Origin of the sequence: Cellulomonas sp. Root137 (assembly GCF_001426725.1) — a bacterium.
Lineage (GTDB): Bacteria > Actinomycetota > Actinomycetes > Actinomycetales > Cellulomonadaceae > Cellulomonas.
Genome location: NZ_LMFG01000001.1, coordinates 229,336 through 342,564, shown reverse-complemented (window position 1 = coordinate 342,564; position 113,229 = coordinate 229,336). Strand labels below are relative to the sequence as shown.

Below are 113,229 nucleotides of genomic sequence, written 5' to 3'. Positions count from 1 at the left end.
GTTCGGGTTCATCAGCCCGTCGGGCGTGACGATGCCGTGCCGGTCGGAGTCGGCGTCGTTGCCGGTCGCGATGTCGAACGGCGCCGGGTCCCCTGCCATGCGGCTGACCAGCGAGGCCATCGCGTACGGCGACGAGCAGTCCATCCGGATCTTGCCGTCCCAGTCGAGTGTCATGAACCCCCACTGCGGGTCGACCGTCGGGTTCACCACGGTGAGGTTGAGCCCGTAGTACTCGCCGATCTCGCCCCAGTACTCGACGGACGCGCCGCCCAGCGGGTCCGCGCCGATGCGCACGCCGGCCGAGCGGATGGCGTCGACGTCGATGACGTTGGCGAGGTCCGCCACGTAGGCGGACAGGTAGTCGTGCTTGAGCGTCGTGTCCGCCGCCAGGGCCGCCTCGGCGCTCACGCGCGGGACCGACTTCCAGCCGGACGCGAGGATCGCGTTGGCGCGGTCGGCGATCCAGCCGGTGGCCTCCGAGCCTGCGGGGCCCCCGTCCGGCGGGTTGTACTTGAAGCCCCCGTCGCGCGGCGGGTTGTGCGACGGCGTCACGACGATGCCGTCCGCCAGGCCGGGTCCCTGCGTGCGGACGCCCTCGGAGCTGCCGGCGCCGTTGTGCCGCAGGATCGCGTGCGAGACGCCCGGCGTGGGGGTCCACGAGTCGCGCGCGTCCACGTGCACCTCGACGTCCGCCGCCGCCAGGACCTCGAGCGCCGAGCGCCAGGCGGGGTCGGACAGCGCGTGCGTGTCGCGGCCGATGAACAGGGGACCGTCGGTGCCCTGCGACCGGCGGTACTCCACGATCGCTGCGGTGATCGCGACGATGTGGGCCTCGTTGAACGCCGAGTCCAGGGCCGATCCCCGGTGGCCGCTGGTGCCGAACACCACGCGCTGCGCGGGGTCGTCCAGGTCGGGTTCACGGTCGTAGTAGGCGCCGGTCAGGGCGTCCAGGTCGACGAGGTCGGACGGCTGGGCAGGTGTTCCGGCGCGCGGGTCCATGTCCCTGATCCTCCCCTACGCCCCGAGGTCCCGCACACCCCTGCCCGCACCGACCGGTAGCCTTTCCGCCATGGCCAAGAACTCGTCCGACTTCGTGCTGCGCCCGTTCGAGGGGCTCCCCGCTGAGCCCGACTGGGTGGCGCTCAAGGAGCTCGTCCCGGCGGCGACCGCGACCGCCCGCACCACCAAGGAGCACGGCTCCCGCGACGTGCTGGTCACCACGGTGCTCCCGACGAGCTGGCCCGCCCTGCACCGCGCCGACGGCGTGATCCTGCTGGCGCTGCAGACCACCAGCAGCTCCAACGACGTCAGCCGCGACCTGGCGCACGCGCTGCTCGAGGCCATCGAGGTCGAGGCCGGCACCGCGGTCGAGACCATCGGGCTGCCTGAGCCGGGCCCGCGCCTGCAGGACGTGCTCGACCTGAGCGTGCCGTTCGAGGTCACCGTCCAGGACTCGTTCGCGTACTGGCTGGCCCCGGACACCGAGCGCACCCCGGACCTGCAGGCCGCGATCGAGGAGGCCGACGGCGGCATCATCGACACGGTCAAGCTCGAGGCGGCCGACGCCGCCTACTGGTGCCGCATGGGCGCGCGCGAGTTCCTGCGCTGGGCGCAGCCGCACGAGGAGCAGGTGGTGCTCGACGGGCTGGCGCGCCTGCACGCCAAGCGCGCGTCCGGGTTCGAGGGCGCCAAGTTCGTCGGCTACTTCCGCTCGGCCGGCCTGGTCGTCCCGGTGTGGGAGCTGGCCAAGGGGTCGGAGGCCGAGGACATCGAGAAGCCGCTGGCCGACTTCGTGCCGGCGTTCGAGGCCGCGCTCGCCGACACCACGGCGCTCGACGCCAACGAGCGCCGTGCCCGCGCCGGGCTGGTGGCCCGTCAGGTCACCCTGCGCTGACCGGCAGGCTCCGCTCAGATAGATAGGGTGGCGGACGTGACGCGCACGGGCGGCAAGGCCGCCGACGACCAGGCGACGACGGCCCCTGCGGACCCCACCGCCGACGGGGTGGCCGCGCCGGTGCCGGACTCGCCCGCGGCGGCCCGCAAGGCAGCCGTCGACGAGCGGAAGGCGGCCGTCCACAAGGCCCGCCAGCGCGTCGCCGTGATCATCCCCGCGAAGGACGAGTCCCGGCGGATCGCGGCCACGGTCCGCTCGGCGCGCGCGATCCCGCACGTGGACCTGGTGCTGGTGGTCGACGACGGCTCGGAGGACGACACCCAGCACGTGGCCCGCGAGGCCGGTGCGGTGGTGGTCCGGCACTCGCACAACCGCGGCAAGGCTGCGGCCATGGAGACCGGTGCCGCCGTCGTCGCCATGCGCGACGCCCCCGACCGCCAGCCCCGCATCCTGCTGTTCATCGACGGCGACCTGGGGGAGACCGCGGTCAACACCGCCCCGCTGGTGCCGCCGGTGTTCGAGGGCCACGCCGACCTCTCCATCGCCCTGATCCCGCCGCAGCCCGGTGCCGGAGGCCGCGGCATCGTCGTCGGCGCCGCCCGCCGCGCCATCGCCTCGATGACCGGCTGGACCCCGACGCAGCCGCTCTCGGGCATGCGCTGCCTGACGCGCGCGGCGTTCGAGGCCGCCACCCCGCTGGCCCACGGCTGGGGCGTCGAGACCGGCATGACCATCGACCTGCTGCGTCGCGGGTTCCGCGTGGTCGAGGTGCCCTGCGACCTGAGGCACCGGCCGTCCGGGTCCGACCTGAAGGGTCAGCTGCACCGTGCGGCGCAGTACCGGGACGTGCAGCTGGCGGTCAACGCGCGCCGGGTGCGCCGCGCCGCCGGGGCCGTGAAGCGCAGCGTCGCGCCCGCCCAGAAGCCGCCGCAGACGCACCGCTAGTCGGCGCGCGCGGGTTCCTTCGCGGGCTCCGCGGGGGCCAGCTCCCCGTCCGGTGCCCCGAGCCGCCACTGCGCGGCCGCCGCGACCAGGCACGGGACCGCGACCGCGATGCCCGTCGCCGGCACGACGATGCCCGAGTCGTTCATGAGGAAGCCGACCGTCAGCGCAGCGGCGATCGCCGCGAACGCCGGCCGGAGCAGGGGAACCGCGCGGGTCAGCCCGGCCAGGGGGCTGCCGGTGCCCATCAGCTCGCCGCGCCGCGGCCGGCCGCCCACGACGACGAGCCACGTGAGCGCGATGCCTCCGATCGCGGTGACGAGGTACCGCCAGGACGTCAGCACGCGCAGGTTCACGGCGATCTTCCGCCCGACGACGTCCCACAGCCCGCCGTCGAGCACGGTGGCGAAGAACCGGCCGAGGTGCGTGCGGTCGGCTGCCGGACGCATCCAGTCGAGGACCGCGAACCCGCCGACCACCACGACGCCGACCAGCGCGATCAGCCCGATCCACCTCCAGCTGACCTTCCGGCCGCTCACCACGATGGTCAGCATCGCGAACGCGAGGATCAGGGCGGGCGGGCCGCCGAAGTCGCTGCCCAGACCCGGGGCGCCGTCGACGACCACGAGCAGCAGGCCGAGCCCGGCGACGACGGCGGTCGCGAGCCCCCTCCGGCCGCGCCGCAGGAGCGGGTCGGCGATGGCGACGGCGAGCAGCAGGCCGGCCGCCGTCAGGAGCGCGAACGCCTGGTTGCTCATCCCGTAGAACCGGGCCGCGAGGATCCGGTGGGCGCCCATCGGGGAGTCGATCACCAGCGTGGAGCCGGTGCAGGCGTCGACCACCAGCACGGCCACGGTCACACCCGCGACGAGCCCCGCGGGGCCTAGCAGGTTGCGCCGCCACGGTCCCACCAGGGCGAGGACCGTGATGACGGCGATCCAGCCGAGCAGCACCCACCAGAACGCGGTGACCGGCATGCTCGAGCGCCACCACGGGACGGTGTTGGTGAGGAAGGAGGCCACCGGCGCGGCGGCCAGGGCGAGCGCGGAGACCTGCAGCACGCGCAGCGCGGGACGCAGGGGCGGGCGGTCGGAACGGCCGGTGCGCGTGAGGATGATCGCGGCGGCGATGAACAGGACCGCCTGGATGAGCACCAGCCGGGTCGAGAAGGCACCGCTCACCCGCGTGACCATGGTGGCGTGGCGCTGGACGTCCAGCAGGTGCGCGACGCGGGCGGTCGCCGCGGACGTCGGCGGGCCGGGCAGGATCTCCGCTCCGCTGAGGGCCGCGGCGCTGTTGTCCAGCCCGATCCCCGCCAGCAGGGTCGGCGTCACGTCGACGGTCTGCAGCACGCCCGCCTGCCGCGTGGAGCCCGAGGTCAGCAGGCTGTCGGCGTACTCCTCACCGTTCGGCGCGAGCCCGGTGGCGGCGGCGAGCTGGAGCGCGGTGCGCCCGGAGTCGGCGAGCGAGACCACGAGCACGGTCGCACCGGAGCGCTGGGCGCCGGCGATGGCGGCGCCGATCCGGGCGTCGATGACCTGCGCCTGGAGCGCCCGGGACGGCTCGGTGATCGCGTCGGGCGTGGACACCTCGGGCGGGGTCGGCTCCTCGAGGACGTCCCCCGGCGCGGTCTCGGTGGGCTGCGGGGTGCTGGGCCGGGCCGTCGTGGCGTACCCGGGGTCGCGCAGCGAGCCGGCGTCGACGACCACGAGCTGCGACGCGTCGAGGGCGTCGCGCACCGCGCGGGTGAGGCCGAGGGAGTTCGTCGGGAGGGTCTCGTGGGTGCCCACCGGGATGCCGTCGGTGTCCGCGAGCGCGATGGCCGCCCCGGGACCGATCCCGGTGACGGCGGAACCGGCCTCCGCGAGCATGTCCCCGAACAGCCCGGGGGTGGCGCCGTACGACTCGGCGTCGGCCGCCGCGACGTAGTCGTCCCAGCCCGGCACCTCGCCGCTCTCGCCGGGGTCGCGCAGGGTGCGGCACGTGCCGTCGTCGGCCCGCAGGTCGGCCGCGCGGGTCCCGGTGGAGACCGCCAGCCAGCCGTCCGCGGGGCAGGACCGGGACGCGACGCTCCGGGCGGCGACCAGACCGATCGAGCCCTCCCGGGACATGCTCCACAGGGCTGGGGTGGTCAGGGTGGTGACGTCGTCCCAGCGCACCCCGGTCATGCCGACGAGGAGGACCGGAGGCTCGTCTGCCGCCTGGGCGGGGGTCGCCAGGAGGATGCCCGCCAGGCTCAGCACCAGGGAGAGCACCGCGCCGCGAAGCAGGGACGCGCGCGGGCGGGCAGGGGTCAGCACCGTTCCAGCCTACGGGCGCACTACCCTCGACCCCGGCGGCGCTGCGGGGTATCCGTGCAGCGTGCACATCATCTGCACGGGAGGGACGCCATGTCCGAGGGCCTACCGCGGTACGCCTACCTGGGTCCGGCCGGCACGTTCACCGAGGCCGCGCTGCGCCAGGTCGCGCCCGCGGGCGAGTGCGTCGACCTCCCGGTGTCCGACGTGGCGTCGGCCATCGACGCCGTCCGCACGGGCGAGGCCGACTTCGCCGTGGTGGCCATCGAGAGCACCGTCGAGGGCGGGGTCACGGCCACGCTCGACAGCCTGGCCGCGGGCGATCCCCTGGTGATCCTGCGCGAGATGCTCGTGCCGGTGCAGTTCACGCTGGCCGCGGCGCCCGGGGTCCGGCTCGCGGACGTGCGGCGGATCTCCGCGCACCCGCACGCGTGGGTGCAGTGCCGACGCTGGCTGGCGCACCACCTGCCGTCCGTGGTGCACGTGCCGGCGACGTCCAACACGGCTCCCGCGGCGCTCATCGCGGCGGGTGGGGCCGAGCTGGGCTTCGACGCCGCGCTGGTGCCGCCTGCTGCGGTCGACTCGTACGGCCTGGTCCCGCTGGCCGAGCACATCGCCGACAACGTCTCGGCGCAGACCCGGTTCGTCGTGGTCGGGCACCCCGGCCACGTGCCGCCGCCCACCGGCGCGGACAAGACGACCCTGGTCGTGCACCTGCCCGACAACGAGGCGGGCGCGCTGCTCGCCATGCTCGAGCAGTTCGCGGTCCGGGGCGTGAACCTGTCCCGGATCGAGTCCCGCCCCATCGGGGACGCCCTCGGCCGCTACTCGTTCTCCCTCGACGCCGAGGGCCACATCACCGACGAGCGCGTCGGTGAGGCCGTCATGGGCCTGCGCCGTCGCTGCCCGTTCGTGCGGTTCCTCGGCTCCTACCCGCGGGCCGACGCGGTCGAGCCGACCGTGCACGTGGGCACCGCGGACACCGACTTCGTCGGCGCTCGCGCGTGGCTGCAGGCGCTCCGGGGCGGCTCGTCCACCTGAGGGTCAGGGCTGCGCGCCCTCGGGCTCGTACGCGAGCAGGCGCTCGAGGAGCCGCAGCGAGCTCTCCTTGTCGAGCGTCTCGCCCGTCCACGTCTCCTTGAGGGACACCGTCCGGCCGTCGTGCAGGGTGAGCTCGGCCTGCAGGGGGGTCCGCTTCACGATGCGCGCGGTGGCGATCTGCTCGTAGGCGAGGAACCGGTGGTAGGACGCGAGCTGCACGACCGACCCCGACTGCAGCAGCGAGATCATCCGCGCCTTGCCGTACTCGTCCTTCTTCGGCGTCGGCACGAGGATGATGCCGATGTCGAGCACGATCACGTCGTGCTTCGCGCCGTCGACCTTCACGCTCGCCAGCCCGCCGAGCACCTCGCCGCCGTGGGCTGTGGCGGAGTCGGCGACCTGGCCGGTGGACGTGACGTCGACACCGATCTCGGCCAGCCGCGCGCGGGCGGCGTCGGCGGTCTCCGGCTGCAGTGCGGCGCGCGCGACCGGCGCCAGGTCGAGCACCTGGCCGTCGCGGTCCACCAGCTGGGCGGGGCCGCTCCACGAGTGCTGCCACCGCGCGACCCCGGCCTGGACGGCGGCCTGCGAGACGAGCAGCTCCACGAGGTCGGCGAGCTGGTCGCCCTCGGTGCCGAGGTCCTTCTCCAGCTCGGCGCGCCGGCCACCGGCGACCACGTCCAGCACGGTGCCCAGGTTCGCGCGCTGCTGGCCGGCCACCCGGGCCGCCGCGCGGTACACGATGTCGGCGGTCCGCTGACGGGAGAGCACGAGGGAGGTGGCGGTCAGCTCCTCCCAGTCGAGCTGCGTGCGGCCCTCGACGTTGACGACGCGGGCGGCCAGCTCCGTGGCGTGCCGCTCGAAGCCGGGGATCAGGGCCCACGCCGGACGCGAGTCCCGGCCCACCGCCACGTCGGGCATGCGGTCCATCGCCGCCACGCGGACGGCGATGGACGGGTGGCTGTCCCACCGCGACTGCTCGGCCGGGGGCGCGTCGTCGCGCATCTCCGCCAGCTCGGCGGTCCGCGCCGTGACCAGCTGCCCGAAGCCCCCGAAGAAGCCGTGCGCGGTCGGTGCGTACCCCGACTCCCACGCGTCGTCGAGGTAGTTGTGCAGGTAGAACGACCAGGCGGCGTCCGCGACGGGCAGCTCGCGCAGCGCGCTCTGCGCGGTCGCGCGCCCGGCGATCCGCACGGAGAGCTCGTCCGCCTCGAGCTCCTGACGACGGTTCACGGCGGCGGACACGACGAAGAAGAGTCGCGCGTACAGGCGCAGGAACCAGCCGACCACGTTGCCGGACAGCTGCTCGAGCGTGGCGACGATCGCCTGCCCGCCGCGGTACGTCAGCGGACCGAGGCGGGTGTGGCTGTGGGAGTAGTGGCCGAGCTCGTGCGCGAGTACCGACCGGAGCTGGCCCACGTCGAGCGTCTGCAGCAGCGGGACCCCGAGGTAGAGGTGGCGGGTGCCGCCGACCAGACCGAGCAGGCGGGTGTCCTCGGAGACGGCCGCGTTGACGTCCGGGAGGAGGCGGATGTCGTCGGGTGCGCGGGTGCCGGCCTCGGCGGCGAGCTCGCGGACGGTCTCCCAGAGCGCGGGCGCGTCGGCGGGCGTCAGCGTCGGGCCCGCGTCGGGCTCCGGGCGCGCCCGCGCGACCTTCCACAGCGCCACGACGACGCCGACGGCGATGGCCGCGGTGAAGAAGCCGAGCTTGGCGGCGGCCGCCTCCGCGTCGGACTGGAACGCCCACCAGCTGAGGGCCCCCATGCCGACGATGATCGCGAGCGCGACGACGTAGAAGCCGGCCAGCAGGACCGCCGACAGGGCGGCGCGCAGGGTGGTGGTCACGGGGGTCCTTCCGGTGCGAGCCGCGCCGTCGCGGCCTCGTTCGCCGGGGATCGTAGCGGTCGGGACCAGCACCGCGGGGGTGGATGACCGGGTTGCCCGTCGACGTCCGGATCAGGTCGCGGCGACCCGCACCACGAGCGCCGCGTGGTCCACCCGAGCGGACAGCTCGGTCACCCGGCCCACGATGTCGCCGTCCACCTGCACGTGCTCGCCGCCCTGCACCACCACGCGGACCTCCTGCGCGCGGGTGTGGTCGATGCGGCCGATCTTGGCCGGCAGGTCGTTGCGCACACCGGCGCCCTGCAGCACCACCTCGCCGAACAGCTGCGCCCACCCGGCGATCCCGCCGCGCGTGTCGATCGCCGCGACGTCCAGCCACCCGTCGTCGACCAGCGCGTCGGGCAGGAGCGTGATGCCGCCGGGCAGCTTGCCGCAGTTGCCGATGAGCAGGCTGCGCAGCCGGGTGGACGTCATCGGCTGGTCGTCGAGCCGGACGTGCACGCGGGTGCGGCGGCCGTGCAGGTGCCGCATGCCGGAGACGAAGTAGGCGATCCAGCCGACCCGGGCCTTGAGGTGCTCGTCGGTGTCCGCCACCATCGCGGCGTCGAACCCGAGGCCGGCGATCACGAGGAAGATGTGGTCGCGCGGCAGGTCGACCTCGTCCGCCGGGTCGTCGTCGTCCTCGGACTCGGACTCCCACCGGTGCACCCGCAGCCAGCCGACGTCGATGGTGCGGTCCCGTCCCTCGAGCGCGATCCGCATGGCGGCCAGCGGGTCGCTGAGCGGCAGGTCGAGGTTGCGGGCCAGCAGGTTCCCCGTGCCCAGCGGCATCAGCCCCATGGGCACCCCGGTGCCGACGAGCCCCTCGGCCACCGCCCGGACCGTGCCGTCCCCGCCCATCGCGACGACGACGTCGGCGCCCTCCGCGATCGCCTTGCGCGCCTGGCCGACGCCGGGGTCGGCGATCGTCGTCTCGAACCACAGCGGCGCCGGCAGCCCCTGCTCCTCGCACGCGCGCTGCACCGCCGCCCGGAGCGCAGGGACGTCCTGCTTGGAGGGGTTGGCGACGAACGCGACCTGCTGCCCTGTCTCGTCCACGTCCCGTGCCAGCCGCAGCGCGCGCTCGTTCGCCCCGGACCGCGGCGACTCGATCCGGCGACGCAGCTCGCGCTGCCGCAACCACAGGACGAGCACCAGCAGGAGCGCGGACAGCGCGGCGACGGCCGCGCACACGGCCACCCACGCCTCCCACGTCATGGGCAGAATCTACGGCCCACCAGGCCACGTCCTCCCGGTTCGGGTGGTCACCCGCGGGTCTGTAGGGTTCTTGGGTGATCGATCTGCGGCTCCTGCGGGAGGATCCCGACCTTGTCCGGGCCAGCCAGGTGGCGCGCGGCGACGACCCTCACCTCGTCGACGAGGTGCTGGGCGCCGACGCGCTCCGGCGGTCCGCGCTGACCGAGTTCGAGACGCTGCGGGCCGAGCAGAAGTCCCTGGGCAAGCTGGTGGCGCAGGCGCAGGGCGAGGAGAAGAAGGCGCTGCTGACCCGTGCCAAGCACCTGGCCGAGCAGGTCAAGGGGCTGCAGTCCGACGCGGACGCCGCCGAGACGCGCGCCACCGAGCTGAGCCGCCGGATCTCGAACGTCGTCGAGGAGGGCGTGCCCGCCGGTGGCGAGGACGACTACGTGGTCCTCAAGTACGTCGGCGAGACGCGCGACTTCGACTTCCCCGTCAAGGACCACCTCGAGCTGGGCGAGGGCCTCGCGGCCATCGACACCGAGCGCGGGGCCAAGGTGTCCGGCGCGCGGTTCTACTACCTGACCGGCATCGGCGCGCGCCTCGAGCTCGCGCTCCTGAACGCCGCGGTCGACAAGGCCCTGAGCGCCGGGTTCACGCCGGTCATCACGCCGACGCTGGTCAAGCCGGAGATCATGGCCGGCACGGGCTTCCTCGGTGCCCACGCGGACGAGATCTACCACCTGCCGGCCGACGACCTGTACCTCGTCGGCACCAGCGAGGTGGCGCTCGCGGGCTACCACTCGGGCGAGATCCTCGACCTGTCGAAGGGCCCCAAGCGGTACGCCGGCTGGTCGGCCTGCTACCGGCGCGAGGCCGGCTCGTACGGCAAGGACACCCGGGGGATCATCCGCGTCCACCAGTTCCACAAGGTCGAGGCCTTCACCTACACGACGATCGAGGACGCCTTCGACGAGCACCGCCGCATCCTCGCCTGGGAGGAGGAGATGCTCGCGCTCGCGGAGCTGCCGTACCGCGTGATCGACACCGCCGCCGGGGACCTGGGCTCGAGCGCCGCCCGCAAGTTCGACTGCGAGGCGTGGCTGCCCAGCCAGGAGCGGTACCTCGAGCTCACGTCCACCTCGAACTGCACCACGTTCCAGGCCCGTCGCCTCGGCATCCGCGAGCGCACGGCCGACGGGTCGATGCGCCCGGTGGCCACGCTCAACGGCACGCTGGCCACCACCCGCTGGATCGTCGCGCTCCTGGAGAACCACCAGCAGGCCGACGGATCGGTGCGCGTCCCGGAAGGGCTGCGCCCGTACCTGGGCGGCCTCGAGGTGCTGGAGCCGGTGCGATGACCCGCTGCCGCCTCGTGGCGCTCGACGTCGACGGGACCCTCATGTCCTACGACGGCACGATCTCCGACGAGGTGCGCGAGGCGGTCCTGCAGGTCCGCGACTCGGGCCTGCACGTGGTCCTGGCGACCGGCCGCGGGGTGCACTCCGCCGCGCCGGTGGCCCAGGAGCTCGGGCTCACCGAGGGGTGGGTCGTCTGCTCGAACGGCGCGGTCACCGCCCGCCTCGACCCCGCCGCGGAGAACGGCTACGAGATCGTCCGGGTGGTCACGTTCGACCCGGGCCCCGCGCTGCGGGCCATCGCGATGGAGCTGCCCGACGCGCTGTTCGCCGTCGAGGACCTCGGCCTGGGCTTCCGGGTCTCCGCCGACTTCCCGGACGGCGAGCTGTCCGGCGACCTCGAGGTGGTGTCCTGGGAGGAGCTGACCGCGACGCCCGCCACCCGCGTGGTCATCCGCAACCCGCAGGGCACGCCCGAGGAGTTCCACGAGCTCGTCGAGCGCGTCGGCCTGCACGAGGTCGAGTACGCCGTCGGGTGGTCCGCGTGGCTGGACCTCACCCCGGGCGGGGTGTCCAAGGCGAGCGCGCTCGAGGAGGTGCGCCAGCACCTCGGCGTGCAGCCGCACGCGACCGTCGCGATCGGCGACGGCGGCAACGACGTGCAGATGCTGCGCTGGGCGGCCCGCGGGGTCGCCATGGGCCACGCGCCCGAGGCGGTCCGCGCGGCCGCCGACGAGGTCACCGGCACCATCGACGACGACGGCGCCCTCGCGGTCCTGCGCAGCCTGCTCGTCTGACGTCCCCGTGGACCGTCCACGCGGCTGACGATCTCGTGCGTTCCGAGGGTGTTTCCGCACGATTTCCGTCGTCCACCTGCATCGAGGTCGACCTGTGACTCAATCGTGACCGTATTGCCCGGTCCCAACGGTTGCGTCTGCTTTGCGTAAAGGCTTGCATCGCTTGCAAGGGCGCCGGGGAACCGCCGGCGCCATACCGGAGCATGACGACGTGGAGGTCTCATGAACGGCACACGCAGGCGCCGCAGCTACCTGGCAGCGGCAGCGGCGGGGGCGAGTCTCGCGCTGGTTCTCACAGCGTGCTCGAGCGATGACGACGGTGGCGGTGGGGGCGACGACGCCTCCGGCTCGACCGACTGTGCGGCGTTCGAGCAGTACGGCGACCTCGAGGGCAAGACGATCAGCGTGTACACGTCGATCGTCGACCCGGAGTCGGTCCAGCAGACCGACTCGTACATCCCCTTCGAGGAGTGCACGGGCGCGACCATCGAGTACGAGGGGTCGCGTGAGTTCGAGGCGCAGCTGCCCGTCCGTCTGCAGGCCGGCAACCCGCCGGACATCGCGTACATCCCGCAGCCCGGCTTCCTGGCGTCGATCGTCGCCGACTACCCGGACACGGTCGTCGCCGCACCGCAGGCGGTCATCGACAACGCGAACGAGTACTACACCGAGGGCTGGGTCAACTACGGCACGGTCGACGGCACTCTCTACGCGACGCCGCTGGGCGCCAACGTGAAGTCGTTCGTCTGGTACTCCCCGGCCGCGTTCGAGGAGAACGGCTACGAGATCCCCACCACGTGGGACGACCTCCTTGCCCTCACCGACACGATCGCGGCGGACTTCCCCGACGCCAAGCCGTGGTGCGCAGGCATCGAGTCCGGTGACGCCACCGGCTGGCCGGCCACCGACTGGCTGGAGGACGTGCTGCTCCGCACGGCCGGCCCCGAGGTCTACGACCAGTGGGTCACCCACGAGATCCCGTTCAACGACCCGCAGGTCCTGACCGCCCTCGAGGCCGTCGGCGGCATCCTGAAGAACCCGGACTACGTGAACGGCGGCCTGGGCGACGTCCAGTCCATCGCCACGGCCCCGTGGAACGAGTCGGCGAACGGCATCCCGGACCAGACGTGCTTCCTGCACCGCGCGGCCAACTTCTACCAGGCCAACTGGGACGAGGGCCTGACGGTCGCCGAGGACGGCGACGTCTACGCCTTCTACCTGCCCGGTGAGTCGGCCGACGACAAGCCGCTGCTCGGCGGTGGCGAGTTCGTGACGGCCTTCGCGGACCGTCCCGAGGTCCAGGCGTTCCAGGCGTACCTGTCCAGCCCGGAGTGGGCCAACGCCAAGGCCGCAGCCACCGGCCAGGGCTGGCTGAGCGCCAACAGCGGCCTCGACCCGGAGCTGCTGCAGTCGCCGATCGACAAGCTGTCGTTCGACCTGCTGACCGACGACAGCTACACCTTCCGGTTCGACGGGTCCGACCAGATGCCCGGTGCCGTCGGCGCCGACGCGTTCTGGAAGCAGATGACCGCGTGGATCGCGGAGAACCAGTCCGACGCCGAGACCCTCGACAACATCGAGGCGGCCTGGCCGGCGTCCTGACCGGCTGACGCAGGCGGGGTGGGGGTCGTCGGCTCGGCGGCCCCCATCCGGGCGTTCCGGGCGTATCGTCCGGAACGCGCCACCTCGACGACGAGGGAAAGGGTGAGGAATGGACTGGTTCATCGAAGCCGACTCCGTGGGACACAAGTTCGCGTTGATGATCATCGCGATCCTGTTGTTCGTCGGCATCATGGGGGCGATCCTCTTCGGGATCGACAAGCTGAAGAAGGTCCCGACCTGGGTGGTCGTCACCGGGTTCCTCGGGCCCACGCTGATCTTCGTGGTCTTCGGCCTGGTGTACCCCGGGCTGAACACGATCAAGCTGTCGCTGTACGACGCGAAGAGCAAGAACTTCGTCGGCCTCGACAACTACGTCACCGCGTTCACGCAGGACCAGTTCCAGACCGTGCTCCGCAACACGATGCTCTGGGTGATCCTGGTGCCGATCCTCGCGACGGCGATCGGGCTGATCTACGCGGTGCTCGTCGACCGGACGCGCTACGAGTCGCTGGCCAAGACCCTGATCTTCCTGCCCATGTCGATCTCGCTCGTGGGCGCCAGCATCATCTGGAAGTTCGTCTACGAGTACAAGCCGAACCAGGGCAACATCCAGCAGATCGGCCTGGCCAACCAGATCCTGGTGTGGCTGGGGCTGGAGCCGTACCAGTTCCTGCTCAACCAGCCGTGGAACACGTTCTTCCTCATCGCGGTGATGATCTGGATCCAGGCCGGCTTCGCGATGACGGTGCTGTCCGCGGCCATCAAGGCGATCCCCGACGACATCACCGAGGCGGCCCGGCTCGACGGGCTGCACGGGATCGGGATGTTCCGGTTCATCACCGTGCCGAGCATCCGTCCCGCGCTCGTCGTCGTGATCACGACGATCGCCATGGGCACGCTCAAGGTCTTCGACATCGTCCGGACCATGACCGGCGGCAACTTCAACACGTCCGTCGTGGCCTACGAGTTCTACACGCAGAGCTTCCGCGCGCAGCAGGCCGGACTGGGTGCCGCGCTCGCGGTCATCCTCTTCGTCCTGGTGATCCCGATCATCGTCTACAACGTCCGGCAGCTCCGCCTCTCGGAGGAGATCCGATGACCGCCGCGTCCGCCCCGCTGCCCCCCGCCACGCTCGTCGACCCGGAGGAGGTCGACACCACCCGCAAGCCCACGCGGATGTCCCGCGCGGATTCCCGCGCGGCCGCCGTCAAGGGCAAGCTGAGCTCGCCGTGGACGTCACTCGTCGCGATCCTCATCGCGATCGTGTGGACCGTGCCCACGTTCGGCCTGCTGATCACGTCCTTCCGGCCGCGGTCGGAGATCCGGACGTCCGGCTGGTGGACCCTGCCGTGGAACTTCGAGCTCACCCTGGAGAACTACCAGGAAGCCCTGTTCGGGTCGTCGACCAGCCTGGCCACCTACTTCGTGAACTCGATCGTCATCACCCTGCCGGCCGTGATCATCCCCATCGCGCTCGCGCTGCTGGCGGCCTACGCGTTCGCGTGGATCGACTTCAAGGGCCGCAACATCCTGTTCGTCGCGGTGTTCGCGCTCCAGGTGGTGCCCATCCAGGTCACGCTCATCCCGCTGCTCTCGCAGTACGTGGACTGGGGGATCGCCGGGTCGTTCTGGGTGATCTGGCTGTCGCACTCGATCTTCGCGCTGCCGCTGGCCATCTACATCCTGCACAACTTCATGAAGGACATCCCGCCGTCGCTGGTCGAGGCCGCGCGGATGGACGGCGCCGGGCACGTGAAGATCTTCTTCCAGGTGCTCATGCCGCTGCTCACGCCCGCGATCGCGTCGTTCGCGATCTTCCAGTTCCTGTGGGTGTGGAACGACCTGCTGGTCGCGCTGACGTTCGCCGGCGGGACCACCGACGTGGCGCCCCTGACCGTGCGTCTCGCGGAGCTGAGCGGTACGCGCGGGTCGCAGTGGCAGCTGCTGTCGGCGGGCGCGTTCATCGCCCTCGTCGTGCCGCTGGTCGTGTTCCTGTCGCTGCAGCGGTACTTCGTGCGCGGGTTGCTCGCGGGGTCGGTCAAGGGCTGAGGGCGTCGGGCACCGCCTAGATTGAGGCGGTGCCCGCGCCCCTGCTCTTCATCCTCTCGGGGCTGACGCAGTACCTCGGCGCCGCGCTCGCCGTCGGCATCTTCGGCACCGTCGCCGCGGCCACGGTGGCGTGGCTGCGCATCGCGGTCGCCGCCGTCGTGCTGGTCCTCTGGCGACGCCCGTGGCGGTCCCGGTTCACCCGGCAGGACCTGCGCACCGCGGTGGTGTTCGGCGTCGTCCTGGGCGTCATGAACGTGGCGTTCTACATCGCCATCGACCACCTGCCCCTGGGCACCGCGGTGTCGATCGAGTTCCTCGGGCCGGTGGCGGTCGCCGCCTTCACGGGCCGCGGCTGGCGGGACCGGGTGGGCATCGCGATCGCCGCGATCGGCGTCGTCCTGCTCGCCGGGGTCAGCCTGGACACCGGGCCGGATGCGGTGATCGGGCTCGTCGCGATCTCCGTCGCAGCCGCCTGCTGGGCGGCGTACATCCTGCTCGGTCGGCGGGTGGCCCGGGCGGCGACCGGCGGGATCACCGGGCTGTCGGTGGCGATGGCGGCGGGTGCGGTGGTGCTCGCACCCTTCCTGGCCTGGGGCGCCGGTCCCGTGCTGCGCGACCCGCAGCTGGCGGCGCTCGTCGTCGGGATCGCGGTGTGCTCGTCGGTGATCCCCTACGCGCTCGAGCAGCTGGTCCTGCGGCGCGTCCGGGCCGCGACGTTCGCCGTGCTGCTGGCGATGCTCCCGGCGACGGCCGCGGTGATCGGGGCCGTGATGCTCCAGCAGGTGCCGCACGGGCTCGAGGTGGTCGGCCTGCTGCTGGTCTCGGGCGCGATCGTGCTCACCGGGCTCGACCGCGAGGAGCCGCCGACGGACGAGGCACCGCCGCCGGCCTAGAGGTACTGCCCGGTGGAGGGGTTCCGGCCGGTGGCCTCGGTCGCTGGAGCATCCAGGCCGGGCACCGGACCGGAGGGCAGCTGGCGCCGCATGCCGGTCAGCTGGTTCTGCGCGGCCACCTGCTGCGCCACGAGCGCGGTCTGGATCCCGTGGAAGAGGCCCTCGAGCCACCCCACCAGCTGCGCCTGGGCGATCCGGAGCTCGGCGTCGGACGGCGCCTGGTCCTCGACGAACGGCAGCGTGATCCGGTGCAGCTCCGCGACGAGCTCGGGGGAGAGGCCCTCCTCCAGCTCGTGCAGGGACCGCTCGTGGATCTCGGCGAGGCGGGCGCGGGCGGCGTCGTCGAGCGGTGCACTGCGCACCTCGTCGAGCAGCTGCTTGATCATCGTGCCGATGCGCATGACCTTCGCGGGCTGGCCGACCAGCGACACGATGTCCTCGGGTTCGTCGTCGGCGGTGTCGCTCTCGGGGTCGATCACCACCACGCGCGGCTTCTCGTCGGTCGGGGCGGCGTCCTGCGGGTCGTTGTCGGTCACCAGGGCATTCTCACCGACTCCGGTCCCGAGCGCAGCGATCGGGCGGCGCTTCCTGCTCGCTAGGGTGTGCGCCATGGCCTGGCTCACCACACCTGCCCATGCCCGGTGGCTCGAGGACGAGACCGACCGGCTCCTCGACTTCGGACGGGCCTCGGTGGTCCCCGGCGGGTTCGCCCGCCAGGACGAGGCCGGTGCCGCGGTCGACGGCCCGCTCGAGCTCTGGATCGCGTGCCGCATGACCCACGTGTACGCGATCGGGCACCTGCTGGGCCGCCCGGGGTCGGCGGCGATCGTCGACCACGGCCTCGCCGCGCTGACCGGCGCCTTCCACGACGACGAGCACGGCGGCTGGTTCGCCGAGGTCGAGCGCGACGGCACCCCGCGGGACACCGACAAGGCCGCGTACCCGCACGCGTTCGTCGTCCTGGCGGCCTCCAGCGCCACCGCCGCGGGCCGTCCGGGCGCCCGCGCGCTGCTCGACGAGGCGCTCGCCGTCTCCGAGCAGCGGTTCTGGGACGACGAGGCCGGCATGGTCGTCGAGCAGTGGGACCGGGCGTTCGGCACCCTCGACGGCTACCGCGGCGTCAACGCCAACATGCACACCGTCGAGGCCTACCTCGCGGCCGCCGACGTCACCGGGCAGCGCGTCTGGCTGGACCGGGCGCTGCGGATCGTCGAGCGCGTCGTGCACGGGTTGGCCGCCGGCAACCAGTGGCGGATCCCGGAGCACTTCGACGCCGACTGGGTGCCCGACCTCGAGTACAACGTGGACACGCCGGCGCACCCGTTCCGCCCCTACGGCGCGACGATCGGCCACTGGCTGGAGTGGGCGCGACTGACCCTGCACGCGCGCGCCGCGATCACCGCCCGCGGCGACGTCGCCCCCGCCTGGATGCTCGAGGACGCGATCGCGCTCTTCGACGCGGCCGTGCGCGAGGGCTGGGACGTCGACGGCGCCCCCGGGTTCGTCTACACGGTCGACTGGTCCGGCGCGCCCGTCGTGCGCGAGCGGATGCACTGGGTGGCCGCCGAGGGGGTGGCCGCCGCCGCGGCGCTGCACGCCGCCACCGGCGAGCAGCGGTTCGACGACGCGTACACGCAGTGGTGGGAGTACATCGGCGCGCACCACCTGGACCGGGTCGGCGGGTCGTGGTGGCACGAGCTCGGCACCGACAACGAGGTGTCGCGGACCGTCTGGGCCGGCAAGGCCGACCTCTACCACGCGGTCCAGGCGACGCTGGTCCCGCGGCTCCCGCTCACCCCGGTGATCGTGCCTGCCCTCGCGGCGGGCCTGCTCGACTAGGGGACCAGCAGCACCTTGCCGAACGCCTCGCCGGACTCCAGCATCCGGTGGGCGTCGGCCGCCCGGCCGAACGGCAGCCGCACGTGCACGACCGGGTGCACGGACCCGTCGGCGACGAACGGCCATGCGTGCCGGCGGACGCCGTCCATGATCGCGACCTTCTGGTCGAGCGGGCGCGAGCGCAGCATCGTGCCGAGGATGCTGGCCCGCTTGGCCAGCAGCGCCGACAGGTCCAGCTCCCCGCGCCGCCCCTGCTGCATCCCGATCACGACCAGGCGTCCGTCGTCGGCGAGCATCGCGAGGTTGTCCGCGAGGCCACCGGCGCCCAGCACGTCGAGCACCACGTCCACGCCGTGCCCGTCCGTCGCGTCCAGGACCCGGGCGACGAGGTCCGGCTCGCGGTGGTCGAGGGCCACGTCCGCCCCGAGGTCGCGGACGCGGGCCGTGCGCTGCGGGCCCCCGGCCGTCGCGAGCACGCGGGTGCCCAGGACGTGCGCCAGCTGGACCGCGATCGACCCGACCCCGCCCGAACCGCCGCGGACCAGCAGGTTCTCCCCCGGGGAGAGCCGGGCCGCCCGCAGGTTCGACCACACGGTCGCGAGCGCCTCGGGCAGTGCCGCGGCGTCGACGAGGGGCAGTCCCTCAGGGACGCGGAGCGCCAGCTCGGCCGGCACGGCGGCCAGCTCGGCGTACCCGCCGCCGGGGAGCAGCGCCGCGACGCGGTCGCCCACCTGCGGGTCGTCCGCCCCCAGGTCCGCGCCGCGGGCGGCCACGGTTCCCGCGACCTCGAGCCCCGGCCACGCGGGCGCCCCGTCCGGCGGGGGATAGTGGCCCGCGCGCTGGAGCAGGTCCGCCCTGTTGACACCGGCCGCGGCGACCTCCACGAGAAGGTCCCGGGCGCCCGGGACGGGGTCCGGCACGTCCTCGACAGCGAGGACGTCCGGTTCGCCCGGCTTCGTGATCACGACCGCACGCACGTCCGTACGGTATCCCCGCAGGCCACTCTGCAGGCCGGCGGAACCGGAGTGCTAGCACACGACACCCGAAAGGGGTGGCCGGTCGCCGTATCCCCGCGGGTGAGGTCCATGGCAAACTCTGCCGCGGGCTAATGGTCTGGCGTCCAACAGCCGATGAAGGCCATCGGGACACTCCTGGGTCATACGGCCCAGACGGAACGACCGGCACGACCTGGTGGCAACACCGGGTTGTCGGAAGACGGAAGGGAACGACATGCTGCGACGGCTCGGCATCCGCGCCAAAGTGATGGCTGTCCTTGCCGTCCCCATGATCGTGCTGCTCGCAGCCGGTGGGTACATCTCGTGGAACGCACTCTCCGAGCTGCGCTACGCCCAGGCCGCCGACAGCGTCATCACGGTGCTGCAGGCGTACACGCCGGTCTCGTCCAACATGCAGGCCGAGCGGATCCTCTCGCTCAACGGCGGCACCGCCGAGCAGATCGCGGCGGCACGTGCCGCCACCGACGAGGCGCTCGCGTCGGTCCGGCCGATCACGGCGGACCTGGACCTGAGCCAGTTCCCGAAGCCGGTCGTCGACCAGTTCGTCGAGGTCCAGCTGGCGCACAACACGATGCTTCCCGCCGTCCGTACCGGTGTCGACATCAAGTCCCAGCGTGCGCAGATCGAGCGCAACTACTCGCAGATCATCGAGGGCCAGCTGTCGCTGATGGAGCAGGTCTCCAACAGCCTCGAGAACCGCGACCTGGCCGCGCACGTCACGGCCTACCGCGAGATCGGCACCACCGCCGACAACCTGGTCGTCGAGATGATCGACGGCATCGCCCTGCTCACCACCCGCGCGGCGGCCCCCGCCTCCGTCCGGCAGTACGCGACCCAGGTCTCCGCCACCGAGCTGGCCCGTGGGCGCGCCCAGTACGCCGTCACCGCCCTCGGCGTCGACGAGCTGGCGCTGCCGACCAAGGACCCGACCTCCAACTTCACGCGCATGCGTGCCCTCCTCGAGCAGGGCAACCCGCAGGGCTTCGCCCAGATCGACGTGGCGGGCTACCTCAAGGAGATCCAGGACCAGCTGGGCACCCTGTCGCAGCTCAACGACGACGTCCTGACCACGGCCAGCGACGTCGCCGGCCAGGCGGTCGACGACGCACGGAGCCGGACGTTCATCACCATCGGCATCGTCATCCTGGCCCTCCTGGCCTCCCTGTCGTTCGCCCTCCTCGTCTCCCGCGGGATCGTCGTCCCGCTGCGCCGCCTGACCAAGGCGGCGGCCGACGTCCGCGAGCAGCTGCCGCGACTGGTCGAGCAGGTGGCCATCCCCGGTGAGGGCCCGCAGATCACCCTGGCGCCCATCCCCGTGACCTCCCGCGACGAGGTCGGCCAGCTGGCCGCCGCGTTCAACTCGGTGAACTCGACCACGGTCCAGGTCGCCCAGGAGCAGGCCGCTCTGCGTGGCTCGATCGCGGAGATGTTCGTCAACGTGGCCCGCCGTGACCAGGTGCTCCTCAACCGCCAGCTGTCGTTCATCGACTCGCTGGAGCGTGCCGAGGAAGACCCGAGCACCCTGGCGAACCTGTTCCGCCTCGACCACCTCGCCACCCGCATGCGTCGTAACGCGGAGTCCCTCCTCGTGCTCGCCGGCATCGACTCCGGTCGTCGTCTGCGCGACGCGATGCCGCTGTCGGACGTCGTCCGCACCGCCTCGTCGGAGATCGAGCAGTACGACCGCGTCGAGCTCGACCTCCAGGTCGACCCGCACATGCACGGCTTCAACGCCCTCGGCGCCGCCCACCTGCTCGCCGAGCTCCTCGAGAACGCGACGATCTTCTCCGAGCCGGAGACGCCCGTCACGGTCACCACCGGTGTCTCGGGCCAGTTCGTGGTCGTCCGCATCCTCGACCAGGGCCTCGGCATGAGCGACGCCGAGCTCGAGGCCGCGAACGCGAAGATCATCTCGACCTCCGCCAGCGACTCCCTGGGCAACCAGCGCCTCGGCCTCTTCGTGGTCGGCCGCATCGCCCAGCGCCTCGGCGCCGACGTCAAGCTGCTCAAGGCCGCGCACGGCACCGGCACCGAGACGATCGTCCGCTTCCCGGCCACGCTGTTCGTGATGACCGAGACCAACCTCTACGGCAACGGTGCACCGGCTCAGCTGGCCGCCCCGCGCAACGACCCGGGCCTGCCCCAGATCGAGGCCCCCGTCGTCGAGGCCGTCGACCTCGCCGCCCTGACGGACGGCCAGACCTCGCTCGGCCTGCCGCACCGCCGTCGTCGCGACGACGGTTCCGACGAGCCGGTCGGCCCGATCCCCGTCACCGAGCTGGCGCAGTCCTCCGGGCTGCCGACGCGGTCGAAGAAGACGTTCGACGAGGACAACCTCGTCCTGCCCGAGGCCCCGGACGGCCACATCGCGCCCGAGATCTCCGCTGCCGGCTCCGACTGGAAGCCGGAGACGCTGGCCCCGCTCAAGGGTGGTCTGCCGAGCCGTAGCCGTGCCGCCACGTCCGCGTGGGCGAAGCCGGAGGAGCCGACCACCACGGCGAGCGCCCCCGCCCCTGCTCCCGCCGCACGCGCCGGTCTGTTCTCGGGCTTCCGCGGACGCACCGAGACCCCCGCGTCCACGGACACCGGCGAGAACCTCGTCGTCCCGGGCCTGATGTCCGAGGACGAGGAGCGCGCGCTGCCGCCCGCCCAGTCCAACGCCGTCCGCGCCCCGTGGATGTCGAGCGGTGCGCACGCTGCACCGGCCGAGCCGATCGTGGTGCCGCAGCTCGCCGACGAGGACGACTCGTGGGAGGTGCAGGAGGCCGGCAACCGTGAGGCGCGGGCCGCCGAGACCGCCGCAGCCGACGCCGCCGCGCAGGCCGAGCTGACCGCGTCCGCTCCTGCGGCCGAGGAGGCGCCCGTCTGGGAGCCGACTCCCGCCTGGGCGCCGACCGAGGCGCCCGTCGCGTCGACCCCGGCGTGGGCGGCCCCGGCTGTCGCAGAGACCCCGACCTGGGACGAGCCCGCCGCGACCGAGACCCCCGCGTGGGAGGCCCCGGCTGTCGCGGAGACCTCGGCGTGGGACGCTCCGGCTGCTGCGGAGACCCCGACCTGGGACGAGACCGCCGTCGCGGAGACCCCCGCGTGGGAGGCCCCGGCTGTCGCTGAGACCCCCGCGTGGGACGCTCCGGCTGTCGCGGAGACCCCCGCGTGGGACGCCCCCGCTGTCGCCGAGACCCCGGCGTGGGACGCTCCGGCTGTCGCGGAGACCCCGACCTGGGACGAGACCGCCGCCGCGGAGACCCCGGCGTGGGAGGCCCCCGCGGTCGCCGAGACCCCCAGCGTCGACGCCCCGGCTGCCGAGACCCGGACCTGGGACGAGACCACCGGTGCCGAGACCTCGGCCTGGGTCGCGCCCTCGGCCTCCGACGCGCAGGCCTGGGACCAGGCGATCGTCGACGACGAGCCCGCCTGGCAGGCTCCCGTCGTCGGTGCGGCGGCTCCGGTCGCCCTCGCCGGACGCGTCCCCGCCCCGGCGGCCGCGCCGGCGGAGGACGTGGCCGCGCCGGACGCGCCCGTGGCGCCTGTCCAGAGCTTCACCTCGTACAGCGGCTACGCCGGCTGGGGCGCCCCTGCTGCGCCGTACCAGCCGTTCGAGCGGACGCTCGACGAGGCCCGTGCCTGGCACACCGGCGCCATGCCGATCGTGCCGGAGCCCGTTGCAGCAGCGGCCCAGCCCGTCGCCGAGACGGCCGAGGCCGTCGAGGAGCCGGTGGCGCCCGCGGACGAGCAGACGCCCGCCGCCGACGACGCCGCCTGGCCGGCACCCGTCTGGGAGCCGCCGACCTGGCAGGCGCCCGAGTGGGCGGAGCAGCCGACCGAGGCTGCCCCGGTCGCCGAGGTGACGCCGGAGCCCGAGCCCGAGCTCGCCGTGGTCGACGGTGTCGCGTTCCGACGCGTCTACCTCGAGCCCGACCCCGAGCCCGCGTACGGCACGGACACCGCGGCCGAGGCCGAGCCGGAGCCCGAGGTGGCGCCCGAGCCGGAGCCCGTCGCCGTGCAGGAGGCGCCCCTGTGGGCAGCTCCCGTGCAGGAGGCGCCGGCGTGGCCGACCACGCAGGCCCCGCAGCCGCACGTCGACCAGCCGACGCAGATGTTCACGCCGATCGAGGCGGCAGCCGCCGTCACGCCCGAGCCCTCCGCGTACGCCCCGCAGGCACCCGCCTACGAGGCCCCGGTGACCTTCGCGGCACCCGAGCCCGTCGCCGCACCGACGTGGGCGCCGACGGCGTCGGCTCCGGCCGCGCCGGCACCCGAGGCGCCGTTCTCCGACCTCGTGCAGTCGCCGTCCGACGACGCCAAGGGGCGCCGCCGCTGGGGCCTGTTCGGTCGGAAGAAAGGTGACGAGGTCGCCCCTGAGCTCGCCGCCCCGGTCGCGCAGGCACCGGTCGCCCCCGAGCCCGCCAGCCAGGTCGCCCCCGTGCGGACCTCGGCGTGGACGTCGGAAGCAGCGGCTCCGCAGTCGCCCTCCGGCGCAGACTCGTCGCAGTCGTGGATGGCGTCGACCACCTGGTCGGCTCCGGCACCTGCCGCGCCGCTGCCCAAGGCTCCGGCTCCCCTGGAGCCCGCCGCGGCCGGCCAGTGGTCGCCGCCGGAGTGGGCTGCACGCCCGGGTGGCAACCGTGCCCCGTCGTCGACGGTCCCGCAGCCCGCGCTCCCGCCGTCGGTCGCCCCGCGCGTCGGCACGCTCGACGACGAGGTGGCCGCCATGCTGGCCCTTCGTTCGGACATCCAGGAGCAGGCACTCTCCGAGCTCTCGCAGCTGTCGGCCTACCGGCCGGCCGCGACGGGTGGCAACGCGGAGCGCCTGACCAAGCGAGTCCCCACAGCTGTCCCGGCGACGACTGTCTCCGAGGACGAAGGGAAGCCCGTGCAGCGTGATGCGGACCAGCTCCGGTCGCGTCTGTCGAGCTTCCAGTCCGGGACCTCTCGTGGCCGTCGCGCCATGGAGGACCCGTCCGGCCAGAACGGCGTGAGCTGATGACTGCCCCCGACCCCACTACCGTCGTCACCGCCATGGTGGCGTCTGACCCCGCAGTCATCGACTGCACCAGCAAGGAGGAAGTGTGACCGCGCTCAGCACCGAGGCAGCCAACTTCGGCTGGCTCCTGGACAACTTCGTCCGGACCGTGCCCGGCACTCGCCACACACTCGTGGTGTCTGCGGACGGTCTTCTCATGGCGATGTCCGAGCAGCTCGACCGCACCAGCGGCGACCAGCTCGCGGCGATCGTCTCCGGGATGTCAAGCCTGACCCGTGGCGCCGCGCGCCAGCTCCGTGCGGGGGAGGTGCGTCAGGCGATCATCGAGATGGACTCACTGTTCCTCTTCCTCATGAGCGTCTCGAACGGCTCCGTCCTCGCCGTGGTCGCGGAGTCCAGCTGCGACGTGGGCCTCATCGGCTACGAGATGGCGATGCTCGTCTCTCGTACCGAGGCCACCCTCACGCCGCAGCTCATCTCCGAGATGCGGGGTCAGCTCCCTGTCGACGGCGTCACTCGCACGCCGGTCGCCTGAGGCTACGGAGAGAGACAGACTCATGACCGAGCACATCGAGTACGAGGCCAGAACGGTCCGGCCCTACGCCGTGACCGGTGGCCGCGTGCGCTCGGCGCGCTCCGACCTGCCTCTCGAGGCGCTGGTCGAGGCAATGCCCGGCGCCGTCACGAGCCAGGGCCTCCCGCCCGAGAAGCGGGCGATCCTTCAACATGCCGCGTCCAACTACATCTCGGTAGCCGAGCTCTCTGCTCTGCTCCACCTGCCGCTCGGCGTGATCCGGATCCTCGTGTCCGACCTCGCCGACCAGCAGTTCGTGCGTGTGCACACCTCACAGCCGGTCGAGGTCAACACCGGTGAGTCCCCTGCCCTGTCCCTCAGCGTGCTGGAGAGTGTTCTCAATGGCATTTCCGCCCTCTGACGCCGCTGTGGCCGCTCCGGCGGGCACGGCAGGAAGCGTCGCACCCACCGTCGTCAAGATCGTCGTCGCAGGCGGCTTCGCCGTCGGCAAGACGACCTTCATCGGCTCCATCTCGGACATCGAGCCCCTCAACACCGAGGCCGCGATGACCGAGCACTCTGTCGGCGTCGACGACGCCGGCGGTGTGTCGGACCGCAAGACCACCACCACGGTGGCGATGGACTTCGGTCGCATCGCCCTGCCGGGGTCGCTCTGGCTCTACCTGTTCGGTACCCCTGGCCAGGACCGGTTCCTGTTCATGTGGGACGACCTGGTCCGCGGTGCCATCGGCGCCGTCGTCCTGGTCGACACCGACCGGCTCGACCAGTGCTTCCCGGCCGTGGACTACTTCGAGAGCCGTGGCATCCCGTTCGTCGTGGGTGTCAACTGCTTCGACGGCGTCGCCAAGCACCAGCTGGACGACGTCCGCGAGGCGCTCGCGATCCCGGCGCACGTGCCGGTGCTCTACACGGACGCCCGGTCGCGTGCGGCCACCAAGCAGGCGCTGATCTCCCTCGTGCAGCTCGCGATGGAGCGTCTGCGCAGCCGGTGACCCGAGAGGTCTCACCCGACCGCGGCCGGTTCCCTGTGGGGGACCGGCCGCGGTCGTCCGCCGACGAGGTGAGGGATCATGGGGGCGTGACCGCCTCGCCCTTCGGCCCGTCGCCGCGACCGCGCGACGACGGTCACGCGGTCCTGCCGCAGCCGCGGCCGGCACCGGACGACGAACCCCGCGCTGTCGAGGAGCCGACGCCGGAGGACGTGGCGCCCGCGCCGACACCGACGCTGCGCGTGTACGCGGACGGGTCGGCCCTGTCCCGGTACCTCGTCGGCGCGCCGTGCCGCACGCAGTGGCTCGAGTGGACCGCCGACCACGAGGACGAGCTCCTCACCACGCCCCTCGGCCTGACCGAGCTCCGCCGGGCCGCGCGACCGCGCGGCGTCGAGGCGACCGGCGTGGCCCACGACGTGGAGGAGCGCCTCGAGGTCATCCGGTTCTCCGACCAGACGCTCCGGGCGGCCACCAAGGTCTCGGGCGTGCTGCCGCCGTTCATCGCGCTCCACCTGGGGGCCGCGCTGGCGCACCCGGGGGTCGGGGGCGTCGCCACCTACGACCTCCAGCTGGCGCAGGCGTCGGCGCTGCACGGGCTGACGATCGTCTCGCCGGGGTGGCCGGCCGGCTGGTGGGAGCGGGCCGGAGGGTAGGCACCCTTCCGCCCGGGCGCCCGCGGGCCTAGTTTCGGATCGTGACTCACGACGGCGGAGCGCTCCGAGACCCAGCACTCGATCCCCGCGCGGTCAGGGCCGCGCCGCCCTTGGTCCCCGCTCGCCGGCGGGCAGCCGATCCGGTGACGCACCTGACGCGCGAGGAGCGGGAGGCCCGAGGGGCCGCCGCCCGGGTGCTGATGCCGCGGGAGGCGCTCGCACACATGGGCGCGGGGGACTCCCGGCCCGAGCCGATCGAGCTGTTGGTGTCCCAGGGCACCACCCGGCTGCCTGAGCTGGTCCCGCTCCGGTACGGGCGCATGGCGACCTCCGCGTTCGCGTTCTACCGCGGGGCCGCGCTGCTCATGGCGTCCGACCTCGCGGCGGTCCCCGACTCCGGGCTCGACGTCCAGCTCTGCGGTGACGCGCACATGTCGAACTTCGGCGTGTACGGCACCCCCGAGCGGCGGATGCTGTTCGACCTCAACGACTTCGACGAGACCCTGCCGGGACCGTTCGAGTGGGACGTGAAGCGCCTGGTGGCGAGCGTCGAGGTCGCGGCACGGAGCATCGGGGTCGACGACCGGGCGCGGCGGAAGATCCTCACGGAGGTCGCCAAGACGTACCGGACGGCGATCCGCGACCTCGCCGACAAGGGGAACCTCGAGGTCTGGTACGCACGCATCGACATCGACGACTTCCTGCGCGAGCACCGCGACGACCTCGGCAAGGCGCAGGTGAGGCGGACGGAGTCGACGGTCAAGAAGGCACGGACCCACGACCACCTGCGTGCTGTGGGCAAGCTGACGGAGATCGTCGACGGGCGGCGACGGTTCCGGTCCGACCCGCCGCTGGTCACCTCGCTCGAGGAGATGCTCGGCGATGCGGCCGCGCGCATCTTCACCGAGGCGATGGGCGAGCTGATGCGGGCGTACCAGAGCAGCCTGGAGCCGGCGCGCCGTCACCTGCTCAGCGAGTACCGGGTGATCGACATGGCCCGCAAGGTCGTCGGCGTCGGCAGCGTCGGCACCCGGGCGTGGATCCTGCTCCTGCAGGGTGTCGACGAGGACGATCTGCTCGTCCTGCAGGCCAAGGAGGCGCAGGCGTCGGTGCTCGAGCAGTTCCTGGGTGCCAGCGAGTACACCCACTCCGGCCAGCGCGTGGTCGAGGGGCAGCGGCTCATGCAGGCCGCGAGCGACGCGTTGCTCGGGTGGCAGCGGAGCACGGGCATCGACGGTGTCGAGCGCGACTTCTACATCCGCCAGCTGCGCGACTGGAAGGGCTCGGCGGTCATCGAGGAGATGCAGCCGGACGGCTTCCGCCGGTACGGCGGCCTGTGCGCCTGGACGCTGGCCCGCGCACACGCCCGGTCCGGTGACCGGGTCGCGATCGCGCGGTACCTCGGTGGCTCCAAGGTGGCCGACGAGGCGTTCGCCGACTTCGCCGCCGACTACGCCGACCGTACGGAGCAGGACCACTCCGCGCTGACGTCGGCGATCGGCTCAGGACGGCTGGAGGCGATCCACGGGGTGTAGCACGCCGCGCCGTCCGAGCGCCGCCGCGGCGGCCGCGACGACCGCCGGGTCGGTCGTGGTGTACCCGGCGGACCCGCCACCCGGTCCGCCGGACTCGTCGACGTGCCGGCTGGCGGACAGGTGCACGGCGTCGATGCCGGTGCCCAGCAGCGCGGCGATGTCGTCGGGCCGCACCCCGCCCCCGGCCATGACCTGCAGTCGGCCGGCGGCGTGCGTGACCGTGTCGGTGAGCCGGGCGAGGCCGTCGACGCTGCGCGCGGCACCGCCGGAGGTCAGGACGCGCACGACGCCGAGCGACACGAGCTGGTCGACGGCCGGAGCCGGCTCGGTGAGCGTGTCGAACGCCCGGTGGAACGTGACCTCGCGCCCGTCGGCGGCCTGCACCAGCCGTGCGACCGCGTCCCGGTCCACCGAGCCGGCGGGACGCAGCGCGCCGACCACGACGCCGGCGGCACCGGCGCGCACGGCGGCCCGGACGTCCCCGACCTGCACGGCGAGCTCCTCGGGCGAGTAGACGAACGACCCGGCGCGCGGACGGACCAGGACGTGCACGCCGACGCTCGACGGGACGGCCGCAAGGATCGCGTCGAGCAGGCCGATCGACGGGGTGATCCCGCCGGTGGCGGCCAGCGCGGCGCACAGCTCCAGCCGGTCGGCGCCCAGCGCGGCGGACGCGACCGCGCCGGCCACGTCCTGCACGGCGATCTCGAGCGCGGTCATGCCCAGGACAGCAGGGGCTCGCCGGCGGACACGGTGTCGCCCGGGAGCGCGAGGCGGGTGAGGGCGTCGGCACCGGCCTCCAGGCCCACCACCGGGCACACAGGCGAGCGGCCGCCGGCCGCGACCGCCGACGGGTCCCAGCTCACGACGACCTGTCCCGCGGTGACGACCGACCCCTCGGCGGCGTGCAGGGTGAACCCGGTGCCGCCGAGCTCGACGGTGTCGATGCCGAGGTGCACGAGCACCGCGCGGCCGTCGTCGTGCTGGACGACGAACGCGTGCGGGTGCAGCTTGACGATGGTGCCGTCGATGGGGGAGATCACCTGGGCGGCCGCGGAGCGCTCGGGGTCGAGCGCGAGGCCGGGTCCCACCAGCTCGGCTGAGAACACGGGGTCGGTGACGTCACCGAGCCCCAGCACCTGCCCGCTGACGGGGGACAGCACGGTGAGCAGGGCCGTCACCGGAGGTCCTCGATGTCCGACGCGAGCGTGTCCGCCTCGGGCCCGACGATGACCTGCACCGCCACCCCGGACCGCACGACGGCGATCGCGCCGGCTGCCTTGAGCCCGCGCTCGTCGACGAGCGCGGGGTTCTCCACCTCGACCCGCAGGCGGGTGATGCAGGGCTCGAGGTCGAGGACGTTCGCGTCCCCGCCCAGCGCTGCCAGGATCTTCTCGGCCTTCGTCATGTCGGGCACCCTCACATCAGCTCGTCGAGGTCGGTGGCGATGAGGTCGACGTGCGGGCCGACCACGACCTGCACCACCCGGCCGGAGATCATCACGCCGAACGCGCCGGCGGCACGCAGCCCGGCCGCGTCGACCCGGCTCGCGTCACGCACGAGGGACCGCAGCCGCGTGGTGCACGGCTCGATCTCGTCGATGTTGTCGACGCCTCCGAGGGCGGCCAGGATCGCCGCCGCCTGGTCTTTGCTCTGCGGCCTCATTGCCGTCCTCCTGAGGTGGGGGTGTGTGCGGGCTCGAGGTCGGCCTCGGCCCGTCGTCGGGGGACCAGCGCGGGCCGCGGCGCGCGCAGCGGGACCCACACGCTGTAGCGGTCGGCGCGGTAGCAGGCGCGGGAGAACATCGTCGCGGAGTCGACGGAGTACGTGCGGCGCTCGGCGCGCAGGACGGCTCGGGCGTCGCCGAGCCCGAGCAGGGACGCCTCCGTGTCGGTGGCCTCGTCGGCGGACAGCGTGTCCTCGCCCCACTCGGGTGCCAGCCCACGGTCCCGCAGCGCCTCGTACATGCTCGCCGGGGGTCCGTCATCGAAGAGCGTGGGTGCCAGGGCGACGGGTACCCACGCCTGCTCGATGCAGATGGGGAGGCCGTCGGCGCTGCGCACCCGGTAGAGGAAGTGCACCTTCTGGCGCGGCTCGAGCTCGAGCGCGGTGGCGACGTCGGGGGTGGCTGCGACGACCTGCGCGGTGAGCACCGTCGTGGCGGGTTCCATGCCGCGGCGGCGCATCTCCTCGCCGAACGTGGTCAGCCGCATCTCGAAGTCCATGCGCTGGGGCGCGACGAACGTGCCGCGCCCCTGCTCGCGGACCAGGACGCCCTCGGTGACGAGCGTGTCGACGGCCTGCCGCACGGTCATCCGGGAGAGCCCGAACTGCTGGCTGAGGTGTCGTTCGGAGGGGATCGCGTCACCGACCCGCAGGTCCTGGGCGACGAGGGTGGCCAGGTGGTCGCGCACCGTCAGGTACTTGTGCGCGCTGCCCTGCTCCGGCTCGTCCACGCGCGGCGACTCCTTCGTGTCCTGTGCGACGACGGTCTGCGTCGGCGCGACGTGACCCTTGACACATCATGAGGTCTAGACCAGTCTGCTCGCAACTGGTCCAGACCAGACACCCCCCCGAGAGCTTCAGGACCACCCATAGAGGAGTGCTCCATGACCACCGTCACCGCCGACGTCTCCGAGAAGCGGGGCATTCCCGGCCTCGCCCAGCTGCAACGCATCGGCCGCTCGCTGATGCTCCCGATCGCCTCCCTGCCCGCCGCCGCGCTGCTGTTGCGGCTCGGCCAGGACGACATGCTCGGCAAGGACGGGCTGGGCGCGAGCGCCGACTGGCTGCTGCCGGTCGCGTCCGTTCTCGCCGCCGCGGGCGACGCCCTGTTCGCCAACCTCGCCATGCTCTTCGCGGTCGGCGTCGCCGTCGGCTACGCCCGCAAGTCCGACGGCTCGACCGCTCTGGCCGCACTCATCGGCTATCTCGTGTTCAAGGGCGTCACCACGGCCCTGTCGCCGTACGTCCTCGGCGCGGCGGCCGAGGGCGAGAAGCAGGAGCTCATCAACTACGGCGTGCTCGGCGGCATCGTGATGGGCCTCGTCGCCGCGCTGCTCTACCAGAAGTACTACCGCATCAAGCTCCCGCCCTACCTGGCGTTCTTCGGCGGCCGGCGCTTCGTGCCGATCGTGACCGCCGGTGCCGCCATCCTCATCGCGGTCGCGGCCTCGCTCGTCTACCCGGCCTTCGACGCCGGCTTCACCGCGGTCGGCGAGTGGGTCACCGGCTCGGTGATCCTCGGCGGGTTCGTCTACGGCACCACCAACCGTCTGCTCGTGCCGATCGGCCTGCACCACCTGCTCAACTCGATGCCCTGGTTCCAGTTCGGTGAGTACACCGACGCCAACGGCGAGGTCTGGAACGGCGACATCGCCCGCTTCCTGCACGGCGACCCGACCGCGGGCGCGTTCATGACGGGCTTCTTCCCGATCATGATGTTCGCCCTGCCCGCCGCGGCCCTGGCGATCGTCCACACGTCCAAGGCCAAGAACCGCAAGGTGATCGCGGGCATCATGGGCTCCGCCGCACTCGTCTCGTTCGTCACGGGCGTCACGGAGCCGCTCGAGTTCGCGTTCGTGTACGTCGCGTACCCGCTGTACGCCATCCACGCGGTGCTCACCGGCACGTCGCTCGCGCTCGTCAACGCGCTCGGCATCCGCGACGGGTTCGGGTTCTCCGCCGGGGCCATCGACTACGTGCTCAACTTCCGCATCGCGGAGAAGCCCCTGTGGCTCATCGTGATCGGTCTGGGGTACGCGGTCATCTACTACGTCCTGTTCCGATGGGTCATCACGCGCTGGCAGCTGCGGACGCCGGGACGTGAGGACGACGACGACGACTCCACGGCGACGACGACGGAGGACCGGCCGGCCGACGTGACGGTCCCTGCGGCGGTCGACGAGACGGCTCCCGCACGATGACCTCCGCGGTCGCCGCCGCGCTGACCCTGAGGGGGTTCGGGGTCAGCCCGGGCCGCACGGTGGGGGTCGTGGCGCGCATGCCCGACGCCCCACCGGCACCGTCGCCCGAGCCGTCGGCTCCGGGTACGGACCTGGTCACGGCGGCGGCCGCGGTGGACGACGCGGCTGCCCGGGTCCAGGACGCCCTGGCCCGGGCGGCCGACGCGGCGACCGGGGAGTCCGCCGACATCCTCGTGGTGACCGCGGCGATGGCGGCCGACCCGTCGCTCGCCGACGAGGCCCGGAGGCGTGTGCTGGAGAACCGGGCCACGCCCGCGCGGGCCGTGTGGGACGCGGCCGAGCTGGTCGCGGAGCAGCTCCGGGCGCTGGGCGGGATGTTCGCGGACCGGGCGGCGGACGTTCGGGACGTGCGCGACCGCATCATCGCCGAGCTGCTGGGTCTGCGGCCCCCGGGCGTCCCGGACCCGGGCACCCCGTTCGTGCTGGTGGCCAGGGACCTGGCGCCGGCGGACACCGCGCGGCTGGACCCGGCGCACGTGCTCGCCGTCGTCACGTCGGGCGGCGGGCCCACCGCCCACACCGCGATCCTGGCGCGCGCGCTCGGCATCCCGTGCGTCGTCGCGGTGGCGGGAGCCGACGCGATCTCCGACGGCGAGACGGTCCTCGTGGACGGCTCGCTGGGCGAGGTCGTGCGGGGTCCCGACGCCGGCACCGTCGAACGTGTCGGTCGCGCCCGCCCTCGTCCGACCCGCCTCGAACGGCCAGGCCGGACGGCGGACGGTCACGCCGTGCCGCTGCTGGCCAACGTCGCGGACCCGGCGGGTGCCGCGGCCGCCGCGGAGGCCGGGGCCGAGGGCATCGGTCTCTTCCGCACGGAGTTCGAGTTCCTGGGCCGGACGACCGCGCCCGGGATCCCCGAGCAGGTGGCGGCCTACGCGCAGGTCTTCGCCGCGTTCCCCGGCCGCCGCGTGGTCATCCGCACGCTCGACGCCGGCGCCGACAAGCCGCTGCCGTTCGTCACCGCCGCGGGGGAGCCCAACCCGGCCCTCGGCGTGCGCGGGCTGCGCACGTCGTGGGCGCACCCCGGGGTCCTCGACGACCAGCTCGCCGCCATCGCGCAGGCCGCGGCGTCGTCGTCGGCGGACGTCTGGGTGATGGCCCCGATGGTGGCGACCGCGGACGAGGCCGACGCCTTCGTGGCGCGCTGCGCCGCTCACGGCCTGGCGCACGCGGGGGTCATGGTCGAGGTCCCCGCAGCCGCGCTCCGTGCCGGTGACCTGCTCCTGCACGCCCGGTTCGCGAGCCTGGGCACCAACGACCTCACGCAGTACGCGATGGCGGCGGACCGGGAGCTCGCGGGCCTGGCGCGGCTGTCGACCCCGTGGCAGCCGGCCGTGCTGTCCCTGGTCCAGCTCGCGTGCGCGGGCGGCGAGCCGCGCGGCCGGCCCGTCGGGGTCTGCGGCGAGGCGGCGGCCGACCCGGTGCTCGCCCCCGTGCTTGTCGGGCTCGGCGTCGCGTCGCTGTCGATGACGCCCCGGGCGCTGCCCGACGTGGGCGCGGTGCTGGCCACCGTGACGCTCGAGCGGTGCCGCGAGCTGGCCGGCCTCGCCCTCGCGCAGCGCACGGCCGACGAGGCGCGGTCGGCGGTGCGCGCGTCGTTGGACGTGCTCGAGGAGCTGGGTCTCTAGGCGGTCTGCAGCAGGAACTGCTCGAGCGCGTCGATCGAGGCGACCGCGTCGGCGCCGTCGTCCTCCGTCGCCAGCACGACCTCGTCGCCCACCCCGACACCCAGCGTCATGATCGCGAGGATCGAGGCGGTGGCCACCGGGGTGCCGCCGGCCCGCGCGATCGTGACCCGTGCGGGCTGGCGGCCGGCAGCGGCGACGAACTGCGCGGCGGGGCGGGCGTGCAGCCCTCCGGGAAGAGCGACGACGACGGAACGCTGCATGGCCTGCCTCCAGGGACGGGTCGACGGTGACCTGCGCGACTCTACTGGTCTAGACCATGTGCGCGCGACTCGCTGTGGGAGACTCGTGCCGCTGCGGGCCTGCGCCCGTGCGGGAGGGCTGTCTGAGCGGCCGAAAGAGACGGTCTTGAAAACCGTTGGAGCGGGACAACCCCGTTCTCGTGGGTTCGAATCCCACGCCCTCCGCCGCGGGCCGTCGTGGCTCTGAGACCCACCGTTCCGGACCGCTCGAAGCCGGTACGGTCGACCCCCTGACCCGGGCGTTCCGGGCGGAGGGAGAGCTCGTGCGCGCGTCGGTCGCAGTGACGGTGGTGCTGGTCGGTGTCCTCGGGCTCGCCGGATGCACGGGCGGTGACGATCCCGAGCCCTCCGGGACGGGTTCGGCGGTCGCGACCACCGGCCCCGGCGGGACCGCGCAGCAGGCTGGGACGGTGTTCGAGGCCACGTTCCCCGTGCCGGGTGGGTCGGACTCCCAGGTGCGGGTCGAGGTGGAGCCGCTCGTCGTGCAGGGCAGGACGATGGAGCTGCGGGTCTGGTTCACGCCCGACGACGACTCGCTCGCCGACGGAGACACCGCGAACGTCTACGAGATGACCGGTGACGGCGACCTGCTCCCGGCGCTGAACGACCTCGAGCACCTGACGCAGTACTTCGTGCTGAGCGAGACAGGTCAGCAGTGGGCGACGGACACCGTGCGCGCGGAGGCTGCCAACGGCGAGCCGGTGCTCTACCAGGCGTGGTTCGCCGCACCGACCGAGCGGGTCGAGGCGCTCGACCTCTCGCTCGTCGCCTCGTGGGCGCCGTTCGAGAACGTCCCCGTGACGTACGGGGACTGAGCCGTGCGACCGATCGCCCGTCGACGGCCCACCGCGGCCGCGCTCACGCTCGTCGTCGTCGCCCTGCTCGTGTCCGCCGCCTCCCCGGCGACCGGCGACGAGGCCCCGCTGACGCTGGACGACTTCCCCGCCCTCACCGACGACGTCCTCACGAACGGCCTCTTCGCCGTGCGCGACTACAGCGACTCACCGCCGTTCTTCACGGTGCGCCCCTACGACCCGGACGCGGCCGTCCGGACGGTGGAGCAGGTCGAGCAGGTGCAGGACCAGACGTCGGTCACCCTCGCGTCGGACATCCTGTTCGTGGTCGACGGCAGCGACCTGTCGGAGCCCGCTCGCGCGGCGATCGGTGCGCTCGTCGCCCAGGTACCCGCCGGCGCCACCGTCACGGTCGACGGTCACACGGACTCCGTGCTCGACGACGCCCACAACCAGGGCCTGTCCGAGCGGCGCGCACAGTCGGTGGCCGCCGCCGTCGGTGCGGCCCGCCCGGACGTCGTGCTCGACGTGCACGGGTACGGCGAGTCGCGCCTGAAGGTCCCCGAGGCCGGAGAGGACCTCGCCGACGACCGGGCGCAGAACCGGCGCGTCGAGCTCCACTACGTCGGGGCGCCTCCCGCGACGACCGCGCCCGCGACCCCCGAGCCGACGGTCGGGCCTGCGGCGGCCGGGCCGTACGGTGAGGCCGGCCTCGTCGACCCCGTGCCGGAGTCCGGTGCGAAGCTCCTGGCGGAGCAGACCGTCGACGCCCCGGGTCGGCCCGGTGAGCAGCTGCGCGTCGGGGTCGAGGGCCTGGACGTGCGCGGCGCGTCGATGCGGCTGCGGATCGTCGTCGAGCGGCTGGGCGGGTCGAGCGAGCCATCGACGCTCTACGAGCTGATGGACGACCACTCGCTGACGCCGAGCGTCGCGGACCGCGTGCGTCTGGTCGACTACCGGACGCTGTCCAACACCGGCCAGCGCTGGTCGACCGACAACCTCGGGCTCTCCCTCGTCCCGGGCGTGCCCGTGCGGTTCGAGGCGACCCTCCCGGCGCCGCTGTACACGACCGAGGCGCTGGCCGTCAGCGTCGACGCCGGCTGGCCGGCGTTCGAGGACGTGCCGGTGACCTGGTCCTGACCCAGGTCGGCGACGATGCCCGCCGGCGAGCGGGTGACCGCGGTGCGCGTCTAGGCTCGCCGCGTGCCCCGACGCCACGTCCAGCTGCATGCCCGCCCGCCGAAGGAGGCGCAGGGAGAGGCCGTCGACGTCCTCGTCCGGCGCGGGCTCGACGACCTGCGTCGCGAGCTCGGCATCCCGGCGGAGTTCCCCCCGGAGGTCCTCGCCGAGGCGGCCGCCGTCATCGCGCGGGGTCCCGAGGGCGAGCGGTCCGACGCCACGGACATCGCGTTCGTCACCATCGACCCCGAGGGCTCGAAGGACCTGGACCAGGCGCTGCACATCGAGCGCCGCGCACCGGGCTTCCGGGTCCGGTACGCGATCGCCGACGTGGCGGCGTGGGTCCGTCCCGGCGGCCGGATCGATGGCGAGGTGCGTGAGCGGGTCGAGACGCTGTACGCGCCGGACGGCCGGACCCCACTGCACCCGCCGGAGCTGTCCGAGGGTGTCGCGAGCCTGCTGCCCGACCAGGTGACGCCGGCCCTCGTGTGGACGATCGACCTCGACGCCGAGGGTGCCCCGGTCGGGGTCACCGTCGTGCGGGCCTCGGTCCGCAGCCGAGCCCAGCTGACCTACGTGGGCGCGCAGGCGGCGCTCGACGACGGGACCGCCGACGAGACGCTGCAGCTGCTGCGGGAGGTCGGGACGCTGCGGGAGGCGGCCGAGCGTGCCCGCGGGGGCATCACGCTGCCGACGCCGGAACAGGTGGTCGAGCAGGACGCCCACGGCACCTGGACCCTCGGCAGCCGCGCCACCCTGCCCGTCGAGGAGTGGAACGCGCAGATCTCCCTGCTCACGGGCATGTGCGCCGCGCAGCTGATGCTGGACGGCCGGATCGGGATCGTCCGCACGCTCCCGGCGGCGGACCCGCGGGACGTCGAGCGGCTGCGGCTGTCCGCGCACGCGCTGGGCGTGCCGTGGCCCGCCGGGGCGACACCCGGCGACGTCATCCGCGAGCTCGACGCGTCGAACCCGACCCATGCCGCGCTGCTCACCGACGCGACCTCCCTGCTGCGCGGCGCGGCCTACGTGGCGTTCGACGGCGAGGTCCCCGCCGCGCCCCTGCACGCCGCGATCGCCGCGCCCTACGCCCACACGACCGCGCCGCTGCGCCGGCTCGTGGACCGGTTCGTCGGCGAGACGTGCCTGGCGCTCTGCGCGGGCGAGCCCGTCCCGTCGTGGGTCCGGGACGCGCTGCCGGAGCTCCCCGGGCTCATGGCCGGCGGGGACAAGCACGCGGCCGAGTTCGAGCGCGGCTGCCTGGACCTGGTCGAGGCGGCCCTGCTCGCCGGGCGGGTGGGCGAGGTGTTCGAGGGGGCGATCGTCGACGTGCGGGAGGACCGCGACCAGGGCGTGGTCCAGCTCCGCGATCCCGCGGTCCGGGGCCGGATCGAGGGCGTCGGCCTGCCCCTGGGCGAGGATGTGCGCGTCCGGGTCACGCAGGTCTCCGTGCCGGATCGCACGGTCGTCTTCGAGCTGGTGGAGGCTCAGGCCGACTCGGCCTCGTCCTCCGCCGAGCCGAACCTCGAGCGCAGGTAGCCCGCGTAGCCGCCCGGCGTCCGACCGACCAGGCGTCCCGAGGTGAGCACGTCGCAGTCGTCCGTCGCGACGACGCGCGCGCCCAGCGCGGTGAGCGCCTCCACCAGGTCGACGTCCTCGTGCTCGGGCAGGTCGGGGAAGCCGCCCGCCCGCAGGTAGGCGTCGGCGCGCACGCCGAGGTTCGCACCGTGCACGTGCCCGTTGGGTCGGCCGGGCACGCGGGTGGTCCGCCACGCGGCCAGCTGCGCGGGGGACAGGTCGGTGGGGTCGGGGCGGACCGTGCCGACGACCACGTCCGCGCCGGCGTCCGCGAGCCGCAGGTGCTCGAGGATCCAGCCCTCGGGCACCACGGAGTCGGCGTCGGTGCCGGCCACCCAGGTCCGCGCGGGGTCCGCGGTCGAGCGGGCGAGGGCGTCGCGCACCCCCGCCGCGCGGGCGGCTCCGGCACGGCCCTCGTCGAGGTCCACGAGCCGGACGTCCAGGTGCCCGAGCGCGACGGACCGGGTGCCGTCGGTGCACCGGTCGAGCACGAGCACCAGGTCGACCGTGAGGTCCGGCCGCACGGCCCGGGCCGCCTGCCGCGCCGACTGCAGCGAGCCGAGGCACCGGCCCACCAGCTGCTCCTCGTCGCGGGCGGGGACCACGACGACCACGTGCTCGATGCGCGGTCTCATGCCAGCCCCGTCCGCTCGGCCACCGACCGCGGGTCGTCGGCGTAGACGTCGAGGAGCAGGTCGGCCTCCCGGTGCTCGGCCAGGAGCGTGAGGTCCGTGGTGCGGCGCAGCACGCGGTGCACGTCGTCGCCGCTGAGCGGGTACGCCTCGACCGGGTGCCGCCAGTGGCAGGCGAGCAGGGTCCCGCCGGGGGCGAGCTGCGCGCGGAGCTCGCCCAGCACGCGCACCAGGGTGGGCCGGTCGAGGTAGTAGCCGACCTCCGACAGGACCACGAGGTCGAACGGACCCTCCGGCACACGGGACGCGATGTCCGCGACCTCCACCCGCGCGCCCGGCACGCGCTCGCGGGCCCGCTCGACCGCGGCGGCCGACACGTCGACGGCCAGCAGGTCGTCGGCGCGCTCGGCCAGCTGCGCGGTGAGGACGCCGATCCCGCACCCCACCTCCAGCACCCGTCCGAACCGCGCGTCCGGCAGTGCTGCGAGCGTCAGCGCGCGCTTGCGCTCCTCGTACCAGCGGTCGGTGTACCCCCACGGGTCCGCGTGCCGGCCGTAGGTGGCGTCGAAGAACTCCCCGGTCAGCGAGGGCCGGGCGGGCTCCTGCGCGACGACGACCTCGACGTCGCGGTCGAACGTCCGCAGGAACGCGGGGTCCAGCGTCGGGGCGTCGCGCGGGTCCGACGACAGCGCGGTGACCTGTGTCGCGTGCGCCGCGACGGCCCGGTGCTTGCGCACCACCGACCGGTCAGCCAGGTCCACCACCCGGAGCCGGTCCCACGGGACGCGCGGGTCGGCGGGCGTCGCCCAGTGCCAGAGCCAGAGCGGGTACTCGAGCAGCGCGCAGCCGAGCTCGTCGGCCAGGGTCGCGCAGACCTCGCCGACGATCCGGTGGTCACGGTGTCCGTCGCCACGCCACGGGGCGACGAGCTGGTCGACGGGAGGACCGTCCGCCAGCAGCGTCCGGAGGTCCGCCTCGACCGCGTCGCGCGCCTCGCGCAGACCCCCGTCGCGGTGGCCCAGCAGGGTGACCGGGGAGTCGGGGGACAGGAGGCGCACCGCCTCACGCACCTCCGCGGAGCGGACCCCCACCAGCGCTTCCGGCGTGAGCGTCGGGGAGCCGGGGTGCGACGCGCTGCCGTCGGAGACGACGACCACCTCGGCCGGGTGACCGGCGTCCGCCAGCTCGGCCAGGATGCCACCGGCCCCGAGCGTCTCGTCGTCCGGGTGGGCGGCGACCACCACGGTGCGTCCGGTCCGCCGGAGCGCGAGCGCGGGCAGGTCGCGGAACCGGGCGTCGGCGAACCAGGTGTCAGCGGGCGTGCCCGGTGCCCGTCCGTCGAACGTCACCACGGCGGAGCCTCGACGGCGGCGAGCGCCTGTCCCAGGGAGGCGTCGTCGCGCTCGGCGTGCTGCTGGCGGACGTAGACCTGCAGGTCGGCGACGCGCTTGGCGTGCTCCGCCTCGAGCGCCAGCGGCGCCGGACCGAGGGCGTGCCCGGCCGTCCGCAGCACGTCCTCGCACACACCCGCCACGGTCGCCCGCACCCGCTTGGCCAGCAGCCGGCCCTGCGCGGCGTCGAGCGCGTCCGCGTCCACCAGGGCGGCTGCCTCGGCGAGCGCCCGGCGGGCGGACTCCAGCCGCTGGTCGATCGCGCCGAGGTGCATGGCCAGCAGCGGGTCGTCGCGTCCGTGCGCTTGCGCGTGCACCCGCCGGCCGATCCCGACCGCGCCGCCGAACCAGCACGCCGCCACCCCGATGCCGCCCCACCAGAACCCCGGCCGTCCCAGGTACCACCCCGGCGCGCCCACCGGCGTCGCGCGCACGTGGTCGAACGCCACCGCGGTGCTCGGGATCTCCGCCAGCCCCCGGGACACCCACTCCTGGTCGACCAGCCGGACCCCCGGCTCGCGCAGACCCACCGCGAACAGGCCTCGCGATCCGTCCGCCAGGTGCGCGGTGACCAGCGCGGCGTCGAGCAGGCCGGCCAGCGAGCACCACGGCTTCGTCCCGTGCAGCCGCCAGCCGCCGTCCTCCTGCGTCGCGTCGAGCCGCACGCCCGGGCCCTCGGCGGCGAACACGCCCCAGGTCCGACCGGCGTCGTCGGGGATGCCGGCCTGCGCCAGGATCGCGCGCGCGTCCAGGTGCGGCTCGACCGCCCGCGCCACGCCGAGGTCGGCGGCGCCGAGCGTGGCGAGCAGCTCCCACAGCTCGGTGGTGCGGCCCTCGCCCGGCACCAGGTCGGCGGGCCAGGTGACGACGTCGCGCAGGGCGTCGCCGACCGTGCCGGGGATCGTCGGTGCGCCGCTGCTCGGGCCGAGCGCCCGCAGTCGCACGCTGCCAGGCAGGGCCATCGTCGTCACTCCCCGGGAGACCGGCTCGGCGGGACCGCTGCTCGATCCGTCGTCCCAGATCATCACCGCGGGTGGTCGGTCGCGCGACCCGAGCGGAGATCCGTGCGCAGGTGGACGGGCACGTGGCAGGGTCGGAGCGTGCACACCAGCGCCGGGGCGGACCGATGAGCGAGCTCGACGACGTCGCCGACGAGCTGTACGCGGGGCCGCCCGCGGAGTTCGTCGCCCGCCGCGCCGCGGCCGTGAAGGCCGCCAGGGCCGACAAGGACCGCGAGCTCGCCGACGCCATCGGAGAGCTGCGCAAGCCGACCGTCTCCGCGTGGCTAGTCAACCTGCTGGTGCGCGACGACCCCGCCATGGCCGGTCAGATCGTCGCGCTCGGCGAGGGGCTCCGGGACGCCGAGCGGTCGCTGGACGGACCGGCCCTGCGCGAGCTGTCGTCGCAGCGCCGCCAGCTCGTCCGCTCCCTGGTGGCCCGGGCCCGCCGGCTCGCGCAGCCGACCGGCCAGAAGATCGGCGACGCGGTGGTCCAGGAGCTCGACGCCACGCTCACCGCCGCGCTCGCGGACCCGGCCGTGGCGCGCGAGGTCGTCTCCGGTCGTCTCACTGCGGCGCGCGAGTACGCGGGGTTCGGCAGCGCGGACACGGCCCCGCCTGCGACCCCGCCTGCGCCTCCGACGCCGCCGAAGGCACCGAAGGCACCGAGCCCGCCCGCCGCGCGAGGACAGCTCCGGCTCGTCGGAGAGTCCGAGCGCGCTGAACCGAAGGAGACCGCCGCCGACCGGGAACGCCGGCGCCGAGAGGAGCGCGAACAGCGCGCCCGCGACGAGGCACAGGCGGCGTGGGAGCAGTCCGAGCGGGCCGCCACGGAGGCCCGGCGTCGACACCAGGCCGCGGTCGAGGCACGCGACGAGAGCGCCGCCGAGGTCGCTCGGGCGGAGGAGCGTGCCGCGCGCGCCCATGACGAGGAGGACGACCTCGTGCGTGAGCTCGCGGAGGTCCGGCGCCGGCTCGCCGCCGCCGGCAAGGCCGCCACGGTCGCGGACAAGGACGTGGCCTCGGCGCAGCAGACCCTGCGCGCCGACGACAAGGACGTCGCGGTCACGGAGCGCGAGCTCCACCGCGCCGAGCGTGCACGAGACGCGGCCGAGGCCGCTCGCGACGGGAAGTAGGAGGAGTCGATGGCCGACCGCAGGGACGACGCCCCACGGGTGCACCCCGAGACCCTCGAGGAGTGGCGCGACTGGCTGCGCGCGCACCACGACACCGTGCCCGGGGCGTGGCTCGTCTCGTGGAAGACCGCGACCGGCAGGCCGACCGTGCAGTACGAGCGGGCGGTCGAGGAGGCGCTGTGCGTCGGGTGGATCGACTCGACGAGCAAGACGCTCGACGACGAGCGCCGGATGCTCTGGTTCACGCGGCGCAAACCCGGCAGCGGCTGGGCGCGGACCAACAAGGAGCGGATCGTCCGGCTGGAGGCGGAGGGCCGGATGACCCCGGCCGGCCGCACGGTCATCGACGCGGCCAAGGCCGACGGGTCGTGGACGCTGCTCGACGACGTCGAGAACCTGGTGGTTCCGGACGACCTGGCGGCGGCGCTCGACCGCTACCCCGGATCGCGCGCGCAGTTCGACGCGTTCCCGCCGTCGACCCGGCGCGCGATCCTCGGCTGGATCGTGCAGGCCAAGCGCGAGCCCACGCGCACGGCTCGGATCGAGGAGTCCGCGCGGCTCGCGGCGGAGGGCAAGCGGGCCAACGAGTGGGTGCCGAAGAGCTAGGCCGCGACGACGCCGCAGGTCAGGGGCCGCTTTGGTGGTGGGCCACCGGCGCGGGTACCCTGTGCTGGTCCTGGAGACGTCGCATAGCCCGGTCTAGTGCGCGACCCTGCTAAGGTCGTGAAGGCGTAAGCCTTCCGTGGGTTCAAATCCCACCGTCTCCGCTCGTCAGAACAGCCCGAGCCCTCAGGGTTCGGGCTGTTGCTGCGTCCGGCCCCGGCGCGCCAGCACCACGTCGCCGACGATCACCGCCAGCAGCACCGCGTTCGACACCCAGTTCAGGGCCAGCGGCGAGGCCGTGTCCTTCAGCGCGAACACCCCGAGAACCGCCGCGACGCCGACCAGGTGCGGCGTCGACCACCGGCCACCTGTCGCCCGTCGGAAGAACGCGTTCCCCAGCAGGTACACCGCCGCGGCTCCGCAGATCAGCCCCGCGGTCCAGGTGTCGGTGTGCCCGAGGGGGTGCAGGAGCACGAGCTCGTCGGCCACCGCCGTCAGCACGATCCCCGCGATCAGCAGGAACGGGACGTAGGTGTAGGCAGTCTGCGCGACCATCCCCGGCTCCGCGCGCGACGAGAAGTACTCGGTGGCGGACCGCTCGGACCGGTCGAAGAACAGCAGCCACATGAGCACGGTGCTGGCGAACGCCGCGAGGAACGCCAGCAGCGTGGTGGCGTCGAGCTCCAGCTCCGCGAACGCCGTGCCGGTGACGATGATCGACTCGCCCAGGCTGATGATGAGGAACAGGGCCACCCGCTCGGCCATGTGCGAGCCCCGGACGGACCACGTGGTCGGGTCCGTCGGACCCATGAACGGCACCCAGAACAGCGCCCGGGGGCCGACGACGTCGATGAGTGCCGCCGTGATCCACAGCGCCGGCCGCAGGTGCTCGTCGACCAGCGCACCCGCGATCCAGAACGCCCCGGACACGCTCAGCCACACGGTGATCCGCACGAAGTTGGTGGCGTTCTCCGGCCAGTGCCGCCCCATCGCCCACACCGTGAACACGGTCCGGCCCACCTGGATCGCCACGTACGGCACCGCGAACAGCAGCGCCTTGCCCTCGAACGCCTCCGGGATGGCGCTCGACATGAGCAGGCCCAGGAGCATGAGGACCAGCAGCATCGTCCGCACCGGGGTCTTGTCCGGGTCGAGCCAGTTGGTCACCCACGTGGTGTCGATCCACAGCCACCAGACCGCCCAGGCGAGCACGAGGGTCTGCAGCAGGGTGGTGAGGTCCGGGTGCGCGATGAGGCTGTGCGACAGCTGCGTGACCGCGAAGACGAACACGAGGTCGAAGAACAGCTCGATGTACCCGACCCGGCTGCCGTCGTGGCCGCCCCCGTGCCGGAGCACGTCCGCGCGCATGCCCCACCGGCCGCCGCCGGTGCCCAGTCGCTGCGTGGTCGTCACCTGCGCGATCCTGCCACGGGCGTGTGACGTGTCACGTGCCCACGGTTTGGGCGACCGGGCACCTGACCTGTATCGTCGTCTGCGGCCCTTCGGGGGCCATGCGCCCGTAGCTCAATGGATAGAGCATCTGACTACGGATCAGAAGGTTGGGGGTTCGAGTCCCTTCGGGCGCACATCGAGGAAGGCGCGGTGCCATGGGCACCGCGCCTTCCTGCTTCCCACGGGCGGGCCGGCGGAGGAGGATCGCCGGTGGAGGCGTACGATGCGACGACGACGCGTGGTCTTCCGCTCGGTGGTGCTGGCCGTCGCGCTCGGCGGGGCTCTGGCGCTGCTGCTCCCCACCTCCTGGTTCTGGCTCGGCGGAGCGTTCCTGGGCATCGTGCTCGCGCTCGTGGCCGTGTTCGCCCTGATCAACCTGGTCGCAGTGCTGCGTGACCGGACGCCCGACCACGAGCCGCCCGGTGCCTGGTGGTGGTGCGAGCTCCCGATCGACCACACGTACGTCCGGGTCGCCGCCGTGGACTCGACGTGGCGGTGCACGCGGTGCGGGGACGTGCGGCACGTGCCGCCGCCCCGGGCGACGACCGACGTCTGGGCCGAGGGCGACAGCGGCTTCCCGATGGGGTACCACGACTGACCTGGGGGATGACGGCGGTCCGCCCGGGGGACCAACGGCCGAGGACCGAGATCCGCCCTGAGGGCCATTCGCCGGGGCGTCCGACCGTCGCAGAGTGAGGACCGTGACCCTCTATGTCGGACGACTACCGGAACGAGTGCGCCGTCGCCGTGCGCGATGGGCGGTCGCGAGCGCGGTCGTCGTGGTCTGCGTCGCCGTCGTCGGCCTCGTGCACACGCTCGGCAGTGCGGCGACGCCGGGTCCGACCCCGACGGCCGCTCAGGGGCTGAGCCCGGAGCTCGAGCAGCGGTTCGCCGCCGCGCAGGCGGCTGCCGAGCTCGCCGGCGTGCCCCTCACCCTGACCTCGGGCTGGCGCTCCGCGGCTGAGCAGCAGGCGATCGTCGACGACGCGGTCGAGCGCTACGGGTCGATCGAGGAGGCGCGGCGGTGGGTGCTCCCGCCCGAGTCCTCGGCGCACGTGCAGGGGACGGCGATCGACGTCGGCCCGACGGAGGGCGCCCTCTGGCTCGGTGAGCACGGGTTCGAGCTGGGCCTGTGCCGCACGTACGCGAACGAGATCTGGCACTTCGAGCTGCTGGCGGAGGGCGCGGACGCGTGCCCTGAGCTGCACGCGGACTCGTCCAGCGGCTGGTGAGCCCCTCAGACCGCGGCGTTGTTCTTCTGCACGCGGTTGCGCAGGAAGATCAGCGGGAGGATCAGCGCTCCGAGCATGGTGACGATCCAGACGGTGAGCGAGCCGAACACCCACGCGGAGGTGCCGCTGATGGTGAGGCCGTCACCGATGAGCGTCGCCACCCACAGCGCCGCGACCGTCGAGACCAGACCGACGCCACCCGTGAGCGCGTTGGCGTACTTGCGGGACATCACGAGGAACCACGGCGTGAGGATGCTCTGCAGGACGGCGAACACGATCACGGCGACGAGGAACCCCGAGGCCGTCACGGTGAACCCGTCGACGATCAGCGACGCGATCCACAGGCCGAGGGCCGCTGAGGCCAGGAAGATGAACGCCCGGATGAGGAAGACGACCATCGGAGGTGCTCCTTCGCGTCGGGGGCGGGGAGCGAGTCCCGGGCCCTGAGCCTCACCCTAGGGAAGCGCGCCGCTGCGCCGCCAGGGTGTGACCAGTCCGTTTGTTACGAGTGATCGCACGGCTCGGTCGTTGGCCGGGACGCCCGCTACCGTGGCTCGGGTGACGGAGAACTCGACACCCACGCCCATCGCCACCCCCGAGCACACGGTCGACGGTTTCGTCCGTGAGTTCCTGCGCGAGCTGAACTTCGGTCAGGGCACCGACCTCACGCGCGCCTCGGTCAACGACAAGTACCTCGCCATGGCCCGCACCGTGCGCCACTACCTCATGGTCCGCTGGATGGAGACGCTGCGGCGGCAGTACCAGATCCAGGCCAAGTCGGTCGCGTACCTGTCGGCGGAGTTCCTGCTCGGCCGGCAGCTGGACAACGCGCTGCTCGCCGCAGACCTCGACGAGGTCGTCGAGGAGGGGCTCGCCTCCCTGGGCATCGACCTGGCGGAGCTGCGCGAGGCGGAGGTCGAGCCCGGTCTCGGCAACGGTGGCCTCGGCCGGCTCGCGGCGTGCTTCATCGACTCGCTCGCGACCATGAACGTGCCGTGCATCGGCTACGGCATCCGGTACGAGTACGGGATCTTCCGCCAGACGTTCGTCGACGGCTGGCAGGTGGAGAAGCCCGACAACTGGCTGGCCCTGGGGTCGCCGTGGGAGTTCCCGCACCCGGAGGCCGCGGTCACCGTCGATTTCGGCGGTCACACCGAGCAGTACGTGGCCGACGACGGGGAGACGCGGAGCCGCTGGGTGCCGGGCTGGAGCGTGCTGGGCGTCCCGTACAACTACATGGTCCCGGGCTACGAGAACGGCCGCGTCAACACGCTGCGCCTCTGGAGCGCTCGTGCCACCCGCGCGTTCGACCTGGAGATCTTCAACGCGGGCGACTACGCGCAGGCGGTCCGCGCGCAGACGTTCGCGGAGAACATCTCCAAGGTGCTCTACCCGGAGGACTCCACGCCGCAGGGCAAGGAGCTGCGTCTGCAGCAGCAGTACTTCTTCGTCGCCTGCTCGATCCGCGACTTCCTCGACCAGGTGCTGCCCGGCGACTTCGACCTGCACAAGCTGCCCGAGCGCATCATCTTCCAGCTCAACGACACCCACCCCGTCATCGCGATCCCGGAGCTCATGCGGATCCTGGTCGACGAGAAGGGCTGGGACTGGGCCGACGCCTGGGCGGTCACCCAGAAGTGCTTCGCGTACACCTGCCACACCCTGCTGCCGGAGGCCCTCGAGGTCTGGTCGGTGGACCTGCTGGGCAAGCTGCTGCCGCGCCACCTCGAGATCATCTACCGGATCAACGAGGACTTCATGGCCGAGCTCCGGGAGGCCTACCCGGACGACGAGCTGCGCGTGCGCCGCATGTCGATCATCGCCGAGTACCCCGAGCGGGCCGTCCGGATGGCGTACCTGGCCACCGTGGCGGGCTCGAAGGTGAACGGCGTCGCCGCCCTGCACTCGCAGCTGCTCAAGGACAAGGTGCTGCACGACTTCTCCGACTACTTCCCGGACAAGTTCACCAACGTCACCAACGGCGTCACGCCCCGGCGGTTCGTGCGGCTGGCCAACCCGGGCCTGTCCGAGCTGGTCACCGCGGCGATCGGTGACGGCTGGGTCACCGACCTGGAGCGGTTGAAGGACCTCGAGCCGCTGGCCGACGACGCCGAGTTCCGGCAGGCGTTCCGCGAGGTCAAGCGCGCGAACAAGCTCCGGCTGGTGGACGTGCTGGCGGAGCGGGACGGCATCGCGATCGACCCGGACACGATGCTGGACGTGATGGTCAAGCGCCTGCACGAGTACAAGCGCCAGACGCTCAAGCTCCTGCACGTGGTCACCCTGTACGACCAGGTGACGTCCGGCGCCGTGAAGATCGAGGACGTCACGCCGCGCACCTTCGCGTTCGGTGCCAAGGCCGCCCCGGGCTACAAGATGGCGAAGCAGACCATCGGCCTGATCAACGCCGTCGGCCGCACCATCAACAACGACCCCGCGCTGCAGGGCCGGCTCACGGTCGCGTTCCCCGCCAACTACAACGTGACGCTCGCGGAGAAGCTGATCCCCGCGGCGGACCTGTCGGAGCAGATCTCGCTGGCCGGCAAGGAGGCGTCGGGCACGGGCAACATGAAGTTCGCGCTCAACGGTGCCCTGACGATCGGCACCGACGACGGCGCGAACGTCGAGATCCGCGAGCTCGTGGGCGACGACAACTTTTTCCTGTTCGGGCTGCTCGAGCCGGAGGTCGCGGACATCGTCGACCGTGGCTACCACCCCACGTCGTACTACGAGGAGAACCGCTCGCTGCGGCACGCGCTCGACCTGATCGCGTCGGGCACGTTCTCCGGCGGCGACCGGACGACGTTCGAGCCCATCGTGTCCAACCTGCTGTCGGAGGACCGGTTCCTGGTGCTCGCCGACTACCAGGCGTACATCGACGCGCAGGCCCGGGTCGACGAGGCGTACGCGGACACCGAGGCGTGGACGCGGTCGGCCGTGCTCAACGTGGCGCGGTCCGGCTTCTTCTCCTCCGACCGCTCGATGCGCGACTACATCGACCGCATCTGGCACACCCACCCGGTCCCGCCCGAGCGCTGACACGCGCAGCGTCCGAGGAAGTGGCTGCCAGAGCGCTCACTTCCTCGGACGCTGTGACGTGGTGCCGGGGCCTACCCTTGTCGCGTGACACCCGCGAAGAAGTCCCAGGAGATGAAGGCGTCGACCGCCGCCGCCAAGCTCGACGTGTACCTGCCGGCCACGCCGGAGGACTTCCAGAACCGGATGATCACGCGCGACGAGCTGACCGAGCTGCAGCGCACGCCCCCGCAGTGGCTGGTGGACCTGCGTCGCGACGGGCCGCACCCGCGCAGCGTGATCGCCGGCCGCCTGCGCATCTCGATCAGCGGCCTCGCCCGTGGCGGGATCACGGACCCGCTGACCACCGAGGAGATCGAGGCGCTGCAGGCCGAGCCGCCCAACTGGCTGGTCCGCGAGCGCGAGATCGCCGCGCAGGTCCGGCTCGAGGAGCGCCTGCAGGAGTCGCGCGAGGCGGACCGCAAGGCCGAGGCCGACCGCAAGGCCGCCACCGGCAAGGCCTGATCAGAGGCCTCCGCGCGGCGGCTCGAAGTCGGGCACCAGCACCGGGGTGTCGCGGTTGAGGGACTCCCCGCGGAAGTACGGACGCAGGGACAGCTTCGCTGCGCACGCGACCATCAGCGGCACCCCGAGGACCAGCATCCCGACGCCGATGACGAACACGCCGCCGACCCCGCCGAAGCTCGTGTACCCGTAGTCCGGGTCCAGCATGTCGCGCGCGGAGATGCCGAACGCCCACACCATCCCGGCGCCGCCGAGCAGCGGGAACAGGCCGCGCAGGAAGAAGTTGCGGGCGCTGCGGAAGATGGACCGCCAGAAGTACGTGACGCACGCGAACGCAGTCACGGCGTAGTAGAACGCCACGGCGAGGCCCAGCGACGCGATCGAGTCGAACAGGGCGTCCTCGCTGAGCAGCTTGAGCACGATGTAGAAGACGCCGGCGGTGATCCCCATGACCAGCGTGGAGAACGACGGCGTCTTGAACACGGGGTGCACGCGCGCGAACTGCTCCGGCACGGCCTTGTAGACGGCCATCGCCAGGGTGCCGCGGGCGGTCGGCAGGATCGTGGTCTGGGTCGACGCCGTCGCGGACACCGCGATGACCAGCAGCAGGATGAACGCCATCACCGGCCCGAGCAGCGGACCGCCCAGCACGGTGACCACGTCGTCGATGTTGGCCTCGTTGTTCAGGCCGATCCCCGTGGTGCCGAACCCGGCGTACGCCTGCACGGCGACGGCGACGAGGCAGTAGGTGACCAGCAGGATGACCGTGGCCAGCACCGCGGCGCGTCCGGGGGTGCGCGCGAGGTCCTTGGTCTCCTCGTTGACGGCCAGGCACGCGTCCCAGCCCCAGTAGATGAAGATGCACAGGATCACGGCGGCGGCGATGGCCGACGACGACAGGCCGGCCGGGCTGAACCAGGACCACTCCGGGAGCACGGCCTGCGGTCCGGCGGTGCCGCCGTAGACCTTCCAGAGCGCCAGGATGCTCAGCCCCCCGAGCACGATGAACTGGAAGACGACGAGCACGTTCTGCAGACGCTCGCTGACCAGGATGCCGCGGTAGCTCACCCACGTCATGGCCGCGATGAAGCCGACTCCGATGAGCAGGACCGCGATGCGGTTCTCGGCCACCTCGTCGAGGCCGAACGCGCGCAGGAAGTAGACGGCGGCCACCTCGGCCACGTTGGCCAGCACGATGATCCCGGACACCGCCAGCCCCCAGCCGCCCAGCCAGCCGACCCACGGACCGAGCGCCTTGGCGCCCCACGTGAACGTGGTCCCGCAGTCCGGCATGACGGAGTTGAGCTCGCGGTACGCGATCGCGACGAGCAGCATCGGCACGAACGCGATGAGGAACATGGCGGGGGACTTCTCGCCGACCGCCAGCACCACGTAGCCGAGCGTCGCCGCGAGCGAGTACGCGGGGGCGGTGCTGGCGAGGCCGATGACGGTGTTGCCCCACAGCCCGAGGCTGCCGGAGCTCAGCCCCTTCGCCGGTGCGGGGGACTCGTCGGTCAGGGCGCTGCTCATCGGACCTCCCGGCTCGCGTCGTCGCGGTACCCCCGGATCCGGACATTACTCCCGCGGGCCCCGGGGCCGGCCGTTCTCGCTGGGTGAGGCGGGTCAGCGGGGGCGGGGTTTGCGTGCGCGGGGCGTGGCGGAGCCCTTGGCCGGCGACGTGCGGCCTGACGCGTTCTTGCCGGACCCGCCCTTGCCCGACGTGCTCTTGCCGGACCCGCCCCTGCCCGACGCGCCGCCGCGGGGCTTCGGCGGAGCCGCCTCCGGCGCCGGGGCGCCCCGGCCGCGCGACGAGGTCGCGGTGCGACCCCGGACGATGCCGATGAACTCCTCGGTCAGGTCGTCGTACCGGTCGGTCACCCACGCCAGCCCGACCGCGGAGCCGGGCGCGTCCCGCACCGTCCGCGCGACGAGCCCGCGGCGCTGGTGCAGGCGCCCGAGCGACTGCGGCAGGACGAGCACCCCGACGCCGGCGGCGACGAGCTCGACCGCGTCGGCCGTGGTCGGCACGGGGTCGCCGGCGAAGGCGGTCCCAGGGTGGTCGGCCCAGCGCAGCTGGTCGTCGAGGGGCACGACGAGCAGCTCGTCGTCGAGGTCCGCGGCGTCGATCTCCTCGACCACGCTGAACACGTGGTCCTTGGGGACGACGACCACCGTGGACTCGGTGTAGAGCGGGATGGTCGACAGGTCGTCGCCGACGGCCGGCAGCCGGACCAGGGCGACGTCGGCGCCGCCCGACCGCAGAACCGTCACGGCCTCGTCGGGCTGCGCGTGCACCAGCTCGACCGGGACGTCCGTCAGCCGCTGCTGCCAGACGCGCAGCCAGCGGTCGGGGTTGACGCCGGGGACCAGCAGGATGCGGAACGTCATCGGATCCTCCGGAACACCAGGTCGCGGACCTCGTGGCCCAGGTCGAGGCCGCGTCGCTCGAACTTGGTGACCGGCCGGTGCGGCGGGCGGGGGACGAACGCGTCGACGGTGTTCTCGAGGGACGGGTCGGCGGCGAGCACGGCGAGCATCGCGTCGGCGTACGCCGCCCAGTCGGTGGCGCAGTGCAGGGTGCCGCCGAGCCGCAGGCGCGACCGCAGGAGCGCGACGTGCGACGGCTGCACCAGGCGGCGCTTGTGGTGGCGGGCCTTGGGCCACGGGTCGGGGAAGAACACGTGCACGGCGTCGAGCGACTCCTCGGCCACGGCGGTCCGCACGAGGTCGAGGGCGTCGCCGTGGGCCACCCGGACGTTGGTGAGCCCCGCGCGGTCGACCAGGCCGAGGAGGTTCGCGACGCCGGGCAGGTGCGCCTCGACCGCCAGGTAGTCCCGCGCGGGGTCGGCGGCGGCCATCGCGGTCGTCGTCTCGCCCATGCCCGACCCGATCTCCAGCACCACCGGCGCCGACCGCCCGAAGAGGGCGACCGTGTCCAGGGTGCCGTCCGGGGAGGGCGGCATCGGCGAGCCCGCGTCGTGCACCGAGAACCCGAGCCGCGGCCACAGGTGCCGCAGGGCGTCCTCGCGCTCGGGGCCCAGGGGAGCGCGACGCGGGTGGAACGTGCGCAGCGGCTCGTGCGGCCGCGACGCCACGAGCCGGAACGCGTCGGACGGGAGGGTCACGAGGGTCCAGCCTAGGCGTCGGCCGTCGGCCCCATCAGCGCGAAGACCTCGCCGAACGGCCCGGCCACGATCGCCATGCGCCCGAACGCGGAGTCCGTCGGCGGGCTGACCACCGTGCCGCCCAGCTCGGTGACGCGCGCGGCCGACGCGTCGGTGTCGGGCACGCCGAAGTACAGGGTCCACGCGGCGGGCGCGTCGGCCCCGGCCTGCGCGCCGTAGCCACCGACGCCGGCCACGGGTGCGCCGCCGACGGACACCGACGCGTACGCGAAGCCAGGGGCGCTGAGGTCCTCGACGTCGTAGGCGAACACCCGCTCGTAGAACGCGACGGCTCCGGGCTGGTCGTGCACCATGACCTCGGACCAGACCACCGAGCCGGGCTCCTCGACGACGTCCCAGCCGGTGTGCGCGCCGGGCTGCCAGACCCCGAACACGGCCCCGGCGGCGTCGACGAAGATGCCCATGCGGCCGAGGTCCAGGACCGGCATCGGCGCGACGACCTGCTTCCCGCCGGCCTCGGCGATCGCGTCGGCGGTCGCGGCGAGGTCCTGGGTGGCGAGGTACACGCACCAGGCGGGCGGCGGGGCGGGATCCTCGCTCATGGGCTCCCCGAGCCCGACGACGCGGCGCCCGTCGGCGAACGCCTGCGTGTACGAGCCGACCTCGGGACCGCCGACCTCGAACTCCCAGCCGAACAGCGGACCGTAGAAGGCGCGCGCGGCGGCGAGGTCCGGCACCGTGAGATCGGCCCACGCCGGGGTGCCGGTGGGCCAGGCCTCGCGGTGGGTCGTCATGCGCTCACCCAACACCCCTGCCGCGGTGGCCGCACGCGGGCGACCAGCCAGAACGCGTCCTGTGGGGGAGACATCACCCGCTGCCTGTGCTAGTCACGTCTCATGGCACCCTCCGCCGCGGGCGACCCCACGGAAGCGCCCGTCGCCGTGGTGTCCGCTGCGGGGTCGACCGAGGGCTCCCACGGCGAGAGCACGCTCACCGTCGTCGTCGCGTTCGGCGCCAACCTGCTCATCGCCGTCGCCAAGACGGTGGCCGCCGTGATGACGGGGGCGGCGTCGATGCTCGCGGAGGCGGCGCACTCGTGGGCCGACGCCGGCAACGAGGTCTTCCTGCTCATCGCGCAGCGCCGTGCCGCACGGGCGCCGGACCCGAGCCACCCGCTCGGCTACGGCCGCGAGGTGTACGTCTGGTCGCTGTTCGCGGCGATCGGACTGTTCGCCGTAGGCGCCGGGGTGTCGATCACGCACGGCATCCAGGAGCTCATCCACCCGGAGCCGGCCAGCAACTTCGGCATCGCCTACGTCGTCCTCGGGGTCTCCGCGGTGCTCGAGGGGATCTCGTTCGTGCAGGCGTCGCGCCAGGTGAAGCGCGCCGCGGCGCGGCAGGACCGGGACGTGCTCGAGCACGTGCTGGAGACGTCCGACCCGACCGTGCGCGCGGTGTTCTTCGAGGACGCGGCGGCGCTCGTCGGCATCCTCATCGCCTTCGTCGGCATCGCGCTGCACCAGGTGACGGGCTCGCCGGTCCCCGACGCGGTGGGCTCGATCCTCGTCGGGGTGCTGCTGGCCGTGGTCGCGGTGGTGCTCATCGACCGCAACCGGCGGTTCCTCGTCGGCCAGGCCGTGGACCCGAGGCTGCAGGCCGCGGCCGTGCGTGCCCTGCTGGAGCTGCCGGAGATCGACCGGGTCACCGAGCTGCGGCTCGAGTTCGTCGGTGCGCGGCAGATCTACCTGGTGGGTGCGGTGGACCTCGCGGGCAACATGGCCGAGGACGACGCGTCGCACGTGCTCGCGTCGCTGGAGCGGCGGATCTCGGCGACGCCCGCGGTGGTCGGCGCGACGCTCTCCCTGTCCGAGCCGCAGGACCCGGGCCTCTGACATGGCGACCGAGCAGGAGTTCCGGGTGCCGGTCCTGAGCCTGCTGCGGCTCGCGGTGCCCGCGGCGATCGTCGGGATCGGCTGTGCGCTGACCCTCTACGCGCTCAGCCGGCTGGCCGGGCTGCTCGAGGGCTGGATCTGGGACGACCTCAGCGCGGCGGTCGGCGTGGACCGGAACTCCGCGCTCTGGATCATCGGGGTGCTCACCGCGATCGGTCTGCTCATCGGGCTCGTCATCCGCTACGTGCCGGGGCACGCGGGCCCGGACCCGGCGACGCAGGAGCTGGTCGCCGCGCCCCTGGGCCTGCGGGTGCTGCCGGGGCTGGCCCTCGCCCTGGTCCTCATGCTCGCGGGCGGCGTGAGCCTCGGGCCGGAGAACCCGATCATCGGGATCAACGTGGGCCTCGCGGTGGCGCTCGGGCTGCGCTTCCTGCCGAAGGTCAAGGCGAACGTGTGGCTGGCCATCGCGGTGTCCGGCACGATCGGCGCGATGTTCGGCACGCCCGTCGCCGCCGCACTCCTGCTCTCGGAGCTGGACGCGGGCGACCGACGCATCCCCCTGTGGGACCGGCTGTTCGCGCCGCTGGTCGCGGCCACCGCCGGGGCGCTCACGATGCTCCAGCTGGAGGACCTGGACCTCTCCGTGCAGGTCCCCGCGTACACCTACGGCGGGCTGGAGGACCTGGGCTACGCGATCGTCATCGCCGTCGGCGCCGCCGCGGTCGGGCTCGTCGCCGTGTACCTGTTCGTGCCGATGCACCGGCTGTTCCTGCGGATCGGCCACCCGGTCCTCATGCTCACGGCCGGGGGCCTGCTGCTGGGCCTGCTCGGCGCGCTCGGCGGCGAGGTGACCCTGTTCAAGGGGCTGTCGCAGATGCAGGAGCTGCCGGGGCTGGCCGCCACGACGACCGCCCTCGGGTTCCTGGCCATGGCCGGCATCAAGCTGGCCGCGCTGCTGGTGGCCGCCACCTCCGGGTTCCGTGGCGGGCGCATCTTCCCGGCGCTGTTCGTCGGCGTCGCGCTCGGGTTCGCGGTGCACACCGCCTGGGACACCGTGCCGCTGGCGCTCGCGGTCGGGGCGGCGGTGGTCGGGATCGTCGTCGCCGCCACCCGCAACGGCTGGCTGAGCCTGTTCATGGCGGTCGCCGTGGTGCCCCAGGTGTCGCTGCTGGTCGGGTTGGTGCTCGCCACGCTCGCGGCCTGGCTGGTGGTCACCAACCGGCCGCCGCTGCTGGACCCGGTCAGCCCAGACGCGCGTCCAGGAACCTGAGCACCTCGGCGACGTACGTGTCGCGGGCCAGCGCGGGGGACAGGGCCAGGTCGTGCGTGCCGCCGGGGATCTCGACGAACGTGACGTCCGGCCCGAGGTTCGGGGCCAGCCGCTTGATGTCCGCGACGTCCAGCACCGAGTCCGTGGTCAGCAGGGCGTCGTGCCAGACGTCGTCGGGGCCGGAGGCGTCGGAGGCCAGGACCAGGACCGGGACGTCGATGTCCAGGCCGCGGGCGACGCGAGCGTGGCCGCGACGGATGGTCCGGGCGAACCCGGCGCGGGCCGGGAAGCCGTCGTGCGGCTTCCACGCGAGGTCGTACGACCACTCGCCGCCGGTGCCCTCGTGCAGGGCGCGCCCGTAGAACGGGCCGATCTTGCCCACAGGGAGGTCCGGGGCGACCTTGCCGACGCCGTCCAGCACGGCGGTGAACACCGTGCGCTCGAACCACGAGCCGCGCAGGTCCAGCCACGGGCTGTTGAGCACCAGCGCGTCGATGAGGTGCTCGCCCCGGCGGGCGTCCGCCCACAGGGACGTGACGAGCCCGCCCATCGAGTGACCCAGCAGGACGACCTCGTCGTGGTCGGTGCGGATGATCCGGAGGGCGGCGTCGATCTCCTCGGCGTACGCGCCCAGGTCGGTGACGTGGTTGGGCGGCCGGCCGTCGCGGATCGAGCGCCCGTAGTCGCGCAGGTCGAGCGCGTAGACGTCGTAGCCGTGGGCGGCGAGCGCGTCGCCGAACTGCGTGTGGAAGAAGTAGTCGACGAACCCGTGCACGTAGAGCAGAGCGCGTCGGCTCGGAGAACCGGTGCGGTGCACGAGCGTGGCCACGGGGTCGGGGCTCCGCCCGTCCGGCCGCAGCGGAAGCGTCTGTGCGGTCCAGCCGGGCCCGAGCACGTCGTCGGTCATGGCGTGATCGTCGCACGGGGGTAGCGTCCGGGGTGGCTCGCAGACTTGAGCGGAATAGACTCAACTCTGGCGGTGGTTGCCACAAGCAGACACGAACACAGGAGGTCACGTGGACGACAAGTTCACCACCCGGTCCCAGGAGGCCCTGGGCGACGCCATCCAGCAGGCGTCGGCCGCCGGAAACCCGCAGCTCGAGCCCGCGCACGTGCTGAACGCGCTCCTCCAGCAGGAGGGCGGCGTCGCCAACGGGCTGCTCGACGCCGTCGGCGCGGACCGCGGCGCGCTCGGACGGGCCGTCCGGGCCATGCTGGTGAACCTGCCCTCCAGCAGCGGCTCCACCGTCGCGCAGCCGTCGGCGTCCCGCCCGACGTCGACCGCGCTGGAGGCCGCGTCCGCCGAGGCGCGCTCGCTCGGCGACGACTACATCTCCACCGAGCACCTGCTGCTCGGGCTCGCCACCGGCCAGTCCGGTGTCGCCGACGCGCTGCGCGCGCAGGGTGCGTCCCGTGACGCGCTCGCCGCCGCGCTCCCCGCCGTGCGGGGCTCCGCGCGGGTCACGACGCCCAACCCCGAGGGCACGTACAAGGCGCTCGAGCAGTACGGCATGGACCTGACCCAGCGCGCCCGCGACGGCAAGCTCGACCCGGTGATCGGCCGCGACGCCGAGATCCGTCGCGTCGTGCAGGTGCTCTCCCGTCGCACCAAGAACAACCCGGTGCTCATCGGGGAGCCCGGCGTCGGCAAGACCGCCGTGGTCGAGGGGCTCGCCCAGCGGATCGTGGCCGGTGACGTGCCCGAGTCGCTGCGCGGCAAGAAGCTGGTGGCGCTCGACCTGGCCGCGATGGTGGCCGGCGCCAAGTACCGCGGTGAGTTCGAGGAGCGGCTCAAGGCGGTGCTCGCGGAGATCACCGGCTCGAACGGCGAGGTGATCACGTTCATCGACGAGCTGCACACGGTCGTCGGTGCGGGTGCCGGCTCCGAGGGCGCCATGGACGCGGGCAACATGCTCAAGCCCATGCTGGCGCGCGGCGAGCTGCGCCTGGTCGGTGCGACGACGCTGGACGAGTACCGCGAGCGCATCGAGAAGGACCCCGCGCTCGAGCGGCGGTTCCAGCAGGTGTTCGTCGGCGAACCGTCCGTGGAGGACACCGTGGCCATCCTGCGCGGGCTCAAGGAGCGGTACGAGGCGCACCACAAGGTCACCATCGCCGACTCCGCCCTGGTCGCCGCCGCGGCCCTGTCCGACCGGTACATCACCGGCCGGCAGCTGCCCGACAAGGCCATCGACCTGGTCGACGAGGCCGCGTCCCGGCTGCGCATGGAGCTGGACTCGTCGCCGATCGAGATCGACGAGCTCCAGCGTGCCGTGACCCGGCTCGAGATGGAGGAGGTCGTGCTCTCCGAGTCCGACGACCCCGCCTCGGCCGACCGGCTGGCGCGCCTGCGCAAGGACCTGGCCGACCGGCGCGAGGACCTCGCGTCGCTGACCGCGCGGTGGGAGAAGGAGAAGGCCGGGCACAACCTGGTCGGTGACCTGAAGGCGCGCCTGGACGCCCTGCGCTCGGACGCCGAGCGGCTGCTGCGCGAGGGCGACCTGGCCGGTGCAGCCCGCATCCAGTACGGCGAGCTGCCCGCGCTCCAGGAGCAGATCGCGGCCGCCGAGGCCGACGAGGCCTCGGTCGACGCGGCCCCCGACGGTCCGCCGATGATCGCCGAGAAGGTGGGTCCCGACGAGGTCGCCGAGGTGGTCGCGCAGTGGACCGGCATCCCCGCCGGCCGGCTGCTCGAAGGTGAGACGGCCAAGCTGTTGCGGATGGAGGACGTGCTCGGCGAGCGGCTGATCGGGCAGCGTCCCGCGGTCGCCGCGGTGTCCGACGCGGTCCGGCGCGCGCGTGCGGGGGTGTCCGACCCTGACCGGCCCACGGGCTCGTTCCTGTTCCTCGGGCCCACCGGCGTCGGCAAGACCGAGCTGGCCAAGGCGCTCGCGGACTTCCTGTTCGACGACGAGCGCGCCATGGTCCGCATCGACATGTCCGAGTACGCCGAGAAGCACTCGGTCGCCCGGCTCGTCGGCGCGCCCCCCGGGTACGTCGGGTACGAGGAGGGCGGTCAGCTGACCGAGGCCGTCCGGCGCCGGCCGTACTCGGTGGTCCTGCTCGACGAGGTGGAGAAGGCGCACCCCGAGGTGTTCGACGTGCTGCTGCAGGTGCTCGACGACGGTCGCCTCACCGACGGCCAGGGGCGCACGGTCGACTTCCGCAACGTGATCCTGGTGCTCACGTCGAACCTCGGCTCGCAGTTCCTGGTGGACCCCCTCCTGTCCGACGAGCAGAAGCGCGAGGCGGTCATGTCAGCGGTGCGGACCGCGTTCAAGCCGGAGTTCCTCAACCGGCTCGACGACGTGGTGCTCTTCGACCCGCTGTCGCTGGACGAGCTCGGGCACATCGTGGAGCTGCAGGTGGCGGCGCTGGGTCGTCGCCTGAAGGACCGCAGGCTCACGCTCGAGGTCTCGCCGGCCGCGCGCGAGTGGCTGGCGATCGAGGGCTACGACCCGGCCTACGGTGCTCGTCCGCTGCGCCGGCTGGTGCAGCGCGAGATCGGCGACCGGCTGGCCCGGCAGATCCTCGCGGGCGAGATCAAGGACGGGGACGTCGTCGCGGTCGACCGGGGCGCCGAGGGCCTGACGGTCACCAGCGGGCGGTGACTCCTCAGCCGAGCCCGGCGATCTCCTGCGATCCGGCGTCGACGAGCCGGCGCCCGGCGGAGAAGACGTCCCGGACGCCGGCCGGGAGGGCGAGGCGGTGGACGAAGGTGCCGTCCCGACGGTCGACGATGGTCACGTAGCCGGTCCCGACGCCGTCGCTGGGCGCGTCGACGAGCAGGATGTGCGCGCCGTCGGTGAGCAGCTCCCCGCGGTAGCTGCCGACCTGGCGCGGGAACGTCCACCGCACGTCGCCGGTCCGCGCGTCGAGCGCGACGATGTCGTCGAACCCCGCCACGTACACGACCCCCTCGATCACCAGGACGGACGGTCGGAAGACCGGTGCGACGTCCACGTCGGCCTCCCAGCGCCGGGCGCCCGTCCTCGTGTCCCAGCCGTACAACGCCTGCCCCGTCGACACCTCGAGGCCCGGCACGCTGCCGTCGTCGACGCTGCGGTCCAGCAACGTCCCGTCCACCTCCACCGGTGGCTCGCCGGGCCGGTACACGGTGGTGACGGGGTCGTTGCGGCCCGCCTCGAGCCGCTGCAGCGTCAGCCAGCCCTGCTCCGTCCCCGCCCAGCCGTTGGTCGCGGCGTCGACCGGGATGCGCTCGCCCGTGGCCGAGAGCAGCATCGGGCTGTCGGCGGTGCTGGTGGCCACGAAGACGAGGCCACCCAGCCCGGCCACGTCCGGCGGCGGTGGGGTGGCTCCGAGCAGGGGTCCGGCGCCGCGGTACCGCCAGAGCTCCGCACCGGTGAGCGGGTCGGTCGCCACGACGAGCAGGTGATTCGCCGCGTCCACGGTGCCGGTCGCGACGAGGCCCGGGAGCACCGCCATCGAGCCGACAGGGGCGATCGCGCGGTTGGCCAGCGCCTGCCCGTCGGCCAGGTCGAGCACGCGCAGCCGCGACTGCGAGGCGACGCGGCCCGCCTCGCCCGTGCCGGCTTGACCCAGGTAGACGTCGGTGACCAGGCACACGACCTGCGTCGGGTCGGCGAGGTCCGCGCCCCAGGGCTGGCAACGGGTGCGGGTGGTGTTGAGCGGGTCGACGAGTGCCGGGTCCGGGCCGCGGAGGTCGGCGGACCACCGTTCGGCCCCCGTCACGAGGTCGACGGACCGGTACGTCAGCGACCCGTCGGGTCCGACGACGACGCCGTGCAGCGCCTCCTGCGCCACGAGCCCGTACGCGAGCGGGAGGTCGATCGGGTCGGAGCGCCACACGACGTCGATGCCGTCGCCGAGCGGGTCGATCGCGCCCGGCAGTGCGGCTACGCGCGCGTCGGCCGCCCGCGCCATGGCCTCGCTCACCTGCTGCGCGCCGGCCAGCACGGCGACCGCCACGACCGGGACCAGCAACCAGAGCAGGGGGCGGCGCGAGCGGCGGACGGGCATCGTGGGCGTCGTCGGTTCGGGCTGGCTGTCCTCGACGAGCTCGACCGGGACGAGGGCGGCGCGGCGCGGCATGGTCGGATGCTATCGACCTGTGAGGGCGCTCGGGCCTGCTCCCGATCTCCGCGGCGGGGCTCCCTCGTGGGCTCAAGCAGCCCTGGTGACCATCTGGTCGGCATTGGCGGGCGTGGCATCCTGGGCGGCATGACGACCGAGGTCACGACCGCACGGACGACGCCCGCCACGCCGAGCGCTGCGTCCTCCGCGCGCGCCGGAGGCTACGCCAAGGGCCGCGCGACCCGCGAGGAGATCCTCGACGCGGCGATGCTGCTGTTCGGCGAGGTCGGCTACCACACGGCCTCCCTGCGCGAGGTGGCCTCCCGCGTCGGCATCTCCCACCCCGGCCTGCTGCACCACTTCTCGAGCAAGGCCGTACTGCTCGCCGCGGTCCTCGAGCGGCGTGACGAGGTGGACGAGGCGGCGTTCCAGGCCGACCTCGACGCGGGGCACGACTACTTCGACGCCCTCGCGAGGATCGTCGAGCGCAACGCGGCCCGCCCCGGGATCGTCGAGCTGTTCGCGACCCTCTCCGCGGAGGCGACGTCGCCGGACCACCCGGCGCACGCGTTCTTCCAGGCCCGCTACCGCACGGTCGTCGGGTCCACGACGGCCGAGTTCGAGCGTCGGCGCGACGAAGGCCGGCTGCGGCCCGGCATCGACCCGGACATGGCCGCGCGCCTCACGGTCGCGGTGATGGACGGCATGCAGATCCAGTGGCTGCTCGCCGCCGACACCCCGGATGACCGTCCCGACATGGCGGCCGCCCTGCGCGCCCAGGTCGCGGCGCTGCTGTCCGACTGACCTACAGGTCGGCGGGGTCGACGCCGTCCACCAGGTCGGACCAGAACGGGACCCTGAGCGAGGCGTCCGGCGCGGGCACCGGCGATGACCGGCCGAGGAGCTCCCGCTCGAGATAGTCCGCCAGGTCGGAGCCGTAGTGGATGACGTCCGTCTGGTAGATCGAGAAGACGGGCGTCCCCTGCGCCGCGGGACCGCTCGGCAGGTAGCGGTGCGAGTACACGGGGACCATCGTCGGGACCTCTGCGAGGTGCAGGCGGGCCGCCGCCTCGCGCTCGTCGGCCGGTCGTGGACCCCAGGACGCCGGCCAGAAGTCGTTCTCGACGACGTCGACGACGACCCCGTCGACCGGCCACGCCAGCTGCGCTCGGAGGGACGACTCGTCCTCGTCGAGCCAGTCCGGCCAGCGGTCACCGACCGGCACGGCGAGCGTCAGGAGCTCGCGGTGGTCGGCGCAGAACGTGAACCCGAACCGCCGCTCGACGTCGGCGAGCTCGTCGGCGCTCAGCCCGGGGTCCAACCAGACCCCGGCGGCGTCCAACCGGGCGAGCACCGCGTCCAGGTCCATCGCACGAGTGTCCCAGCCGCGAGAACGGCAGCGTGACGTGCCGTTCTCGCGGCGCTGGGCGTCAGCCCGCGGCGACCTTGGCCACCAGGGTGTCCAGCGTCTCGCGGTCGAAGCCGGAGAGGCCGAAGTCGGCGATCACCTTGGCGGGCATCTGCTGGATCATCGCCTGCATCGTCTCGTCGAGCGGGCCCATGTCCTCCGGCGGCACCAATGCGGCCCGCAGCAGCGGACCGCCGACCGGGTGCGCGAGCCACTCCTCGATCGTGGACATCGGCGTGAGCTCGCCCCAGAGCGGCTCGCCCTCGATCTGCAGCGACACCGATCCGCGCAGGTCACGCGACGACGCGGCGACCTCGATGACGAACTCGCCGCCTTCGACCACCCAGCGGTGCAGGCCGGGGTGCCAGTAGGACAGGTCGCGGGCGCCCAGCGTGAACGACACCGCGCGGGACTCCCCGGGCTCGAGCGCCACCTTGGCGAACGCCTTGAGCTCGCGCGTCGGGCGCAGCACGGAGGCCTGCGGGTCGCGGACGTAGACCTGGACCACCTCGGCGCCGGCGACGGAGCCGGTGTTGGTGATCGTGGCGGTCACGGAGACGTCGGTGCCGTCGGCGGTCGCCGCGACGTCGGAGTAGCCGAACGTCGTGTACGACAGGCCGTGACCGAACGGGTACGCGACGTCCATCGCGCGGGTGTCGTACCAGCGGTAGCCCACCAGCACACCCTCGCCGTAGCGGACGACGCCGGCCTCGCCGGGGAAGTTCCCGAACGCGGGGGTGTCCTCGATGCGGTGCGGGATCGTCTCGGTGAGCCGGCCGGACGGGGTACGGACGCCGAGCAGCAGGTCCGCGACGGCCGACCCGCCGGCCTGGCCGCCGAGCCAGGTCTCCAGGATGGCCGGCGCGAGGTCGCGCCAGTCGGTCACGCTCACCGCGGAGCCGTTGGCGAGCACGACGACGACCCGCGGGTTGACCTCGGCCACCGCCCGGAGCAGGGCCACCTGGTTGTCGGGGAGCCCGAGCCGGGGGCGGTCGTAGCCCTCGGACTCGTCGGGACCCGGCAGGCCGAGGAACGCGACGACGGTGTCCGCCGCGCGTGCCACGTCGACCGCCTCCGCCAGCAGAGCCGCGTCGTCGCCGGACGGCCCGCCCGCGATGGTGAAGCCCGGTGCGAACGCGAGCTCGCCGGCCGCCCGCAGCGCGTCCAGCGGCGCGTCGAGCCGTGTCGGGTTCACCTGCGACGAGCCGGCGCCCTGGTAGCGGGGGGTGCGGGCGAACTCGCCGATGACGGCGACGCCCTCGGTCGAGGCGAGCGGCAGCAGCCCGCCGTCGTTCTTCAGCAGCACCGACCCGGCGGCCGCGGCCTCGCCGGCCAGCTCGTGGTGGGCGTCGACGTCGAACGAGTCGTCCGACTCGAGGCCGGGCAGCGACCGGGCGATCAGGCCGAGCACCCGGCGCGCGGCGACGTCCAGCACGGCCTCGTCCAGGGAGCCGTCGCGGACGGCGGCCACGACCTCCTCGTCGGGACGCGGGCCGGCGGCGGGCATCTGCAGGTCCAGGCCCGCGGCGAGCGCCGGGACGCGGTCGTGCACGGCGCCCCAGTCGGAGACGACGAGCCCCTCGAACGCCCACTCGTCGCGCAGCAGCTCGGTGAGCAGCCAGTGGTTCTCGGAGGCGTACGTGCCGTTGACCTTGTTGTACGCGCACATCACGGTCCACGGCTGCGCGTTCGTCACCACGCGCTCGAAGGCCGGCAGGTAGATCTCGCGCAGCGTGCGCTCGTCGACCTCGGCGGACACGCGCATGCGGTCCGACTCCTGGTTGTTGGCCGCGAAGTGCTTGAGCGACGTGCCGACGCCCTGGCTCTGGATGCCCCGGACGATCGCGGTACCCAGCTCGCCGGCGACCACCGGGTCCTCCGAGACGTACTCGAAGTTGCGCCCGCACAACGGGGTCCGCTTGATGTTCACGCCGGGGCCGAGCAGCACGGCCACGTCGTTGGCGCGCGTCTCGCGACCGAGCGCCTCGCCGACGCGGGTGACCAGCTCGACGTCCCACGACGAGCCGAGGGCGGCCGCCGTCGGGAAGCAGGTGGCCGGGACGGAGTTGCCGAGCCCGAGGTGGTCGGCCTCCTCGGGCTGCTTGCGCAGGCCGTGCGGGCCGTCGGTGACCATGACCGCGGGGACGCCTGCGCGCTCGACGCCCTGCGTGTGCCAGAAGTCGGAGCCGGACGTCAGGGACGCCTTCTCCTCCAGGGTCAGCTGGGCCAGGACACGTTCGACGTCGAAGACCTGCGTCATCGCTGGGTACCTCCTCGTTGGGGTTCGTTGCCCGCCACCCTAACCCAATTCCTACCACGTGGTAAGCGTCTGTCAGGGCACCTCGGCCGAGCCGTCGAGGAACGAGCCCGTGACGCCGCCGCCGTCGACCATCGCGAGGCACAGCCCCACCCGGTCGCCGTCGGCCCACGAGCGCTCGGTCGGCGACCAGGTCACCGTCCGCACGCCCTCGGCGATCTCGTCGTCGTCGAGCACGCAGGCGCGGGCCACCCGGGCGTCCGCCGCCTGCTGCCCGGGCCAGACGGCGTTTGCGGCGAACGAGAACTCGGTGACCACCTGCGCCTCGTGCGGCTCGGCGCAGGGGACCACCCGGACCGACCCGACCGGGCCGTCCGCCGGGAGCGACGCGAGGCAGTTGCCCGTGACCAGCTGCTGCGCCCGGGCGTCGCGGGCTGCGGGCACGTCGGCCGGCAACGAGCGCGTGCCCAGCGCGGTGAGCACGACGGCGGTCACCCCGACGGCCAGGGCCACCGTGCCGAGGACGCCGAGGACGGCCCCCGCGATCGCGAGGCCGCGCCCACGGGTGTGCCGCGACGCGATCCGGCGGAGCGCGACGATCGCGAGCACGAGTGCCGCAGGCCCGAGCCCGACCACACCCGTCACCAGCGACCAGACGGCCGTCGGTTCGAGCCGCGGACGCGGCGGGGCCCACCCGGGGGCGTAGTGCGGTTCCGGGTACGCGTACTGGTCGGTGGGACTGCTCAGGAGGACGTCCCCGAGGCGGCGAGCTCGAGGGTGCCCGCGGTGGCCGATCCCGTCATGCCGGTCTCGTCGCCGTAGTACACGCAGTAGGCGGACGTGTTGCCGGCGGCGAAGTCGTCCGGGTGCGGGTAGTACAGCTCGATGCTGCCGTTCGAGAAGTAGTCGGGCAGGAGCCCCTCGGTCAGCTGGTCGCACTCGTCCCAGGCGTCGTTGTACGCCGAGTCGAACGCGTCGTCGGCGTCCAGGCTGACCGGCCCCGTCATCGTGATCAGCCCGACCACCTCGGCCTCGTGCGGGACGGCGCAGTCCACGGGCTCGGTGTCGGCCATGTCGTACTCCCACGAGTACGTGGTCAGGCACGTGCCGGCCACCAGGTCGGTGCGCAGGGCGAACTCCGGGAGCTGGTCGGACCCCGAGCCGTCGGTGCCCTGCTCGTACCCCTCCTCGAAGCCCTGCTCGACCTCGTCCCAGAACCCGCTGCCCGAGCTTCCGATCAGGGCGACGACGAAGATGATGTAGGCGACGATCGCGAGCAGCCACAGGATGCCGACCGCGCCGACGACGATGCCCGCGATGGCCCATCCCCGCCCGGCCTTGCCGTTGACCGCGATGCGCCGGAGCGCGGCGATGCCGAGCCCGAGGCCGACGGGGCCGGGCAGGCCGCCGAAGAACAGGAGACCGGCGGTGCTGGTGACGAACGACGCGATCGCCATGCCCTCGGTGGGGGGCGCGGCATACGGCTGCCCGTACCCGTAGGGCTGCGCGCCGTACGGGGGAGGGGTCTGGGCGTAGCCGGGTGCGCCGTACTGCGGAGCCCCGTACTGCGGCGCGCCGTACTGGGGTGCTCCGTACTGCGGTGCGCCGTACTGCGGTGCCCCGTAGGCCGGCGGTGCGTCGCCGGCGCCGGGCTGCTGGGCGTACGGGTTCGCCGCCGGAGGGGCCGCGCCGTACGGGTAGGTCGGTGGCGTCTCGCCGACGGGCGTCCGCACCGCCTCGTACCCGCTCGGAGGGACGGACTCGTAGCCGCTGGGCGGCACCGGGGCCGCGGGTGCCGGGTCGGGGGCGGCGTAGGGGTCGGGAACCGGAGCCGGCCCCCCGGGCTCGTTGCTCATGCGCGCAACCTAGCCCAACGAGGGTGCCTGGCGACCGCTGTTCCCACCGACATCACCCGCATCGGGCCCGCCGTCAGCCGGCGATCTCGAGGATGACCGGGACGTGGTCGGACGGCGCCTTCCCCTTGCGCTCGTTGCGCTCGATGCTCACGCCGGTCACCCGCGCCGCCAGAGCCGGCGTCGCGTACGTGAGGTCGATGCGCATCCCCTCGTTCCGGGGGAACCGGAGCTGCTGGTAGTCCCAGTACGTGTAGGTGTGCTCGGCGGGCTGGTGGACGCGCGAGACCTCGGTGTACCCGGCCTCGGCGATCGCCGTGAACGCGTCCCGCTCGGCCGGGGACACGTGGGTGCGGCCCGCGAAGAAGCCGATGTCCCAGACGTCGGTGTCCAGGGGCGCGATGTTCCAGTCGCCGACGAGGGCGACCTGCGCCTGCGCGTCCGCGGCGAGCCAGCCCTGGGCGGCGTCCCGCAGGCGGGCCAGCCAGTCGAGCTTGTAGGCGTAGTGCGGGTCCTCGAGCTCGCGCCCGTTCGGCACGTACAGGCTCCACACCCGCACGCCGCCGCACGTCGCGCCCAGCGCCCGGGCCTCGGCCGCCGCCGGGTCCCCCCACGTGGGCATCCCGGGGAAGCCGACCTCGACGTCCTCGATACCCACCTTGGAGATGATCGCGACGCCGTTCCACTGGCTGAACCCGGTGGTCGCCACCTCGTACCCGAGCGCCTCGAAGCCCTCGCGCGGGAACTGCTCGTCCTTGCACTTGGTCTCCTGCAGGGCCAGGACGTCGACGCCCGTCCGCTCGAGGAAGGCCAGCGCACGGTCGGTGCGGGCGCGGATCGAGTTGATGTTCCAGGTGGCCAGGCGCATGGGGCAGGACGCTACCGGGAGCCACTGACCATTGAGCCAACCGGACGATTCGGACAACCTGCTGTTGAGCGGGACGAATCGCTCACGTACGGTGCGCTCAACACCAGGCACAGGAGGTCATCGCGGTGAAGGACGAGCTCAGCGGCCGTCGCGCGCTCGTCACCGGCGGTGCCTCGGGGATCGGCCGCGCCACCGCCCTCGCCCTGGCCCGGGCGGGCGCCGACGTGGCGATCACGCACCTGTCGCACGACGCCTCGGCCGTCGTGGCCGAGATCAAGGACCTCGGCCGGACGGCGGCGTCCTTCCAGGTGGACCTGCGGCGCAGCTGGGACGTCGACAAGGCGGTCAGCGACGCTGCGAGCATGCTCGGCGGCGGCATCGACATCCTGGTCAACAACGTCGGCGGACCCGTGGAGCGTCGCGCGGTGCCGGCCATGGACGACGCGCACTGGCACGGCGTCCTCGACCTCAACCTCTCGTCCGCGTTCTACGCCAGCCGCGCCGCGCTCGCGGTGATGCCCGACGGCGGGCGGATCATCACGATCGGCGCCCAGGCGGCGAGCAGCGGCGGCGGCACCGGCATGGTCGCGTACACGACGGCCAAGGCCGCGCTCGAAGGGTTCAGCCGGGCGCTCGCGCGGGAGCTGGGACCGCGCCGGATCACCGTCAACGTCGTCGCGCCCGGCTTCGTCGCCGGAACGCCGCTGCACGCCGCGCACACCCCCGAGCCCGCGCAGCGCGCCGCGGTCAGCGCGTCACCGCTCAGCCGGGCGGGGGCGCCGGACGACATCGCCGAGGCGGTGCTCTACCTGGCCTCGGACGGCGCCGCGTTCGTCACGGGGACGGTCCTCGACGTCAACGGCGGCGCGTACTTCACCTGACCGCCGACGAGCCTCCGGCGAGCGCCGACAATGTCCGCACTCCGGCGGGTCTGAGCCCGCACGAGCGCGGACGCAAGGTCATCGGTGGCGACGACGTCCGCGCTCCGGCGGGTCCGAGCCCGCACGAGTGCGGACGCTGCGGGTTCAGTCCTGCGGGGGCCAGCCGCTCACGGCCGACCAGGCCCAGGAGGCGACGTCCTCCGCCGGCGGCAGCGGGTCGCGCTCGAGCCACGCCACGAGCACCCCGATGACCGATCCGGCCAGCGCGGCGGCGGCGATCGGCAGGGGCAGGACGGCGAGCGCCGGGGGCGCGCCGTGCAGCTCGAGGCCTTCGAGCGCGAGCGCGCCGATGCGCCGGCGCAGCCGGGTCACGGCGACGGGGGAGCCGTGCTCGCCGAGCGCGCTGCGGTACAGCCCGACGTTCTCCGCGACGTGGGTGGCGTACCGGACCAGCACGTCGGGGGCTGTCCCGGAGGCCGCGTCGGGGTGGATCTGGGTGAGGTCGGCGCCGACGAGGGCGGCCTGCGCGTCGAGGGCGTCGGCCAGCAGCGTGTCCGTGTCGGGGTAGTGCTGGTAGAAGGTGCTGCGGTTCACGGTCGCCCGGTCGGCGACGTCGGCCACCGAGATCTCGTCGAGGTTCCGCTCGCGGGCCAGCGAGAGGAGTGCATCCTGGAGCAGCCGACGCGTGCGCAGCACTCGTGGATCCACCCGGGCGCCGTCGTCCTGGGTTGTCACGCGTCACATGATGCCATCGGTAGTAACCGACAGGTGTCGGGTATCCTGCAGCGTCGACCAAGGAGTGAACATGGCACGCGTGCTGGACCGTCTGGGCCGGGGAAGCTACAAGCACCGCTGGATCGTGCTCGTCGCGTGGCTGCTGGTGCTCGCCGCCGCCGCGTTCGGCGCGGTGTCGTCGGGGCTGCACCTCTCGAACTCGTTCTCCATCCCGGGCACCGAGTCCGACCGTGCCCAGGCGCTCGTCGCCGAGCGGCTCGGCGACCAGGCCGCGGGTGTGGGATCCAACAGTGCGTCCCAGGCGCAGGACGCCGAGGCGCCGTCCAGCGCCCGCGTCGTCGTCGCCGCGCCCGAGGGTGAGTCGTTCCTGGAGGGCACCGGGATCCAGGACGTCATGACGGCGATCGGCCCTGTCGCGCAGGCCGAGGACGTGGCCGGGGTGTCCGACCCCGTGACCGCCCAGGCGGTCGCCCCCGACGGCAGCGTGATGTACGTCGACGTGCAGTTCACGGTCGGCATGGAGGACGTCCCGGCGGCGACGACCGACGTGCTCGAGGACGCCGCCGACGCGCTCGAGGCCGACGGGTACGAGGTCGCCCTGTCGGGTGGCCCGTTCACCGCGCCCCTGGAGCTGGCCGGCCCCACCGAGGCGATCGGCCTGGTCGTCGCACTGGTCGTGCTCGTCGTGACGTTCGGGTCGCTGCTCGCCGCGGGCATGCCGATCCTCACGGCGCTCCTCGGCGTGGGCATCGGCATCGCCGGGGTGCTCTCCCTGTCCGGCATCACCGTGATCTCGTCGGCCACCCTGACCCTCGCCCTCATGCTCGGGCTCGCGGTCGGCATCGACTACGCCCTCTTCCTGCTCTCCCGGCACCGCCAGCAGCTGGCCGACGGCATGGATCCGCTCGAGTCCGCCGGCCGCGCGGTCGGCACCGCGGGCAGCGCGGTCGGGTTCGCGGGCACCACCGTCGTCATCGCGCTCGCCGCCCTGACGGTCACCGGCATCCCGTTCCTGGCCGCCATGGGCCTCGCGGCCGCCGCGACCGTCGTCATCGCGGTCGCGGTCGCCCTCACCCTGCTGCCCGCGATCATGGGCTTCGCCGGCGAGCGGCTGCGTCCGCGCGGCCGGGCGATGCGGCAGGCCGAGCACTCGCGCGAGGCGCGCAACCGCTGGGGCGCGTTCGTCACCACCCACCCGATCATCACGCTCGTCGTCAGCGCCGCCGTGCTGCTCACCATCGCCATCCCGGCGCTGAGCCTGCGGCTCGGGCTGCCGGACGCCGGCCGCGAGCCCGAGGGGTCCGGCGACCGCCAGGCGTTCGAGATGCTCGCCGAGGGCTTCGGCCCCGGCTTCAACGGTCCGCTGGTCGTGCTGGTCGACGCGGCAGAGGACCCGTCGTCCCTGCCGGACGCGGTCGGCGCCGTGGTCGCGCGGGTGTCCGAGCTCCCCGACGTCGCCTATGCGGCCCCCGTCGCGGCGCCCGGTGCGTCCGAGGGTGCCGACGCCGCGCTCGTCGTGGTCATCCCCACCGGCGCGCCGAACTCCGAGGAGACCGCGGGCCTGGTGCACGCCATCCGCGACGCCCGCCCGGACCTGGAGTCCGCCACCGGCACCGAGCTGTGGGTGACCGGCGCGGCCGCCGCGAACATCGACATCACGGAGAAGCTGGCCGACGCGTTCCCGCTGTTCCTGCTCATCGTCGTCGGGCTCGCGATCGTGCTGCTGCTCGTCGCGTTCCGCTCGCTGCTGGTCCCGATCACCGCGGTGCTCGGGTTCCTGCTGACCATCGCCGCGGCGTTCGGTGCGACGACGGCCGTGTTCCAGTGGGGCTGGATGTCGGGCATCTTCAACGTCGACTCGGCCGGCCCGCTGCTCAGCTTCCTGCCGATCCTGCTGGTGGGCGTGCTGTTCGGGCTGGCCATGGACTACCAGGTGTTCCTGGTGTCCCGGATGCGCGAGGAGCACGTGCACGGTGCCGACCCGGTCACGTCGGTCCGCCTGGGGTTCGCGCACGGTGCCCGCGTGGTGCTCGCCGCCGCGCTGATCATGATCTCGGTGTTCTCCAGCTTCGTGTTCAGCGGGTCCGCGCAGATCAGCCCGATCGCGTTCGCGCTGGCCATCGGCATCCTGTTCGACGCGCTGGTGGTCCGCATGACGATGATCCCGGCGGCCATGACCCTGCTCGGGAAGTCGGCCTGGTGGATCCCGGCCTGGCTCGACCGGATCATCCCGAACGTGGACATCGAGGGTGCGGCGCTGGAGCGCCCGAGCGCGCCCGCGGAGCCCGTCGCGCCCGTCGCGCAGTAGCCCGGGCACGACGAAGGCCGGGGGAACCTGCCACCCCGGCCCTCGTCGTGCTCAGGTCAGCTCACGTCGTCGTCCACCCAGTCGAACGTCTTGGTGACCGCCTTCTTCCAGAGCCGGTACTGCCGGGCGCGCTCGTCCGCGTCCATCGTCGGCTCCCAGCGCTTGTCCTCGGCCCAGTTGTCGATGACGTCCTGCTCGCCGTTCCAGAAGCCGACCGCGATGCCGGCCGCGTAGGCCGCACCGAGCGCCGTGGTCTCCGCGACCTTCGGCCGGACCACGGGGACGCCGAGGATGTCCGCCTGGAACTGCATGAGCAGCTCGTCCTGGACCATGCCGCCGTCGACCTTGAGCTCGGTCAGGTCCACGCCCGAGTCGGCGTTCATGGCGTCCAGGACCTCGCGGGTCTGGAACGCCGTCGCCTCGAGCGCGGCCCGGGCGATGTGCCCCTTGTTGACGTACCGCGTGAGCCCGACGAGGGCGCCGCGGGCGTCGGACCGCCAGTACGGCGCGAACAGGCCCGAGAACGCCGGCACGAAGTAGGCGCCGCCGTTGTCGTCCACGGTCTTGGCCAGCTCCTCGATCTCGGGTGCCGACGAGATGATCCCGAGGTTGTCGCGAAGCCACTGGACGAGCGAGCCGCTCACGGCGATCGAGCCCTCGAGCGCGTAGACGGTCGGCTGGTCGCCGATCTTGTAGCAGACCGTCGTCAGCAGGCCGTTCTTCGACGGGATCGGCTCGGTGCCCGTGTTGATGAGCATGAAGTTGCCGGTGCCGTAGGTGTTCTTGGCCATGCCGACCTCGAAGCACGCCTGACCGAACGTGGCCGCCTGCTGGTCGCCGAGGATGCCGGCGATCGGCACGCCCGGGACCATGCCGCCCTCGCGGCCCTTCCCGTACACCTCGGACGACGACTTGATCTCCGGCAGCATCGACAGCGGGATGCCCATGTCGGCCGCGATGTCGGCGTCCCACGTGAGCGTCGCGAGGTCCATGAGCATGGTGCGGGACGCGTTGGTCGGGTCGGTGACGTGCACGCCGCCGTCGACGCCGCCGGTCATGTTCCACAGCACCCACGCGTCGGTGTTGCCGAACGCGAGGTCACCGGCCTCGGCCTTGGCGCGGGCGCCGTCGACGTTGTCGAGGATCCACTTGATCTTCGGGCCGGAGAAGTAGGTGGCCAGCGGAAGGCCGACCTTCGCCTTGTACCGGTCCGCGCCGCCCCCCAGCGCGCCCAGCTCCTCGGCGATCTTCTGCGTGCGCGTGTCCTGCCAGACGATCGCGTTGTAGACCGGCTTGCCGGTGGTCCGGTCCCAGACCACGGCGGTCTCGCGCTGGTTGGTGATGCCGACCGCGGCGAGGTCCCGGTACGTCAGGTTGGCGCGGGTGAGCGCGAGACCGACGACCTCGCGGGTGTTCTTCCAGATCTCCTCGGCGTTGTGCTCGACCCACCCGGCGCGCGGGAAGATCTGCTCGTGCTCGATCTGGCCGGACTCGACGATCTGGCCGGAATGGTCGAACACGATGGCGCGGGTGCTGGTGGTGCCCTGGTCGATGGCCAGGACGTACTGGGTGTCGGGCATGGTGGGAACTCCTCCAGTGGTTCAGGGGCGGCCCGGACGGCGTGCACCGGCGCTGGTGCGCGCCGCCCGGACGAGGGACGACTGTGTGGGCGTCAGACGATGTACCAGGCAGCCACGAGGCCACCGATCGCGCCGCCGACGAAGGGGCCGAGGACCGGCACCCACGAGTAGGCCCAGTCGCTCGCGCCCTTGCCCCGGATGGGCAGGAGGGCGTGGGCGATGCGGGGGCCCAGGTCACGTGCGGGGTTGATGGCGTACCCGGTGGGACCACCGAGGCTGGCGCCGATGCCGACCACCAGGAGAGCCACGGCCAGCGGGCCGAGCTCGGCCGGCGTCTTGCCGAACGCGAGGATGACGAACACCAGGACGAACGTGGCGACGGCCTCGGTGACGAAGTTCCACGCGTACGAGCGGATCGCCGGGCCGGTGGAGAAGACGGCCAGCTTGACGCCCGCGTCGGCGTCCTCGTCGAAGTGCTTCTTGTAGGCGAGGAACGCGAGAGCGGCGCCTAGTGCCGCGCCGGTCATCTGCGCGACCACATACAGGAAGCCGTTCGCTGCCGTGACCGGGATGCCCGGGGCGAACTCGTCCGCCCCGCTGGTCCAGAGCCCCATCGTCACCGCAGGGTTGAGGTGCGCCCCCGACTTGTACGCGACATACACACCCGCGAACACCGCGAGGCCCCATCCGAAGTTGATGAGGAGCCAACCGCCGTCGAAGCCCTTGTTCTTCGGCAGGATGACGTTCGCGACGACGCCGGCACCGAGGAGGATCAGCATCCCGGTGCCCATCACCTCCGAGACGAAGGCATCTCCCATTGTGAAGTCCACTGTCGACCCTTTCTGACGGACGTCGTTGTCACGTGCACCCCGCGGATGGCCGCGGGGAGTTTCAGGTGCCTACGGGGCCTGAGGACCCCTTCCCGGCAGGGGAGCCCGGCTTGGTGCCGGCGTTCACCGACGCGTCACCGATCATCGGCGAGACGTCCGCTGCTCGGAGCCGCACCTTCTCGGCCTCGGCGTCGTCCAGCTCCAGAGCGGCGGCGTCCTCGGCCTCGGCGCGTGCGCGGTACGCCTCGATCTCCTGGCTGCGCGTGTGCGCGTCCCAGCCGAGGATCGGGGCGACCAGGTCGCCGATCTCCTCCAGGGCGCCGACGCCCTTGTCCGCCTGCTCGTAGTTGAGCCGCGTGCGGTGCATGACGACGTCGTCGAGGTGCAGCGCGCCCTCGTGGCTGACGGCGTAGACGATCTCCGCCCGGATGTACGCGTCGGCGTGCTCCAACGGTTCGGCGAGCGACGGGTCGGCGTCGACGAGGTCGATGAGCTCGCCCAGCAGGGAGCCGTACCGGTGCAGGAGGTGGTCCATGCGCGGGCGGCTCCAGCCGTACTTCTGGCCGATGGCCCGGGCCTGGCGCTGGAACACCTGGAGCCCCTCGGCGCCGACGAGCGGGAGGTCGTGCGTGATCGACGGCAGGCTCGTCGCCCGGCTGCCGATCGCGAAGTCGACCGCGTCCTTGGCCATCACGCGGTAGGTGGTGAGCTTGCCGCCCGCGATGACCGTGAAGCCGGGGGCGGGGGAGGCGACCGTGTGCTCGCGGGACACCTTGGCGGAGCTGGTGCCCGCCTTGACCTGCGGCTGCAGCAGGGGGCGCAGGCCCGCCCAGGTGCCGATGATGTCCTCGCGCGTGATCGGCCGGGACAGCACCGTGTTGGCGTGGTCGATGACGTAGTCGATGTCCGCGCTCGTCGCGACGGGGTGCAGCAGCTCCTGCTCCCACGGGGTGTCCGTGGTGCCGATCACCCAGTACCGCGACCACGGGATGATGAACAGGACCGACTTCTCGGTCTGCAGGATCAGCCCGGTGTCGCCGGAGATCCGGCTGCGTGGCACGACGATGTGCACGCCCTTGCTGGCCAGCACGCGCAGGCCGCCCTCGGCCCCCGCGAGCGCCTCGGTCTGCTCGGTCCACACGCCGGTCGCGTTGATGACGGCCCGGGCGCGGACGTCGATGTGCTCGCCGGTCTCCAGGTCCACCACCTCGGCGCCCGTGACCGCGCCGCCGGTGGTGGTCTGCAGGTCGAGCACCTGGGTGCGGGACGCGGCGTGCGCGCCGTAGCTCACGGCGGTGCGGACCAGGGTCTCGACGAGCCGGGCGTCGTCCACGCTGGCGTCCCAGTAGCGGACCGCGCCGATCGCGGCGTCGTGCCGCAGGTCGGGGAACAGCCGCTCCATGCCCTTGCGGGTCAGGTGCCGGTGGATCGGGAGCGCGCGACGCGAGCCGGTGACCGAGGCCAGCGTGTCGTAGAGCGCGACGCCGGCGCCGACGTAGGCCCGCTCCCAGATGCGGTTCTCCAGCGGGTACAGGAAGCTGACCGGCTTGACCAGGTGCGGCGCCAGGCGGTTGATGAGCAGGTCACGCTCGGTGAGCGCCTCGCGCACCAGGTGGAAGTCGAGCATCTGCAGGTAGCGCAGGCCGCCGTGCACCAGCTTGCTGGACCGGCTCGACGTGCCGCTCGCCCAGTCCTGGGCCTCGACGATCGCGGTGGACAGTCCCCGGCTCACGGCGTCGAGGGCGATCCCGGCGCCCGTGACGCCGCCGCCGATCACCAGGACGTCGAGCTCGTTCCCGCGTTCGGCACTCCCGCGCATCGCGTCGAGTGCGTCCTGTCGTGCCTGGGCCGTCAGCGGCGCCGTCCTCATCCGTGGTACCCCCGGTGGCTCTGTGTGTCCTTCATGTCCCACTCGCCCAGTACGGGCATGCTCGCTATCGTCGTCATGAGGCGAACGAACGCGCAACCGCGGTGCACATACGTGCAACATCGGCTGTGAGCCGGGAGGGGGTGTCCATGTACGTCGAGCGTGAGCAGGACGTGCTGCGGGCCGCGTCCATGTACTACCTCCAGGACATCAAGATGGAGGTCATCGCCCGCCACCTCGGCACCTCCCGGTCCACCGTCTCGCGCCTCATCAAGCGTGCCCGGCAGTCCGGGCTGGTCGAGATCACGCTCCGCCCGGCGAGCACGCGTGCACCCGGCCTGGGTCGGACGATCGCGGCGACGTTCGGCATCGACACCTACGTGGTCCCGGTGCCCGACTCCGCGAGCCACATCGAGCGGCTCGACCAGGTCTCCATCACCGCGGCCCGCCTGCTGTCCTCGTGGTTCGATTCCGACATGGTGCTGGGCGTCGCGTGGGGGACCACCCTCGCGTCGGTGTCCCGGTACCTCGCGCCGAAGCCGACGCGGGGCTCCGCGGTGGTCCAGCTGAACGGTGCCGCGAACATGCGCACCAGCGGGATCGAGTACGCCAGCGACCTGATCTCGACGTTCGGGACCGCGTTCGCCGCCGCCGTGCACCACTTCTCGGTGCCCGCGTTCTTCGACTACCCGGACACCAAGGCGGCCATGTGGCGCGAGCGGTCCGTCCGGCGGGTGCTCGACATGCAGCGGCGCGCGGACATCGCGGTGTTCTCCGTCGGAGCGGTCGCGGGGGCGGTGCCGTCGCACGTGTACTCGGCGGGCTACCTCGACGACGCGGACGTGAAGAACCTGCACGAGGAGGGCGTCGTCGGCGACGTGTGCACCGTGTTCCTGCGCGCCGACGGGTCATGGCAGGACGTGCACCTCAACGAGCGCGCCACCGGCCCGACCCCCGTGGAGCTGCAGCGGATCCCGCGCCGGGTGTGCGTGGTGGCCGGGGACAACAAGGTGGCGCCGCTGCTGGCCGCCTTGCGCGCGGGCGTGGTGACCGACCTGGTGGTCGACGAGATCACGGCCACCGGGCTGCTCGACGCGGCGGAGCCGCCCCACCCGAGGCGGGTGCGCGCTCGGGTGTGACGATCAGGCGGCCGTGGTCACCGCCGCCGGCTCGACGATGACCAGCACCTGGCCCGGGCCCACCTGGTCGCCGGGGGTCACGACGATGTCGACCACGGTGCCGCTGACCGTGGCGGTCACCGGGGCCTCCATCTTCATCGCCTCCAGCGCCAGCAGCTGCTGACCGCGCTCGACCACGTCGCCGGGCCGCACGTCCACCCGGAAGACCGTCGCGACGAAGGGCGCCTCGACGCCCTCGCACCCGTCGGGAACCTCGGTGTCCGCTGCCGGGGCCGGGGCGTCGGGTTCGCTCACGCGGTCGAACTCGCCCGCCGCCGCCCACGCGTCGCGCTCCGCGCCGAACGCCGACGCCTGCCGGGCGCGGAAGGAGGCGATGTCCGACGCGTTCTCGGCCAGGAACCGCTGGTGCTCCGCGATGGAGAACGTGCCGGGCTCGATGTCCACGTCGAGGCGGCCGGCGGACATGTCGGCGCGCAGGTCCAGCAGCTCGTCGGCACCCACCGGGTACCAGCGGATGGTGTCGAAGAACCGGAGCAGCCACGGCGTGCCCGGCTCGAACGGTCGGTGGCGGGCGTGCGTGTCCCAGACCTGGATGGTGCGGCCGACGAACTGGTAGCCGCCCGGACCCTCCATGCCGTAGATGCACAGGTAGGCGCCGCCGATGCCGACCGCGTTCTGCGGGGTCCACGTGCGGGCGGGGTTGTACTTGGTGGTGACCAGCCGGTGCCGCGGGTCCAGCGGGGTGGCCACGGGGGCGCCCAGGTACACGTCGCCCAGGCCCATGACCAGGTAGGACGCGTCGAACACGGTGCGGTGGACGTCGTCGACGGAGGTCAGGCCGTTGATGCGGCGGATGAACTCGATGTTCCACGGGCACCAGGGCGCGTCGTCGCGGACCCCGGCCATGTAGCGCTCGATGGCCTCGCGGGTGGCGGGGTCGTCCCAGCTGAGCGGCAGGTGGACCGTGCGGCTGGGGACGACCAGGTCGGTGGTGGCCGGCAGGGAGTGCTCGATCTCGCGGACCAGGTCGAGGGCCGTGCGCAGCGGCAGGCGCTCGGGGTCCACGTGCAGCTGGAGCGAGCGGATGCCGGGCGTGAGGTCGACGATGCCCCGCAGCCCGTCGTGGTCGACCCGTTGCTGCACCTCCTGCGCGAGGGCGTGCACGCGCATCCGGGAGGCCAGGTCGAGGGTCATGGCGCCGTACTCGACCAGCAGGTTGTCGTCGCCGCTGCGGCGGTAGGTGACCTCGGTGTCGGAGTCGGTGCGGGCCAGGATGCCGCCGTCGTCGTGCGCGTTCCTCGTCGCGCGTGGGGCCGCCTGCGGTCTCGCCCGGAGCACGTCCGCCTCGGCCTCGTCGACCGGCACGAACCGCACGGTGTCGCCGGGCCGCAGCTGACCGAGCTTCCACAGCTGCCCGAGCGCCACCGTGGCCGGGCACGTGAAGCCGCCGAGCGATGGGCCGTCGGGGCCGAGGAGGATCGGCAGGTCGCCGGTGTAGTCGACCGCGCCGACCGCGTACGGGGTGTCGTGGATGTTCGACGGGTGCAGCCCCGCCTCGCCGCCGTCCGGGCGTGCCCAGGTGGGCTTGGGTCCGACGAGCCGGACGCCGGTGCGCGCGGAGTTGAAGTGGACCGCCCAGGTGGCGGCGTAGAACTCGGCGACGTCGTCGGGCGTGAAGAACTCCGGTGCCGCGTGCGGACCCTCGAGAGCGCCGATCTGCCAGCTGCCGGTGAGGAGTGGCCGGTCGCTCGCGGGAACCGCCCGCGCCGTCCCGGTCGGTGCCGCGATCGCCAGCTGGTCGCCCGGCCGCAGCGGCATCCCGGTGGTGCCGCCGATGCGACCGAGGTCGAACGTCGCCGCCGACCCGAGCACGTGGGGGACGTCCAGACCGCCCCTGACCAGCAGGTACGTCCGCATGCCGGTCGCGGGAGCACCGATCGCGAGGACGCCGCCCGCCGGGATCTCGACCGGCTCCCACTGGGGGACGGGTGAGTCGTCGAGGGTGACCGCGGCCGGTGCGCCGGTGACCATGACGGTCGCGCCCGTGACGAACCGGAGCTCCGGACCGGCCATCGTGCACTCCAGGCCCGGGGCCCCCTCGGGGTTGCCGAGCGCGGTGTTGCCCAGCCGGAACGAGAGGTCGTCCATCGGGCCCGACGGCGGGATGCCGACGTGCCACAGACCGGTGCGACCGGGCCAGTCCTGCACCGTCGTCAGCAGGCCGGGGCGCAGGACCTCGAGGCGCGGCGTCTCGTCGCGGAGGTGCGCGAGGGTGCCTGTGTGGTGCCGGGCGGCGGCGACCTCGGGGGAGTGCACGATCGTGCGGAGCAGGCCCAGGTTGGTCGCGATGCCCGTCAGGCGGGTGTCAGCCAGCGCGACGCCCAGGGCGTGCCAGGCGCTCTCGCGGTCGGCGCCGGCCGTGACGACCTTGGCGAGCAGCGGGTCGTAGTGGGTGGAGACCTCCGTGCCGGGCTCGATCCAGGTGTCGACACGGACGTCGCCGGGGACCTCGAACGCGGTGACCGTCCCGGCGCTCGGGAGGTGGTCGCGGTCGGGGTTCTCCGCGTAGACGCGAGCCTCGACCGCGGCGCCGCGCGGGTGGAGCGGGGTGTCGACGACGGACGTGTCGCCCTGGGCCAGCCGGATCATCCAGGCGACCAGGTCGACACCGAACACCGCCTCCGTGACCGGGTGCTCGACCTGGAGGCGCGTGTTCACCTCGAGGAACGCCGCCTCGTGCCGCTCGGCGTCGTACACGAACTCGACCGTGCCGGCCGACCGGTAGCTCACCGACTCGGCGAGCATGCGGGCGGCGTCGTCGATCCGGGACCTCACGTGGGTGGGGAGCCTCGGGGCTGGAGCCTCCTCGACCACCTTCTGGTGCCGACGCTGGAGGGAGCAGTCGCGGTCGCCCAGGGTCACCACGCGGCCGAGGCCGTCGCCGAACACCTGCACCTCGACGTGCCGCGCGGCCGTGATGAGCCGCTCCAGGTAGACGCCGGCCGACCCGAACGCGGCCCCGGCGGTCCGGCGCACCGCCTCCCACGCGGCGACCAGCTGGTCGGGGCTGTGGCACGCCCGCATGCCGATGCCGCCGCCACCCGCCGTGGCCTTGAGCATGACGGGGTAGCCGATCACGTCGGCCGCCGCGATCGCCTCGTCGAGGGAGCCCAGCAGGCCGGTGCCCGCGAGCATCGGCATGCCGACCGCCCGGGCCGCGTCGCGGGCGGTGTGCTTCGAGCCGAACAGCTCCAGCTGCTCCGGCGTCGGCCCGACGAACGCGATCCCGGCGGACTCGACCGCGCGCGCGAACGCCGCGTTCTCGCTGAGGAACCCGTACCCGGGGTGGATCGCGCCGGCGCCGTGCGCGAGGGCCGCGTCGAGAATGAGCTCCGCGCGCAGGTACGACTGCGCCGCGGGCGCCGGGCCGAGGCGCACCGCGGTGTCGGCCACGTGCACGTGGGCGGCGCCCGCGTCGGCGTCGGAGTAGACCGCGACGGTGCGCAGGCCCAGCTCCTTCGCGGTCCGCAGGACCCGGACGGCGATCTCCCCGCGGTTGGCGACGAGGAGCGTGTCGAACGTCACGACGAGATCACCATCCGCACCGGCGTCGGGTCGAAGCCGTTGCACGGGTTGTTGATCTGCGGGCAGTTGCTCACCATGACCAGCACGTCCCGCTCGGCGCGCAGGGACAGGGACAGGCCCGGCGCGGAGATGCCGTCCACGATCCCGAGCGCACCGTCCGGGTCCACCGGCACGTTCATGTACCAGTTGATGTTCGACACCAGGTCGCGCTTGCCGAGCCCGTACCGGCCCCCCTCCGCGAGGAAGTTCTCCACGCACGCGTGCTGCGCCCAGGTGTGGTGGCCGTAGCGCAGGGTGTTCGACTCCTTGGAGCAGGCGCCGCCGAGCGTGTCGTGCCGACCGACCTCGTCGGCGACCACGGTCATCAGCGGGCCGTACTCGCAGTCGCGCAGGACCGAGCCCGTGGTGAGGAACACCGAGTCCTGCCCCTGGATGGTGTCGGGGGCGCTGTAGCGCAGGCTGGTGTCGGCGGCGTCGAACACCAGGAAGTCGACGGCCTGGTTGCCGCCGAGGTCGACGATGGTGAGGACCTCGCCCTCGCGCACCACCGCGGACCAGGGCGCGCGGGCGGGGACGACGGTGTCGAGCAGCGTGGTCATGCGAGCCCCCGTGTGGTGAGGTCGGCGAGCGTGTTCACGAAGGCACGGCGTCCCTCGGGCGTGGCGGTCCAGAGCGGGTCCGTCTCCGCCGTCGGCTCCCCGCGCCAGGCGAGGACCTCGAGCGGGGTGCTGACGTAGTCGCGCGGGTCGAGCGGGTGGGCCGTGTTGGCGACGAGCAGCAGCAGCGGCACCTCGGCCCGCAGGGTGAGCGAGGCGCCCGGCCCCGCGGAGCCTTCGAACACCGGGCGGCCCTCGTCGTCGATCCTGACGCCCTGGAAGAACGAGATGCTCGGCGGCAGGTCGCGGCGCGCGAGGTCGTGCTTGGCCGCCGCCAGGGCGAACAGCTCGCGGCCGGCCGGAGTCGGACCCTGGGCGCTGCCGTCGCCGTAGCGCTCCTCGTTCCGCGCCCGCGACGAGGTGCCGTAGAGGGCGTCCTGGTGGGCCGACGTGTCCCCGACGATGCTTGCGAGCACGCGGCCCTGGTCGCTCAGCAGCAGGTGGCCGGCGGTCAGGTAGACCTGCCACTGGACCTTGACGGTGTCCGCGACGTTCAGTCGCTCCCACGGTCGGTCCAGCCGGTAGGCCAGCACGTGGGCGCAGGCGTCGCCGACGAGGTCGGTCAGGCGGAGGTGCGTCCCACGCGCGACGGCGAGGTGCGTGTACCCGCCCCCGGCGACGACCTCGGCGTGCACCAGCGTGGCCGGGTCGACCTCGCTCGGCGTCGTCGGCCAGTCGCGCGCGGGGCGGACCGGCATGGTCGGGACCGTGCCGGCGGCGGCGGCCTCCTGCGCGCGGGCGTGCTCCCGGGCGCCGGCCGTGGTCCCGGTTGTGGTGGCGGTCATCGCGTCCTCGATTTCTGTCGACTGACAGAAACAGGCTCGTGCCCGGACGTTCCCACCTCGTCTCCGCCAGGTAAACCTCCTGTAACTCCACAGCGTCCGAGGAAGTGCGCGCCGGAGCGACCAGATCCTCGGACGCTGCAGGCTCGCCGGGGTGGGTTCGGGGCCGGTGGTAGCGTCGGCTCGCCATGGCACGCAGACCCGGTCGACCGCGCGCGAGCGGCGACCCCGACGGTGAGCGCGACACCCGTCGCGACGTGCTCGACGCCGCCGCCGCCCTCTTCTGCACCGTCGGCTTCACGTCGACCAGCACCCGCGCGATCGCCGACGCCGCCGGGGTCCGCCAGGCCTCGATCTACCACCACTTCGCCGGCAAGGACGCGATCCTCCTCGAGCTGCTGGTCGGTACGGTCCGCCCCTCGCTGGACCTCGCGGACGCCCTCGCCGCCGGCGCCGAGCCCGCCGCGGCCCGCCTGTGGGCGCTGGTGCACGCCGACGTCGGGCTGCTCAGTGCCGGTCCCGTGAACCTCGGCGTCCTGTACGTGCTGCCCGAGGTGGCCGGCGAGCAGTTCGCCGAGTTCCACGCGCTGCGCTCGCGGCTGCGCGCCCGGTACAGCGAGCTCGCGGCGGCCGCGTCCGACGACGCCGACGACCGCGGGGAGCTCGTCCTCGGGCTCGTCGAGTCGGTGATCCTGCGTCGCCGCGACACCCCGGACCTCGACGTCCCCGCGGTGCAGGACGCGGTGGCCGACGGCGTCCTGCGGCTGGTCGGCTGCACGCCGACCGAGATCGCGCTGGCCCGCGCGCTGCCGGTGTCACTCACTGCCTGAGCCCTTCGCGCGCGTCACGCGAGTGCTGCGGACGCCGAATTAACACAAGCGTTTCGTGCGTGCAGCGGATCCGACACAGGCCGGGTGGTCAATGAACCTGTCGGCCGACAGAAACTCCGGGCCGGCGGTTGGTCGATCCCCCCTCGCCCCCCGGAGCCCCCATGATCATCGCCGGAGTCGGTCTCTCCGTCCTCGCCGTCGTCCTCGTCGGCATCGTCGTCGCCCGCAAGGTCGACGGGGACAGCGCCAACTACCTCGTCGCCGGGCGCCGCCTGGGCGTCCCCCTGGTGGCGGCCTCCCTCATGGCCGCCGCGGTCGACTCGAACGCCACGGTCGGCAACACCGACCTGTCGGCGTCCTTCGGGTTCTGGGCCGGGGCGTCCCTCGCGCTCGGGCTGGCCATCTGTCTCCTGCTGACCGGCCTGTTCCTGGCCAAGCCGATGAACCGCATGAAGCTGTTCACGCTCGCCGACTTCTACCGGCTGCGCTACGGGCGCGGGGTCGAGGTGGCGTCGTCGGTGTTCATGATCTTCGCGTTCGCCATCCTCATGGCCGGCAACCTGGTGGCCTGCGGGTTCCTGCTGGAGCGGTTCCTCGGCCTCGACTACACGGTCGGCGTGCTCATCGCGGTCGCCCTGGTGCTCGTCTACACGATCGGCGGCGGGATGTTCTCCGACGCCTACACGGCCGCGATCCAGATCGTCATCACGATCGTCGCGACCGCCGCCCTGGTCATCTGGTTCGGCATGACCTACGGCTTCGAGGTGGCCGACGGGATGGGACCGTTCGACTTCGAGCAGCTGACGCAGACCAGCGCCGGCGCACCCATCAACTGGGCGACGCTCGTCGCGCTGGGCATCGGGGACATCGTCGCGATCGACTTCATGCAGCGGATCTTCGCGGCGCGGAACCCGGAGACCGCCCAGAAGTCCTGCTTCACCGGCGCGGCCGGCACGGCGATCATCGGCGTCGCGTTCGCCATGGTCGCCCTGTCCGCGTCGTCGGTGCTCGGCCTGACGACGGACGCGGGGCCGATCCTGTTCCAGCTCCTCGACGACTACGCGCCCTCGGGGCTGACCGTGCTCGTCCTGTCCGGGATCGTCGCCGCCTCGTTCTCGACCGCGTCCGGGGCCATCCTCGCCACCTCCGCCGTGGCGGTCCGGAACATCGTCGGCGTCCGCCGCGTGGTCTCCGTGAAGGAGGAGGGCGTCCGGGACCCGCTGCTCCTGTGGACCCGCGTGGCGATGGTCCCGATCGTCGTGCTCGGCGTCTTGGTGGCGCTCGAGGTGGCCCAGACCGGCATCCTGCTGACCCTCGCGTTCGACCTCATGCTCGCCGGGCTGCTCGTGCCGTTCATCCTCGGCCTGTTCTGGAAGCGCGGCGGCACCCGGGCGGCCGTCGCGGCGCTCGTGGTCGGTGTGGGCGTCCGGCTCGTGCTCTTCGTCCTCACGCCCACCGTCTACGGGGTGCCCAACGACGTCTGGTACATCCCGAACGACCTGATCGACGCCTCGTTCGACGGCTGGCCGACCTTCTGGGGCTTCGGTGCGTCCCTCCTGGCCTACCTGGTCGCCGCGGCTCTGTGGCCGCGCACAGTGACCGAGGAGGCCTGGGCGATCGCGGACGGCATGCCCGACGAGACCATCCCGGCACCGCGTGGGGCGGAGCCCGAGCCCGCGGTGTGAGCCGTCCCGCGGGGGCGTCCGGCTCGCGGCTAGGTTGTCCCGGTGTCCTTCCGTGTCCGCCCCGCCCTGCCTGCCGACGTCCGCGCCATCCGCGCGCTGGTCGAGCCGTACGCCGCCGAGCGCATCCTGCTGGCCAAGGAGTGGGTCGGGTACTACGAGGCGGTGCAGGAGTTCCTGGTGGCCGAGGCGGACGACGAGACGGTCATCGGCTGCGGCGCCCTGCACGTGATGTGGCAGGACCTCGCGGAGATCCGCACGCTCGCCGCCGACCGCACGTTCCGGGGGACCGGGGTCGGGCACGCCCTGCTCGACGCCCTGCTGGACCGTGCCCGTGAGCTGGGACTGCGCCGCGTCTTCTGCCTGACGTTCGAGGTGGCGTTCTTCGAGTCCCACGGGTTCCACGTCATCGAGGGCACACCCGTCACGCCCGACGTGTACCTCGAGCTGCTGCGGTCCCACGACGACGGCGTCGCGGAGTTCCTCGACCTCGCGCGCGTGAAGCCGAACACGCTCGGCAACACCCGGATGCTCATCGAGCTGTAAATCGGTGGGATGCCCGGTCCGTGTCGGGCACGCTCGGGGCGTGACCACCTATCTGGCGACCGAGCGCCTGACCCTGCGGCCCTTCTCCGCCGACGACGCCGACCTCCTGATCGAGCTGGACAGCGACCCGGAGGTGATGCGCTACCTCAGCGGGGGCGAGCCGACCGCGCCGGAGCTCGTGCGTGAGCGCGACCTGCCGAGCCTCCTTCGGGGCTACGAGCGGTGGGACGGGAGGTTCGGGGTGTTCGCGGCGCACGAGAAGGACAGCGGCGCGTTCGTCGGCTGGTTCTGCCTGCGTCCCGAGCCGGGTGGTCCGACGGACGAGGTCGAGCTCGGGTACCGGCTGCGCCAGGACGCGTGGGGCAAGGGGTACGCCACCGAGGGCTCGCGCGCACTGCTCGACAAGGCATTCTCGGAGCTCGACGTGCGCGTGGTCTGGGGCGCGACGATGTACCTGAACCGCGCCTCGCAGAAGGTGATGGAGAAGGTCGACATGACCGTCGCGGAGACGCTCGACACTCCCGAGGACATGCTCATGGTCGAGGGCTCCGAGCTGGGCGGCTTCCGGTACGAGATCACCAAGGAGACGTGGGCGCAGCGGTAGGCCCGGGAGATCAGCCGACGACGAGCTCGATGCCGTCGGCGGTGTTCCGCAGGTCGGTGACCGGGCGCAGGGTCCCGTCGGGGAGCCGGACAGAGATCGTGTCGGGCGCCCCGAGCGGGCGGGTCGCGCGCATCGTCTGCAGGTGCAGGACCAGCGCCGACGCGGAGACGGCGGGCAGGCCCGCCGTGCTGGGCTGCCGGGCCGGCGACGGCTCCGACGGCGGTGAGGCGTCGACCGTCAGCTGCTCGCGCACCCGGTCGAGGAAGGCGTCGACCTCCTGCTGGTCGTAGCCCTCCCGCCACTTCGTGGTCTGGAACCGGACCTGCCCGACGTCCCAGGCCGTCAGGGGCTTCGCCGCACGCCCGGCACCCTCCTGCTCCTTGAGGGTCTCGACGACGCGGTCGAGGAAGTCGTCGACCTCGTCCTGGTCGTAGCCCTCGCGGAACTTGGTGGCCGCGAACTTCTGGTTCAGCACGTCGGCGGAGGTCAGCATGGCCGCATCGTCCCACGCGGTCAGGACGGGAGCCGGTACGTCGGGGGGTCGTCGTCGCTCGCCGCCGGGTCCCGGGCGACCAGCCCGTCGGCCACCAGCCCGTCGACGCAGCGGGCGAGCTGGGGCGCGTCCGGCCAGACGGCATCGACGGCGGTGGCGGGCACCGGACCGAGGGCGTCCCGGAGCAGGGCCATCACGCGTCCCCGCACCTGCCGGTCGGTGCCCTCGAACGACTGGGTCCGGCGACGTCCGGCATGCTCGTCGGCGGGCCGGCCCGCCGCGTACCAGGCGCACACGTCACGCACCGGGCAGGCGTCGCAGCGCGGGGACCGGGCGGTACAGACGAGGGCACCCAGCTCCATCGACGCGGCGGCCCACCGGGCGGCGGTCGCGTGGTCGTCGGGCACGTAGCTGGTGGCGCGGCGGACCTCGTCCACGGTCTGGCTCGGCGCCGGGAGCGCGACGCCGTCGACCGTGCGGGCCAGCACGCGCCGGACGTTGGTGTCGAGCACCACCGACCGCCGCCCGTACGCGAAGGCCAGCACCGCGGCGGCGGTGTACGAGCCGATGCCGGGCAGCGCCAGCAACGACGGCTCGTCGGCCGGGACGACCCCGCCGTGCCTCGCCACGACGGCCCGCGCGCACTCCTGCAACCGGAGCGCGCGGCGCGGGTAGCCCAGCCGGTCCCAGGCGCGCAGCACGTCGGCGGTCGACGCCACCGCGAGGTCGTCGGGCGTCGGCCACCGGGTCATCCACGCGCGCCAGGCCGGCTCGACGCGGACCACCGGGGTCTGCTGCAGCATCACCTCGCTGACCAGCACGCCGTAGGGCGTCCGGTCGGCGGCGCGCCACGGGAGGTCGCGCGCGTGCACGTCGAACCACGCGAGCACCGGCTCACGCAGCTGGGCGGGGGACGGCGGCACCGCAGCATCCTGCCTCACGCGGTGACAGGTGGCTGTCCGACGTCGTGGCTACCGTGGGCGCATGGCTCAGCTGACGGCGGCTCCGTGCACGAGCGTCGACGACGCGGTGGCGGTCTTCGAGGGTCCCGGTGACCCCGGCAGGTGCTTCTGCCAGTTCGACCGGGTGCCGAACTCGCAGTTCCGGACCATGCCGGTCGACGAGCTCCGGGACCGGCTCGCCACCCGGATCACCGAGCCCGGCGCGCGCCCGGGAGTGCTCGCGACGCTCGACGGGGACCCGGTCGGCTGGGCGTCCGTGGCGCCGCGCTCCGAGTTCCCGCGCATCCGGACCAGCCCGTCGATGACCACGCGCGAGCTCAAGGCGGACCTCGACGACCCCGGGATCTGGGCCGTGACCTGCTTCGTCGTGCGGACGGGGTTCCGACGCCAGGGTGTCGCCGGTGCCCTGCTCGCCGCGGCCGTCGAGCACGCCCGGGCATCCGGCGCTCACACGCTCGAGGGGTATCCGCTCGAGCCGGGCGCCCGCAGGCTCTCGTCGGCCGACCTCTACCGCGGGACCGTCAGCCTCTTCCTCGCGGCCGACTTCGACGTGGTGGCGCGGCCCAAGGACGGCCGGGCGATCGTTCGTCTCGCTCTCTGAGCGCGCCCGCGCGTCCGCCGCGCAGGTCGGCGGACCTGCCTCTACGGTGGTCGCGCTGCGGGATCGCGCGGCGCAGTCGACCGGCCCGGAGGACGCATGAGCGAGTCGCGACGCCTCCCCGCCCGCGTCTACTGGGTGCGTCGGCTGGTGGTGCTGGGAGTCGTCATTGCCCTCCTCGCGCTCCTGGGCCTGCTTGTGGCTTTCGTCGTGCGACTCTTCTCCGGATCGGGTTCGCCGGATGACCCCGCGGCAGCGCCAACCACCTCGGCCGCATCGGAACCCGAGCCCAGCCAGACGCCCACCGATGACGCCGGCGTCGCCGGCTGCGCCCCCGCCGTGCTGAGCATGGCGATGACACCGGACGCCGTGTCGTTCGCGGCAGGCGTGAGCGCCACGTTCACGGTCTCGATCACCAACACCGGAACCGAGGCCTGCCTGCTCGATGCGGGCGAGGTCCACCGGGAGATCCTCGTCACCTCCGGCTCGGACCGGGTGTGGTCCAGCCGCGACTGCATCGTCCCCGGCACGGAGAAGCGCGTCCTCCTGCTCCCGGCCGGCGGGAACGACACCACCTCGTTCGCGTGGAACCGCATCCGCTCGGCCGAGGGCTGCCCGCAGGGACTGCCCGCGCCCGGCGCCGGCACATACTCCGCTCAGCTCACCCTCGCCGGGACCGGCGCCCCGCCCGCGGTGTTCGGACTGGGCTAGACGTACCGCTCGAGGATGCTCGACTCGGCCAGCCGGGACAGTCCCTCGCGCACGGCCCGCGCGCGCTGCTCGCCGACGCCGTCGACGGCCATGAGGTCCTCGATGCCCGCGGCGAGCAGCTTCTGCAGCCCGCCGAAGTGCGCGACCAGCCGGTCGACGATGGCGCCGGGGAGGCGGGGGACCTTGGACAGCAGCCGGTAGCCGCGCGGTCCGGCAGCCGCGTCGAGGGCGTCGCCACCCCCGGGCAGGCCGAGCACGCTGGCGATCCGCGCGTTGTCGAGCAGCTCCGTGGAGTCCAGCTCCGCCAGCTCGTCGAGCACCGAGTCCACGTCCCGGCGGCTGGTGTCGACGTAGTCGCGGATGATGAGCGCCCGGTCGGAGCCGATGCCGCCGACCAGCTCGTCCAGCTGCAGGGTGAGCAGACGACCGTCCGTGCCCAGCTCGACGACGTACCCCTCGATCTCCTCGGAGATGCGGCGCACCATCTCGAGGCGCTGCACCACCGCGGACACGTCCCGGACGGTGACCAGGTCCTCGATCTCCAGCGCGGACAGGGTTCCGCTGACCTCGTCGAGCCGCGACTTGTACCGCTCGAGGGTGGCCAGCGCCTGGTTGGCGCGGGACAGGATCGTCGTCGAGTCCTCGATGACGTGACGCTGACCGCCGACGTACAGGGCGATGATCCGCATCGAGGCGGAGACCGACACGACCGGCAGGCCGGTCTGCTTGGCGACGCGCTCGGCGGTGCGGTGCCGAGTGCCGGACTCCGACGTCTCGATGGTCACGTCCGGCAGCAGCTGCACGGCCGCGCGCAGGATCCGCGAGATGCCCGCGTCCACGACGACGGCGCCGTCCATCTTGGCCAGCTCGCGCAGGCGGGTGGCGGAGAACTCCACGTCGAGGACGAAGCCGCCCGAGCAGATGCTCTCGACCGTCTGGTCGAAGCCCAGGACGATCAGCGCGCCGGTCCGTCCGCGCAGGATCCGCTCCAGACCGTCGCGAAGCTCGCCACCCGGGGCGACGGCGGCGAGCGTGGACCTCAGGAGGTCATCGGAGGCGTGCAGGTGCGACGGCACGGTTGCATGGTAACGATGGGCGGGCTCGGCGGCTCTCGCGAACCGCAGGGCGGACGAGGGTTCGCTCGTTCGACACGCTCAGGCGGGCCGCGGCGGCGCCGTGCTGTCGCGCACCACGAGGTCGACGAGGATGCGGTGCTCCTCCGGCTCGGGCGCGGCGCCGGCCCGGAACCGGGCGATGGACGAGGTCAGCGCGGCGGCGGCGGCCTTGCCCTTGGCGGCGAAGTCCTGGTGGACCGTGGTCAGCGCGGGGCGCAGCCGGCGGGCCAGGGGGGAGTCGTCGAAGCCGACGACCGACAGGTCGTCCGGCACGCGCAGCCCGAGCTCCTCGGCGGCATGCACGACCGCGGCGGCCATGAGGTCGGAGAAGCAGAGCACCGCGGTCGGTCGGTCCGGCCCGTCGAGCAGAGCCCGCGCGCCCTCCGACACGTAGGGCTCGGCGTTGTCGTGCACCTCCATGACCACCGGGGTCACCCCGGCCGCCCGGAGCGTCTCGACCCAGCCGATCTGGCGCTCGCGGGCGACGAACCCGGAGCCGGCCGAGGCGGGGTCCGGTGCCCAGCCGGGCGGCTCGGTCGAGTTCATGGTGAAGACGCCGATGCGCGTGTGCCCGAGGTCCAGGAGGTGCTGGGCGCCCAGCCGCGCCCCGTGGCGCTCGTCGAGGAGCACGCTGGAGGCCTCGGCCACGGCCTCGCCGTCGACGAACACCAGCGGCAGCCGGCGCTTCACCAGCCAGTCGACGGCGGGGTAGTCGCCGGCGCACCCGTAGACCAGGGCGCCGTCCATGGGGATGTCGCGGGCGGGGATCATGCCCTCGGAGCTGGTGGAGGGCAGGAGGACCACCGCCAGCCCGGTCGGGGCCAGCTCCTCGGCCACCGCGCCGAAGAACGCGGCGGCGATCGGGTCGAGGAACGCGGTGCCCAGCGACTCGGTGAGCAGGACGCCGACCGCGCCGGTGGTCCCGCGGGCCAGCGCCCGGGCGGACGGGTCCGGTCCGACGTAGCCGAGGTCGGCCGCGGCCGCGAGGATCGTGCGACGCATCTCGGCCGAGAGCTGGTCCGGCCGGGAGAACGCGTTGGACACGGTCATCCGGCTGACGCCCACCTGGTCGGCGATCGTCTGCAGCGTCACCCGGGACACGACGCCACCCTGTTCCGCTCCATGCGGGACAGGGTAGGTCGCCGGGGCCGGTCCCGGTGGGGAGGCGATCATCGCGCCGGGTAGCCCTCGCAGCTGTTCGCGGGGGCGATGGTGTCGGCCAGGTGGTGCAGCGCTCCGGCCAGGCTGCGGCGGGTGCGCGGTGCGCGGGCCCGGCGGACGCGCGGGATGCGCTCCGGCTCCGGTACCTCGGGCGCCCAGGGCCGTGCGCTCTCGGCCTCGTGCCGCGCCGCGGTCACACCGAACAGCAGTCCGAACTGAGGGGTGTCCATCGACATCAGGGTTCTCCTGTCGGTCTCGATCTCTTCTGTACCGATAAAGTAACGGAAGGTTCTGTACCGGTCAAGAGGATAGGCGCCGATCTCAGCGGGCGGCGCTGCCGGCGAGCTCCGGCACCAGACCGGCCGCGGTGACGGCCTCTCCCAGGTCGGCGGCCATGAGGACGGTCAGCCCTGCCGGAGGGGTCGCGCCGTCCAGCGCCCCCGCCGGCACGATCGCGCGCGTGAACCCGAGCCGAGCCGCCTCCGCGAGCCGGCGGCCGACGCCCGAGACGGTCCGGATCTCCCCGGCGAGCCCCACCTCGCCGATGGCCACCAGCCCGCGCGGCAGCGGGACGTTCTCCCGCGAGCTCACCGCGGCGAGCGCCAGCGCGAGGTCGGCCGCCGGCTCGACCACCCGGGCGCCCCCGATCGTCGAGACGTACACGTCCTGGTCGGCCAGGCGCGCGCCCAGCCGGCGCTGGAGCACGGCGAGCACCATGGCGAGCCGGCTGCTGTCGACGCCGCTGGTGGTCCGCCGAGGGTTGGGCACCGCGCTGGGCGCCACGAGCGACTGCACCTCGACCACCAGCGGCCGGCGGCCCTCCAGCGTCACGGTCAGGCAGGTGCCGGGCACCGCGTGCAGCGCCTGGGAGATGAACAGCCCGCTGGGGTCCGCCAGCCCGACGATCCCGGACTCCGACAGGTCGAAGCAGCCGACCTCGTCGGTGGGGCCGTAGCGGTTCTTGGTCGCGCGCAGCATGCGCAGGCGGGAGTGGCGCTCGCCCTCGAACTGGCAGACGACGTCCACCAGGTGCTCGAGCGTGCGCGGTCCGGCCACCGAGCCGTCCTTGGTGACGTGACCGATGAGCACGACGGGCAGGTCCCGGGCCTTGGCCGCCTGGATCACCGCCGTGGCCACCTCGCGCACCTGGGACACCCCGCCCGCGGTGCCCTCGACCTGCGCGGAGGCGATCGTCTGGATGGAGTCGAGCACCAGCAGGTCGGGGTCGACGTGCTCGATGTGCCCGAGGACCGTGCCGAGGTCGGTCTCCGCGGTGAGCAGCAGCTGGGGGTCGAGCGCGTGGATCCGGCCCGCCCGCAGGCGCACCTGCGCCGCCGACTCCTCGCCGGTCACGTACAGCACCTTGCGCCCGGTGCGGGCCGCGCGGGCGGCGACGTCGAGCAGCAGGGTCGACTTGCCGACCCCGGGCTCGCCGGCCAGGAGCACCACGGCGCCGGGCACGAGGCCGCCGCCGAGCACCCGGTCCAGCTCGTCGACCCCCGTGGGGCGCGCCCGGGCGGTCTCGACGTCGATCTGGTCGATGGGCCGGGCGGGAGAGCGCGTGGGGGAGGTCGCGACCGTACGCGGTGCGCCGCCCCCGGGGCCGGTGTCCTCGAGGACCGACCCCCAGGCCTGGCACTCGCCGCACCGGCCCACCCACTTGCTGGCGGTCCACCCGCACTCGGTGCAGCGGAACGCCGGACGCGCGCTGCGGTCGGGCCGCTTCGAGGAGGTGGTGGTCACGCGCCGCACGCTAGCCGGAGGCTCTGACAGAGAGGCCTTGCGGCGCGGCTGAACGAGTGTTTAGTGTGGTGAACGTGCGTTCAGAGGATCTCACCGCCCGCGCCCGCATCCGGGATGCGGCCGTCGCGCGCTTCGGCCGCGACGGGTTCCGGGCGCCCGTGCGTGCCATCGCCGAGGACGCCGGTGTCAGCGCCGCCCTCGTGATCCACCACTTCGGCTCCAAGGACGCGCTGCGCGCCGCGTGCGACGAGCACGTGCTCACGGTCATCCGCGAGGAGAAGTCGGCCGCGATCACGAACGCCTCCCCGGCGGACACGATCGGGATGCTGGCGCGCGTGCAGGAGTACGCGCCCCTCTTCGCCTACATCGTCCGCAGCCTCCTGGACGGCGGTGCGCTCGCGGGGCACTTCGTCGACGGGCTCGTCGACGACGCCGAGGCCTACCTCGAGGCGGGCGAGGCGGCGGGCACCGTACGGGTGTCGGCGGACCCTCGCGGCCGCGCCCGCCAGGTCATCGCCACGCAGGTCGGCCTCATCCTGCTCGCCCAGCTCGACGCCGCCGCCGGTCGAGGGGTCGCCCCGACGGACGACCCGGCCACGGCCATCGACGAGCTGACGAGAGCCTCGATGCTTCCCGGCCTCGAGCTCTACACGCACGGCCTGTTCACCGACACCTCCTACCTCGACGCCTACCTGGAGTACAAGGAGAAGCCATGACCGACGCCATCGCGGTCAGCGGACTCGTCAAGACGTTCGGCGCCAAGCGCGCGCTCGACGGGTTCGACCTCACGGTCCGGACGGGGGAGGTGCACGGCTTCCTCGGACCCAACGGGGCCGGCAAGTCGACCACCATCCGGGTGCTGCTCGGGCTCCTGCGTCCTGACGCGGGAGACCTGCAGCTGCTCGGCGGCGACCCGTGGCGGGACGCCGTCGCGCTGCACCGCCGGCTCGCCTACGTGCCCGGCGAGGTTACCCTCTGGCCCAACCTGTCCGGCGGCGAGTCGATCGACGTGCTCGGCCGGCTCCGGGGCGGGCTGGACCCCCGCCGCCGCGACGCCCTGATCGAGCGGTTCGAGCTGGACCCGCGGATCAAGGGCCGCGCGTACTCGAAGGGCAACCGGCAGAAGGTCGCGCTCGTCGCCGCGCTCGCCGCGGACGTCGAGCTCCTGCTCATGGACGAACCCACCAGCGGCCTGGACCCGCTGATGGAGGCGGTGTTCCAGCAGGTGGTGCAGGAGGCGGCGGCCGACGGGCGCACCGTGCTGCTGTCCAGCCACATCCTCGCGGAGGTCGAGGCCCTGTGCCGCCGCGTGACTATCATCCGGCAGGGCCGGGCGGTGCAGAGCGGGTCGCTCGAGGAGCTGCGCAGCCTCACGCGGACGACCGTCACGGCGGGGCTGCGCGACGCCGACGACGCCGAGCACACGCTGGCCGCGCTGGCCGGCGTGCACCACGTGCAGCGCGACGACGGCCACCTGACGGTCGACGTCGACACCGCCTCGCTCAACGACGTCCTCGCACGGCTGACCGCGTTCGGCGTCCAGTCGCTGACCGCGCACCCGCCGACCCTCGAGGACCTGTTCCTGCGCGAGTACAGCGACGAGCTGGCGACGCTGGGGGTTCCGGAGGGATCGCGATGACCACCGCCGTCGACGCACGCGGGAGCCAGCTGTCCGGCACCGCCGGGCTGGTCCGGGTGGCCCTGCGCCTCGACCGCTGGCGGACCGCGATCTGGGCCGTGGCGGTCGCCGGGCTGACGCAGGTGTCGGTCAGCGCGCTCACGGAGCTCTACTCGTCGCCGGAGTCGCTGGCCGGACGCGCGCAGCTCATCTCGTCGCCCGCCGCGACCGCCCTGGCCGGACCGGGCTACGGGCTGGACGACTACACCGTCGGCGCCATGACGGCCAACGAGCTCGGGCTCTGGGTCATGGTGCCGGTCGCGATCATGGCGCTGCTCACGGTCACCCGGCACCTGCGCGCGGCGGAGGAGGACGGCCGGCTCGAGCTGGTGCGGTCCGCGCCCGTCGGCCGGGACGCGCCGGTGGTCGCCGGGCTCGTCGCCGCTGCGGTCGCGACCCTCGCGGTCGGCGGTCTGACGTTCCTCGCCCTGCTGAGCGCGGGGCTCGACGCGGTCGGCTCGGTCGCGCTCGCGGGCGGGATCGTCATGGTCGGGTTCGTGTTCGCGGGCATCTCCGCGGTCGCGTCCCAGCTCACCGCCCACGGGCGGGCGGCCAGCTCGCTCGGGATGGCGGCGCTCGGGGTCGCGTTCGTGCTGCGCGCGATCGGGGACGTGCGGGGGCCGGAGAGCACGAGCGTCCTGACGTGGCTGTCGCCCTTCGGGTGGGCGCAGGCGACGCGCGCCTACGTCGACGAGCGGTTCTGGCCGCTCGCGATCGGGTTCGTGGTGTCCCTCGGCCTCGTGGGGGTGGCGTTCTGGCTGGTCGGCCGGCGCGACCTCGGCACGGGCCTGCTGGCGGAGCGGGTGGGACCGCCGCGGGCGTCGACACGCCTCACCGGGATGCTCGCGCTGACCCTGCGACGCCAGGCGGGCGCCATCCTCGCGTGGGGGATCGGGATCGTCGCCATGGGCGGGTTCATCGGGCTGCTGGCCGGGGCGCTGGTGGACTTCATCTCCAACGAGCCGCGGCTCGAGCAGATGTTCCCGACCGGGGCCTACGGCGCCGCGGCCGCGGCCTTCTCGGTGTACATGGTGTTCCTCGCGGTCGTCGCGGGGGCGTACTGCGCGACGGCGGTGAGCGCCGCGCGGGCCGAGGAGACGGCCGGCCGGGGCGCGCTCGTCCTCGCCGGGCCGGTGTCCCGTGCGCGCTGGCTCGGGGCGCAGGTCGCCGTCGCCGGTGTCGCGGCGATCGTGATGATGCTGGCCACGGGCCTGCTGATGGGGATCATGGCGGCGATCTCGCTGGACGACGACGCCTGGGTCGGGCGCATGGTCGGCGCCGCAGCCGTCACGCTGCCCGCGGTCGGGATCGTGCTCGGCGTGGCCGTCGTCGTCATGGGCGTGGCCCCGCGGGCGTTCGGTCTGGTCTGGGCCTACGTCACCTATGTCGGCGTCCTGGGCATGTTCGCCCGGCTGCTGCCCGAGGGGGCCGACGTGCTCTCGCCCTTCACGTACACCCCGCAGCTGCCCGCCGAGCCGATGGACTGGCCGCCCGTGCTGGCCCTGGTCGTGGTCGCGGTCGGGCTGATCTGCGCCGGGCTGGCCGCGTTCCGGCGCCGTGACGTCGTGGGATGAGCGTGCGTAGGTAGGCTGCGGGGCGTCCGGCGAGGGTTCGGGCGACGCGATGCACGAGGGAGCCTCGATGAGCGACACCGGCCGTCCCGGCCCCGAACGACCTGTCGGCCAGCCGGTGCCGCCGATCTCGAACTGGCAGGCGACGCAGCAGCAGCCCCCGACGGCGCCGACAGGACCGGCCGCCGGCACCCCCGCAGCGTTCGCCGCGCAGGCCTTCGACCAGGAGCCGGCCGCCGCCGTCCCCGCCGGCTCCGGCCGTCCCCGCTGGCTGATCCCGGCGATCATCGGCGTCGTCGTGCTGGTCATCGCCGCGATCGTCGTCGGGATCCTCGTCAGCCGGGACGGCGACACCGACGAGGCACCCCCGGCCGTCGCGACGACCATCCTCCTGCCGTCCCCGACACCGACCCTCGAGCCGGTCGCCCGGCCCGCGACCACCGCGTTCGCCGCGGCGCTGCCGACGACCGTGCTCCAGTACGCGCTCGCGACGTCCGTCGCCGACGCCGAGTGGCAGGCCGCAGGCGCCATCGAGGCCTACACCGAGACGTACTCCGACGGCGGGAGCGGCACCGTGACGGTCCGTGCCGGCCAGTGGGAGACGCCCGCGGAGGCGACCGCGTTCGCCGCGAGCCTCGTCGCCGCCGTCCCGGCCGCACCCGCCCCCGACCCGTCCGCGTCTCCCACCGGTCCGACCCTCCCGCAGACCGGCGAGGTCACGGCGGGCGGAGCGGCGGCCGGCACGTACTCGATCGCCGACGCGGGCGACGGCACCGGCATCGCGGTCTGGACCAACGGCACCACGGTCTTCCACGCCACGGCCCCGGTGGCGGAGATCGTCGACTTCTACAACGCGTTCCCGCTCTGACGGTCGAGAACCACCCTCGGTCGCGTCCCGGTGTCCGGGCATCGCGACCGAGGGTGTTCTCGTCAGCTGGCCGCGATGATCGACAGGATGTTGCCGGCGGGGTCGGTGAACCACGCGATCAGCGGACCCCCGCCGCGGAACACGTAGTCGTCGTCGGTCTCCACGTCGGTGCCCTCGTACTTCTCGAAGGGCACCCCGCGCCCGCGCAGCTCGGCCACGGTGCCGGGCACGTCCTCCACCGGGAAGTTCAGGACCGTGTAGGTCGCGGGCGTGTGCGCCGGACCCTTCGGGTAGACCAGCACGTCGTGGCCGTCGAGATGCAGGAAGAGCATCCCGTTCTCCTCGGTCACGTCGAGTCCGAGCGCGTCGGCGTAGAACGCCATCGCTGCGGGGACGTCGTCGGTCGAGAACCCGCTGAACGCCTTGCTGAGGTCCGCCATGGCCACTCCTCCAGGATCAGGGTCGAGAACGGGTCCAGGCTCTCGCGCCAACGCCCGGGTGGCTAGGTCCGGGCCGGCACCCCGGCGGGGGCAGCCGGCAGGGTGACGGTGAACGTGGTGCCCGGTCCGCTGTCGACGGTGATGGTGCCGCCGTGCGCGGTGACCACTGCGTGCACGATCGCGAGCCCGAGACCGGTGGACCCGCTGGCGGAGTTGCGTGAGGCGTCGCCGCGGGTGAACCGCTGGAACAGGCTCTCGCGCAGGGCGGGCGGGATGCCGGGTCCGTCGTCGGCGACCTGCACGACGACCTGCTGTTCGGCGCGCCGGACGCGGACCGTGACGGTGGTGCCGGCGGGCGTGTGCAGCCGGGCGTTGGACAGCAGGTTGGCCAGCACCTGGCGGAGCCGGTGGTCGTCGCCGACCACGAGGGCGTCCTCGAGGTCCTCGTCCGACGGCAGGTCGAGGCGCCAGTCGTGGTCCGGCCCGGCGGCGTGCGCGTCGGTGACCGCGTCGATGGCCAGCACGGTCAGGTCCACGGGCTCCGAAGCCAGGGGACGCCCGGCGTCGAGCCGGGCGAGCAGCAGCATGTCCTCGAGCAGCGCGGTCATGCGCAGGGACTCGGACTCGACGCGGGACATCGCCTGCAGCGCGCTGACCGGCATCTCGTCGGGGGAGCGGCGCACCAGCTCGGCGTACCCGCGGATGGACGCCAGGGGGGTGCGCAGCTCGTGGCTGGCGTCGGCGACGAACTGGCGCACCTGCGACTCGGACTCGTGCCGGGACGCGAGGGCCTGCTCCACGTGCCCGAGCAGCTGGTTGAGCGCAGCACCCACCTGGCCGACCTCCGTGGCGGGGTCGGTGTCCTGCGCGGGGACGCGGTCGGCGAGCACCACCTCGCCGCGGTCGAGGGGGAGCTGGGCCACGCGATTGGCCGTGCCGACGACCCGGTCGAGCGGTCGCAGCTCGCGGCGCACGAGCACCAGCCCGGCGGCCGCCGCGACCAGCAGGGCGATCGCGGCCACCACGAGCTCGACGACGACGAACGTGGTGACGGTGCTGGACACCGAGGTGGTCGGCAGCGCGGTGACCGTCGTCGTGCCGTCGGCGTCGACGCTCGAGACCGCCCGGTAGCTGCCGAGCCCGGTCAGGGTGATCGTTTGCGCGTCGCCGTCGGTCGGGACGGCGAGCATCTGCGCGGTCTGGGCGTCGGTCAGCGCGGTCGGCGTGCCGTCGTCGTCGATGTAGCCCGCCTGGAACACGGTCAGGTCGGCGGGGTCGACGCCGGCGGGCTGCTCCACGTTGACCGTGCCGGCGTCCTGCCCCGGGCGGAAGTCACCGGTGCCGGGCGGGGCCGCGAAGACCTCGCCGGGGTCCTGGGTGCCCTGCCGCGGGAAGTCCGCCGCGCGCCGGTGGGCCGCGGCGACCTTCTCGTCGAGCTGCGCGACCAGGGAGCCCTGGAGCGCGAGCGTCGACACGGTGCCCATGGCGCCTGCCACGATCGCCACCAGCGCGACGACCATCACGACGAGGCGCCGGCGCAGCGTCCAGCGCGGACGAGTGGGCACGATCAGACGGACGGCTTCAGCACGTAGCCGACCCCGCGCAGGGTGTGCAGCATCGGGGTGCGGCCCTTGTCGATCTTGCGGCGCAGGTAGGACACGTAGAGCTCGACGATGTTGGCCTGGCCGCCGAAGTCGTACTGCCAGACGCGGTCGAGGATCTGGGCCTTGGACAGCACGCGCTTCGGGTTGCGCATGAAGTAGCGCAGCAGCTCGAACTCGGTGGCGGTCAGGCGGATGTCCTCGCCGTCGCGGGACACCTCGTGGCTGTCCTCGTCCATCCGCAGGTCGCCGACGACGAGCACGGCCTCCTCGCGCGAGGACACCGCACCGGTCCGGCGCAGCAGGGCACGCAGCCGCGCGACGACCTCCTCGAGGCTGAACGGCTTGGTGACGTAGTCGTCGCCGCCCGCGGTCAGGCCGGCGATCCTGTCCTCGACCGCGTCCTTGGCGGTGAGGAACAGCACGGGGACGTTCGGGTGGGTGGCGCGGACCCGGCGCAGCACGTCGATGCCGGACAGGTCGGGGAGCATGACGTCGAGCACGATGACGTCCGGGTCGAGCGTCTTGGCGGCGCGGACGGCGGCGTGGCCGGTCAGCGCGTGGTCGACCTGCCAGCCCTCGTAGCGCAGGGCGGTCGACAGCAGCTCAGCGAGGGTCGGCTCGTCGTCGACCACCAGAGCGCGGACAGGGGATCCGTCGGCACGGGAGAGCGCGTCCGGGCGGTGGCTGATAGTCGTCGTCATGACCTGAGCGTGGGCGGGCTACCTGTTGTGGCCCTGGACCGAACCTGTGAACTTGCTGAGGAATCAGTCCAGCGGGTGCGGGCGGTCGTCGCCGAGCAGCGCCGCGGCCAGGATCGCCTCGATGGCGAACTGGGTGGACGTGGGCAGGTCGACGTCCTCGTCGAGCAGCCACTGCACCTGCAGGCCGTCCATGACGCCGATGATCGCGCTCGCGGCGCAGTCGGCGGTCTCCCGGGACACCGTGCCCTCCCCGACCGCGATCACCGCGTCCGAGATCTCACCGCGCAGCACGCGGAACCGGTCGGTGACCCAGGCACGGGCGGGGTGGTTCTCGGTCACGGACTCGCCGGTGAGCACCGAGTAGCCCTGCACGATGCCGGGGCGGTCGACGTTCATGCGCGCCGTGCGGACCAGGTGCTGGAACAGGCCGAGCCCGCCGGGGATGTGCTGGCCCTCGAGGTCGCGGACGTCCTCCTTGTCGCGGTACTCCAGCACCTCGACCAGCAGCTGCTCCTTGGACCCGAAGTGGTGCAGGACGCCCGCGTGCGTGATGCCGACCTGCTCGGCGACCTCGGCGAGCGAGCCGTTCTTGTACCCCTTGGACCCGAAGGTGTTGGCGGCGGCCCGCAGGATCTCCGCCCGGCGCTCCGTGGTGGCCTGGCGGGGTTGCCGCGCGCGGCGCTTCGGCGCAGCGGCGGGGGGAACGGCGTCGTCCATGACTGAAACCATACTGTGATCAAGCCACTTACTGACAAGTCAGTAAGTTGTGCTTTCATTCTCCCCAGACGACAACGCTGTCCGATCGGAGAACCCGCTGTGTCACTCGACACGGCCACCCAGCCGCCCACGGCTGAACGGCCCGCCACCGACCTGCATCCCCTCCTGGCTGCCCTCAGTCTCGAGGAGAAGACGCGGCTCGTCGTCGGCGCCGGCCTCTGGTCCACCACCGCGATCCCGCACATCGGCCTGCGCGCCATGCACGTGTCCGACGGCCCCGCCGGCGTCCGCGGCGTCTCCGACTCCGCCGACGAGACGTCCGCCAGCTTCCCCGCCCCGAGCGCGCTCGCCGCGACCTGGGACGTGGACCTGGCCGACGAGCTGGGCCACGTGTTCGCCGCCGAGGCCCGCCGGCACGGCGTCGACGTGGTGCTCGCCCCGCAGGTGAACCTCCAGCGCACGCCCGTCGGTGGCCGGCACTTCGAGTGCTACTCCGAGGACCCGCTGCTCACCGGCGACATCGCGGTGCACGTGGTCCGCTCCGCGCAGGACCGCGGCGTGGGCATGTGCGTCAAGCACTTCGTCGCCAACGACTCCGAGACCCAGCGCACCAGCTACCTGTCGCGCGTCGACGAGCAGACCCTGCGCGAGGTGTACCTGGCGCCCTTCGAGCGGCTGGTGCACGACGCCCAGGCGTGGTCGGTGATGAGCGCGTACTCCGGGATCGACGACGGGACCACCGCCGCGACCGCCGCCGAGCACCGCCCCCTGCTCACCGGCGTGCTCAAGGAGGAGTGGGGCTTCGACGGCGTCGTCATGAGCGACTGGGTGGCGACGAAGTCCGTCGCCGGCGCCGCCGAGGGCGGCCTCGACCTGCAGATGCCCGGACCGGACGGCCCCTGGGGCGACGGCCTGCTCGACGCCGTCCGTGCCGGCGAGGTCAGCGAGGCGCTGCTGGACGCCAAGGTGCTCCGCCTGCTCCGGCTGGCCCAGCGCGTCGGTGCGCTCGAGGGCGTGGCGCCGTCGGGTGAGAGCCGCGACCGCGTGGCCGACGTGGACGTGCGCGGCGTGCTGCGCGAGCTGGTCTCCCGGTCGATGGTCGTGCTCCGCGACGACGAGCACGCGCTGCCGGTCTCGCCCGACGACGTCACCCGGATCGCCCTGCTCGGACCCAACGCCGTCCACCCGTTCGTGCAGGGCGGCGGCTCCGCGTTCGTCCGTCCGGACCACCTGTCGACCCCCGAGGCGGCGATCCGGGAGGCGTTCGGCGAGGTCGAGGTCGACGTGCACCCCGGCGCCGTGTCCCGCCTGCTGCCGCCGTCGCTCGACCTGGCCGGCCGGTGCACCACGCCCGAGGGCCACGTCGGCGCGCTCGGCGAGCTGCTCGACGCCGACGGTGCGGTCCTGGCCGCCGCCGACGTGACCGACTGGAACGGCTGGCTCCGCGAGGTGCCCGGCCCCGCGGCCGCGCTGCGCATCCGCACCACCGTCCGCCTCGACGAGCCCGGCCGGCACGAGGTCGGCGTCGGCACCGTGGGCAGGCACCGCATCACGGTCGGCGGGCAGGTCCTCTCCACGAGCGACCGCGTGGTCGGCGCGGAGGTCATCCTCGACTCCAGCGTCAACCAGCCCGTGCCGGCGACGCTGGTCATCGAGGTGACCGAGCCGACGACGGTCGAGGTCGACGCGCTCGTGCAGGCCGTGCACCCGGTGGGGTACGCCAGCTTCGCCCGCGCCGAGCTGGTGCACCGCGTCCCCGGCACGTCCCCGGACGAGCTGCTCGCGGTCGCCGTCGAGGCCGCCGCCGCCGCGGATCTCGCCATCGTCGTCGTCGGGACCAACGAGGAGATCGAGTCCGAGGGTTACGACCGCACGAGCCTCGCGCTGCCCGGCACGCAGGACCAGCTGGTCAAGGCCGCGCTGGCCGCCAACCCGCGCACGATCGTCGTCGTCAACGCCGGCGCCCCCGTGCTGCTGCCGTGGCTCGACGAGGTGCCGTGCGTCCTGTGGGCGTGGCTCGGTGGCCAGGAGTGGCCCGAGGCGCTCGCGGACGTGCTCACCGGCGTCACCGAGCCGACCGGGCGCCTGCCCTGGACGCTCCCCGCCCACGAGTCCGACGTGCCCGTGCCGGACGCGATCCCCGTCGACGGCGTCATCGAGTACCACGAAGGCGTCCACGTGGGGTACCGCTCGTGGCTCAAGCTCGGTCGCACCCCGGCGGCGCCCTTCGGTCACGGCCTCGGCTGGACCACGTGGGAGTACGAGTCCGCCGTGTCCTCCGTCGAGGTCGACGGGTCGGTTCTCCTGGACGTCACCGTCCGCAACACCGGCGCCCGCGACGGGCGCGAGGTGGTCCAGGTCTACGTCGAGCCACCGGTTCCGGGCGACAGGCCCGTCCGCTGGCTCGGCGGGTTCAGCGTCGTGCACGCCGCCGCAGGCGAGCACGCGGTCGTCCGGGTCCGGGTGGACGCGAAGGCGTTCCGGACCTGGGACTCGGCACAGCCCGGTTGGGTCACCCCGGCCGGTACCTATCCGATCCGCGTCGGCCGCTCCTCGAGCGACCTGCGCCTCACGGTCGACGTGGCCCTCCCCAGTCCCGCGCCGGCGTAGCGACACAAGCAGCCCGACCAAGCAGCCCGACCAGCACAGCTCCGGTCCGACGAGATCCGCAGTCCCGTCGGACCGGTACGACCAGCAGTTCCGACATCAGTGCAAGGAGGCACTCGTGAGAATCCGCAAGCTCTCGACGGTGATCGCTACGGCGGCCACTCTCGCGCTGCTCGCCACCGCCTGCTCCGGCAGCGGTGGTAGTGGCGACGACAGCACCGGGGGCGCCGACGGCGTCTCGGACAAGATCCTGACGATCGGCATGCCGAACGGCCCGCAGCAGCCCAACCAGAACCCGCTCGCGAACGGCTCCGCGTCGCTCTCGCTCGGGTACGCGTTCGCGGTCTACGAGTCGCTCATGCAGGTCAACGAGCTCAAGCCGACGGACCCCCCGACGCCGTGGCTCGCCGAGAAGGTCGAGTGGAACCCGGACTCGACGCAGGCCGTCATCACCGCCCGCGAGGGCGTCAAGTGGTCCGACGGCACGGACTTCACCGCCGAGGACATCGCGTTCTCGATCCAGCTCCGCAAGGACAACAAGGAGCTGAACACCGACTTCCCCGACCAGTACGGCGACATCACGGTCGACGGCAACACGGTCACGGTGAACTTCCTGTCCGGCCAGTACGTCAACCAGGTCAAGCTGCTCAAGCTCCTCATCGTGCCCAAGCACCTGTGGGAGAGCGAGGACCCGGTGACGTGGACCGACGACGAGATGATCGGCACCGGCCCGTTCAAGCTCAAGTCGTTCACGCCGCAGGCCGTGACGCTCGAGCCGAACACCGACTACTGGGGCGAGACCCCGAAGGTCGGCACGCTCCGGTACGACACGTTCAACGACAACGCGGGCCTGACCACGGCCCTCACCACCGGTGAGGCGCAGTGGGGCTGGACGTTCATCCCGGACTTCGAGAACACGTTCATCGCCAAGGACCCCGACCACTTCCACCAGGTGGCGGGCGGCGGCTTCGGCGTCGACGTGCTCTACCTGAACAACGAGACGAAGCCGTTCAACGACGTGGCGTTCCGCAAGGCGCTGAACATGGTCGTGGACCGCGCGGACATCTCGGCGACCGCCGGGTACGGCGTGTGGCCGCAGATCAAGAGCGTGACCGGCCTGCCGCAGCCCTCGGGCGACGCGTTCATCTCGGACGCGTACGCGGACCAGGAGCTCTCGGTCGACGTCGACGGTGCCAAGGACGTCCTCACGGAGGCCGGCTACACCTGGGACGGCTCGGGTGCCCTCGTGGACCCCGACGGCGAGAAGGTCGCCTTCACCCTGCAGAACCCGACCGGCTGGACCGACTACCTGGACGCCCTGGGGATCATCTCCGAGGGTGCCAAGGCGCTCGGTGTGGAGGCGCCCGTCGAGGGCGTCGTCCAGGACACCTGGTTCAACGACATCATCCCGTTCGGCAACTTCCAGGCCTCGCTGCACTGGACCGACGGCGGCAGCACGCCGTGGAACATGTACGCCAACATCATGGACGGCGCGTCCTACGTGCCGCTCGGTGAGTCGGCGACCTGGAACTTCGGTCGCTACCAGAACGACGAGGTCACCCAGGCGCTCGCCGACTTCAAGGCCGGCACCTCGGACAACGACCGCGCGGCTGCCCTGGACGTCGTCCAGAAGCACTTCGTGGAGGACGTCCCCGGCCTCGTGATCTGGTCGCGGCCGGCCGTGGCGCAGTACTCGACGGTCAACTACACGGGCTTCCCCACCGACGAGGACCCGTACGCGAACCCGCAGCCGACGGGCCCGCAGGCAGCGCTCATCCTGTCGAAGCTGACTCCGACCGAGTGACTCCGGCTCGCCCGCCGCACCACGCACCCGACCCCCAAGGTGACCCGATGAGCTCCCCGCACGAAGAAGACCCGCCAGTCCTGCAAGCGATCGACCTGCGCAAGCACTTCCCCGTCCGCGGCTTCCGCTCGCAGAAGGTCGTGCACGCCGTCGACGACGTGAACCTCTCCCTCTACCGCGGCAAGGTGGTCGCGCTGGTGGGGGAGTCGGGGTCCGGCAAGTCCACGATCGCCCGGCTGCTCGCGCAGCTCATGCCCGTCACCGGCGGGCAGATCCTGCTGCACGGGCAGGACGCGACCGTGAAGAACCGCCGCGCGTTCCACCAGTACGTGCGGAAGGTCCAGATGATCTTCCAGGACCCGTTCGGGTCGCTGAACCCCGTGCACACCGTGCGCTACATGCTCACGCGCAGCCTGAAGATCCACCGCGGACGCCTGCGCGGCGTCGAGCTGGAGGCCGCCCTCGAGGAGCTGCTGGACCGGGTGCAGCTGCGCCCGGCCGCGCGGTACATCGACAAGTTCCCGCACGAGCTGTCGGGCGGTCAGCGCCAGCGCGTGGCCATCGCCCGCGCGCTCGCGGCCGACCCCGAGGTGCTGCTCGCCGACGAGCCGATCTCGATGCTCGACGTGTCGATCCGCCTGGGCATCCTCAACCTGCTGCGCGACCTGCGGGACCGCCTGCAGCTCGCGATCCTCTACATCACGCACGACATCGCGTCGGCCCGCTACTTCGCGGACACGACGATGGTCATGTACGCCGGGCGGGTCGTCGAGAAGGGCGACTCGGAGTCGGTCACGCAGGACCCCAAGCACCCGTACACGCAGCTGCTGGTCCGGTCCGCGCCCGACCCGGACGACCTCGAGGCTCGCGCCCGGGGCGCCCGCGGCGAGGCGCCGAGCCTGGTGGCACCGCCCGCCGGCTGCCGGTTCAACCCGCGCTGCCCGTTCGCCAACGACGTGTGCCGCACCGAGGTGCCGCCGCTGATCGCCGTGGGGGAGGGCCGCGAGGCCGCCTGCTGGGGCTACGCCGACCGCGAGGACCGCCCGTCGCTGGGCTCGGTGCTCGACGCGTACGGCGAGCGGCCGACCGTGGACGCCACGCTCCTGGCGATCGTCAAGGAGGACGACCGATGAGGTTCTTCACCCGACGCATCGTCTTCTACGCGATCACCGCCTGGGCGGCGATCACCATCAACTTCTTCATCCCGCGGATCATGCCGGGCGACCCGGTGAGTGCCCTGATCGCCAAGAACCAGGGCCGGATCAGCCCCGACGCCGCCGAGGCGCTCCGTGCCCTGTTCGGGCTGGACGAGAACATGTCCCTCTGGGACCAGTACGTCGCCTACTGGCAGCTGCTGCTGCACGGCGACCTGGGGATCTCGTTCACCTACATGGCGCCCGTGGCGGACGTGATCCGGCAGGCGCTGCCGTGGACGATCGGCCTGGTCGGCGTCGCGACGGTCATCAGCTTCACCATCGGCACGCTCGTCGGCACCGGGATCGGCTGGCGCCGCGGCACGTGGATGGACGGGCTGCTGCCGCTGTCGACCTTCTTCTCGGCCGTGCCGTACTTCTGGCTGGCCCTGATCGCCATCTCGCTGTTCTCGGTGACACTCGGCTGGTTCCCCGCGAGCGGCAGCTACGACCGCAGCATGGTGCCCAACCTGTCGTGGGAGTTCATCGGGTCCGTCATCTACTACGGGTTCCTGCCGGCCATGACGATCGTGATCTCGTCGATCGCGGGCTGGATGCTCGGCATGCGCAACATGATGGTCACCGTGTCCTCCGAGGACTACGTGACCGTCGCGCAGGCCAAGGGCCTCAGGGAGCGGACCGTGCGGATGGGCTACGCCGCCCGGAACGCGATCCTGCCGCAGGTGTCCAGCTTCGCCCTGTCGCTCGGCTTCATCGTCGGCGGCACCCTGGTCATGGAGATCGTGTTCTCGTACCAGGGCATCGGCTACTACCTCTTCAGCGCCGTGAACGCGAAGGACTACCCGCTCATGCAGGGGTGCTTCCTGGTGATCACGTTCGCGGTGCTGCTCGCCAACATGGCGGCCGACGTCGCCTACGGCTTCCTCGACCCCCGCACGCGTCAGGAGGGCTGACATGACTGTCGAAGCCGCGTTCCTCGAGGACCTGGAGATCACGCCCGACGCGACGGCCCCGCGCACGGGCAAGCGCCGGTTCCTGTTCATGCGCAACGCGAAGGCCCTCACCGGCCTCGTGATCCTCGGGTTCTTCTTCCTCATCGCGATCATCGGGCCGTGGATCGCGCCGTACGACCCGAACGAGCGGTCGTCGGCCATCCTGCAGCCGCCGTCGTGGGCGCACCTCATGGGCACCACGCACCAGGGGCAGGACATCATGAGCCAGCTGATCCTCGGCACGCGCAGCGTGCTGGTGGTCGGGTTCGTGGCCGGCACGGTGGCCACGGTGATCGGCGTGATCGTCGGCGTCACCGCGGGCTACATCGGCGGGTTCGGCGACGAGTCGCTGTCCGCCCTGTCCAACGTGTTCCTGGTCATCCCGCAGCTGCCGCTCATCATCATCATCGCCGGCCAGCTGCCGTCCGCCGGGGGGCTCACGGTCGCGCTGGTGATCGCGGCGACCGGCTGGGCGTGGGGCGCACGCGTGCTCAGAGCGCAGACGCTCTCGCTCCGGAAACGCGACTTCGTCGAGGCCGCGCGCGCCAACGGCGAGAGCACGTGGCGGATCATCTCCGCGGAGATCCTGCCCAACCTCACGGCCATCATCGCGGCGGGCTTCGTCGGCACCGTCGGGTTCGCCGTCCTGTCCCAGATCACGCTCTCGTTCGTCGGCATCACGCCCACCAACGAGTGGAACTGGGGAACGGTCCTGTACTGGGCGCAGGCACAGCTGGCCCTGCAGCGCGGCGCGTGGTGGTGGTTCGTCCCGGCCGGTCTGCTCATCGCCCTGCTGGGCATGGCGCTGACCCTGATCAACTTCGGGATCGACGAGTTCGTCAACCCGCGCCTGCGGTCGGTGGGCCTCAACGCCCGCTCGATGCGCAAGCGCAAGATCCGTCCGCGCATCGGCTTCACGCCGGTGGTCTACGAGGCCAAGGAAGATCGCGCATGAGTGCGGTGACCACCCAGCGCGCGTTCCGGGCGAACGCCGCTGCGACCGACCCCGTCCTGGAGATCAAGAACCTCTCCGTCGACTACGGGTACGACGAGGACCCGACGCACGTGCTGCGCCAGGTGTCGCTGACCCTCAACCGCGGGGAGGTGCTCGGCCTGGCCGGCGAGTCCGGCTGCGGCAAGTCGACGCTGGCGTACGCGGCGACCCGGCTGCTCCCGCCACCCGGGCTGATCACGGGCGGCGAGGTCGTCTTCACCGACCGCGACGGGCAGCAGACCGACATCCTCACGCTGAACGACCAGGAGCTGCGGGCCACCCGCTGGCAGGACCTCGCGATCGTGTTCCAGGGCGCGATGAACTCCCTCAACCCGGTGTACCGGATCGGCCGGCAGATCGCCGACGGCATCGCTGCGCACCTGCCGGGGGTCACCAAGAAGGAGGCCCTGGAGCGGGCCGCGGGGATGCTCGAGCTCGTCGGCATCTCCGCCGACCGGCTCCGCGACTACCCGCACCAGCTGTCGGGCGGCATGCGGCAGCGGGTGATGATCGCCATGGCCCTCGCGCTCGACCCGCAGGTGCTCATCATGGACGAGCCGACGACGGCCCTCGACGTGGTGATGCAGCGGCAGATCGTGGAGCAGATCGCGGAGCTGCGCGACCGGCTCGGGTTCTCCGTCATCTTCATCACGCACGACGTCTCGCTGCTGATCGAGATCGCCGACCGGATCGCGATCATGTACGCCGGCGAGATCGTCGAGGACGCCTCGGCGCAGGACATGTACCGCCGCCCGCGGCACCCGTACTCCGACGCGCTGCTGCACTCGTTCCCGCCCCTGCGCGGGCCGCGGCGTGAGCTGACCGGCATCCCGGGGTCGCCCCCGGACATGTCCAACCTGCCCACGGGCTGCCCGTACCGGACCCGGTGCGCGCACGTGTTCGACGCCTGCGCGGCGATCACCCCGGAGCTCGTCGCGCCCGCGGTCGAGGGCGACGACCCGCGCCGGTCGGTCGCGTGCCTGCGCCACGACCCCGCGACGGTCGCCGCCGTTGGGTTCGAGCCCCAGCCGGTACCGGTCGAGCTGCAGGTCCGCTGAGCCCCGCCCTGCCCCCGGCTCCCTCTCCACGGGGCTGCTAGCCGGGGGCGGGGCGGCCCTGCTCCTTCCTGCGTGGCGACGCGCGCAGGTGCACCCGCTCGCCCTGGGTGCCGAAGATGACCAGCAGCTCCACCGGGCCGGGGCCCTCGTTGGCGAACCAGTGGGGCACCCGGGTGTCGAACTCGGCGGCCTCTCCCGGGGGGAGCACCAGGTCGTGCTCGCCGAGCACCAGGCGCAGGTGGCCGTCGATGACGTAGAGCCACTCGTAGCCGTCGTGGGTGTTCAGCTCCGGGTCGGGCGTCGGCGGGCCGGGCGGCAGGACCAGCTTGTAGACGAGCATGCCGCCGGACCGCCGGGACAGGGGGATGACCGTCTTGCCGTGCTCGGTGACCGGGCGCGGGTGGATGCGCGGGTCCCCGGTCGCGGGCGCGCCCACCAGCTCGTCGAGCGGCACGCGGTACAGGCCGGCCAGGGGGACCAGCAGCTCCAGCTGCGGGCGCCGGGTCCCCGACTCCAGACGCGACAGGGTGCTGACGGAGATCCCGGTGCCGTCCGAGGCCTGCGCCAGCGTGAGCCCGCGCTGCTGCCGGACGGCGCGGAGCCGGGGGCCGACCGTGCGCATCAGCTGGTCGATGTCATCCATGGGTCGCAGTTTGCCACTTCGGCAAGGATGCTTGCCGGTTGGCGTGCGGGCGTCTGATGCTCTCCGCATGAGAGATGTGGTGGTCATCGGTGGTGGTGCTGCGGGGGTCAGCGGGGCGGTGACGCTGGCGCGGGCGCGCCGGTCGGTGCTGGTGGTCGACGACGGTTCGCCCAGGAACGCGCCGGCCGACGGGGTGCACGGCGTGCTGGGCCAGGAGGGCGTGTCGCCGCTCCACCTGCTGGAGCGCGGGCGGGCCGAGCTGGCGGGGTACGGCGGTGTGGTGCGTCCCGGCCGGGTCGTCGCCGCCGCACACGACGACGACGGGTTCGTCGTGACGCTGGCGGACGGGACGACCGAGCGTGCGCGCCGGCTGCTCGTGGCCACCGGCCTCGTCGACGAGCTGCCCGAGATCCCCGGCCTGCGAGAGCGCTGGGGCCACGACGTCCTGCACTGCCCCTACTGCCACGGCTGGGAGGTGCGCGACCAGCCGATCGGGGTGCTCGGCACCTCGGAGCGCTCGGTGCACCAGGCGCTGCTGTTCCGGCAGTGGTCCGACGACGTGGTCCTCCTCCAGCACACCGCCCCGGACCCGACCCCGGAGCAGGCGGAGCAGCTGGCCGCGCGAGGCATCCGCGTGGTGCCCGGGGTCGTCGCCGAGGTGCTCTCGACCGACGGGCGGCTCACCGGTGTGCGGCTGGAGTCGGGCGAGGTGGTTGCGCGGTCCGCGCTGACCGTCATGCCGCGGTTCGTCGCGCGCCTGGACGGGCTCGCCGGTCTCGGGCTGGTCGCGGTGCCGCACGAGATGGGCGTCGGGGAGCACGCCGCGTCGGACCTCATGGGGGCGTCGAGCGTCCCGGGCGTGTGGGTGGCCGGCAACGCGACCGACCTCATGGCCCAGGTGACGGGCGCGATGGCCGCCGGGACGCGTGCGGCGGCGGCGCTCAACATGGACCTGATCGCGGAGGACACCGCGCTCGCGGTCGACACAACCCACAGGCAAAGAGATGGTCACGTCCAGGCTGTCCACAGTCCCGGTCGGTGAAGTGGGTGTCGAGCACGCATCGCGTGACCGACAGAGCCGGGAGGCCCCCCATGAGCCTGCATGCCACCGCAGCGACCGCACCCGCACCCCTCCTCGACCCCTGGCTGACCGCGAACGTGCGACCCGCCGGCTCGTTCGGCCGCGCGGACGTCGGCCGGCTCCGCGCGCTGCTGGGCGCGCTGTCGGCGACGGCGTCGCTGGTGGTCCTCGACCTCGCCGCGGTGAGCCTGCGCAGCGTGCACGCGGCCGAGGCGATCGATGAGGCGGGGTGGGAGCTCGAGCGCCGGGGCGGCTGCCTGCTGTGCATCAACGCGGACGCCGACGTGCGTGCGCGGCTGGGCGGCTGCCGGCACGCCGTGGTGGTCGGGCCGGGGGAGCCGACGCCGGCGCCGTGAGGCTGTCTGCACCTCGGTACGGCTCCGGGTGCACCCCTTCGGGTGACCTACCTTTGTGCGGTGAGCGACACCCCCGTCATCCCCGCGCCGTCGCGGCCGCTCCCGGCTGCCGCGGACCGGCGTGGCGTGGTCGTCGCGATCGCGGTCCTGGTGGCGCTGCTCTCGTTCGCCGGCGTGTTCGTGCTCTGGCGCGTGTTCGTGGACACGCTGGCCGGTCAGCAGGTGGAGAACGCCGCGCTGCAGGGCGCCCTGTACGGCCAGACGCAGCTGTGGCGGGTGGCGGAGCGGGTGCTCGACGTGGTGTCGGTGAGCGCGATCGCGGCCGTGCTCCTGGGCGCGATGCTCATCGCCGCGCTGCGCCGCCGCTGGTCGTTGGCCGTGCAGGTGGCCGTGCTGATGATCGGCGCCAACCTCACCACCCGGGTGCTCAAGAACGCGGTGCTCTACCGCCCGGACCTCGGCGTGGAGGCCAGCTACGGCAACACCCTGCCCAGCGGTCACACGACGGCGGCCGCCTCGATCTCGGCGGCGCTGCTGCTCGTCGTTCCGCCGCGCCTGCGACCGTGGGCGGCGGTGCTCGGCGCGGGCTACACGACCGCGACGGGCGTCTCGACCCTCATCGGCCAGTGGCACCGGCCGTCGGACGTCGTCGCGGCCGTGCTCGTCGTGCTCGCGTGGACCGCGATCGCCTGTGCGCTCGTCGCGCTGACGCCCGCCCGGCCGTCGACCGCGACCGGTGCGCTCCGCCTCGCGTCGGACCCGCCGCCGGCGCCGGCCACGATGCGCGCGGTGCTCGCGGGGCTCCTCGTCGTGGGCGTCGCGGCGGGGGCGTCCGCGGTCGTCGCCCTGACGCACACGTGGGAGAACCGGGACGATCTGGAGGCTCGCGCGGAGCAGGTGACCGCGTATCTGGGCGGTGCCGCGGGCGCTCTGATGGCGTCGTGCCTGGCGTTCGCGGTCATGCTGGTGCTGCGGCAGGCCGCGGCATCGCGATTGCCACGGGGTTGACGGCACGCCGTAGAGTCCCCAGCGGTGAACGAGGAAGCGGGTCGTCCGGCCCGCCGACGTCTGAGAAGGGCCTGACCGATGTCTGCAGGGCGCAAGCTCGTGATCGTGGAGTCGCCCGCCAAGGCGCGCACGATCGCCGGGTACCTCGGCGAGGAGTACGACGTCGAGGCGAGCGTCGGGCACATCCGTGACCTCCCCCAGCCGTCCGAGCTCCCGGCGGACATGAAGAAGGGTCCGTTCGGCAAGTTCGCGGTCGACGTCGACAACGGCTTCGCGCCGTACTACGTGGTCGACGCGGACAAGAAGAAGAAGGTCAGCGAGCTCAAGAAGCTGCTGAAGGACTCCGACGAGCTCTTCCTGGCCACCGATGAGGACCGCGAGGGCGAGGCCATCGCCTGGCACCTGCTGCAGGAGCTGAAGCCCAAGGTCCCGGTCAAGCGCATGGTGTTCCACGAGATCACCCGCGAGGCCATCCAGCGCGCGCTGGCCAACACCCGCGAGCTCGACGACCGGCTGGTCGACGCGCAGGAGACCCGCCGCATCCTCGACCGGCTCTACGGGTACGAGGTCAGCCCCGTGCTGTGGCGCAAGGTCCGGCAGGGTCTGTCCGCCGGCCGCGTGCAGTCCGTGGCGACCCGGCTGGTGGTCGAGCGCGAGCGCGAGCGCATGGCGTTCGTCGCCGCCGACTACTGGGACGTGACGGGCACGTTCGCCGTCTCCGACTCCGGCGAGCCCTCCTTCACGGCGCGGCTGTCGTCGGTCGACGGGCAGCGCGTGGCCAGCGGTCGCGACTTCCTCGACACCGGACAGCTGCGGGCCGCCGACGTCGCGCACCTCGACGAGGCCCGCGCCACCGCGCTCGTCGCCGGGCTGGCCGACTCGGCGTTCTCCGTCGCGTCGCTCGAGACCAAGCCGTACACGCGCCGGCCCGCCGCGCCCTTCACCACCTCGACCCTCCAGCAGGAGGCGTCCCGCAAGCTGCGGATGGCGTCGCGGCAGACCATGCGCACCGCGCAGGGTCTGTACGAGAACGGCTACATCACCTACATGCGTACGGACTCCTCGTCGCTGAGCACGCAGGCGATCGACGCCGCGCGCCGGCAGGCCTCGGAGCTCTACGGCGCGGAGTACATCCCGGACGCCCCCCGCGTGTACACGAGCAAGGCCAAGGGCGCCCAGGAGGCCCACGAGGCCATCCGGCCCGCCGGTGACCACTTCCGGACCCCGGCGCAGGTGGCCAAGGAGCTGTCCGGCGACCAGTTCCGCCTGTACGAGCTGATCTGGAAGCGCACGGTCGCCTCGCAGATGGCCGACGCCCGCGGGCAGACCGCCTCGGTCCGCCTCGGCGCCACGGCGGCCGACGGCACCGACGTCCTGTTCTCCGCGTCCGGCACCGTGATCACGTTCCGCGGGTTCCTCGCGGCGTACGAGGAGGGTCGCGACGTCTCGCGGTACTCCGAGGACGCCGAGGAGGCCCCGGCCGAGAAGGACGACGCCCGTCTGCCGAAGATGGCCGAGGGCGACCCCCTGTCCGCGTCGGACCTCACCGCCGACGGCCACCGCACGTCCCCGCCGCCGCGCTTCACCGAGGCCTCGCTGGTCAAGGCGCTCGAGGAGCGCGGGATCGGCCGCCCGTCCACCTACGCCGCGACGATCTCCGTCATCCAGGACCGGGGCTACGTGACCGGCCGCGGACAGGCCCTCGTGCCGTCGTGGCTGGCGTTCGCCGTGACGCGGCTGCTCGAGGAGAACTTCGACTGGCTGGTCGACTACGACTTCACCGCCGAGATGGAGGAGGACCTCGACGCCATCGCGGCGGGGGACAAGGACCGGGTGGCGTGGCTGTCCCGGTTCTACTTCGGCGACGGCAGCGGCAACGAGGAGGGCGAGGGCCTGCGGGACCTCGTCGCCAACCTGGGCGACATCGACGCCCGCGAGGTCAACTCGATCCCCATCGGTGAGGGCATCGTGCTGCGCGTCGGCCGGTACGGCCCGTACCTCGAGGACTCTCTTGCGGAACCGGCTGAGGACGGCACCACCCGGCGCGCGTCCGTCCCGGAGGAGCTGGCGCCCGACGAGCTCACCGTGGCCAAGGCCCGCGAGCTCCTGGAGACGCAGCCCGAGGGCGACCAGGTGCTCGGCACCGACCCCGTCGCGGGCACCCCGATCGTCGCCCGCAACGGCCGCTACGGCCCGTACGTGACCGAGATCCTGCCCGACCCGGAGATCGACACGTCGCTGTCGGCCGCCGCGCAGAAGCGGGCACTGGCCGCCGCGCCGAAGCCGCGCACCGCGTCGCTGTTCAAGTCGATGTCGCTGCAGTCGGTGACGCTCGACGACGCGCTCATGCTCCTGTCGCTGCCCCGCGTGGTCGGCGTCGACCCCGAGTCCGGCACCGAGATCACCGCGCAGAACGGCCGCTACGGCCCGTACCTGAAGAAGGGCACGGACTCGCGCACGCTGGCGTCCGAGGAGGCCCTCTTCACGACGACGCTGGAGGAGGCGCTGGCCATCTACGCGCAGCCCAAGCGGGGTCGCGGCGCCACGTCCGCACCCCCGCTGCGCGAGCTGGGCGACGACCCGACGTCCGAGAAGCCGATCACGGTCAAGGAGGGGCGCTTCGGCGCCTACGTGACCGACGGGGTCACCAACCGGACCCTCCCGCGGGACCTCACGCCGGAGTCGATCACGCGCGAGCAGGCCATCGAGCTGCTCGTGGAGAAGCGCGCGTCGGCCCCCGCGAAGAAGAAGGCACCCGCCAAGCGCGCACCGGCCAAGAGCAAGGCCGCCGCGAAGAAGTAGGGCTCAGCCGAACAAGCGGTCTGCCCGGTGAGTTCGTGAGTTCTGGGCGAGTTCGTGAGCTGCAGCTCACGAACTCGACTCGTCCTCACGAACTCGGCGCCGGAAGCGGCCCGGACCGGTACCGGCCCGGCATGGCGCGCACCGCCACGCGCGCTAGGTTGTCGCCCATGGCTGACCGCGCTGAAGACCCCCGTTCCGCACCGCCGATCCGCTGGGGCATCCTCGGCGCCGGCAACATCGCCGCGACGTTCGCGTCGGCCGTCAACGCGCACACCCGCGCGCAGCTGGTCGCGGTCGGCTCGCGCAACAAGGACCGCGCGGAGCGGTTCGCCACGGCGCACCACATCCCGACCACCCACGTGGGCTACCGCGAGCTGGTCGAGGACACGCAGGTCGACGCCGTCTACATCGCGACCCCGCACTCCGAGCACAAGGAGCAGGCGCTCCTGGCCATCAAGGCCGGCAAGCACGTGCTGGTCGAGAAGGCGTTCACGCGGAACGCGGGGGAGGCCGAGGAGGTCTTCGCCGCCGCGCGCGCCGCCGGGGTGTTCGTCATGGAGGCGATGTGGACGCGGTTCCTGCCGCACGTCTACGCGCTGCACCAGGTGATCGACGCCGGGGAGATCGGCGAGATCATCAACCTGTCCGCGGACCACGGC

101 protein-coding genes and 3 tRNA genes (2 of these 104 cut by a window edge) are annotated in these 113,229 nt (G+C 73.0%); 58 read left to right on the top strand and 46 right to left on the bottom strand.

The window, feature by feature from the left end:
- A protein-coding gene (gene pgm / locus ASD18_RS01580; protein WP_056085891.1) for a phosphoglucomutase (alpha-D-glucose-1,6-bisphosphate-dependent) crosses the window boundary here: on the bottom strand, nt 1-999 show its 5' portion. Its footprint begins 675 nt before the window's first position; only the first 999 of its 1,674 coding nucleotides appear in the window; it begins with the start codon at nt 997-999; its stop codon lies off the left edge, out of view.
- A gap of 70 nt (nt 1,000-1,069) precedes the next feature.
- Between pgm and ASD18_RS01575 the strand changes: the two genes are divergently transcribed.
- Together ASD18_RS01575 and ASD18_RS01570 are read left to right on the top strand one after the other, a co-directional pair.
- A complete protein-coding gene (locus ASD18_RS01575) occupies nt 1,070-1,894 on the top strand; it encodes a DUF5926 family protein (RefSeq protein ID WP_056085890.1) in 825 nt (274 codons plus the stop codon).
- Nucleotides 1,895-1,930: 36 nt separating this feature from the next.
- Nucleotides 1,931-2,839, top strand: coding sequence for a glycosyltransferase family 2 protein (locus ASD18_RS01570; RefSeq protein ID WP_056091327.1), 909 nt, complete (start codon nt 1,931-1,933; stop codon nt 2,837-2,839).
- On the opposite strand, the gene ASD18_RS01565 is transcribed toward ASD18_RS01570, so the two are convergent.
- Nucleotides 2,836-5,136, bottom strand: a complete 2,301-nt coding sequence (locus ASD18_RS01565) for a hypothetical protein (protein ID WP_082573429.1) — start codon at nt 5,134-5,136, stop codon at nt 2,836-2,838. The genes ASD18_RS01570 and ASD18_RS01565 overlap by 4 nt on opposite strands.
- A gap of 90 nt (nt 5,137-5,226) precedes the next feature.
- On the opposite strand from ASD18_RS01565, the gene pheA reads away from it, so the two are divergent.
- Nucleotides 5,227-6,174, top strand: coding sequence for a prephenate dehydratase (pheA, locus tag ASD18_RS01560; RefSeq protein ID WP_056085889.1), 948 nt, complete (start codon nt 5,227-5,229; stop codon nt 6,172-6,174).
- A gap of 3 nt (nt 6,175-6,177) precedes the next feature.
- Here pheA and ASD18_RS01555 read toward each other — a convergent pair whose 3' ends face one another.
- Together ASD18_RS01555 and ASD18_RS01550 are read right to left on the bottom strand one after the other, a co-directional pair.
- Nucleotides 6,178-8,019 carry a M48 family metallopeptidase gene (locus tag ASD18_RS01555; RefSeq protein WP_056085888.1) on the bottom strand — a complete coding sequence of 614 codons (1,842 nt, stop codon included), beginning with the start codon at nt 8,017-8,019 and terminating at the stop codon, nt 6,178-6,180.
- A gap of 111 nt (nt 8,020-8,130) precedes the next feature.
- Entirely contained in the window at nt 8,131-9,276 is a 1,146-nt protein-coding gene (locus tag ASD18_RS01550; RefSeq protein WP_056085887.1) for a diacylglycerol kinase family protein, read from the bottom strand.
- Between the two features lie 74 nt (nt 9,277-9,350).
- Between ASD18_RS01550 and serS the strand changes: the two genes are divergently transcribed.
- The 6 genes from serS (at nt 9,351) to ASD18_RS01520 (ending at nt 15,954) form a co-directional block, all read left to right on the top strand.
- Complete coding sequence (serS, locus tag ASD18_RS01545) at nt 9,351-10,616, top strand: serine--tRNA ligase (RefSeq protein WP_056085886.1); 1,266 nt, start codon at nt 9,351-9,353, stop codon at nt 10,614-10,616.
- Nucleotides 10,613-11,410, top strand: coding sequence for an HAD family hydrolase (locus tag ASD18_RS01540; protein WP_056085885.1), 798 nt, complete (start codon nt 10,613-10,615; stop codon nt 11,408-11,410). The genes serS and ASD18_RS01540 overlap by 4 nt, the downstream gene beginning before the upstream one ends.
- Nucleotides 11,411-11,632: 222 nt before the next feature.
- The gene (locus tag ASD18_RS01535; protein ID WP_056085884.1) at nt 11,633-13,012 is read left to right on the top strand and encodes an ABC transporter substrate-binding protein; all 1,380 of its coding nucleotides are present in this window, start codon (nt 11,633-11,635) and stop codon (nt 13,010-13,012) included.
- 109 nt (nt 13,013-13,121) lie between these two features.
- Nucleotides 13,122-14,111 carry a carbohydrate ABC transporter permease gene (locus ASD18_RS01530; RefSeq protein ID WP_056085883.1) on the top strand — a complete coding sequence of 330 codons (990 nt, stop codon included), beginning with the start codon at nt 13,122-13,124 and terminating at the stop codon, nt 14,109-14,111.
- Entirely contained in the window at nt 14,108-15,061 is a 954-nt protein-coding gene (locus ASD18_RS01525) for a carbohydrate ABC transporter permease (protein ID WP_056085882.1), read from the top strand. The genes ASD18_RS01530 and ASD18_RS01525 overlap by 4 nt, the downstream gene beginning before the upstream one ends.
- A 29-nt stretch (nt 15,062-15,090) precedes the next feature.
- Nucleotides 15,091-15,954 carry a DMT family transporter gene (locus tag ASD18_RS01520; RefSeq protein WP_056085881.1) on the top strand — a complete coding sequence of 288 codons (864 nt, stop codon included), beginning with the start codon at nt 15,091-15,093 and terminating at the stop codon, nt 15,952-15,954.
- Here ASD18_RS01520 and ASD18_RS01515 read toward each other — a convergent pair.
- Nucleotides 15,951-16,490 (bottom strand): bacterial proteasome activator family protein, encoded by a 540-nt coding sequence (locus ASD18_RS01515; protein WP_056085880.1) that lies wholly within the window; start codon nt 16,488-16,490, stop codon nt 15,951-15,953. The genes ASD18_RS01520 and ASD18_RS01515 overlap by 4 nt on opposite strands.
- Nucleotides 16,491-16,563: 73 nt before the next feature.
- Here ASD18_RS01515 and ASD18_RS01510 point away from each other — a divergent pair, with 73 nt between their 5' ends.
- Nucleotides 16,564-17,793, top strand: coding sequence for an AGE family epimerase/isomerase (locus tag ASD18_RS01510; protein WP_056085879.1), 1,230 nt, complete (start codon nt 16,564-16,566; stop codon nt 17,791-17,793).
- Here the strand turns inward: ASD18_RS01510 and ASD18_RS01505 are convergent.
- The gene (locus tag ASD18_RS01505; RefSeq protein WP_056085878.1) at nt 17,790-18,770 is read right to left on the bottom strand and encodes an NAD(P)H-quinone oxidoreductase; all 981 of its coding nucleotides are present in this window, start codon (nt 18,768-18,770) and stop codon (nt 17,790-17,792) included. The two genes, ASD18_RS01510 and ASD18_RS01505, sit on opposite strands and share 4 nt — an antisense overlap.
- A gap of 253 nt (nt 18,771-19,023) precedes the next feature.
- On the opposite strand from ASD18_RS01505, the gene ASD18_RS01500 reads away from it, so the two are divergent.
- The 6 genes from ASD18_RS01500 (at nt 19,024) to ASD18_RS01475 (ending at nt 27,508) form a co-directional block, all read left to right on the top strand.
- The gene (locus ASD18_RS01500) at nt 19,024-23,793 is read left to right on the top strand and encodes a sensor histidine kinase (protein ID WP_082573427.1); all 4,770 of its coding nucleotides are present in this window, start codon (nt 19,024-19,026) and stop codon (nt 23,791-23,793) included.
- A gap of 85 nt (nt 23,794-23,878) precedes the next feature.
- A complete protein-coding gene (locus ASD18_RS01495) occupies nt 23,879-24,328 on the top strand; it encodes a roadblock/LC7 domain-containing protein (protein ID WP_056085876.1) in 450 nt (149 codons plus the stop codon).
- 22 nt (nt 24,329-24,350) lie between these two features.
- The gene (locus ASD18_RS01490) at nt 24,351-24,728 is read left to right on the top strand and encodes a DUF742 domain-containing protein (protein WP_056085875.1); all 378 of its coding nucleotides are present in this window, start codon (nt 24,351-24,353) and stop codon (nt 24,726-24,728) included.
- Nucleotides 24,709-25,320 (top strand): ATP/GTP-binding protein, encoded by a 612-nt coding sequence (locus ASD18_RS01485; protein ID WP_055916480.1) that lies wholly within the window; start codon nt 24,709-24,711, stop codon nt 25,318-25,320. Before ASD18_RS01490 ends, ASD18_RS01485 begins: the two co-directional genes overlap by 20 nt.
- An 86-nt stretch (nt 25,321-25,406) precedes the next feature.
- On the top strand, nt 25,407-25,973 hold the full coding sequence (locus ASD18_RS01480; protein ID WP_235522223.1) for a hypothetical protein: 567 nt from the start codon (nt 25,407-25,409) through the stop codon (nt 25,971-25,973).
- A gap of 143 nt (nt 25,974-26,116) precedes the next feature.
- Nucleotides 26,117-27,508 (top strand): DUF2252 domain-containing protein, encoded by a 1,392-nt coding sequence (locus ASD18_RS01475; protein ID WP_235522221.1) that lies wholly within the window; start codon nt 26,117-26,119, stop codon nt 27,506-27,508.
- Here the strand turns inward: ASD18_RS01475 and ASD18_RS01470 are convergent.
- Genes ASD18_RS01470 through ASD18_RS01450 form a run of 5 tightly spaced genes read right to left on the bottom strand, consistent with a single transcriptional unit; the run spans nt 27,476 to nt 29,964 of the window.
- The gene (locus ASD18_RS01470; protein ID WP_056085873.1) at nt 27,476-28,228 is read right to left on the bottom strand and encodes a copper homeostasis protein CutC; all 753 of its coding nucleotides are present in this window, start codon (nt 28,226-28,228) and stop codon (nt 27,476-27,478) included. The genes ASD18_RS01475 and ASD18_RS01470 overlap by 33 nt on opposite strands.
- Nucleotides 28,225-28,689 carry a PTS glucose transporter subunit IIA gene (locus ASD18_RS01465; protein ID WP_235522220.1) on the bottom strand — a complete coding sequence of 155 codons (465 nt, stop codon included), beginning with the start codon at nt 28,687-28,689 and terminating at the stop codon, nt 28,225-28,227. Before ASD18_RS01465 ends, ASD18_RS01470 begins: the two co-directional genes overlap by 4 nt.
- Nucleotides 28,686-28,916 carry a glucose PTS transporter subunit EIIB gene (locus ASD18_RS01460; protein ID WP_056091320.1) on the bottom strand — a complete coding sequence of 77 codons (231 nt, stop codon included), beginning with the start codon at nt 28,914-28,916 and terminating at the stop codon, nt 28,686-28,688. Before ASD18_RS01460 ends, ASD18_RS01465 begins: the two co-directional genes overlap by 4 nt.
- Nucleotides 28,917-28,927: 11 nt before the next feature.
- Nucleotides 28,928-29,173 (bottom strand): glucose PTS transporter subunit EIIB, encoded by a 246-nt coding sequence (locus ASD18_RS01455; protein ID WP_056085872.1) that lies wholly within the window; start codon nt 29,171-29,173, stop codon nt 28,928-28,930.
- A complete protein-coding gene (locus tag ASD18_RS01450; RefSeq protein WP_056085871.1) occupies nt 29,170-29,964 on the bottom strand; it encodes a GntR family transcriptional regulator in 795 nt (264 codons plus the stop codon). The genes ASD18_RS01455 and ASD18_RS01450 overlap by 4 nt, the downstream gene beginning before the upstream one ends.
- Before the next feature lie 153 nt (nt 29,965-30,117).
- Between ASD18_RS01450 and ASD18_RS01445 the strand changes: the two genes are divergently transcribed.
- Both ASD18_RS01445 and ptsP read left to right on the top strand, forming a co-directional pair.
- Nucleotides 30,118-31,434: a PTS transporter subunit EIIC gene (locus ASD18_RS01445; RefSeq protein WP_056085870.1), complete on the top strand. Its 1,317-nt coding sequence runs from the start codon at nt 30,118-30,120 to the stop codon at nt 31,432-31,434.
- Nucleotides 31,431-33,122, top strand: a complete 1,692-nt coding sequence (ptsP, locus tag ASD18_RS01440) for a phosphoenolpyruvate--protein phosphotransferase (protein WP_056085869.1) — start codon at nt 31,431-31,433, stop codon at nt 33,120-33,122. Before ASD18_RS01445 ends, ptsP begins: the two co-directional genes overlap by 4 nt.
- On the opposite strand, the gene ASD18_RS01435 is transcribed toward ptsP, so the two are convergent.
- Nucleotides 33,119-33,382, bottom strand: a complete 264-nt coding sequence (locus ASD18_RS01435) for an HPr family phosphocarrier protein (RefSeq protein WP_056085868.1) — start codon at nt 33,380-33,382, stop codon at nt 33,119-33,121. The two genes, ptsP and ASD18_RS01435, sit on opposite strands and share 4 nt — an antisense overlap.
- A gap of 112 nt (nt 33,383-33,494) precedes the next feature.
- Between ASD18_RS01435 and ASD18_RS01430 the strand changes: the two genes are divergently transcribed.
- From ASD18_RS01430 to ASD18_RS01415, 4 genes are all read left to right on the top strand, one after another.
- Nucleotides 33,495-33,586, top strand: a tRNA-Ser gene (locus ASD18_RS01430).
- Between the two features lie 98 nt (nt 33,587-33,684).
- Nucleotides 33,685-34,236 carry a hypothetical protein gene (locus tag ASD18_RS01425; RefSeq protein WP_056085867.1) on the top strand — a complete coding sequence of 184 codons (552 nt, stop codon included), beginning with the start codon at nt 33,685-33,687 and terminating at the stop codon, nt 34,234-34,236.
- A 3-nt stretch (nt 34,237-34,239) separates the two neighbouring features.
- Complete coding sequence (locus ASD18_RS01420) at nt 34,240-35,355, top strand: OmpA family protein (protein ID WP_056085866.1); 1,116 nt, start codon at nt 34,240-34,242, stop codon at nt 35,353-35,355.
- A 63-nt stretch (nt 35,356-35,418) separates the two neighbouring features.
- Nucleotides 35,419-36,933, top strand: coding sequence for an RNB domain-containing ribonuclease (locus ASD18_RS01415; RefSeq protein WP_082573426.1), 1,515 nt, complete (start codon nt 35,419-35,421; stop codon nt 36,931-36,933).
- Here ASD18_RS01415 and ASD18_RS01410 read toward each other — a convergent pair.
- The 3 genes from ASD18_RS01410 to ASD18_RS01400 are packed head-to-tail and all read right to left on the bottom strand — an operon-like array spanning nt 36,882 to nt 39,957.
- Entirely contained in the window at nt 36,882-37,607 is a 726-nt protein-coding gene (locus ASD18_RS01410; RefSeq protein ID WP_056085865.1) for a glycosyltransferase family 2 protein, read from the bottom strand. The two genes, ASD18_RS01415 and ASD18_RS01410, sit on opposite strands and share 52 nt — an antisense overlap.
- The gene (locus ASD18_RS01405; RefSeq protein ID WP_162251716.1) at nt 37,604-38,953 is read right to left on the bottom strand and encodes a PIG-L family deacetylase; all 1,350 of its coding nucleotides are present in this window, start codon (nt 38,951-38,953) and stop codon (nt 37,604-37,606) included. The genes ASD18_RS01410 and ASD18_RS01405 overlap by 4 nt, the downstream gene beginning before the upstream one ends.
- Complete coding sequence (locus ASD18_RS01400; RefSeq protein WP_056091314.1) at nt 38,950-39,957, bottom strand: acyl-CoA dehydrogenase; 1,008 nt, start codon at nt 39,955-39,957, stop codon at nt 38,950-38,952. The genes ASD18_RS01405 and ASD18_RS01400 overlap by 4 nt, the downstream gene beginning before the upstream one ends.
- A gap of 164 nt (nt 39,958-40,121) precedes the next feature.
- On the opposite strand from ASD18_RS01400, the gene ASD18_RS01395 reads away from it, so the two are divergent.
- The 3 genes from ASD18_RS01395 (at nt 40,122) to ASD18_RS01385 (ending at nt 41,896) form a co-directional block, all read left to right on the top strand.
- A complete protein-coding gene (locus ASD18_RS01395; RefSeq protein WP_156387841.1) occupies nt 40,122-41,129 on the top strand; it encodes a hypothetical protein in 1,008 nt (335 codons plus the stop codon).
- Between the two features lie 9 nt (nt 41,130-41,138).
- Nucleotides 41,139-41,735, top strand: a complete 597-nt coding sequence (locus ASD18_RS01390) for a YdeI family protein (RefSeq protein WP_056085862.1) — start codon at nt 41,139-41,141, stop codon at nt 41,733-41,735.
- A 72-nt stretch (nt 41,736-41,807) separates the two neighbouring features.
- Nucleotides 41,808-41,896 (top strand) — tRNA-Ser (locus tag ASD18_RS01385).
- Between the two features lie 22 nt (nt 41,897-41,918).
- On the opposite strand, the gene ASD18_RS01380 is transcribed toward ASD18_RS01385, so the two are convergent.
- On the bottom strand, nt 41,919-43,145 hold the full coding sequence (locus ASD18_RS01380) for a low temperature requirement protein A (protein ID WP_056085861.1): 1,227 nt from the start codon (nt 43,143-43,145) through the stop codon (nt 41,919-41,921).
- Nucleotides 43,146-43,245: 100 nt separating this feature from the next.
- On the opposite strand from ASD18_RS01380, the gene ASD18_RS01375 reads away from it, so the two are divergent.
- The 3 genes from ASD18_RS01375 to ASD18_RS01365 all read left to right on the top strand — a co-directional run bounded on the left by ASD18_RS01375 (nt 43,246) and on the right by ASD18_RS01365 (nt 44,416).
- A tRNA-Arg gene (locus ASD18_RS01375) sits at nt 43,246-43,318 on the top strand.
- Between the two features lie 89 nt (nt 43,319-43,407).
- Nucleotides 43,408-43,782 (top strand): hypothetical protein, encoded by a 375-nt coding sequence (locus ASD18_RS01370; RefSeq protein WP_156387839.1) that lies wholly within the window; start codon nt 43,408-43,410, stop codon nt 43,780-43,782.
- A gap of 103 nt (nt 43,783-43,885) precedes the next feature.
- Nucleotides 43,886-44,416 (top strand): M15 family metallopeptidase, encoded by a 531-nt coding sequence (locus ASD18_RS01365; protein ID WP_235522217.1) that lies wholly within the window; start codon nt 43,886-43,888, stop codon nt 44,414-44,416.
- 5 nt (nt 44,417-44,421) lie between these two features.
- On the opposite strand, the gene ASD18_RS01360 is transcribed toward ASD18_RS01365, so the two are convergent.
- Nucleotides 44,422-44,814, bottom strand: coding sequence for a phage holin family protein (locus ASD18_RS01360; protein WP_056085859.1), 393 nt, complete (start codon nt 44,812-44,814; stop codon nt 44,422-44,424).
- Nucleotides 44,815-44,974: 160 nt separating this feature from the next.
- Between ASD18_RS01360 and ASD18_RS01355 the strand changes: the two genes are divergently transcribed.
- A complete protein-coding gene (locus ASD18_RS01355; RefSeq protein ID WP_056085858.1) occupies nt 44,975-47,455 on the top strand; it encodes a glycogen/starch/alpha-glucan phosphorylase in 2,481 nt (826 codons plus the stop codon).
- Nucleotides 47,456-47,566: 111 nt separating this feature from the next.
- A complete protein-coding gene (locus ASD18_RS01350) occupies nt 47,567-47,956 on the top strand; it encodes a DUF5997 family protein (protein ID WP_200938555.1) in 390 nt (129 codons plus the stop codon).
- Here ASD18_RS01350 and ASD18_RS01345 read toward each other — a convergent pair whose 3' ends face one another.
- From ASD18_RS01345 to ASD18_RS01330, 4 genes are all read right to left on the bottom strand, one after another.
- Nucleotides 47,957-49,486, bottom strand: coding sequence for an APC family permease (locus ASD18_RS01345; protein WP_056085856.1), 1,530 nt, complete (start codon nt 49,484-49,486; stop codon nt 47,957-47,959).
- Nucleotides 49,487-49,579: 93 nt separating this feature from the next.
- Nucleotides 49,580-50,344 carry a LysR substrate-binding domain-containing protein gene (locus tag ASD18_RS01340; protein ID WP_056085855.1) on the bottom strand — a complete coding sequence of 255 codons (765 nt, stop codon included), beginning with the start codon at nt 50,342-50,344 and terminating at the stop codon, nt 49,580-49,582.
- Entirely contained in the window at nt 50,341-51,081 is a 741-nt protein-coding gene (trmB, locus tag ASD18_RS01335) for a tRNA (guanosine(46)-N7)-methyltransferase TrmB (RefSeq protein WP_056085854.1), read from the bottom strand. Before trmB ends, ASD18_RS01340 begins: the two co-directional genes overlap by 4 nt.
- An 11-nt stretch (nt 51,082-51,092) precedes the next feature.
- Entirely contained in the window at nt 51,093-51,875 is a 783-nt protein-coding gene (locus tag ASD18_RS01330) for a VOC family protein (RefSeq protein WP_056085853.1), read from the bottom strand.
- A 102-nt stretch (nt 51,876-51,977) separates the two neighbouring features.
- Between ASD18_RS01330 and ASD18_RS01325 the strand changes: the two genes are divergently transcribed.
- The gene (locus tag ASD18_RS01325) at nt 51,978-52,973 is read left to right on the top strand and encodes a cation diffusion facilitator family transporter (RefSeq protein ID WP_082573425.1); all 996 of its coding nucleotides are present in this window, start codon (nt 51,978-51,980) and stop codon (nt 52,971-52,973) included.
- Between the two features lies 1 nt (nt 52,974).
- Nucleotides 52,975-54,243 carry an ion channel protein gene (locus ASD18_RS01320; RefSeq protein WP_056085852.1) on the top strand — a complete coding sequence of 423 codons (1,269 nt, stop codon included), beginning with the start codon at nt 52,975-52,977 and terminating at the stop codon, nt 54,241-54,243.
- Here the strand turns inward: ASD18_RS01320 and ASD18_RS01315 are convergent.
- The gene (locus tag ASD18_RS01315) at nt 54,215-55,150 is read right to left on the bottom strand and encodes an alpha/beta hydrolase (RefSeq protein ID WP_056085851.1); all 936 of its coding nucleotides are present in this window, start codon (nt 55,148-55,150) and stop codon (nt 54,215-54,217) included. The genes ASD18_RS01320 and ASD18_RS01315 overlap by 29 nt on opposite strands.
- Nucleotides 55,151-55,259: 109 nt before the next feature.
- Here ASD18_RS01315 and clpB point away from each other — a divergent pair, with 109 nt between their 5' ends.
- Nucleotides 55,260-57,854, top strand: a complete 2,595-nt coding sequence (gene clpB / locus ASD18_RS01310; RefSeq protein ID WP_056085850.1) for an ATP-dependent chaperone ClpB — start codon at nt 55,260-55,262, stop codon at nt 57,852-57,854.
- Nucleotides 57,855-57,858: 4 nt separating this feature from the next.
- Here clpB and ASD18_RS01305 read toward each other — a convergent pair whose 3' ends face one another.
- The gene (locus tag ASD18_RS01305; RefSeq protein ID WP_056085849.1) at nt 57,859-59,316 is read right to left on the bottom strand and encodes a PQQ-binding-like beta-propeller repeat protein; all 1,458 of its coding nucleotides are present in this window, start codon (nt 59,314-59,316) and stop codon (nt 57,859-57,861) included.
- 129 nt (nt 59,317-59,445) lie between these two features.
- Here ASD18_RS01305 and ASD18_RS01300 point away from each other — a divergent pair, with 129 nt between their 5' ends.
- Nucleotides 59,446-60,102, top strand: a complete 657-nt coding sequence (locus ASD18_RS01300) for a TetR/AcrR family transcriptional regulator (RefSeq protein ID WP_082573423.1) — start codon at nt 59,446-59,448, stop codon at nt 60,100-60,102.
- A gap of 1 nt (nt 60,103) precedes the next feature.
- Here ASD18_RS01300 and ASD18_RS01295 read toward each other — a convergent pair whose 3' ends face one another.
- The 5 genes from ASD18_RS01295 to ASD18_RS01275 all read right to left on the bottom strand — a co-directional run bounded on the left by ASD18_RS01295 (nt 60,104) and on the right by ASD18_RS01275 (nt 65,684).
- Nucleotides 60,104-60,667 (bottom strand): hypothetical protein, encoded by a 564-nt coding sequence (locus tag ASD18_RS01295; protein ID WP_056085848.1) that lies wholly within the window; start codon nt 60,665-60,667, stop codon nt 60,104-60,106.
- 61 nt (nt 60,668-60,728) lie between these two features.
- On the bottom strand, nt 60,729-62,966 hold the full coding sequence (locus ASD18_RS01290) for a glycoside hydrolase family 3 C-terminal domain-containing protein (protein WP_056085847.1): 2,238 nt from the start codon (nt 62,964-62,966) through the stop codon (nt 60,729-60,731).
- Between the two features lie 72 nt (nt 62,967-63,038).
- The gene (locus ASD18_RS21405) at nt 63,039-63,710 is read right to left on the bottom strand and encodes a DUF4190 domain-containing protein (RefSeq protein WP_255355443.1); all 672 of its coding nucleotides are present in this window, start codon (nt 63,708-63,710) and stop codon (nt 63,039-63,041) included.
- A complete protein-coding gene (locus tag ASD18_RS21810; protein ID WP_056085846.1) occupies nt 63,707-64,819 on the bottom strand; it encodes a DUF4190 domain-containing protein in 1,113 nt (370 codons plus the stop codon). The genes ASD18_RS21405 and ASD18_RS21810 overlap by 4 nt, the downstream gene beginning before the upstream one ends.
- 73 nt (nt 64,820-64,892) lie before the next feature.
- On the bottom strand, nt 64,893-65,684 hold the full coding sequence (locus ASD18_RS01275; RefSeq protein WP_056085845.1) for an exodeoxyribonuclease III: 792 nt from the start codon (nt 65,682-65,684) through the stop codon (nt 64,893-64,895).
- A gap of 125 nt (nt 65,685-65,809) precedes the next feature.
- Between ASD18_RS01275 and ASD18_RS01270 the strand changes: the two genes are divergently transcribed.
- Complete coding sequence (locus tag ASD18_RS01270) at nt 65,810-66,565, top strand: SDR family NAD(P)-dependent oxidoreductase (protein WP_056085844.1); 756 nt, start codon at nt 65,810-65,812, stop codon at nt 66,563-66,565.
- Between the two features lie 144 nt (nt 66,566-66,709).
- On the opposite strand, the gene ASD18_RS01265 is transcribed toward ASD18_RS01270, so the two are convergent.
- The gene (locus ASD18_RS01265) at nt 66,710-67,300 is read right to left on the bottom strand and encodes a TetR/AcrR family transcriptional regulator (protein ID WP_082573421.1); all 591 of its coding nucleotides are present in this window, start codon (nt 67,298-67,300) and stop codon (nt 66,710-66,712) included.
- Nucleotides 67,301-67,370: 70 nt separating this feature from the next.
- On the opposite strand from ASD18_RS01265, the gene ASD18_RS01260 reads away from it, so the two are divergent.
- Nucleotides 67,371-69,608 carry an MMPL family transporter gene (locus ASD18_RS01260; protein ID WP_056085842.1) on the top strand — a complete coding sequence of 746 codons (2,238 nt, stop codon included), beginning with the start codon at nt 67,371-67,373 and terminating at the stop codon, nt 69,606-69,608.
- 56 nt (nt 69,609-69,664) lie between these two features.
- Here ASD18_RS01260 and glpK read toward each other — a convergent pair whose 3' ends face one another.
- The 3 genes from glpK to ASD18_RS01245 form a co-directional block, all read right to left on the bottom strand.
- Nucleotides 69,665-71,188, bottom strand: coding sequence for a glycerol kinase GlpK (gene glpK, locus ASD18_RS01255; RefSeq protein ID WP_056085841.1), 1,524 nt, complete (start codon nt 71,186-71,188; stop codon nt 69,665-69,667).
- A gap of 92 nt (nt 71,189-71,280) precedes the next feature.
- Complete coding sequence (locus ASD18_RS01250; RefSeq protein ID WP_056085840.1) at nt 71,281-72,006, bottom strand: MIP/aquaporin family protein; 726 nt, start codon at nt 72,004-72,006, stop codon at nt 71,281-71,283.
- A 73-nt stretch (nt 72,007-72,079) separates the two neighbouring features.
- On the bottom strand, nt 72,080-73,888 hold the full coding sequence (locus ASD18_RS01245) for a glycerol-3-phosphate dehydrogenase/oxidase (protein WP_056085839.1): 1,809 nt from the start codon (nt 73,886-73,888) through the stop codon (nt 72,080-72,082).
- Between the two features lie 146 nt (nt 73,889-74,034).
- On the opposite strand from ASD18_RS01245, the gene ASD18_RS01240 reads away from it, so the two are divergent.
- Nucleotides 74,035-75,024, top strand: coding sequence for a sugar-binding transcriptional regulator (locus tag ASD18_RS01240; protein ID WP_056085838.1), 990 nt, complete (start codon nt 74,035-74,037; stop codon nt 75,022-75,024).
- A 3-nt stretch (nt 75,025-75,027) separates the two neighbouring features.
- Here the strand turns inward: ASD18_RS01240 and uca are convergent, their stop codons facing one another.
- Genes uca through ASD18_RS01225 form a run of 3 tightly spaced genes read right to left on the bottom strand, consistent with a single transcriptional unit; the run spans nt 75,028 to nt 80,050 of the window.
- Complete coding sequence (gene uca / locus ASD18_RS01235) at nt 75,028-78,609, bottom strand: urea carboxylase (RefSeq protein ID WP_056085837.1); 3,582 nt, start codon at nt 78,607-78,609, stop codon at nt 75,028-75,030.
- The gene (locus tag ASD18_RS01230) at nt 78,606-79,208 is read right to left on the bottom strand and encodes an urea amidolyase associated protein UAAP2 (RefSeq protein ID WP_056085836.1); all 603 of its coding nucleotides are present in this window, start codon (nt 79,206-79,208) and stop codon (nt 78,606-78,608) included. Before ASD18_RS01230 ends, uca begins: the two co-directional genes overlap by 4 nt.
- Nucleotides 79,205-80,050 (bottom strand): urea amidolyase associated protein UAAP1, encoded by an 846-nt coding sequence (locus tag ASD18_RS01225; protein ID WP_056085835.1) that lies wholly within the window; start codon nt 80,048-80,050, stop codon nt 79,205-79,207. The genes ASD18_RS01230 and ASD18_RS01225 overlap by 4 nt, the downstream gene beginning before the upstream one ends.
- Nucleotides 80,051-80,235: 185 nt before the next feature.
- Here ASD18_RS01225 and ASD18_RS01220 point away from each other — a divergent pair, with 185 nt between their 5' ends.
- From ASD18_RS01220 to ASD18_RS01205, 4 genes are all read left to right on the top strand, one after another.
- Nucleotides 80,236-80,877 (top strand): TetR/AcrR family transcriptional regulator, encoded by a 642-nt coding sequence (locus ASD18_RS01220; protein ID WP_056085834.1) that lies wholly within the window; start codon nt 80,236-80,238, stop codon nt 80,875-80,877.
- Between the two features lie 161 nt (nt 80,878-81,038).
- Nucleotides 81,039-82,562, top strand: a complete 1,524-nt coding sequence (locus tag ASD18_RS01215; protein WP_056085833.1) for a sodium:solute symporter family protein — start codon at nt 81,039-81,041, stop codon at nt 82,560-82,562.
- 42 nt (nt 82,563-82,604) lie between these two features.
- Complete coding sequence (locus ASD18_RS01210) at nt 82,605-83,105, top strand: amino-acid N-acetyltransferase (RefSeq protein WP_056085832.1); 501 nt, start codon at nt 82,605-82,607, stop codon at nt 83,103-83,105.
- Between the two features lie 40 nt (nt 83,106-83,145).
- Entirely contained in the window at nt 83,146-83,709 is a 564-nt protein-coding gene (locus ASD18_RS01205; protein WP_056085831.1) for a GNAT family N-acetyltransferase, read from the top strand.
- Between the two features lie 10 nt (nt 83,710-83,719).
- Here ASD18_RS01205 and ASD18_RS20930 read toward each other — a convergent pair whose 3' ends face one another.
- Both ASD18_RS20930 and ASD18_RS01195 read right to left on the bottom strand, forming a co-directional pair.
- Complete coding sequence (locus ASD18_RS20930) at nt 83,720-84,202, bottom strand: DivIVA domain-containing protein (protein ID WP_056085830.1); 483 nt, start codon at nt 84,200-84,202, stop codon at nt 83,720-83,722.
- Between the two features lie 20 nt (nt 84,203-84,222).
- A complete protein-coding gene (locus ASD18_RS01195) occupies nt 84,223-85,125 on the bottom strand; it encodes an A/G-specific adenine glycosylase (RefSeq protein ID WP_056085829.1) in 903 nt (300 codons plus the stop codon).
- A gap of 61 nt (nt 85,126-85,186) precedes the next feature.
- Between ASD18_RS01195 and ASD18_RS01190 the strand changes: the two genes are divergently transcribed.
- Both ASD18_RS01190 and ASD18_RS01185 read left to right on the top strand, forming a co-directional pair.
- Nucleotides 85,187-85,765, top strand: a complete 579-nt coding sequence (locus ASD18_RS01190) for a GNAT family N-acetyltransferase (protein ID WP_056085828.1) — start codon at nt 85,187-85,189, stop codon at nt 85,763-85,765.
- A 96-nt stretch (nt 85,766-85,861) separates the two neighbouring features.
- On the top strand, nt 85,862-86,473 hold the full coding sequence (locus tag ASD18_RS01185) for a hypothetical protein (RefSeq protein ID WP_056085827.1): 612 nt from the start codon (nt 85,862-85,864) through the stop codon (nt 86,471-86,473).
- Here ASD18_RS01185 and disA read toward each other — a convergent pair.
- The 4 genes from disA to radA form a co-directional block, all read right to left on the bottom strand.
- Nucleotides 86,470-87,549 (bottom strand): DNA integrity scanning diadenylate cyclase DisA, encoded by a 1,080-nt coding sequence (gene disA / locus ASD18_RS01180; RefSeq protein WP_056085826.1) that lies wholly within the window; start codon nt 87,547-87,549, stop codon nt 86,470-86,472. The genes ASD18_RS01185 and disA overlap by 4 nt on opposite strands.
- A 78-nt stretch (nt 87,550-87,627) precedes the next feature.
- The gene (locus ASD18_RS01175; protein WP_056085825.1) at nt 87,628-88,689 is read right to left on the bottom strand and encodes a LacI family DNA-binding transcriptional regulator; all 1,062 of its coding nucleotides are present in this window, start codon (nt 88,687-88,689) and stop codon (nt 87,628-87,630) included.
- Between the two features lie 68 nt (nt 88,690-88,757).
- On the bottom strand, nt 88,758-88,979 hold the full coding sequence (locus ASD18_RS01170) for a hypothetical protein (RefSeq protein ID WP_156387837.1): 222 nt from the start codon (nt 88,977-88,979) through the stop codon (nt 88,758-88,760).
- Nucleotides 88,980-89,070: 91 nt separating this feature from the next.
- Nucleotides 89,071-90,492 (bottom strand): DNA repair protein RadA, encoded by a 1,422-nt coding sequence (gene radA / locus ASD18_RS01165; protein WP_056085823.1) that lies wholly within the window; start codon nt 90,490-90,492, stop codon nt 89,071-89,073.
- Between the two features lie 74 nt (nt 90,493-90,566).
- Between radA and ASD18_RS01160 the strand changes: the two genes are divergently transcribed.
- The 4 genes from ASD18_RS01160 to ASD18_RS01145 all read left to right on the top strand — a co-directional run bounded on the left by ASD18_RS01160 (nt 90,567) and on the right by ASD18_RS01145 (nt 94,609).
- Nucleotides 90,567-91,208, top strand: a complete 642-nt coding sequence (locus ASD18_RS01160) for a TetR/AcrR family transcriptional regulator (protein WP_200938417.1) — start codon at nt 90,567-90,569, stop codon at nt 91,206-91,208.
- Entirely contained in the window at nt 91,205-92,131 is a 927-nt protein-coding gene (locus tag ASD18_RS01155) for an ABC transporter ATP-binding protein (RefSeq protein ID WP_056085821.1), read from the top strand. The genes ASD18_RS01160 and ASD18_RS01155 overlap by 4 nt, the downstream gene beginning before the upstream one ends.
- Nucleotides 92,128-93,744: an ABC transporter permease gene (locus tag ASD18_RS01150; protein WP_056085820.1), complete on the top strand. Its 1,617-nt coding sequence runs from the start codon at nt 92,128-92,130 to the stop codon at nt 93,742-93,744. Before ASD18_RS01155 ends, ASD18_RS01150 begins: the two co-directional genes overlap by 4 nt.
- 67 nt (nt 93,745-93,811) lie before the next feature.
- Nucleotides 93,812-94,609, top strand: a complete 798-nt coding sequence (locus tag ASD18_RS01145) for a hypothetical protein (protein WP_056085819.1) — start codon at nt 93,812-93,814, stop codon at nt 94,607-94,609.
- Nucleotides 94,610-94,671: 62 nt separating this feature from the next.
- On the opposite strand, the gene ASD18_RS01140 is transcribed toward ASD18_RS01145, so the two are convergent.
- The 4 genes from ASD18_RS01140 to ASD18_RS01125 form a co-directional block, all read right to left on the bottom strand.
- Nucleotides 94,672-95,049 (bottom strand): VOC family protein, encoded by a 378-nt coding sequence (locus ASD18_RS01140; RefSeq protein ID WP_056085818.1) that lies wholly within the window; start codon nt 95,047-95,049, stop codon nt 94,672-94,674.
- Nucleotides 95,050-95,111: 62 nt separating this feature from the next.
- Nucleotides 95,112-96,614: a cell wall metabolism sensor histidine kinase WalK gene (locus ASD18_RS01135; RefSeq protein ID WP_304438211.1), complete on the bottom strand. Its 1,503-nt coding sequence runs from the start codon at nt 96,612-96,614 to the stop codon at nt 95,112-95,114.
- Between the two features lie 2 nt (nt 96,615-96,616).
- Complete coding sequence (locus ASD18_RS01130) at nt 96,617-97,354, bottom strand: response regulator transcription factor (RefSeq protein WP_200938415.1); 738 nt, start codon at nt 97,352-97,354, stop codon at nt 96,617-96,619.
- 63 nt (nt 97,355-97,417) lie between these two features.
- Nucleotides 97,418-98,071 (bottom strand): TetR/AcrR family transcriptional regulator, encoded by a 654-nt coding sequence (locus ASD18_RS01125; RefSeq protein ID WP_056085816.1) that lies wholly within the window; start codon nt 98,069-98,071, stop codon nt 97,418-97,420.
- Nucleotides 98,072-98,170: 99 nt separating this feature from the next.
- On the opposite strand from ASD18_RS01125, the gene ASD18_RS01120 reads away from it, so the two are divergent.
- From ASD18_RS01120 to ASD18_RS01095, 6 genes are all read left to right on the top strand, one after another.
- Nucleotides 98,171-100,681 (top strand): beta-glucosidase, encoded by a 2,511-nt coding sequence (locus ASD18_RS01120; RefSeq protein ID WP_056085815.1) that lies wholly within the window; start codon nt 98,171-98,173, stop codon nt 100,679-100,681.
- A 115-nt stretch (nt 100,682-100,796) separates the two neighbouring features.
- Complete coding sequence (locus tag ASD18_RS01115; protein WP_056085814.1) at nt 100,797-102,482, top strand: ABC transporter substrate-binding protein; 1,686 nt, start codon at nt 100,797-100,799, stop codon at nt 102,480-102,482.
- A gap of 47 nt (nt 102,483-102,529) precedes the next feature.
- Nucleotides 102,530-103,615 (top strand): ABC transporter ATP-binding protein, encoded by a 1,086-nt coding sequence (locus tag ASD18_RS01110; RefSeq protein WP_056085813.1) that lies wholly within the window; start codon nt 102,530-102,532, stop codon nt 103,613-103,615.
- Nucleotides 103,612-104,589 carry an ABC transporter permease gene (locus tag ASD18_RS01105; protein WP_056085812.1) on the top strand — a complete coding sequence of 326 codons (978 nt, stop codon included), beginning with the start codon at nt 103,612-103,614 and terminating at the stop codon, nt 104,587-104,589. Before ASD18_RS01110 ends, ASD18_RS01105 begins: the two co-directional genes overlap by 4 nt.
- Nucleotide 104,590: 1 nt before the next feature.
- Nucleotides 104,591-105,583 (top strand): ABC transporter permease, encoded by a 993-nt coding sequence (locus tag ASD18_RS01100; protein ID WP_056085811.1) that lies wholly within the window; start codon nt 104,591-104,593, stop codon nt 105,581-105,583.
- On the top strand, nt 105,580-106,680 hold the full coding sequence (locus ASD18_RS01095; protein WP_056085810.1) for an ABC transporter ATP-binding protein: 1,101 nt from the start codon (nt 105,580-105,582) through the stop codon (nt 106,678-106,680). Before ASD18_RS01100 ends, ASD18_RS01095 begins: the two co-directional genes overlap by 4 nt.
- A 37-nt stretch (nt 106,681-106,717) precedes the next feature.
- Here the strand turns inward: ASD18_RS01095 and ASD18_RS01090 are convergent, their stop codons facing one another.
- Nucleotides 106,718-107,323, bottom strand: a complete 606-nt coding sequence (locus ASD18_RS01090) for a helix-turn-helix domain-containing protein (protein WP_056085809.1) — start codon at nt 107,321-107,323, stop codon at nt 106,718-106,720.
- A 67-nt stretch (nt 107,324-107,390) separates the two neighbouring features.
- On the opposite strand from ASD18_RS01090, the gene ASD18_RS01085 reads away from it, so the two are divergent.
- The 5 genes from ASD18_RS01085 to ASD18_RS01065 form a co-directional block, all read left to right on the top strand.
- Complete coding sequence (locus ASD18_RS01085) at nt 107,391-108,365, top strand: NAD(P)/FAD-dependent oxidoreductase (RefSeq protein WP_056085808.1); 975 nt, start codon at nt 107,391-107,393, stop codon at nt 108,363-108,365.
- 50 nt (nt 108,366-108,415) lie between these two features.
- Nucleotides 108,416-108,760: a hypothetical protein gene (locus ASD18_RS01080; protein ID WP_056085807.1), complete on the top strand. Its 345-nt coding sequence runs from the start codon at nt 108,416-108,418 to the stop codon at nt 108,758-108,760.
- Between the two features lie 60 nt (nt 108,761-108,820).
- Entirely contained in the window at nt 108,821-109,768 is a 948-nt protein-coding gene (locus ASD18_RS01075) for a phosphatase PAP2 family protein (RefSeq protein ID WP_235522215.1), read from the top strand.
- Nucleotides 109,769-109,846: 78 nt separating this feature from the next.
- Nucleotides 109,847-112,570: a type I DNA topoisomerase gene (gene topA / locus ASD18_RS01070; protein WP_056085805.1), complete on the top strand. Its 2,724-nt coding sequence runs from the start codon at nt 109,847-109,849 to the stop codon at nt 112,568-112,570.
- 167 nt (nt 112,571-112,737) lie between these two features.
- On the top strand, nt 112,738-113,229 hold the 5' portion of the coding sequence (locus ASD18_RS01065) for a Gfo/Idh/MocA family protein (protein ID WP_056085804.1). It continues 516 nt past the right edge of the window; only the first 492 of its 1,008 coding nucleotides appear in the window; its start codon is at nt 112,738-112,740; the stop codon falls past the right edge of the window.

What these genes read in the sequence shown, in the direction of transcription:
- ASD18_RS01575 (WP_056085890.1), top strand. Translation starts at nt 1,070, where the DNA reads ATGGCCAAGAACTCGTCCGACTTCGTGCTGCGCCCGTTCGAGGGGCTC.
- pheA (WP_056085889.1), top strand. Translation starts at nt 5,227, where the DNA reads ATGTCCGAGGGCCTACCGCGGTACGCCTACCTGGGTCCGGCCGGCACG.
- ASD18_RS01550 (WP_056085887.1), bottom strand. Translation starts at nt 9,276, where the DNA reads ATGACGTGGGAGGCGTGGGTGGCCGTGTGCGCGGCCGTCGCCGCGCTG.
- ASD18_RS01540 (WP_056085885.1), top strand. Translation starts at nt 10,613, where the DNA reads ATGACCCGCTGCCGCCTCGTGGCGCTCGACGTCGACGGGACCCTCATG.
- ASD18_RS01535 (WP_056085884.1), top strand. Translation starts at nt 11,633, where the DNA reads ATGAACGGCACACGCAGGCGCCGCAGCTACCTGGCAGCGGCAGCGGCG.
- ASD18_RS01530 (WP_056085883.1), top strand. Translation starts at nt 13,122, where the DNA reads ATGGACTGGTTCATCGAAGCCGACTCCGTGGGACACAAGTTCGCGTTG.
- ASD18_RS01525 (WP_056085882.1), top strand. Translation starts at nt 14,108, where the DNA reads ATGACCGCCGCGTCCGCCCCGCTGCCCCCCGCCACGCTCGTCGACCCG.
- ASD18_RS01510 (WP_056085879.1), top strand. Translation starts at nt 16,564, where the DNA reads ATGGCCTGGCTCACCACACCTGCCCATGCCCGGTGGCTCGAGGACGAG.
- ASD18_RS01500 (WP_082573427.1), top strand. Translation starts at nt 19,024, where the DNA reads ATGCTGCGACGGCTCGGCATCCGCGCCAAAGTGATGGCTGTCCTTGCC.
- ASD18_RS01490 (WP_056085875.1), top strand. Translation starts at nt 24,351, where the DNA reads ATGACCGAGCACATCGAGTACGAGGCCAGAACGGTCCGGCCCTACGCC.
- ASD18_RS01485 (WP_055916480.1), top strand. Translation starts at nt 24,709, where the DNA reads ATGGCATTTCCGCCCTCTGACGCCGCTGTGGCCGCTCCGGCGGGCACG.
- ASD18_RS01470 (WP_056085873.1), bottom strand. Translation starts at nt 28,228, where the DNA reads ATGACCGCGCTCGAGATCGCCGTGCAGGACGTGGCCGGCGCGGTCGCG.
- ASD18_RS01460 (WP_056091320.1), bottom strand. Translation starts at nt 28,916, where the DNA reads ATGACGAAGGCCGAGAAGATCCTGGCAGCGCTGGGCGGGGACGCGAAC.
- ASD18_RS01455 (WP_056085872.1), bottom strand. Translation starts at nt 29,173, where the DNA reads ATGAGGCCGCAGAGCAAAGACCAGGCGGCGGCGATCCTGGCCGCCCTC.
- ASD18_RS01445 (WP_056085870.1), top strand. Translation starts at nt 30,118, where the DNA reads ATGACCACCGTCACCGCCGACGTCTCCGAGAAGCGGGGCATTCCCGGC.
- ptsP (WP_056085869.1), top strand. Translation starts at nt 31,431, where the DNA reads ATGACCTCCGCGGTCGCCGCCGCGCTGACCCTGAGGGGGTTCGGGGTC.
- ASD18_RS01435 (WP_056085868.1), bottom strand. Translation starts at nt 33,382, where the DNA reads ATGCAGCGTTCCGTCGTCGTCGCTCTTCCCGGAGGGCTGCACGCCCGC.
- ASD18_RS01410 (WP_056085865.1), bottom strand. Translation starts at nt 37,607, where the DNA reads ATGAGACCGCGCATCGAGCACGTGGTCGTCGTGGTCCCCGCCCGCGAC.
- ASD18_RS01400 (WP_056091314.1), bottom strand. Translation starts at nt 39,957, where the DNA reads ATGGCCCTGCCTGGCAGCGTGCGACTGCGGGCGCTCGGCCCGAGCAGC.
- ASD18_RS01395 (WP_156387841.1), top strand. Translation starts at nt 40,122, where the DNA reads ATGAGCGAGCTCGACGACGTCGCCGACGAGCTGTACGCGGGGCCGCCC.
- ASD18_RS01390 (WP_056085862.1), top strand. Translation starts at nt 41,139, where the DNA reads ATGGCCGACCGCAGGGACGACGCCCCACGGGTGCACCCCGAGACCCTC.
- ASD18_RS01370 (WP_156387839.1), top strand. Translation starts at nt 43,408, where the DNA reads ATGCGACGACGACGCGTGGTCTTCCGCTCGGTGGTGCTGGCCGTCGCG.
- ASD18_RS01360 (WP_056085859.1), bottom strand. Translation starts at nt 44,814, where the DNA reads ATGGTCGTCTTCCTCATCCGGGCGTTCATCTTCCTGGCCTCAGCGGCC.
- ASD18_RS01350 (WP_200938555.1), top strand. Translation starts at nt 47,567, where the DNA reads ATGAAGGCGTCGACCGCCGCCGCCAAGCTCGACGTGTACCTGCCGGCC.
- ASD18_RS01345 (WP_056085856.1), bottom strand. Translation starts at nt 49,486, where the DNA reads ATGAGCAGCGCCCTGACCGACGAGTCCCCCGCACCGGCGAAGGGGCTG.
- ASD18_RS01340 (WP_056085855.1), bottom strand. Translation starts at nt 50,344, where the DNA reads ATGACGTTCCGCATCCTGCTGGTCCCCGGCGTCAACCCCGACCGCTGG.
- ASD18_RS01330 (WP_056085853.1), bottom strand. Translation starts at nt 51,875, where the DNA reads ATGACGACCCACCGCGAGGCCTGGCCCACCGGCACCCCGGCGTGGGCC.
- ASD18_RS01325 (WP_082573425.1), top strand. Translation starts at nt 51,978, where the DNA reads ATGGCACCCTCCGCCGCGGGCGACCCCACGGAAGCGCCCGTCGCCGTG.
- ASD18_RS01320 (WP_056085852.1), top strand. Translation starts at nt 52,975, where the DNA reads ATGGCGACCGAGCAGGAGTTCCGGGTGCCGGTCCTGAGCCTGCTGCGG.
- ASD18_RS01315 (WP_056085851.1), bottom strand. Translation starts at nt 55,150, where the DNA reads ATGACCGACGACGTGCTCGGGCCCGGCTGGACCGCACAGACGCTTCCG.
- ASD18_RS01305 (WP_056085849.1), bottom strand. Translation starts at nt 59,316, where the DNA reads ATGCCGCGCCGCGCCGCCCTCGTCCCGGTCGAGCTCGTCGAGGACAGC.
- ASD18_RS01300 (WP_082573423.1), top strand. Translation starts at nt 59,446, where the DNA reads ATGACGACCGAGGTCACGACCGCACGGACGACGCCCGCCACGCCGAGC.
- ASD18_RS01295 (WP_056085848.1), bottom strand. Translation starts at nt 60,667, where the DNA reads ATGGACCTGGACGCGGTGCTCGCCCGGTTGGACGCCGCCGGGGTCTGG.
- ASD18_RS01290 (WP_056085847.1), bottom strand. Translation starts at nt 62,966, where the DNA reads ATGACGCAGGTCTTCGACGTCGAACGTGTCCTGGCCCAGCTGACCCTG.
- ASD18_RS21810 (WP_056085846.1), bottom strand. Translation starts at nt 64,819, where the DNA reads ATGAGCAACGAGCCCGGGGGGCCGGCTCCGGTTCCCGACCCCTACGCC.
- ASD18_RS01275 (WP_056085845.1), bottom strand. Translation starts at nt 65,684, where the DNA reads ATGCGCCTGGCCACCTGGAACATCAACTCGATCCGCGCCCGCACCGAC.
- ASD18_RS01260 (WP_056085842.1), top strand. Translation starts at nt 67,371, where the DNA reads ATGGCACGCGTGCTGGACCGTCTGGGCCGGGGAAGCTACAAGCACCGC.
- glpK (WP_056085841.1), bottom strand. Translation starts at nt 71,188, where the DNA reads ATGCCCGACACCCAGTACGTCCTGGCCATCGACCAGGGCACCACCAGC.
- ASD18_RS01250 (WP_056085840.1), bottom strand. Translation starts at nt 72,006, where the DNA reads ATGGGAGATGCCTTCGTCTCGGAGGTGATGGGCACCGGGATGCTGATC.
- ASD18_RS01245 (WP_056085839.1), bottom strand. Translation starts at nt 73,888, where the DNA reads ATGAGGACGGCGCCGCTGACGGCCCAGGCACGACAGGACGCACTCGAC.
- ASD18_RS01240 (WP_056085838.1), top strand. Translation starts at nt 74,035, where the DNA reads ATGTACGTCGAGCGTGAGCAGGACGTGCTGCGGGCCGCGTCCATGTAC.
- ASD18_RS01230 (WP_056085836.1), bottom strand. Translation starts at nt 79,208, where the DNA reads ATGACCACGCTGCTCGACACCGTCGTCCCCGCCCGCGCGCCCTGGTCC.
- ASD18_RS01225 (WP_056085835.1), bottom strand. Translation starts at nt 80,050, where the DNA reads ATGACCGCCACCACAACCGGGACCACGGCCGGCGCCCGGGAGCACGCC.
- ASD18_RS01220 (WP_056085834.1), top strand. Translation starts at nt 80,236, where the DNA reads ATGGCACGCAGACCCGGTCGACCGCGCGCGAGCGGCGACCCCGACGGT.
- ASD18_RS01215 (WP_056085833.1), top strand. Translation starts at nt 81,039, where the DNA reads ATGATCATCGCCGGAGTCGGTCTCTCCGTCCTCGCCGTCGTCCTCGTC.
- ASD18_RS20930 (WP_056085830.1), bottom strand. Translation starts at nt 84,202, where the DNA reads ATGCTGACCTCCGCCGACGTGCTGAACCAGAAGTTCGCGGCCACCAAG.
- ASD18_RS01190 (WP_056085828.1), top strand. Translation starts at nt 85,187, where the DNA reads ATGGCTCAGCTGACGGCGGCTCCGTGCACGAGCGTCGACGACGCGGTG.
- ASD18_RS01185 (WP_056085827.1), top strand. Translation starts at nt 85,862, where the DNA reads ATGAGCGAGTCGCGACGCCTCCCCGCCCGCGTCTACTGGGTGCGTCGG.
- ASD18_RS01170 (WP_156387837.1), bottom strand. Translation starts at nt 88,979, where the DNA reads ATGGACACCCCTCAGTTCGGACTGCTGTTCGGTGTGACCGCGGCGCGG.
- ASD18_RS01155 (WP_056085821.1), top strand. Translation starts at nt 91,205, where the DNA reads ATGACCGACGCCATCGCGGTCAGCGGACTCGTCAAGACGTTCGGCGCC.
- ASD18_RS01150 (WP_056085820.1), top strand. Translation starts at nt 92,128, where the DNA reads ATGACCACCGCCGTCGACGCACGCGGGAGCCAGCTGTCCGGCACCGCC.
- ASD18_RS01145 (WP_056085819.1), top strand. Translation starts at nt 93,812, where the DNA reads ATGAGCGACACCGGCCGTCCCGGCCCCGAACGACCTGTCGGCCAGCCG.
- ASD18_RS01140 (WP_056085818.1), bottom strand. Translation starts at nt 95,049, where the DNA reads ATGGCGGACCTCAGCAAGGCGTTCAGCGGGTTCTCGACCGACGACGTC.
- ASD18_RS01130 (WP_200938415.1), bottom strand. Translation starts at nt 97,354, where the DNA reads ATGACGACGACTATCAGCCACCGCCCGGACGCGCTCTCCCGTGCCGAC.
- ASD18_RS01125 (WP_056085816.1), bottom strand. Translation starts at nt 98,071, where the DNA reads ATGGACGACGCCGTTCCCCCCGCCGCTGCGCCGAAGCGCCGCGCGCGG.
- ASD18_RS01110 (WP_056085813.1), top strand. Translation starts at nt 102,530, where the DNA reads ATGAGCTCCCCGCACGAAGAAGACCCGCCAGTCCTGCAAGCGATCGAC.
- ASD18_RS01105 (WP_056085812.1), top strand. Translation starts at nt 103,612, where the DNA reads ATGAGGTTCTTCACCCGACGCATCGTCTTCTACGCGATCACCGCCTGG.
- ASD18_RS01100 (WP_056085811.1), top strand. Translation starts at nt 104,591, where the DNA reads ATGACTGTCGAAGCCGCGTTCCTCGAGGACCTGGAGATCACGCCCGAC.
- ASD18_RS01095 (WP_056085810.1), top strand. Translation starts at nt 105,580, where the DNA reads ATGAGTGCGGTGACCACCCAGCGCGCGTTCCGGGCGAACGCCGCTGCG.
- ASD18_RS01090 (WP_056085809.1), bottom strand. Translation starts at nt 107,323, where the DNA reads ATGGATGACATCGACCAGCTGATGCGCACGGTCGGCCCCCGGCTCCGC.
- ASD18_RS01085 (WP_056085808.1), top strand. Translation starts at nt 107,391, where the DNA reads ATGAGAGATGTGGTGGTCATCGGTGGTGGTGCTGCGGGGGTCAGCGGG.
- ASD18_RS01080 (WP_056085807.1), top strand. Translation starts at nt 108,416, where the DNA reads ATGAGCCTGCATGCCACCGCAGCGACCGCACCCGCACCCCTCCTCGAC.
- topA (WP_056085805.1), top strand. Translation starts at nt 109,847, where the DNA reads ATGTCTGCAGGGCGCAAGCTCGTGATCGTGGAGTCGCCCGCCAAGGCG.